Source organism: Paenibacillus sp. R-74696 (assembly GCF_055814915.1).
In genome coordinates, this window is the sequence record NZ_JBPULM010000031.1 from 288,358 (window position 1) to 403,700 (window position 115,343).

At 46.3% G+C, this 115,343-nt stretch carries 92 protein-coding genes and 6 pseudogenes (2 of these 98 only partly in view); 76 read left to right on the top strand and 22 right to left on the bottom strand.

Annotation, left to right across the window (positions count from 1 at the left end; translation table 11 throughout):
- Together ACSR9A_RS16245 and ACSR9A_RS16250 are read left to right on the top strand one after the other, a co-directional pair.
- Positions 1-737: the 3' portion of an SDR family NAD(P)-dependent oxidoreductase gene (locus ACSR9A_RS16245; RefSeq protein ID WP_473758431.1), read on the top strand. It extends 25 nt beyond the left edge of the window; the window shows 737 of its 762 coding nt (coding positions 26-762); its start codon lies off the left edge, out of view; it ends in the stop codon at positions 735-737.
- A gap of 32 nt (positions 738-769) precedes the next feature.
- The gene (locus tag ACSR9A_RS16250; RefSeq protein ID WP_473758286.1) at positions 770-1,228 is read left to right on the top strand and encodes a RidA family protein; all 459 of its coding nucleotides are present in this window, start codon (positions 770-772) and stop codon (positions 1,226-1,228) included.
- A gap of 289 nt (positions 1,229-1,517) precedes the next feature.
- Here ACSR9A_RS16250 and ACSR9A_RS16255 read toward each other — a convergent pair whose 3' ends face one another.
- Positions 1,518-2,525 carry an aldose 1-epimerase gene (locus ACSR9A_RS16255; RefSeq protein WP_473758288.1) on the bottom strand — a complete coding sequence of 336 codons (1,008 nt, stop codon included), beginning with the start codon at positions 2,523-2,525 and terminating at the stop codon, positions 1,518-1,520.
- A gap of 187 nt (positions 2,526-2,712) precedes the next feature.
- Positions 2,713-3,051 (bottom strand): LytTR family transcriptional regulator DNA-binding domain-containing protein, encoded by a 339-nt coding sequence (locus tag ACSR9A_RS16260; RefSeq protein WP_046228950.1) that lies wholly within the window; start codon positions 3,049-3,051, stop codon positions 2,713-2,715.
- Between the two features lie 187 nt (positions 3,052-3,238).
- On the opposite strand from ACSR9A_RS16260, the gene ACSR9A_RS16265 reads away from it, so the two are divergent.
- The 6 genes from ACSR9A_RS16265 (at position 3,239) to ACSR9A_RS16290 (ending at position 9,799) form a co-directional block, all read left to right on the top strand.
- Positions 3,239-4,321: a lactonase family protein gene (locus ACSR9A_RS16265; protein WP_473758290.1), complete on the top strand. Its 1,083-nt coding sequence runs from the start codon at positions 3,239-3,241 to the stop codon at positions 4,319-4,321.
- Positions 4,322-4,354: 33 nt separating this feature from the next.
- Complete coding sequence (locus tag ACSR9A_RS16270) at positions 4,355-5,590, top strand: MFS transporter (RefSeq protein ID WP_473758292.1); 1,236 nt, start codon at positions 4,355-4,357, stop codon at positions 5,588-5,590.
- Positions 5,591-5,767: 177 nt separating this feature from the next.
- Positions 5,768-6,550 (top strand): DUF2087 domain-containing protein, encoded by a 783-nt coding sequence (locus ACSR9A_RS16275; protein WP_473758432.1) that lies wholly within the window; start codon positions 5,768-5,770, stop codon positions 6,548-6,550.
- A 58-nt stretch (positions 6,551-6,608) separates the two neighbouring features.
- Positions 6,609-7,025, top strand: coding sequence for a GIY-YIG nuclease family protein (locus ACSR9A_RS16280; RefSeq protein ID WP_473758293.1), 417 nt, complete (start codon positions 6,609-6,611; stop codon positions 7,023-7,025).
- Between the two features lie 295 nt (positions 7,026-7,320).
- The gene (locus ACSR9A_RS16285) at positions 7,321-8,514 is read left to right on the top strand and encodes an MFS transporter (RefSeq protein WP_473758294.1); all 1,194 of its coding nucleotides are present in this window, start codon (positions 7,321-7,323) and stop codon (positions 8,512-8,514) included.
- Positions 8,483-9,799 (top strand): LLM class flavin-dependent oxidoreductase, encoded by a 1,317-nt coding sequence (locus ACSR9A_RS16290; RefSeq protein WP_473758295.1) that lies wholly within the window; start codon positions 8,483-8,485, stop codon positions 9,797-9,799. The genes ACSR9A_RS16285 and ACSR9A_RS16290 overlap by 32 nt, the downstream gene beginning before the upstream one ends.
- Positions 9,800-9,888: 89 nt before the next feature.
- Here the strand turns inward: ACSR9A_RS16290 and ACSR9A_RS16295 are convergent, their stop codons facing one another.
- Together ACSR9A_RS16295 and ACSR9A_RS16300 are read right to left on the bottom strand one after the other, a co-directional pair.
- On the bottom strand, positions 9,889-10,524 hold the full coding sequence (locus tag ACSR9A_RS16295; protein ID WP_473758297.1) for an FMN-dependent NADH-azoreductase: 636 nt from the start codon (positions 10,522-10,524) through the stop codon (positions 9,889-9,891).
- A gap of 272 nt (positions 10,525-10,796) precedes the next feature.
- Positions 10,797-14,498, bottom strand: coding sequence for an S-layer homology domain-containing protein (locus ACSR9A_RS16300; protein WP_473758298.1), 3,702 nt, complete (start codon positions 14,496-14,498; stop codon positions 10,797-10,799).
- A gap of 976 nt (positions 14,499-15,474) precedes the next feature.
- On the opposite strand from ACSR9A_RS16300, the gene ACSR9A_RS16305 reads away from it, so the two are divergent.
- The 3 genes from ACSR9A_RS16305 (at position 15,475) to ACSR9A_RS16315 (ending at position 18,193) form a co-directional block, all read left to right on the top strand.
- Complete coding sequence (locus tag ACSR9A_RS16305; RefSeq protein WP_473758299.1) at positions 15,475-16,743, top strand: hypothetical protein; 1,269 nt, start codon at positions 15,475-15,477, stop codon at positions 16,741-16,743.
- A 286-nt stretch (positions 16,744-17,029) separates the two neighbouring features.
- The gene (locus tag ACSR9A_RS16310) at positions 17,030-17,674 is read left to right on the top strand and encodes a hypothetical protein (protein ID WP_473758300.1); all 645 of its coding nucleotides are present in this window, start codon (positions 17,030-17,032) and stop codon (positions 17,672-17,674) included.
- 255 nt (positions 17,675-17,929) lie between these two features.
- Positions 17,930-18,193: an AbrB/MazE/SpoVT family DNA-binding domain-containing protein gene (locus ACSR9A_RS16315; protein WP_473758301.1), complete on the top strand. Its 264-nt coding sequence runs from the start codon at positions 17,930-17,932 to the stop codon at positions 18,191-18,193.
- Positions 18,194-18,357: 164 nt separating this feature from the next.
- Here ACSR9A_RS16315 and ACSR9A_RS16320 read toward each other — a convergent pair whose 3' ends face one another.
- Positions 18,358-19,488, bottom strand: a complete 1,131-nt coding sequence (locus tag ACSR9A_RS16320) for an ROK family transcriptional regulator (RefSeq protein WP_473758433.1) — start codon at positions 19,486-19,488, stop codon at positions 18,358-18,360.
- A 313-nt stretch (positions 19,489-19,801) separates the two neighbouring features.
- Between ACSR9A_RS16320 and xylA the strand changes: the two genes are divergently transcribed.
- A complete protein-coding gene (gene xylA, locus ACSR9A_RS16325) occupies positions 19,802-21,115 on the top strand; it encodes a xylose isomerase (protein WP_341281374.1) in 1,314 nt (437 codons plus the stop codon).
- A gap of 18 nt (positions 21,116-21,133) precedes the next feature.
- The gene (gene xylB / locus ACSR9A_RS16330; RefSeq protein ID WP_473758303.1) at positions 21,134-22,633 is read left to right on the top strand and encodes a xylulokinase; all 1,500 of its coding nucleotides are present in this window, start codon (positions 21,134-21,136) and stop codon (positions 22,631-22,633) included.
- 124 nt (positions 22,634-22,757) lie between these two features.
- On the opposite strand, the gene ACSR9A_RS16335 is transcribed toward xylB, so the two are convergent.
- A complete protein-coding gene (locus ACSR9A_RS16335; RefSeq protein WP_473758305.1) occupies positions 22,758-23,648 on the bottom strand; it encodes a PAS domain-containing protein in 891 nt (296 codons plus the stop codon).
- Between the two features lie 195 nt (positions 23,649-23,843).
- On the opposite strand from ACSR9A_RS16335, the gene ACSR9A_RS16340 reads away from it, so the two are divergent.
- Positions 23,844-24,134, top strand: a complete 291-nt coding sequence (locus ACSR9A_RS16340; protein ID WP_473758306.1) for a hypothetical protein — start codon at positions 23,844-23,846, stop codon at positions 24,132-24,134.
- Positions 24,135-24,165: 31 nt separating this feature from the next.
- On the opposite strand, the gene ACSR9A_RS16345 is transcribed toward ACSR9A_RS16340, so the two are convergent.
- The gene (locus tag ACSR9A_RS16345) at positions 24,166-25,548 is read right to left on the bottom strand and encodes a BaiN/RdsA family NAD(P)/FAD-dependent oxidoreductase (RefSeq protein ID WP_473758434.1); all 1,383 of its coding nucleotides are present in this window, start codon (positions 25,546-25,548) and stop codon (positions 24,166-24,168) included.
- A gap of 100 nt (positions 25,549-25,648) precedes the next feature.
- Here ACSR9A_RS16345 and ACSR9A_RS16350 point away from each other — a divergent pair, with 100 nt between their 5' ends.
- The 6 genes from ACSR9A_RS16350 to acpS all read left to right on the top strand — a co-directional run bounded on the left by ACSR9A_RS16350 (position 25,649) and on the right by acpS (position 30,395).
- Complete coding sequence (locus tag ACSR9A_RS16350) at positions 25,649-26,509, top strand: alpha/beta hydrolase (protein ID WP_473758307.1); 861 nt, start codon at positions 25,649-25,651, stop codon at positions 26,507-26,509.
- Positions 26,510-26,544: 35 nt separating this feature from the next.
- Positions 26,545-28,215, top strand: coding sequence for a two-component system sensor histidine kinase NtrB (locus tag ACSR9A_RS16355; RefSeq protein WP_473758309.1), 1,671 nt, complete (start codon positions 26,545-26,547; stop codon positions 28,213-28,215).
- A 104-nt stretch (positions 28,216-28,319) separates the two neighbouring features.
- Positions 28,320-28,463 (top strand): hypothetical protein, encoded by a 144-nt coding sequence (locus tag ACSR9A_RS16360; RefSeq protein ID WP_473758310.1) that lies wholly within the window; start codon positions 28,320-28,322, stop codon positions 28,461-28,463.
- A gap of 155 nt (positions 28,464-28,618) precedes the next feature.
- Positions 28,619-29,053: a BrxA/BrxB family bacilliredoxin gene (locus ACSR9A_RS16365; protein WP_046228930.1), complete on the top strand. Its 435-nt coding sequence runs from the start codon at positions 28,619-28,621 to the stop codon at positions 29,051-29,053.
- A 14-nt stretch (positions 29,054-29,067) separates the two neighbouring features.
- Positions 29,068-29,877, top strand: a complete 810-nt coding sequence (gene nadE, locus ACSR9A_RS16370; RefSeq protein WP_473758311.1) for an NAD(+) synthase — start codon at positions 29,068-29,070, stop codon at positions 29,875-29,877.
- A 122-nt stretch (positions 29,878-29,999) separates the two neighbouring features.
- Entirely contained in the window at positions 30,000-30,395 is a 396-nt protein-coding gene (gene acpS / locus ACSR9A_RS16375) for a holo-ACP synthase (protein ID WP_473758312.1), read from the top strand.
- 226 nt (positions 30,396-30,621) lie between these two features.
- Here the strand turns inward: acpS and ACSR9A_RS16380 are convergent, their stop codons facing one another.
- Positions 30,622-30,978: a c-type cytochrome gene (locus ACSR9A_RS16380; protein WP_473758314.1), complete on the bottom strand. Its 357-nt coding sequence runs from the start codon at positions 30,976-30,978 to the stop codon at positions 30,622-30,624.
- Positions 30,979-31,131: 153 nt separating this feature from the next.
- Between ACSR9A_RS16380 and ACSR9A_RS16385 the strand changes: the two genes are divergently transcribed.
- The 4 genes from ACSR9A_RS16385 to ACSR9A_RS16400 all read left to right on the top strand — a co-directional run bounded on the left by ACSR9A_RS16385 (position 31,132) and on the right by ACSR9A_RS16400 (position 35,306).
- Positions 31,132-32,028 (top strand): AraC family transcriptional regulator, encoded by an 897-nt coding sequence (locus ACSR9A_RS16385; protein ID WP_473758316.1) that lies wholly within the window; start codon positions 31,132-31,134, stop codon positions 32,026-32,028.
- Positions 32,025-33,275 carry an A/G-specific adenine glycosylase gene (mutY, locus tag ACSR9A_RS16390; protein ID WP_473758318.1) on the top strand — a complete coding sequence of 417 codons (1,251 nt, stop codon included), beginning with the start codon at positions 32,025-32,027 and terminating at the stop codon, positions 33,273-33,275. Before ACSR9A_RS16385 ends, mutY begins: the two co-directional genes overlap by 4 nt.
- A 21-nt stretch (positions 33,276-33,296) precedes the next feature.
- Complete coding sequence (locus ACSR9A_RS16395; RefSeq protein ID WP_341281388.1) at positions 33,297-33,929, top strand: bifunctional 4-hydroxy-2-oxoglutarate aldolase/2-dehydro-3-deoxy-phosphogluconate aldolase; 633 nt, start codon at positions 33,297-33,299, stop codon at positions 33,927-33,929.
- A 234-nt stretch (positions 33,930-34,163) separates the two neighbouring features.
- Entirely contained in the window at positions 34,164-35,306 is a 1,143-nt protein-coding gene (locus tag ACSR9A_RS16400; RefSeq protein WP_473758320.1) for a transglutaminase domain-containing protein, read from the top strand.
- Between the two features lie 289 nt (positions 35,307-35,595).
- Here ACSR9A_RS16400 and ACSR9A_RS16405 read toward each other — a convergent pair whose 3' ends face one another.
- Positions 35,596-36,738, bottom strand: coding sequence for a conserved virulence factor C family protein (locus ACSR9A_RS16405; RefSeq protein WP_473758322.1), 1,143 nt, complete (start codon positions 36,736-36,738; stop codon positions 35,596-35,598).
- A 382-nt stretch (positions 36,739-37,120) separates the two neighbouring features.
- On the opposite strand from ACSR9A_RS16405, the gene ACSR9A_RS16410 reads away from it, so the two are divergent.
- The 3 genes from ACSR9A_RS16410 to ACSR9A_RS16420 all read left to right on the top strand — a co-directional run bounded on the left by ACSR9A_RS16410 (position 37,121) and on the right by ACSR9A_RS16420 (position 41,285).
- Positions 37,121-38,233, top strand: coding sequence for an MBL fold metallo-hydrolase (locus tag ACSR9A_RS16410; RefSeq protein ID WP_473758324.1), 1,113 nt, complete (start codon positions 37,121-37,123; stop codon positions 38,231-38,233).
- A gap of 136 nt (positions 38,234-38,369) precedes the next feature.
- Entirely contained in the window at positions 38,370-39,440 is a 1,071-nt protein-coding gene (locus ACSR9A_RS16415) for a Gfo/Idh/MocA family protein (RefSeq protein ID WP_473758325.1), read from the top strand.
- A 225-nt stretch (positions 39,441-39,665) separates the two neighbouring features.
- Positions 39,666-41,285: an ABC-F family ATP-binding cassette domain-containing protein gene (locus tag ACSR9A_RS16420; RefSeq protein ID WP_473758326.1), complete on the top strand. Its 1,620-nt coding sequence runs from the start codon at positions 39,666-39,668 to the stop codon at positions 41,283-41,285.
- 135 nt (positions 41,286-41,420) lie between these two features.
- On the opposite strand, the gene ACSR9A_RS16425 is transcribed toward ACSR9A_RS16420, so the two are convergent.
- Together ACSR9A_RS16425 and ACSR9A_RS16430 are read right to left on the bottom strand one after the other, a co-directional pair.
- Entirely contained in the window at positions 41,421-42,593 is a 1,173-nt protein-coding gene (locus tag ACSR9A_RS16425) for a ParB/RepB/Spo0J family partition protein (protein WP_473758327.1), read from the bottom strand.
- A gap of 131 nt (positions 42,594-42,724) precedes the next feature.
- Entirely contained in the window at positions 42,725-44,452 is a 1,728-nt protein-coding gene (locus ACSR9A_RS16430; protein WP_473758435.1) for a methyl-accepting chemotaxis protein, read from the bottom strand.
- Positions 44,453-44,628: 176 nt separating this feature from the next.
- Between ACSR9A_RS16430 and ACSR9A_RS16435 the strand changes: the two genes are divergently transcribed.
- The 17 genes and pseudogenes from ACSR9A_RS16435 (at position 44,629) to ACSR9A_RS16515 (ending at position 67,858) form a co-directional block, all read left to right on the top strand.
- Complete coding sequence (locus ACSR9A_RS16435) at positions 44,629-45,399, top strand: DeoR/GlpR family DNA-binding transcription regulator (protein ID WP_473758328.1); 771 nt, start codon at positions 44,629-44,631, stop codon at positions 45,397-45,399.
- A 22-nt stretch (positions 45,400-45,421) separates the two neighbouring features.
- Complete coding sequence (locus ACSR9A_RS16440; RefSeq protein WP_473758329.1) at positions 45,422-46,933, top strand: sugar ABC transporter ATP-binding protein; 1,512 nt, start codon at positions 45,422-45,424, stop codon at positions 46,931-46,933.
- Positions 46,934-47,373: 440 nt separating this feature from the next.
- A complete protein-coding gene (locus tag ACSR9A_RS16445; protein WP_473758331.1) occupies positions 47,374-48,957 on the top strand; it encodes a carbohydrate binding domain-containing protein in 1,584 nt (527 codons plus the stop codon).
- Between the two features lie 4,295 nt (positions 48,958-53,252).
- Positions 53,253-57,020, top strand: a pseudogene (locus ACSR9A_RS16450) (RHS repeat-associated core domain-containing protein); the annotation flags it as partial.
- A gap of 36 nt (positions 57,021-57,056) precedes the next feature.
- Positions 57,057-57,750 (top strand): annotated as a pseudogene (locus ACSR9A_RS16455) (polymorphic toxin-type HINT domain-containing protein); the annotation flags it as partial.
- 355 nt (positions 57,751-58,105) lie between these two features.
- Positions 58,106-58,627 carry a hypothetical protein gene (locus ACSR9A_RS16460; RefSeq protein ID WP_473758332.1) on the top strand — a complete coding sequence of 174 codons (522 nt, stop codon included), beginning with the start codon at positions 58,106-58,108 and terminating at the stop codon, positions 58,625-58,627.
- A gap of 209 nt (positions 58,628-58,836) precedes the next feature.
- Positions 58,837-59,382, top strand: a complete 546-nt coding sequence (locus ACSR9A_RS16465) for a hypothetical protein (protein WP_473758334.1) — start codon at positions 58,837-58,839, stop codon at positions 59,380-59,382.
- On the top strand, positions 59,318-60,712 hold the full coding sequence (locus ACSR9A_RS16470) for a polymorphic toxin-type HINT domain-containing protein (protein ID WP_473758336.1): 1,395 nt from the start codon (positions 59,318-59,320) through the stop codon (positions 60,710-60,712). The genes ACSR9A_RS16465 and ACSR9A_RS16470 overlap by 65 nt, the downstream gene beginning before the upstream one ends.
- A gap of 17 nt (positions 60,713-60,729) precedes the next feature.
- Positions 60,730-61,482 (top strand): barstar family protein, encoded by a 753-nt coding sequence (locus ACSR9A_RS16475; RefSeq protein ID WP_473758338.1) that lies wholly within the window; start codon positions 60,730-60,732, stop codon positions 61,480-61,482.
- A 90-nt stretch (positions 61,483-61,572) separates the two neighbouring features.
- A complete protein-coding gene (locus ACSR9A_RS16480; RefSeq protein WP_473758339.1) occupies positions 61,573-62,079 on the top strand; it encodes a DNA polymerase III in 507 nt (168 codons plus the stop codon).
- Between the two features lie 208 nt (positions 62,080-62,287).
- On the top strand, positions 62,288-63,133 hold the full coding sequence (locus ACSR9A_RS16485; RefSeq protein ID WP_473758341.1) for a polymorphic toxin-type HINT domain-containing protein: 846 nt from the start codon (positions 62,288-62,290) through the stop codon (positions 63,131-63,133).
- Between the two features lies 1 nt (position 63,134).
- Positions 63,135-63,392: an Imm32 family immunity protein gene (locus tag ACSR9A_RS16490; protein WP_473758343.1), complete on the top strand. Its 258-nt coding sequence runs from the start codon at positions 63,135-63,137 to the stop codon at positions 63,390-63,392.
- A 364-nt stretch (positions 63,393-63,756) separates the two neighbouring features.
- Complete coding sequence (locus ACSR9A_RS16495; RefSeq protein ID WP_473758345.1) at positions 63,757-65,082, top strand: polymorphic toxin-type HINT domain-containing protein; 1,326 nt, start codon at positions 63,757-63,759, stop codon at positions 65,080-65,082.
- A 206-nt stretch (positions 65,083-65,288) separates the two neighbouring features.
- Positions 65,289-65,411 (top strand): annotated as a pseudogene (locus ACSR9A_RS16500) (CPCC family cysteine-rich protein); the annotation flags it as partial.
- A 665-nt stretch (positions 65,412-66,076) separates the two neighbouring features.
- Positions 66,077-66,596, top strand: a pseudogene (locus tag ACSR9A_RS16505) (IS4 family transposase); the annotation flags it as partial.
- A 54-nt stretch (positions 66,597-66,650) separates the two neighbouring features.
- Entirely contained in the window at positions 66,651-66,986 is a 336-nt protein-coding gene (locus ACSR9A_RS16510) for a hypothetical protein (RefSeq protein ID WP_473758347.1), read from the top strand.
- Between the two features lie 23 nt (positions 66,987-67,009).
- Positions 67,010-67,858, top strand: a complete 849-nt coding sequence (locus ACSR9A_RS16515; RefSeq protein ID WP_473758348.1) for a barstar family protein — start codon at positions 67,010-67,012, stop codon at positions 67,856-67,858.
- Between the two features lie 80 nt (positions 67,859-67,938).
- Here the strand turns inward: ACSR9A_RS16515 and ACSR9A_RS16520 are convergent.
- Positions 67,939-68,714, bottom strand: a protein-coding gene (locus ACSR9A_RS16520; RefSeq protein WP_473758349.1) for an IS5 family transposase whose coding sequence is annotated in 2 segments (ribosomal slippage) — positions 67,939-68,387 and positions 68,387-68,714 — 777 coding nt in all. Because the reading frame shifts where the segments join, the coding sequence is not laid out codon by codon here.
- Positions 68,715-68,905: 191 nt separating this feature from the next.
- Between ACSR9A_RS16520 and ACSR9A_RS16525 the strand changes: the two genes are divergently transcribed.
- The 4 genes from ACSR9A_RS16525 (at position 68,906) to ACSR9A_RS16540 (ending at position 72,212) form a co-directional block, all read left to right on the top strand.
- Positions 68,906-70,168: a polymorphic toxin-type HINT domain-containing protein gene (locus ACSR9A_RS16525; protein ID WP_473758437.1), complete on the top strand. Its 1,263-nt coding sequence runs from the start codon at positions 68,906-68,908 to the stop codon at positions 70,166-70,168.
- A gap of 13 nt (positions 70,169-70,181) precedes the next feature.
- Positions 70,182-70,619 carry a hypothetical protein gene (locus ACSR9A_RS16530; RefSeq protein ID WP_473758350.1) on the top strand — a complete coding sequence of 146 codons (438 nt, stop codon included), beginning with the start codon at positions 70,182-70,184 and terminating at the stop codon, positions 70,617-70,619.
- Between the two features lie 207 nt (positions 70,620-70,826).
- Positions 70,827-71,687, top strand: a complete 861-nt coding sequence (locus tag ACSR9A_RS16535; protein ID WP_473758352.1) for a polymorphic toxin-type HINT domain-containing protein — start codon at positions 70,827-70,829, stop codon at positions 71,685-71,687.
- A 15-nt stretch (positions 71,688-71,702) separates the two neighbouring features.
- Positions 71,703-72,212: a hypothetical protein gene (locus ACSR9A_RS16540; RefSeq protein ID WP_473758353.1), complete on the top strand. Its 510-nt coding sequence runs from the start codon at positions 71,703-71,705 to the stop codon at positions 72,210-72,212.
- 21 nt (positions 72,213-72,233) lie between these two features.
- Here the strand turns inward: ACSR9A_RS16540 and ACSR9A_RS16545 are convergent.
- Positions 72,234-72,439 (bottom strand): annotated as a pseudogene (locus ACSR9A_RS16545) (IS256 family transposase); the annotation flags it as partial.
- Positions 72,440-72,554: 115 nt separating this feature from the next.
- Here ACSR9A_RS16545 and ACSR9A_RS16550 point away from each other — a divergent pair.
- The 6 genes and pseudogenes from ACSR9A_RS16550 (at position 72,555) to ACSR9A_RS16575 (ending at position 76,252) form a co-directional block, all read left to right on the top strand.
- Positions 72,555-72,956 carry a hypothetical protein gene (locus tag ACSR9A_RS16550; protein ID WP_473758354.1) on the top strand — a complete coding sequence of 134 codons (402 nt, stop codon included), beginning with the start codon at positions 72,555-72,557 and terminating at the stop codon, positions 72,954-72,956.
- A gap of 247 nt (positions 72,957-73,203) precedes the next feature.
- Positions 73,204-74,162, top strand: a pseudogene (locus tag ACSR9A_RS16555) (IS30 family transposase).
- On the top strand, positions 74,140-74,637 hold the full coding sequence (locus tag ACSR9A_RS16560; RefSeq protein WP_473758355.1) for a hypothetical protein: 498 nt from the start codon (positions 74,140-74,142) through the stop codon (positions 74,635-74,637). The pseudogene ACSR9A_RS16555 and the gene ACSR9A_RS16560 overlap by 23 nt, the downstream one beginning before the upstream one ends.
- Positions 74,638-75,015: 378 nt before the next feature.
- Entirely contained in the window at positions 75,016-75,174 is a 159-nt protein-coding gene (locus tag ACSR9A_RS16565) for a hypothetical protein (protein WP_473758356.1), read from the top strand.
- A 72-nt stretch (positions 75,175-75,246) separates the two neighbouring features.
- Complete coding sequence (locus ACSR9A_RS16570) at positions 75,247-75,666, top strand: SMI1/KNR4 family protein (RefSeq protein ID WP_473758357.1); 420 nt, start codon at positions 75,247-75,249, stop codon at positions 75,664-75,666.
- A 70-nt stretch (positions 75,667-75,736) separates the two neighbouring features.
- On the top strand, positions 75,737-76,252 hold the full coding sequence (locus ACSR9A_RS16575) for a hypothetical protein (RefSeq protein WP_473758358.1): 516 nt from the start codon (positions 75,737-75,739) through the stop codon (positions 76,250-76,252).
- 169 nt (positions 76,253-76,421) lie between these two features.
- On the opposite strand, the gene ACSR9A_RS16580 is transcribed toward ACSR9A_RS16575, so the two are convergent.
- Positions 76,422-77,567 (bottom strand): DUF6688 domain-containing protein, encoded by a 1,146-nt coding sequence (locus ACSR9A_RS16580; RefSeq protein WP_473758360.1) that lies wholly within the window; start codon positions 77,565-77,567, stop codon positions 76,422-76,424.
- Positions 77,568-77,840: 273 nt separating this feature from the next.
- Between ACSR9A_RS16580 and ACSR9A_RS16585 the strand changes: the two genes are divergently transcribed.
- From ACSR9A_RS16585 to ACSR9A_RS16615, 7 genes are all read left to right on the top strand, one after another.
- The gene (locus ACSR9A_RS16585) at positions 77,841-79,355 is read left to right on the top strand and encodes a sugar ABC transporter ATP-binding protein (RefSeq protein ID WP_473758362.1); all 1,515 of its coding nucleotides are present in this window, start codon (positions 77,841-77,843) and stop codon (positions 79,353-79,355) included.
- Between the two features lie 107 nt (positions 79,356-79,462).
- Positions 79,463-80,500: an ABC transporter permease gene (locus ACSR9A_RS16590; RefSeq protein ID WP_473758363.1), complete on the top strand. Its 1,038-nt coding sequence runs from the start codon at positions 79,463-79,465 to the stop codon at positions 80,498-80,500.
- Positions 80,501-80,502: 2 nt separating this feature from the next.
- Positions 80,503-81,495: an ABC transporter permease gene (locus ACSR9A_RS16595; protein ID WP_473758364.1), complete on the top strand. Its 993-nt coding sequence runs from the start codon at positions 80,503-80,505 to the stop codon at positions 81,493-81,495.
- A 218-nt stretch (positions 81,496-81,713) separates the two neighbouring features.
- A complete protein-coding gene (rhaS, locus tag ACSR9A_RS16600; protein WP_473758365.1) occupies positions 81,714-82,766 on the top strand; it encodes a rhamnose ABC transporter substrate-binding protein in 1,053 nt (350 codons plus the stop codon).
- Positions 82,767-82,800: 34 nt separating this feature from the next.
- Positions 82,801-83,127, top strand: a complete 327-nt coding sequence (locus ACSR9A_RS16605; protein WP_473758367.1) for an L-rhamnose mutarotase — start codon at positions 82,801-82,803, stop codon at positions 83,125-83,127.
- A gap of 172 nt (positions 83,128-83,299) precedes the next feature.
- On the top strand, positions 83,300-84,211 hold the full coding sequence (locus ACSR9A_RS16610) for a cation diffusion facilitator family transporter (RefSeq protein WP_473758369.1): 912 nt from the start codon (positions 83,300-83,302) through the stop codon (positions 84,209-84,211).
- 329 nt (positions 84,212-84,540) lie between these two features.
- Complete coding sequence (locus ACSR9A_RS16615; RefSeq protein ID WP_473758371.1) at positions 84,541-85,518, top strand: C40 family peptidase; 978 nt, start codon at positions 84,541-84,543, stop codon at positions 85,516-85,518.
- 111 nt (positions 85,519-85,629) lie between these two features.
- On the opposite strand, the gene ACSR9A_RS16620 is transcribed toward ACSR9A_RS16615, so the two are convergent.
- From ACSR9A_RS16620 to ACSR9A_RS16630, 3 genes are read right to left on the bottom strand one after another with little or no spacing between them, the layout of a single operon-like run.
- A complete protein-coding gene (locus tag ACSR9A_RS16620) occupies positions 85,630-86,817 on the bottom strand; it encodes an acyltransferase (RefSeq protein WP_473758372.1) in 1,188 nt (395 codons plus the stop codon).
- 25 nt (positions 86,818-86,842) lie between these two features.
- Complete coding sequence (locus tag ACSR9A_RS16625; RefSeq protein WP_473758373.1) at positions 86,843-88,258, bottom strand: NAD-dependent malic enzyme; 1,416 nt, start codon at positions 88,256-88,258, stop codon at positions 86,843-86,845.
- Between the two features lie 49 nt (positions 88,259-88,307).
- Complete coding sequence (locus ACSR9A_RS16630; protein WP_341281403.1) at positions 88,308-89,423, bottom strand: MGDG synthase family glycosyltransferase; 1,116 nt, start codon at positions 89,421-89,423, stop codon at positions 88,308-88,310.
- Between the two features lie 306 nt (positions 89,424-89,729).
- Between ACSR9A_RS16630 and kapB the strand changes: the two genes are divergently transcribed.
- Positions 89,730-90,116: a kinase-associated lipoprotein KapB gene (kapB, locus tag ACSR9A_RS16635; protein ID WP_473758375.1), complete on the top strand. Its 387-nt coding sequence runs from the start codon at positions 89,730-89,732 to the stop codon at positions 90,114-90,116.
- Between the two features lie 128 nt (positions 90,117-90,244).
- Here the strand turns inward: kapB and ACSR9A_RS16640 are convergent, their stop codons facing one another.
- A complete protein-coding gene (locus tag ACSR9A_RS16640; protein ID WP_473758377.1) occupies positions 90,245-91,531 on the bottom strand; it encodes an SGNH/GDSL hydrolase family protein in 1,287 nt (428 codons plus the stop codon).
- Positions 91,532-92,111: 580 nt separating this feature from the next.
- On the opposite strand from ACSR9A_RS16640, the gene gltB reads away from it, so the two are divergent.
- A complete protein-coding gene (gene gltB, locus ACSR9A_RS16645) occupies positions 92,112-96,713 on the top strand; it encodes a glutamate synthase large subunit (protein ID WP_473758378.1) in 4,602 nt (1,533 codons plus the stop codon).
- Between the two features lie 544 nt (positions 96,714-97,257).
- On the opposite strand, the gene ACSR9A_RS16650 is transcribed toward gltB, so the two are convergent.
- Positions 97,258-97,626, bottom strand: a complete 369-nt coding sequence (locus ACSR9A_RS16650; protein WP_338554856.1) for a helix-turn-helix domain-containing protein — start codon at positions 97,624-97,626, stop codon at positions 97,258-97,260.
- Positions 97,627-98,054: 428 nt separating this feature from the next.
- On the opposite strand from ACSR9A_RS16650, the gene ACSR9A_RS16655 reads away from it, so the two are divergent.
- From ACSR9A_RS16655 to ACSR9A_RS16670, 4 genes are all read left to right on the top strand, one after another.
- Positions 98,055-98,486, top strand: coding sequence for a PilZ domain-containing protein (locus tag ACSR9A_RS16655; RefSeq protein ID WP_473758380.1), 432 nt, complete (start codon positions 98,055-98,057; stop codon positions 98,484-98,486).
- A gap of 13 nt (positions 98,487-98,499) precedes the next feature.
- Entirely contained in the window at positions 98,500-99,435 is a 936-nt protein-coding gene (locus ACSR9A_RS16660; protein WP_473758381.1) for an LCP family glycopolymer transferase, read from the top strand.
- A 685-nt stretch (positions 99,436-100,120) separates the two neighbouring features.
- On the top strand, positions 100,121-101,023 hold the full coding sequence (locus tag ACSR9A_RS16665) for an ABC transporter ATP-binding protein (RefSeq protein ID WP_473758438.1): 903 nt from the start codon (positions 100,121-100,123) through the stop codon (positions 101,021-101,023).
- Positions 101,016-101,819 (top strand): ABC transporter permease, encoded by an 804-nt coding sequence (locus tag ACSR9A_RS16670; RefSeq protein ID WP_473758382.1) that lies wholly within the window; start codon positions 101,016-101,018, stop codon positions 101,817-101,819. Before ACSR9A_RS16665 ends, ACSR9A_RS16670 begins: the two co-directional genes overlap by 8 nt.
- Positions 101,820-102,091: 272 nt before the next feature.
- Here the strand turns inward: ACSR9A_RS16670 and ACSR9A_RS16675 are convergent, their stop codons facing one another.
- The 3 genes from ACSR9A_RS16675 to ACSR9A_RS16685 all read right to left on the bottom strand — a co-directional run bounded on the left by ACSR9A_RS16675 (position 102,092) and on the right by ACSR9A_RS16685 (position 106,041).
- Positions 102,092-102,541, bottom strand: coding sequence for a bactofilin family protein (locus ACSR9A_RS16675; RefSeq protein WP_341281410.1), 450 nt, complete (start codon positions 102,539-102,541; stop codon positions 102,092-102,094).
- Positions 102,542-102,565: 24 nt separating this feature from the next.
- Positions 102,566-103,606, bottom strand: coding sequence for a M23 family metallopeptidase (locus ACSR9A_RS16680; RefSeq protein WP_473758384.1), 1,041 nt, complete (start codon positions 103,604-103,606; stop codon positions 102,566-102,568).
- 194 nt (positions 103,607-103,800) lie between these two features.
- On the bottom strand, positions 103,801-106,041 hold the full coding sequence (locus ACSR9A_RS16685) for an O-antigen ligase family protein (RefSeq protein WP_473758385.1): 2,241 nt from the start codon (positions 106,039-106,041) through the stop codon (positions 103,801-103,803).
- Positions 106,042-106,348: 307 nt separating this feature from the next.
- Between ACSR9A_RS16685 and rfbA the strand changes: the two genes are divergently transcribed.
- The 9 genes from rfbA to ACSR9A_RS16730 form a co-directional block, all read left to right on the top strand.
- The gene (gene rfbA, locus ACSR9A_RS16690) at positions 106,349-107,221 is read left to right on the top strand and encodes a glucose-1-phosphate thymidylyltransferase RfbA (RefSeq protein WP_473758386.1); all 873 of its coding nucleotides are present in this window, start codon (positions 106,349-106,351) and stop codon (positions 107,219-107,221) included.
- Between the two features lie 36 nt (positions 107,222-107,257).
- Complete coding sequence (gene rfbC / locus ACSR9A_RS16695; protein ID WP_473758387.1) at positions 107,258-107,809, top strand: dTDP-4-dehydrorhamnose 3,5-epimerase; 552 nt, start codon at positions 107,258-107,260, stop codon at positions 107,807-107,809.
- Positions 107,810-107,843: 34 nt separating this feature from the next.
- Entirely contained in the window at positions 107,844-108,896 is a 1,053-nt protein-coding gene (gene rfbB / locus ACSR9A_RS16700) for a dTDP-glucose 4,6-dehydratase (protein ID WP_473758388.1), read from the top strand.
- A gap of 11 nt (positions 108,897-108,907) precedes the next feature.
- Complete coding sequence (rfbD, locus tag ACSR9A_RS16705) at positions 108,908-109,762, top strand: dTDP-4-dehydrorhamnose reductase (RefSeq protein ID WP_473758389.1); 855 nt, start codon at positions 108,908-108,910, stop codon at positions 109,760-109,762.
- Positions 109,763-109,926: 164 nt separating this feature from the next.
- Positions 109,927-110,700 (top strand): ABC transporter permease, encoded by a 774-nt coding sequence (locus ACSR9A_RS16710; RefSeq protein ID WP_473758390.1) that lies wholly within the window; start codon positions 109,927-109,929, stop codon positions 110,698-110,700.
- Between the two features lie 26 nt (positions 110,701-110,726).
- Positions 110,727-111,458: an ABC transporter ATP-binding protein gene (locus ACSR9A_RS16715; protein WP_473758392.1), complete on the top strand. Its 732-nt coding sequence runs from the start codon at positions 110,727-110,729 to the stop codon at positions 111,456-111,458.
- Between the two features lie 32 nt (positions 111,459-111,490).
- The gene (locus tag ACSR9A_RS16720; protein ID WP_473758393.1) at positions 111,491-112,366 is read left to right on the top strand and encodes an NAD-dependent epimerase/dehydratase family protein; all 876 of its coding nucleotides are present in this window, start codon (positions 111,491-111,493) and stop codon (positions 112,364-112,366) included.
- Between the two features lie 90 nt (positions 112,367-112,456).
- The gene (locus tag ACSR9A_RS16725) at positions 112,457-114,352 is read left to right on the top strand and encodes a rhamnan synthesis F family protein (RefSeq protein ID WP_473758394.1); all 1,896 of its coding nucleotides are present in this window, start codon (positions 112,457-112,459) and stop codon (positions 114,350-114,352) included.
- A gap of 47 nt (positions 114,353-114,399) precedes the next feature.
- Positions 114,400-115,343: the 5' portion of an MBOAT family O-acyltransferase gene (locus ACSR9A_RS16730; RefSeq protein WP_473758396.1), read on the top strand. The gene runs 475 nt beyond the window's last position; only the first 944 of its 1,419 coding nucleotides appear in the window; the start codon lies at positions 114,400-114,402; the stop codon falls past the right edge of the window.

Sequence of the window (115,343 nt, forward strand, 5' to 3'; positions counted from 1 at the left end):
TCGCGCTCGTAACCGGAGCGACTGGAGATTTGGGACGCGTGATGGTTAGAACGCTCGCAGACTGCGGGGCGGATGTCGTCATTCATTATCGGAGCAATGAGGACAAGGCGCTTGAGCTGAAGCAGGCGGTAGAAGCTTTGGGCAGACGCGCGATTACGGTTCAGGCAGATATTACGAAGCAAGGCGATGTAGACCGGCTTCAAGCGGAAGCGGCGGCAGGCCTTGGGCATGTGGATATTGTCGTGGCGAATGCCGTTATACAGTACCAGTGGGAAAGCGTGCTGAAGCAGCCGGTGGAGGATTATGAAAGCCAGTTCGAATCCTGCGTCATGCAGAGCGTCTATTTGGCAAAAGCATTCGTTCCCGCAATGGTGGAACGTGGCGGCGGTCGTTTTATCGGCATCAACACGGAATGTGCGATGCAAAATGCACCCGGCCAATCGGCCTACGTAGCAGGCAAAAGAGGAATGGACGGCGTGTACCGCGTGCTTGCCAAAGAGGTTGGCGAGAGCGGCATTACGGTCAACCAAGTGGCGCCGGGCTGGACGATCAGCGAACGGGACCGTGCTGCAGGCAGCGAGCGCAATGAAGGCTATGAGAAAAATGTACCGCTGAAGCGGCGGGGAAGCGATCAGGAAATTGCCAACACAGTCGCATTTCTGGCGTCCGAGCTGTCCAGCTTCATTACGGGTGCGTATGTGCCGGTCAATGGCGGAAACGTTATGCCAGCGATTTAAAGTAGCTGCATAAATTGATAGGAGGTGTTCTCTTGTCCGAATCTACGATTAGTAAACAACTTGTTGCGCTTGGTATTGTGCTGCCTAAGGCGAGTGAGCCTGCGGCAAAATACGCAAACTGTGTAAATGTGAATGGACTGCTGTTTGTTTCAGGCAAGGGGCCATCTGGAGGTCCGAAGGGCAAGCTGGGCAAAGACTTCACGACTGAGGAAGGTTATGAATTTGCCCGGCAGGCGGGGCTTGAGGTGCTGGCCGTGCTGCAGGATGCACTGGGCTCCCTTGATAAAGTAAAGCGGGTCGTGAAAATTCAAGGCTTCGTTAATGCGACAGCTGAATTCGAAGAGCATCACAAGGTGCTGAATGGCTGCTCAGACTTATTGATGGATGTGTTCGGGGAAAAAGGAAGCCATGCCCGCTCCGTCCTCGGTGCTGTATCGGTAAGAAACAATCTCCCAATCATTGTGGATTCGATTTTTGAAGTAGAGGAGTAGAGGGACGACATGTAAATCCCTCATTTCTCTAAATGAAAGAAAGCCGGAGCGCCCGCTCGTATGCGGGGCTTCGGCTTTCTTTAAAATAGAGGAAAGAATATGATGTTTCCATCCTTTCTCTCTATTTCTCGGACTGAAACGCGCCGCGCCGCCAGAGGACGGCAAAGCCGTTTACGCTTGAAATATAGGAAAGCATATGATTTCGTTATCCTTTCTCTCTATTTCATCGCGAAACGAAAGCTTTACCGCCAGAGGACGGCAAAGCCGTTTACGCTTGCGTATGCTGCAGTTACTTGGCAGCCGGCTTCACATACAGGCGGCTCGTCTCTTCCCAGATGCCGTTTGGCTCCAGGCTGACCAGGCCGATTTCGTCTGCTGGCAGATCGACATTCGGTGCATTAACGAGGTTAAGCTGCGGCTCAGGGCAGAAAAACTGTCCGGAGGCGTTGCTGTTCCACACCATCCACTGTTTATAGGCTGTTCCCGCATCATAGACCAAAGTCACTTGCTCGCGCGCATCCGTCAGCTCCATCTGATTGCGGCCATTGCGCGTCTCCACCGTATAGTGATTGTCCAGTGGCTCAAAATAAGGAGAAGCGCCCGTCGTTTTCAGCTTCTCTTCATCGCTGCTAAGCGGCTGAAATTGACCTGTAGGCAGCATGCGCTCATCTAGTTCCCAGCGTTTGCCCGCTGTCAGCGTGAAGCTGTAGTCGCCCGAAGTGCTTTGCGGGGCAAAAGGCGCATTGATCGCCGTATGGAAGCCGATCAGGCATGGCATTGCGTCATTCCCGCGGTTATGTACGGAAATATGCTGGAATAGTCCTTGGTCATTCAATGAATAGCGCAGCGTAATCGCAAAACGATGCGGCAAATACGTATAAATCGGATGCTGCTCATCCACTGCGATTTGAAGCAGCACGTAGCTTTCGGTTTTCAATGTGCCGTAGTCCAGCACTTCCCATGCAGCCGTATGTACGAAGCCATGCAAATGGTTTCCTGTTTTTGGCTCATTAATTGGGAACGTATACGTCTTGCCGTTCATAGTAAATGTGCCATCCTGATAACGGTTCGGAGGGAACAGCACGGGAATGCCGTGAGTACCAGGACTTGCTTTAAATGCTGCCATCTCGCTCTCAGCTGGCTCATGCAGAAAATGATAGCCCTTCTCTATATCGCGGAACGCAATCAGGTTAGCACCTACTGCGGGCAGAACCGCTGCCTCGTAGGCTCCCCATTTTAACCAAACGGCTGGTTCTCCATGAAATGCTTGCTCAAGCGCTTGTCCTTGCTTGCTCATAATAGCCTCCTTAAATTTGGCGAATATTTGGCGATTCATGCTCCAGATTAGAATAACAGGATCAATGTAAACACACAACCGCCGTATTCCGTGAATTACGGTATACGGCGGTTGTGTGTGAATGGACGACGAATGTTTGAGCATATGGACGTAGGGAAGTTGTGTGCGGTATGTGCTTGTTAACCGATTATTGCGCTTGCCCTACGAGCTGCTTGATGACAGTTTGCTTTCGTCTAGGGATAGGGATGTTCTTGGAGTCGGATGCATCGGTGCCGAAATAAGCAATGCCATCCGTGATCGCCTTCACTTTGCGAATGTTAATGTAGCAATTGGAGCTGACTTGATAAAAATGGCTGTCGTCAATCAGCTTGCGAATTTGGTCCCCGGTCATTCTTTTCTTTATATTGTAGTTTCTGCCGTGGAAGCTGACGAGCTCGGGCATGCCGACCTTGAAAAAAAGGACGTCCGACTCAATTTCAAAATCCTCGTAAATATTGCGTTCACCGTTCAATACAGTATTCATCATTCCATAAGCCCCCTTCAAGAAATGAGAATGAAAACGGAAAATTGTTAGCGCTTACATTATATCATGGGCAGAAGACATTGGAAAGCGTTTTTTCAAAAACGGTTGTCATGCTTAATTTCATTGTGCTATGGTCACTATAATATAAAAATTACGCTTACATAATGAGAGTATGAGAGGATGAATACGATTGAAAGCAAACAAGCTCGCAGGAATCGTCTATATCGGCTGCTACGGCAGTGCAGCGGAGCCGTGTATTTACGTGGCGAAGCAGGATAGCGAAAACGGTTCGCTAACTGTCATTCAGCAGGTAACGGGTATCGAAAACGCGTCATTTCTGAACGTGAATGAAGCAAGGGACCGGCTGTATGCGGTCAGTGAAACGGCGGAAGCAAATGGTGTGCGGGGCGGCGAGGTTGCTGCTTATGCGATTGACCCAGCAACCGGCAAGCTGAGGGAGCTAAACCGCCAGTCTACCCATGGCGAGCATCCATGCTATGTCAGCTCGGATGGAAAGTCCGTATTCGTAGCTAATTATACAGGCGGGAATGCAGCGATACTGCCGCTTGCAGAGGATGGGTCCTTGAAGCCGGCGGCGGCAGTTGTCGGCAGCAAGGGAGAGCTTGGGCCAAATGCGAGCCGTCAGGATGCGCCGCATGCCCATGCGATTTTGCCACTCGGCGGGCCTTCGCCTTATGTTTACATAACGGATCTCGGCACGGATTCCATCCTTATTTACCGCCAAAATCCAGAGGGTGCGGAGCCGCTTCAGCACGTGTCCTCCTACCAGCTGCATGCAGGAGCAGGACCGCGGCATTTGGCGCTGCATGAGCAGCTTCCCATCGTCTATGTGATGAATGAGCTGGATTCGACGGTTTCGGTGCTGAAAAAGAATGCGGAGGATGCAGGCTCCTTGGAGCTGGTGCAGACCATTAGCGCGCTGCCTGAAGGGTTTAACGCGTACAACGATGCGGCGCATATTGCGCTGGCACCGTCGGGCAAGTTTTTGTACAGCTCCAATCGCGGCCATAACAGCCTTGCGGTATTTGCAGTGAATGCGGCTGACGGCAGCCTAACGCTTGTGCAGCATATTTCCTGCGGCGGGGAAGGCCCCCGCAATTTTACACTTGCTCCTGATGGCAGCAGGCTGCTTGTGGCGAACCAGAAGACGAATCATCTTTTGAGCTATCGGGTTGATGCAGGCAGCGGCTTGCTGACATCTGAAGGCGAGCTGTTACAAATTTCAAGCCCTGTGTTCGTCTGGATCGGTTAAGCACAGCAGAAACAGTGAGAGAAGGCGCGCGGCATGTCCAAGGCACATCCATTAAGCAATCCTACTAAAACAGTTGATTCGAAAAATAAAGCGTTATTTGGCATATTATTTGCTATAAGCGGCGTCCATCTGCTGAATGATTCGATGCAGTCGGTCGTCGCCGCCCTTTTTCCGATTTTTGAACAATCGCTCGGTCTAACGTTCGGCCAGATCGGCTGGATTACGTTTACTTTGTATATGACCTCCTCCGTATTGCAGCCGGTTATTGGCATTTTATCGGATAAAAAGCCTGCGCCATGGATGCTCATTGCCGGCATGTGCTGCAGCATGGCAGGGATGGCGGGACTTGCGTATGCGCCAAACTTCTGGACACTGCTGCTCGCGGTTGTATTCGTCGGCTTTGGGTCAGCGGTATTTCATCCCGAAGGCTCGCGGGTTGTTTATTTTGCTGCGGGTGGCAGGCGCGGATTGGCGCAGTCGATCTATCAGGTCGGCGGCAATTTTGGACAAGCGCTAGCGCCGCTCATGACGATTTTTATATTCGTCCCGCTTGGGCAGCGCGGTGCTGTATGGGGGACGCTGCTGGCGCTGGCAGGCATTATGCTGCTGCTGCGCATCGTGCCTTGGTACGCAGCGGAGCTTGCGGCGAAAGGGCTTGCGGATCGCAAGGCGAAGCAGAGTGGTACAGCCGCAGCAAATGCGGATGCACTTAGCACGAAAGCGGTAGCTATTGCGCTGGGACTGCTGCTCGTCATGGTGTTTGCCCGTTCCTGGTATGCAGCGGGGATCACAAGCTTTTATCAATTTTATTTGCAGCGGGATTATGGGCTGTCGATTGGTGCTGCACAGGTGCCGCTCTTTTTGTTCATGGCGGCAGGTGTCGCTGGCACTTTTTTCGGCGGCACGCTATCCGACCGCTTCGGGCGCAAGCGGATGCTGCTGTTCTCGATTGCGGGGGCTGCGCCGCTGACCGTCATTTTGCCGCATTTGCCGATTTTCTGGGTGTATCCGGTCATTACACTGCTCGGCCTTATTCTCCAGTCGAGCTTCTCGGTCAGTGTCGTCTACGCGCAGGAGCTAATGCCAGGTAAGGTCGGCATGGCATCGGGGCTTATTACCGGACTCGCCTTCGGCATGGGCGGCTTGGGAGCCATAGTGCTCGGCACAGCAGCCGACCACTACAGCATTTCGCAAGTAATGTACGCCTCCAGCGTGCTGCCGCTGCTCGGCTTGTTCGGTATCTTGCTGCCGAAGGATCGGCGGGATTAAGCTTTGCTTGAAGAAGTCTCCAAAACCGTGGATAGGCGCGGTTTTGGAGATTTTTTGCTTCTATAAGCACAGGGAGAGCTTTCCCTGCCTTTTATAATTTGATTTTTTAAAGTGGATATTGTAAATAACCAAACGAAATGATATTATGTCTATAAAATATAGTGTTTGGAATAGGTGGTGTTTGTTTTGTCGCAAAATGATTTGTTCTGGTCAGCGGAGCTTGCCGACTTGAAGAAAGGCTTTGTGTTCGTTCAAGACGAGGGTCGATACAGCTGTCTCGTATGTGGAGCAGCCTTCGAGGATGGAGAAGTATTCCGTGTTCCTGATAACGATAAATGGTATGATGCCCGCAAATATGCGGCCTATCATGTTCAGCATAGCCATGGCTCGATGCTCGATTATTTGCTCGGTCTGGATAAGAAGGCGAGCGGTCTGACCGATTTGCAAAAGCAGCTCATCCGTCAGTTTGCCTCGGGCATGTCCGATGCGGAAATCGTCAGAAGCTCGGGAGGTGGCAGCGCCTCGACCATTCGCAACCATCGGTTTGTGCTGAAGGAGAAAGCGAAGCAGGCGAAGCTGCTGCTGGCCGTCATTGAACTGATGGAGAGCGGAGTGTCCGCAGATACACCGCATTTTATGCCGATTCACCGCACAGCGACGCAGGTTGATGAACGGTATGCGATTACAGAGGATGAATACGAGTCGATTATGCAGCAATATTTTCCGCAGGGGCCGAATGGTCCGCTTGCTTCGTTCCCACGTAAGGAGAAGCGCAAGGTGGCGATTTTGCGCCATATTTCAGCAGACTTTGAAGCTTCGCGCAAGTACACGGAGAAGGAAGTAAATGACCTGCTTAAACGTTACTGGGAAGCAGACTATGTGACGCTGCGCCGCTATTTAATTGAATATGGCTTTCTTGACCGTACGGATGATTGCAGCGAATATTGGGTTAAAGGCTGACTTGGCAAGGGCAGCTTGCTAGCTGAAAGTGAATAGACGAATTTGAGGAGGAATAACGATGAATAAAGAAGAGCGCAAGCAGCTGACGGCACAGTATATGGAGCAGGAACGGGTAATGGGCGTCTATCAAATTACGAATACGGCAAGCGGACGCAGGTTTATTGGCTCGACCTCCAATATGGATGGGGCGCTGAACCGGGTGCGGTTTGAGCTGGACTTTGGCACGCACAAAAATGATGAGCTGCAAATGGACTGGAATGAGCAGGGAGCGGCGCAGTTCGAATTTGATATTTTGGAAAAAATGAAGCTCGAAGAGAAGGTGCTGTTCGATTATAAGGATGTAAACCCAGCGGAGCAGGGAGGCACGTCGGCCGAGCAAATGCGCAAATATAAAAAAGCGGCCGAGGGGTTGGAACAGAAGTGGCTGGAGAAGCTGCTGGCCGAAGGCGTCGATTGTTATAACGAGCCGGAATAGGCTGCATCAGATTGGGAGAACGAGCATGATTTTAGCTTATGAGGCGGCATAAAAAGAAGGAGCAGGATCATTCGCCCTAAGGGACCGGATGGTCCTGTTTTGTATGCTTGTCGCTATTTAGCTTGCCCAATCGATAAACTGTATCGGTCCATAGACAATTTCTATTAGCAAGTAAATTGACGGTAAGAGAAGGGAAGTGATAGAGTGTTGTTAATCATAAAACCAATTAAATTAATAAGTTTTATCGGGATTCGAACGAGAGGTGAAGGGCGGGAACGAATGGAGGAGCAGCACAGTGCTTCACTGGAAGCGTAATCTTTATATTTTATGGTTTGGGCTTTTTTTCAATCATATGGCATATACGCTATCGGTGCCATTTTTTCCATTGTTTTTGCAGCATGATCTCGGTGTCGACAAGGGACTGGAGGCTTGGTCCGGCGTTTCCATTGCGATTAGCTTTCTGATTAGCGGTTTATGTGCGCCCTTCTGGGGCTCGCTTGCTGATAAATATGGCAGCAAGCTGATGCTTGTGCGTTCAGGCGTTGGCCTTGGGGCCGCGCATGTGGCGAACTATTTTGTCTATGATCCTTATACGTTTATCATTGTGAGGATTTTTCAAGGGCTGATGGCCGGTTTTACGCCCGCCTCGCTCGCTTTGGTCGGGACGAACACACCGGAAAAGCATGTCGGGTACGCACTCGGCGTCATCTCCACATCGACCGCTGCTGGCGGCATTATAGGTCCGCTTGTCGGAGGCGTGCTGAGCCAGTGGATTGGACTGCGTGAATGCTTCATTGCGTCAGGCATCATTACGCTGATTTCAGCGTCCGTCGTTTTAGGTGTAAAAGAAGTACGTGAGCGCCGCACCGAGGCACGGCCGAGTGTGCTTCAGGATTTGAAGCAGGCAGCCCGGAATTCCAAGTTAATTCGCATTTATGGGCTGATTTTGCTGGTGTCCACCTCGGTCATGATTTTGGAGCCGCTGGTTACGCTCTATGTTGTGCAAATTGGCGGCAGCATAAGCAACGCTAAGCTTAGCTCGGGTATTGTATTTTCGGCGATAGGGGTTGCAACCGTCATTATGGGCCCTTATTGGGGGAGGCTTGGCGGACGGATCGGTTATGGCAGGGTGCTGCTTATTGGGCTGATTGGTGGCGGCATTGGCAATTTGCTTCAGTTGACCATGCAGCATCTGGTCGGCTTTGGGATTTTGCGCTTTGGCTATGGTTTATTTTTCGCCGCAGTGTATCCAGCGCTGAATGCGCTCGTTATCCAATATGCGGATAAGGATTTTCGGGGGAGAGCGGTTAGCTTGAGCCAAACCGCCAGTCAATTTGGTATTGTAGTCGGCCCGCTGCTTGGCGGCTTTATTGGCGGGTGGGCCGGTATCCCATTTGTATTTTTATTAACAGGTATTACTTTGCTGGGAGCAGCATGGGGAATAAGGGAGGCAAGTCATGACAAAACGACAATTGAAGCTAGGGGCTAATTTAAATGGGGTGGGCAACAGCATTTCTTTTTGGCGCCATCCGGATGTGCCTATAAATGCGAGCGTAAGCTTGGATTTTTACAAAAAGCAGGCGCAAATAGCCGAGCAAGGCAAATTTGATCTGCTGTTTATTGCGGACGGCTTGTTCATTAACGAGAAGTCCAATCCGCATTTTTTAAACCGGTTTGAGCCATTGACGCTGTTGTCGGCGCTGGCGGGAGCTACCTCGCATATCGGCCTTGTTGCGACGTTATCGACCTCCTACAGCGAGCCGTTTACGGTCGCTAGACAGTTCGCCTCCATTGACCAATTGAGCAGCGGCAGAGCGGGCTGGAATGTCGTCACTTCGCCGCTTGAAGGCTCGGCTTTGAATTTTGGCAAAGGTGAGCATCCGAATCATGCGCTGCGCTACGAAATGGCCGAAGAGCATTTGGAAGTAGTCAAAGGCTTGTGGGATTCATGGGAAGACGATGCGTTTGTCGGCGACAAAACAGCTGGCGTGTTTTTTGATAAGGAGAAGCTGCATACGCTGCATCATAAAGGCACTTTTTTCTCGGTACAGGGGCCGCTTAATGTGGCGCGTTCCCGTCAGGGCTATCCGGTTATTTTCCAGGCTGGCTCCTCGGAAGCGGGCAAGGATTTAGCAGCGAGGTCGGCTGATGCGATCTATTCGGCACATGAAACGTTCGAGGAAGCGAGGGCTTTTTATCAGGATGTGAAAGGAAGAGCGGCAGCATTGGGACGGGAGTCTGGCGAGCTGCTGATTTTTCCAGGGATCGGGCCAATTGTCGGCAGAACCGAAGCGGAGGCAGAGCAGAAGTATCAGGAAATAGCTGAACTCGTGGAAATGGAACAAGCGCTGCTTTATTTGGGGCGTTACTTTGATCATTATGACTTTTCCCCGTTTCCACTGGATGAAGCATTCCCAGACATTGGCGATATCGGCAGCAACAGCTTCCGCAGCACAACGGACAAAATCAAGCAGGAGGCGAGAGAGCAAGGACTCACACTGCGCCAAGTCGCACTTCGTGCATCAACACCCCGCACATCGTTTATCGGCACGCCGGAAACCATTGCAGATCAGATTCAGCAATGGTTTGAAGGGGAGGCGGCAGATGGCTTCAACGTTCGAACGGTCGTCCCAGGAGGCTTGGCAGATTTCGTAGAGCTGGTTGTTCCGATTTTGCAGCAGCGCGGGCTATTTCGTACCGAATACGAAAGCGACACGCTGCGCGGCAATTTAGGGCTTGAAGTGCCGAGTAATCGGTATGCGGTAAAGCATTGATTCTAGCATCAACCAACGACAAAAAAACGGCCGAGATCGGATCTCGGTCGTTTTTGTTGTTAAAGCAGTGAAAAAATCGCAGTGAAATATTAGAAGCTAGCTGCAATTTCTTTCGCTTTAACGATCGCTTGTGCTTTAATCGCTTGACCTTGATCTTGCGATACAGCCATACCTTCAACAAACAGCGGCTCGAAGGAAGGGATTCCGTAGAACAGCGAGATTTTTTTCAGGTAGCTAAAGCCGCTTTCCATTGCAGCTGCAGGGCCTTCGGAATAAACGCCGCCGCTAGCTTGGATGTGCAAGCCTTTTTTATCAGTAAGCAGGCCCACAGGACCTTCAGCAGTGTATTTGAACGTTTTGCCAGCAACGGAAACCGCATCAATGTATGCTTTCAGAACTGGAGGGAACGAGAAGTTCCACATTGGAGAAACGAATACATATTTATCAGCTGCAACGAACTGTTCTACGATTTCGCCAAGGCGTGCTACTTTAGCTTGCTCAGCAGCAGAAAGCTGGTCGAATGCAGTGCCGGATTGAAGCTTGCCCCAGCCGCTGAATACGTCAGCATCGATAGCAGGAATATCAAGATTGAACAGGTCAAGACGAACGATTTCATCAGAAGGATTAGCTTCACGATAAGCGTTAACGAATTCTTCACCTACAGCAAGGCTGAAAGATGTGGAGTGATCATGCGGGTGTGCAGTAATGTACAATACAGTAGACATAATTATAACTTCCCTTCGTGTTTAAATGGTACTTCTCCATTATAACTTTTTTTTAGTTAATTTCAATAAGTAATTTGTTAATTTTAATGTTAGAGTATTTTTTAGATTGGGAACGTTTATGGACTCAAGTCAGTCTTCCCCTGTGAGGAGTTATTTATTTATACAAATTCAGCTTGAAGGAAAGCTTATAATTGACAGCAGAAAATCCAAAACCACAGCCACGTTACGACTATGGTTTTGGATTCCGCTAATTGAAAGTAATCATTTTGTACTTACTTTGCGAGCAATTTATCCAACAAGCGAATGATCATTGCAACGGACTCCGCACGGGAAGCAGGTTCATTCGGTTTGAACAATCCGTTGCCTTTGCCACTTACGATACCCGCGGCTGCGAAAGCACTTATAGGTTCAGAGGCCCAATTGGTAGTTGCATCCGAGAATGGATTGGATGAATTAGGAGTATAATTGGTCAATCGGGCAAGCATGGCAACGATCTCAGCACGAGAGATTTCTTGATTAGGATGGAAAGAACCATCACTGTAACCCGTGATTATCCCTTTACCTTGTAAGGCTGCGATCGCTTCAGAGGCCCAATGCCCTTGTGTATCTGTGAAGGAAGAGCCGCTAGCATTCCCAAGACCAAAAGCTTTCGCAAGCATTGTGGCGAACTCCGCGCGAGTTACCTTTTCATTGGGATGATAAGAGCCATCACTGTAGCCTGTTACAATACCCATCTTAGCGGCACGCTCGACTACTGTTGCACTCCATGAAGCTGCTGGAACGTCCGTAAAGCTTACGGTAGGAGCAGATTGCCCTTTTTCTACGATAGCCTTAACTACGTCTACATCTACCTTGTCGTTAAAGAGCAGCGTCGAAGGCGTTGGTGTCTGTGCTGGCGTTGGTACAGGTGTCGACGTCGGTGCTGGCGCTGGTGTTGTTACTGGTGTCGATGTAGATGTCGACGTCGGCGTCGGTGTTGTAGTCGGCGTTGGTGTAGGTGTCGACGGCTCATTGTTCGTTGGTTTCACAACGGAAAACTCATCTACGATATTACCTGCACTCGTACGTGCTTCCACATGAATCTTATCATCGGTAATTTCAATAGCGGAATAAACGGGAATGTCTTCATCAAAGATAAAATTCAAATAATTATACTGGGTGCCATCATAGAATTTCCAGCCCGAAGCACCGCCATCAAGGTATACAGTACCTTCATTTGTGGTTTTATTCGGCTTGCCCTCCTGCATTGGATAGGTGCGAGCATACACATGATCGTGTCCCACTAGAACTAAGTCAACTTTCTTTTCTTCCAAAATAGGGGCAAAATACGTTTGGGTATACTCCACAAGGGATTCGCGACCATTTTCCGTATGGTAGGCAGGACGGTGGAACATAGCGACCGTCCATTTTTTATCATTTTGATCCAAGTCTTCTTTCAACCAGGCTGCTTGTTCAATCATTTGTTCCTCTGTGCCTTCTGAGTTCAATACGACGAAATGAGTATCATCGACCTCATAAGAATAAGCATATTGCAGTTGGGATGCGGGTCCGTTCTTTGGGAAATTCGCGCCTTTAGTAAATACTTCCTTCCCTTCGCTCTTCACATCATGATTACCCAAGGTTAGAGCTGTTGGAAGTGTTGCTGCATAGACCGAGGAAGCTTGCCAGAACTTCTGCCATTCTTCAAATGCACCGCCTACATCAACCATATCTCCCCCATGCATAATAAACTGCGTGGATGGATTTTGTGTCAAAGCGCTATTCATTAGTGCTTGATAAGCTTGTATTCCTTGTGATTGATTCGTATGCGAATCCGTAATAAACAAGAATGAGGTCGGGGTGGACTTGTTCTGGTCTATAGTAGAATATTCATGCCACTGCGACCAATTGCTCTCATGGCCTACACGATATTTGTAAGCAGTATTTGCTTTCAACCCTTCAATCAGGACATTATGAAAGCGAATCTCACCCTTCGATCCATTCTCCTTCATACTTAGCACCTGAAGCTCGCTTTCCGCTTGCTGTTGCTTTACATGGTTGAAATCGGGATTTTCTTCAGTTCCCCATTCACTAGCTTCGATGTATTGAATAGAAGTAAAGGCTTGCTCCGGATTTGTTTGCCACGCAGCGCTCATTTGTGAGGACATATCCTCTGTCACATAGGTCTGAACATATTGCGGTTCATCCGTCCCGTACTGCTCCACAACTTCATAATGGACAACCTTACTGTTCTGATCACCGATGACAGCTTGAACCTGATAGGTTCCAAGTGCCAACGTAGTTAAATCTGTCGTGAATTGACCTTTAGCATCTGTTTGGCCGAGGCTGCCACTCAATAATTGACTGCTAACATCAGCTTCAGAGATATAGCCTGTTGTTTGGCCATCTGGGAGAATAACCTCGAATAAACCATCTTCAGCTTCAGCTGAAGCATAGAAGCGTTCTCCAGCTTGTGCAACCACTATCACGTCAGAAGACATATCATCATCGCCATAAACATTAGACGTTACAGATTCAACCGTAACGACTGAGCTTTGCTTTAATAAGCCAGTGAAAACAATATCTGCACCTTCATACGGTGTACCTTCACGGTCTAATACGGTAAAAGTAGACGATGTGCCCACACTCACTCCCGTCATTTCCAGCTGATATGGAAATGCGATTGTATAGTGGATAGGGGAAGCTAGCGGTGAGCTAGTCTGAGCTCCGCCCGCTGTAAGATTAGGAGTACTCATGGTTATGGTTTTGTAATTTTCACCACGCTTTAACACAGCATGAGAGCTCACTCTAAAGTTAACCGTAACGACATCATGGGTTGCGGCTGTTACGTTATCAAGTGCTACCTGAACAATTCCTTGATCATTGTCGATATTTGAGTCCAGGGCAACTCCAGTCGCCTGAGTAATGCTTTCAACTTGAAGAGTGTTTGCATCATAATTTAATGCGAATTTTACCGAGTCTGCATTCAAGTAGTCTTTGAGGCTAACTTGAACAGGGTAGATTTCATTACTGACGGCTTCTTCAGCAGCAGTCATGAACAAACGTTCACCTGCATTTATCGTGAAAGCATATGTTTTGCTTGCTGGGTTGCCGACCATATCCAACACGTCAATAACAAGCTCATGATAACCGCCATCCACATATGCTCCTGGATAGGTTAATAAACCAGTGTCAGAAGAAAAGTTTGCTCCTTGTGTAATATCCGTTCCATCCAAAAGAACCGATAACGTATCTAAATCTAGACCTGCTCCGATATCGGTTAGCTCAACCTTTATTTCATCAAGCGGAGCGTTTAATACCTCATTCTCGACGGGGGATAGAGGTTTAATGCTAGGTACGTCTTTATCCTCATCCTGATCCTCATAGATAAAGGTAATATCATCTACCCAAATCGAGCCTTTATTTTTTTTGCTCATATTCGATTGTTTCAATTGGAAAAACAATTCAAGGACTATCGGACCTGATTTGCCCTGTGGAACAGCGGCCTCAATATATTTCCAACCAGACCAGTTGATGCCCGTTTGACTTGCGTCATAAAACTCTGCTTGGAAAGAGGAGCCGCCTTGATCTCTAAATTTTGTCGTTAGCAAATGTCCTTCATTGTTCCCATAAACCCACATGCCTACTTTAGTAGGGTAACCTGTTACGGGGATGCTCCCTGTTTTATAACCTACTTCGATTTGAGAAGGGTTATCCACTATCCCAATCATATCGTAATCAATTCTAGCCGAATATTGTCCATTTCTTACGTGCTTCTTGTTATCCTCCAGGTGCAGCGTAGCCTCATACATCCGTTTAGGATTAAATTTCACATCTGAGATGCCATCTTCAAAATCCTCAACTATGACGGAGGGCGTGACCGGTTCCGCTGCATAGACATGATTATTTTGCCCAAAGCCTGGATTCAATCCCCCTACTAGCAACGTTACCAATGATAAGGTTACTATTGCCTTGCGAAATGCTCTGATTTTCATTACTTTTCCTACTCCCCTAAATAAAATGGTTATCCAACGAGTAATATAACAGCGCTATGTAAATTTAAAACTCATTTACTATTAAGAAATTATATTAATTTAATTTGAAAAAATAATAATTCTTTTGATAAGTAGAACCTGAATATGTTTAGGTCAGGTTTTTCTTGATGGACGTTATCTATTTCAATGGAAATTGGGATCGAGCCTAGCAATGGGGAAGGGGCTGCTTGACATGCAAAAAATCCACAACCGAAGCGGTTGTGGATTTACATAATGAAGGCGAACCGTGGATGTGTAAAACCACAATTCGCCTCCGGAAGTTACTTAGAATTTTCGGAACGGCAGCCTGAAAACAAAAGGGAAATCAAGATAGTGTAAACGTTGTACTAATCGTTTTTATCTTCACAACCGTTACATAGGCCACCTCTAAATTCTCCACGGCCTTTATACTCGCCGCATCCTGGACAAAACTCCAATTCCTCTTCCTTATTATTATTCATTCGATTCACCTCGCTCTCAGAGCATCATTAACTACAGGTATATTATACCAATCACATCAACTGAAGGTAAATGAGGTGTCTGATTAATCCCAAGTTACTATGACTTCTTTAATCTGCTAGTTTCCTTCAAAGCTTTATTCACTTATTGTACCTTGTCTCGTGCATTTGTCTTAAGCATCCTTCAGATTCCACCTCGCGGTGGGCAGCCTTGTTCTTGGCTAACAGTAGGCGTTCGCCAGCCCGCGTTCGATATTCTTGAAAGCGCTATACTATCTAAATATTGCGAACTATCAATCTGCCCGTCTTTTTATGACTCATATACTGTTATCGGGCACTTCTTAAGCGATAGTGTCAGTTTTTTATCAACCATCCGACCCACCAACTACTTAGAACAAGAAGCACTTTACATTTTTGAACAAATATCTCATCATTAACAGCATATCCTTCTTATATCCAATACGAATAGGTGTGAAAAAATGCAAATCGGAAACTTACTATATGATTTATCTACAGCGAATAATCCAACCGATATATTATTATCATGGAGCAGGATGGGAAACAAAGTAAATAATGCTAAAGCCATTATTTCAATTAATGACTACGAGAAAAGTGTTCTACCTCCAAATATAGTGAAGTCTCTTTATTCAGATGATAATGATTTTCTCCCGTATTTCCAATCACCTCAACTTTATTTTATTAATAATGAAATATTAGAGAATATGTTATCCTCGCGCAATGATGTTAACTTTCTTATCGATTACTCTATTATGTTCGACACAAACTATGCAAGCTATATCCACCAGTTTGTAAATAATAATACAAATAATTTGAATAACGAAGTGTTTGCATCAATTGCAGTATTACTACGAGAGAATTTACAGTACGATTTTAACTTCTATCTGATCGAAAACTCGAAAAGTATGGATTTAACTTCACCATTTGATATTAATAATTTCAGACAAGAACACAACGATATTTACCAAAATATAATAAGCCTTCAGTTGTTCAATAGTATAGATAATATTCTCTTCAAAAACACAGGGAAGATAAACTATAAAATCTCAAAAAGTAAAGCAACACAAAATGCAACTGACCTTATTACTACACTGTTTTGTAGCGAGGGGGGGATAGAATACTTACAAATTTTCGAATTCATGCAGAAGCAAACGACCTTATTTTTAATTGGAATGCTAAATATACATTTCTCTAGTAATAAGAGCGTCCAAAAAAAGATGGTTGATTTGTTTGAGTTTATGAACGAAATAGTCGGAACTTACTTTGAAAGAGAATCTATTGTTGCTCATAGATACTTTAAAGAACAAAGCAAGATTAGAATCTTTAGGAAAATCCAAAAAAACGGAGACACTTCGAAGATTCTGGAAACAATAAAAAATATTGCTTGGGATTTTGTCGCACCACGTGTAATGGAATTTTTCATAAGATTTAGTGGGGAAGGCAAGTTCTTTCTTCCCTTCATACTTTCTCATGATGCAGGTCTAAAAGAAATCCTACAACTCTTTAATGTCAAAGCTTGCTTTATTGATGGAAATCGAGATTTCATTCCAGTTCCATCGATTAATACACAAGATTATTATGAAGCAGAGAATTGCAAGATAGATTATGAATCCTACTTTTCAATGGAGAGTAAATCAAAAAGAGCAACAACATTAAATAAAAATAGGAAAGTGATAGATCAACTTATTGATGAAGAATGCAATAAACTTATTGAGACAATTTCTAAATAAGCTTCATTACTGCTCCTTGTAAAGACATAACCATCGATTTGGTCGGTGGCCCCCTGTCCTCACTTTTAGGACCAGTTAGTATCTGTAGACAACATGTCTACAAAAATTATCAAAATCCAACTTAATAAATTATGATGGCTACGATATATCTACATTGGCTGTGCAAAACCACAATTCGCCGCCGCGTGATGGTCAGGTTGTTTGGCGAAGTTAGTTGATCAAAACTCTATTGCTACTTCCAGGTTAAGATATAATATTAGTATCGTTTAAAACAGGAGGTAGCAAAGTGACAAACAAAAAACGAGTAATTGCAGCTTTATCCAACCTAGAGCTATGTGATGACTGCTTGTCCGTCGCATCAAATGTTACACCAAGACAAACTGTCTATTCAATTTGCCGTTCTCTATTTGATGAATTATATATTATCAGAAATCATAGTAAATGCGAGCATTGCCATAAAGTAAAAACAATAAACCGACTTCAAAATAACAGGTACCTTGGGGAAAAAACCAAACCTGAGATAGAAATTGACTCTGCCGTCAAACCGTGGTTTTGGGAGGGAAATGTGCAGAGCCATGTAGTGAGTTATCTTGCCCAAAATAAATACCAAATCCGAAGTGTCGCTGACACTGCGTCCCGCTCAGCTGGAAAAGATATAATTGTCCTTTCTCCTGATGGAAAAGAATTGTGGATAAGCGTTAAGGGATACCCCGAAAAAAGTTCAAATGTCCAAGCACGCCACTGGTTTTCTGGAGCTTTATTTGACCTCGTCTTATATCACGGAGAAAATCCGCAAGTAAAACTCGGTATTGCTCTCCCAGAAGGTTTCGTCACGTACGCCAATTTACTTCCACGTATCAACTGGCTAAAAGATTATATGCAATTCAAAGTCTATTGGGTTAATGAAAAAGGAATCGTTACTGTGCAATAGTAATTAAATTTTGTGTCAAGGAAAACTAACCCCTGTCCACATTAACTGTTGTGGTTTTATATGTACAAGGGATCATTTTTCCGAGGGGAGCGAAACCCTGTCTGAAGATCATGCCACGCTTGCTTCTAAGGGTGTAGCCACAGATTTGATGTTAATTGAGGGCCGCTATGCTACTGCTAAACAAGCTTTATTATTCTTTAAACCGCTTGTACACATTGTTATAACGATAGAATAGTATAATAAGGAATGAATCATATGGGTAAGGTGATTGAGATGGAACGTAAAGTTACAAAGTTTGGCTATAGCCTGGGTATCACGATGACAGAAGCTTTAAAGCAAGTCGGCCTTGAACTTGGAGACACCGTGCATGTTGATGTAAAAGAAACAGATGGAGAAATCATTTTACGCAAAGTAAATAAAATCGAACTACCTGTTGGAATTGGCCCCGACTTCTTAGAAACTCTCTCACAAGTCATGGACCAATACGACGATACTTTAAAAGGACTTAAGGATCGCTAGAATGGGGGATTCGTTATTTAATATCCTTTTCAAGAACTCTCAATACAAATAGAAAAACACTGCGCTAACTGAAAAACATAGCAAAAACCCGACCAAATGCAGTCGGGTTTTTCATGGTGTTGATGGATTAAGGCGAGCTGGGGGATATCCCTTATCTAATACTATCAAACCGGCTGCCCGCTCTTAACCTTCGCAAAAAAAGCGCTAATCGCATAATAAGCGGCGCCGCGAACGGCGGACTGATCCTGCAATTCGGCGAACAAAATTTGCAGCTTCTCCCGGTGATAGCTGAGTGTGCGACGGGCGATGGAGGCGTGAATCGCATCCTCCAGCCAAGCTTGTGCGCGGCTCATGCGGTTGCCGATGATCACGACGTTTGGATTAAACACATTCACAATGTTGGAAATGCCTACACCCAAATATTCGCCAATCGCATAAAATAAGGCCTGCACCTCGCGGTTTCCTGCCTCTGCGGCAGCAAGCAGCTCCTCCAGCGTCTCAAAGCCAAGCGGCTCTGCTTGCTCCAGCAGCGCATTCTCCGAAGCATAAAGCTCCCAGCATCCCTGATTGCCGCAGCGGCACGGCTTGCCGCCATATTCAATCGACAGATGCCCCAGCTCGCCGGAAAAGCCGGAAGCCCCTTTGTACAGCTCTTTGTTTAAAATAATGCCCGTCCCTATACCAATGCCGACACTGACGTATATTTGGTTAGCGATGCCGCGCCCCGCGCCGTATTTCTGCTCGCCCTGCGCGCCAGCATTGGCTTCATTATCGATGGTCACAGGCAGCTGGAAGCGCGCTTCCAGCATTTGCTGAAGCTCAACCTGCTGCCATTCAAGGTTCGGCGCAAACAGGATCGCGCCTTTGTCATCGACGATGCCTGGCGCTCCAACGCCGATGCCGATTAGGCCATAATGGCTGCTCGGAGCTTGCGACGCCAGCTCCTCAATAAAGGCGATGAGCTGGTTCAGGGCAAAATCCTGCTCTCGCTTTTTGAAGGTAAGCTGCCGCTCGCTAATGACAGTCCCTTGCAGATCGGTTAACACGCCGCGCATATAGTTGACGCCAAGGTCAATGCCGATGGCATGCCCGGCTTGTCCATTAAACAGCAGCATGACGGGTTTGCGTCCGCCGCTCGATTCGCCGGGGCCATTTTCAAAAACGAGATGATTGTCGATCAGATCCTGCACAAGGCTGGAAACAGTCGCTTTATTAAGTCCGGTTCGTTCAGATATTTGAGCGCGAGAGAGAGGGGCATGCTTAATAACGGCCTCCAGCACAATCGCGGTATTCATTTTTTTGATAAGCGCCAAGTCGCCGGTCGTCTTCAGTTTCAACTAGATTGCCTCCGTCCATCTAAAAATCCATGTAGTGTATTGTATCACAGGCGTAAACGGTATGACCGTACCGCAGGCGAAAAAGCTCGTGTTCTATTGAAATGCAAGCGGAATCATTAGTAATGGTTAATAGGACTATTTTAGCACAAAAAAACTTAGTTTAGTCAATAGACAAACTAAGTTTGATCATGTTATGCTGTTGGGGAGCGTTTACATCATGAAATATGCAACAAAGCATTTATCCCATACCCTATCAGGAGGTTTTATAAAAATGAGCTATTTTTCTAACATTGGCAAAATTCAATTTGAGGGCAAAGGTTCGGACAATCCGTTTGCATTCAAACACTATAACCCGGAGCAAGTCATTCTTGGCAAAACGATGGAAGAGCACCTGCGCTTCGCTGTTGCTTACTGGCACACATTTAACGCTAACGGCACAGATCCTTTCGGTTCGGCAACAATGTTCCGCGAGTGGGATAAGCTAGACGGCCTTGACCGTGCGAAAGCACGCGTAGAAGCTAACTTTGAATTCATGGATAAGCTGAACATTCCGTTCTACTGCTTCCATGATGTGGACATCGCTCCAGAAGGCGCTACGCTGCAAGAAACGAACAAAAACCTTGATGTAATCGTAGGCCTATTGAAAGAAAACATGAAAACTTCCGGCAAAAAATTGCTTTGGAACACAGTTAACATGTTCTCGCACCCGCGCTTCGTTCATGGCGCTGGCACAACTTGCAACGCTGACGTTTATGCCTATGCTGGCGCACAGCTGAAAAAAGGCCTTGAAGTCGGCAAAGAGCTTGGCGCTGAAAACTATGTTTTCTGGGGCGGCCGCGAAGGCTACGAGACCTTGCTGAACACCGATATGGGCCTCGAGCTGGATAACCTGGCACGCCTGTACGAAATGGCGCTTGCTTATGCGAAAGAAATCGGCTTCGACGCGCAATTCCTGATCGAGCCAAAACCGAAAGAGCCAACGAAGCACCAATATGACTTTGATGCAGCGACAACGATTTCGTTCCTGCGCAAATACAACCTGCACAACGATTTCAAGCTGAACCTTGAAGCGAACCATGCAACGCTTGCTGGTCACACGTTCGAGCACGAGATTCGCACGGCGGCTATCAACGGCATGCTTGGTTCCCTTGATGCGAACCAAGGCGATCTGCTGCTGGGCTGGGATACGGATGAATTCCCGACTGACCTTTATTCCACTACATTGACTATGTTTGAAGTGCTGAAAGCTGGCGGCATCGGCCGTGGCGGCGTTAACTTTGATGCTAAGGTTCGTCGTGCATCATTCGAAGCAGATGACCTGTTCCTCGGTCACATTGCGGGTATGGACAGCTTTGCATGGGGTCTGAAAGCTGCTGCGAAGCTGACGGAAGAAAAAATTCTTGATGGCATCGTAGACAACCGTTACCGTACGTTCAAAGAAGGCATCGGCGCTGACATCGTTTCCGGTAAAGCAACTTTGGCTTCGCTTGAGCAATACGCGCTGCAAAACAATCCGATCCGTCTAGAGTCCGGTCGTCAAGAGCGTATTAGACTGCAACTGAGCGAAGTTATTTTCAGCGTTTAAGTCGGGAGGACTTCGGCTATGAGCTATGTCATTGGAATAGATTTAGGTACGAGCGCCGTCAAGGCGCTCCTCATTAATAAAGAAGGCACGGTTGCGGGCGAAGCTTCCCGCAGCTATCCGCTTTATCATGAGCACACGGGCTGGAGCGAGCAGAAGCCTGATGATTGGGTAGATGCAACGCTCGAGGCGCTTGGCGAGCTGTCCGCTGCAATTGGGCCAGAAGCAAGCGCACAAATCGAGGGCATCAGCTTCTCCGGACAGATGCACGGTCTTGTGCTGCTGAATGGTGAAGGCAATCCGGTACGCAATGCCATTCTCTGGAATGACACTCGCACAACGGCGCAATGTCGTGAAATCGAGCGTACGCTTGGCGACAAGCTGCTCGGCATTACGCGCAATCCGGCGCTGGAAGGTTTTACGCTGCCGAAAATCCTATGGGTGCGCGAGCATGAGCCTGCTGCTTTCGAACAGGCAGAGCTGTTCCTGCTGCCTAAGGATTATGTGCGCTATCGCCTGACAGGCGAGCAGCATATGGATTACTCCGATGCAGCGGGCACGCTGCTGCTAGATGTAGCAGCGAAGCGCTGGAGCGAAGAGGTGCTGGCTGCATTTGAGCTGCCGGCAAGCTTCTGCCCGCCGCTCGCCGAGTCACATGGCCAGACGGGTACGCTGCTTGCTGAATGGGCACAGCGCACAGGACTGCCAGCTACAGTGAAGATTTTCGCTGGCGGAGCCGACAATGCTTGCGGCGCAATCGGTGCTGGCATTTTGAGCGAAGGCTTGACGCTATGCAGCATCGGTACGTCCGGCGTTATTTTGTCCTATGAAAATGACAAAAATAAGGATTTTGCCGGCAAGGTGCATTTCTTCAATCACGGCAAGGAAGATTCCTTCTACGCAATGGGCGTGACGCTGGCGGCAGGCTACAGCCTGAGCTGGTTCAAGAAGACGTTCGCGCCGAGCGAATCCTTTGATGAGCTGCTTGCTGGCATCGGGGAAGTGAAGCCGGGAGCAGGCGGTCTGTTGTTTACGCCTTATCTCGTAGGCGAGCGTACGCCGCATCCGGATTCCCTTATTCGCGCCAGCTTTATCGGCGTGGATGGCTCGCATGAGCGGGTTCATTTTGCCCGTGCCGTGATGGAGGGCATTACGTTCTCGCTGCATGAATCGGTCGATATGTTCCGTGCGGCTGGCAAAACGGTCGATACGATTGTATCGATTGGCGGGGGTGCGCAAAATCCGGTTTGGCTGCAAATGCAGGCTGACATTTTTGACGCGAAGGTAGTAGCGCTCGAAAACGAGCAGGGCCCTGGCCTCGGCGCAGCGATGCTTGCTGCATACGGCAGTGGCTGGTTTGAGAGCCTGGAGGCTTGTGCAGCGAAGTTCGTGAAGCATGCCGAGCAATATTTGCCGCAGCCTGAAGCTGTTGAAGCGTATAAAGGGCTGTTCCGTATCTATCAGCAGGTTTACACGCAAACGCGCAGTTTGAACGAAGCGTTAGCCGCATACCGCGGTTAGCGAGGTTACCCGCAAGAACACATATGGCTGCCGCTTCTTCTATTGTTTTAGGAGAAGCGGCTTTTTTTATGGAATGAAATTGAGATAAAGCGAGGATTGTCGATCTGCCCAATAATCGCCCCAGTCACTGCTTGAAGCTGCTCCAAATCGCTTCCGGCTTTACTCCCAGCTCTCCGGCGATCAGCTCGGCTGTGAGTCGCTGGGGCTTTTTTATTTTGCCGTTGCGAATTTTTGAAATGGTCGTCAAGGAAATGAGCGTGGAGCGGGAAAGCGATGTAGCGGAAATATTTTTGCTTAGCATCAGCATTCTCAGCTTGTAGGAAGGGTCCTCCTCTTGGGCTTGCTGGTTCAGCTCTGTGAGCATGATCAAATAGCTATGAAACGCCTTGTTGCCCGAATAAAAAGGCTTAATTAATGCTTTTGCGGTATCCTTGCCATCTCCGAGCTGCATATGCAGCTCCAAATGCTCAATTTTGCCGATGCTTTTGGCCCGTTCCATGATGCGGCGCAGCGGTGCGCGGTGCTCCTCGGCAACCAAATCAAAAATGCTGCGATTCAAAAAGCTGGCCGAGCCTTGGGCAAGCGGGGCAAAATAACGCTTCATCGAAAAAATGCGGAATTGTTCCGAGATACCGATGGCCATCATGATTTTATGATCGACAGCGAATTCATCGCCCCAACGCTCGGCAGACACATCCTTGCAGACGAGCATATAATACGTTTGCTCCTCCATTTGAAATTTACGGCAGCTCAGCCGAACGGTCGCCGTCATCGTAGAGCGCGTCGTCAGCTCACAGTCGAACGTCAGCTGATCATCCTCAATAAGCTTCGCCATCAGCTGCCCGAAAGGCTGCGAATCCTTCACGAAATCCTCCGGGTTGACCTCTAGAAGCTCATGCTTTCGATAGCCGGACAGCCCGGTAAAGGCTTTGTTAATATCGCGAATATACCAGCGGTTAAAATCATATTCCACAATCATCATCGGGTCGGCTAGCTGGTAAAAGATCGTATGCATGCTAATAATGCCTCCTTCAATCGGTGGTATATCTAGAGTTAAGTTAGATTACATTAAGGGTTATTAAATATGACATATCTCGTATTTTAAATTATGCAGAAAAAAACTCGAAATGACAACACCCTTTAGTCATACTTCGTTAACAAATTGGGGCAGACTAAAGCTAGAGTCAACGCCCGAAAGGAGAAAAAACCGATGAATTCGGCATTATTGTTTGATTTCGCAGATATTACGAGCGCGGGGATGGCCTTTGATACGCTGGAGCAGCTTGGCTATGATCCGGTTCTGCATGAAGGAGGAAGACTGCATATTCATATGGAGGGTAACGATCTCATTTCTGCGCTTGAGATTATGCAGATGCATGGGGGCCGGCTTATTCAGGAAGCTGCCATTGATGCGAACGCTTACACGGATACTACCTATTCGCTTGACGGCATCACCATTCCCGCGCATATTGTTAATGAGGATTGGAACGAGGAGCTGTAGCCAGCATTTTCGGCAAAAGAAAAGCGCGGCTTTAGCTGTCTGAGACAGCCATTGCCGCGCTTTTTCCTGCATTGTAGCCTGTTGAGAAGGCCGCAGTAATGTTGTAGCCACCTGTGTAGCCATGAATATCGAGCACCTCGCCGCAAAAATACAGACCGGAGCTTTGCTTGGAGCCCATCGTCTTCGGATCGATTTCCTTCAAATGGACTCCGCCGCCGGTGACGAAAGCTTCCTCAATGGATAGCGTCCCGTTCACCTTAACGGGGAAAGCTTTGATTTGCTTGGCGAGCGCAAGAAACGGCCCCTTGGGAAGATTGTCGTACGTAATATCGCCGTTGATGCCATTTTGCTGAAGCAGAAAATCCAGCAGCCGTTCCTGCAAATAGCCGCGAAGCACATTTTTAATTGCTTTTTTAGACTCCAGCTTCGCCATTTGCATCATTTCCTCATAAACGTCGGCTTCTGAGCGCCCCGGCAGCAGGTCGATTGTGAGAAGTACGGTTGCAGCCTCCCTAGCTTCGCTTCCTACGTGCTCTGCCGCATCTAAAGCGTCTGTGCCCCCTATTCTGCCATTTGCTGCGCTGATGCCTTGAGCGGCGCCAGAAGCGCGCTGCTCTTTGTTTGCCGCCTGTTTGAGCGCTTTGACGACGAATTGGCTGCATCTAAGGGCGGTTGGACCGGATAAGCCGAAGTGGGTGAAGATCATGTCACCCTCATGGGTGATCAATTTTTTGCCTTTCGCATTCCACACCGTTAGCTCTACCTCGCGCAGTGAAATGCCCTGTAGCGTTTTGCTGCGTATCCAAGGCTCGGAGGAGGTGAGAGGCACTTCTGTCGGATACAGCTCAGTAATGGTATGCCCGCCGCTAATAGCCCAAGGATAGCCGTCTCCAGTGGAGCCGGTATGGGGGACGGATTTGCCGCCCGTGGCGATGATGACGGCTTTCGCCGCGAGCTTTTCACCATTTTGCAGCAACAGACCTTGTACGGCACCGTCCGCGTAAAGGACCTCACGCACGGGTGTATTTGTTCGAATGTCCACCCCTTGCTCTCGAACTTTGCGGATGAGCGCATCGACGACCGTTTTGGCTTTGTCAGAAACCGGAAACATTCGGCCTCGGTCTTCCTCCTTCAAGGCAATGCCCATCCCTTCGAAAAAAGCGATAATATCGCGATTGCCAAACGCATTTAGCGCACTGAATAAAAACTTTCCGTTTCCGGGTATATGTTGGATGAGCTGATCCATCTCTTTTGCGTTCGTCACATTACAGCGTCCGCCTCCGGAAATGCCGAGCTTGCGCCCAAGCTTGTCTCCTTTATCAACGAGAAGAACAGAGGCTCCGTGCGCGCTTGCAGCTACCGCTGCCATTAGACCGGAGGGACCTCCGCCAACAATTATAATATCGTACATGATTCACTCAGCCTTTCTTTCTGCAATCTTGTTTATTGTACCATTCTTCGGACGAAATATTGAGTTATAATAGAACATAATTCATCAGCTGGAGGTGCCTTGGATGATTCGTATGGAATGGACGTTTCAGGGTTATGGGGATACCGAACTATACGTAAGAGAATGGAAGCCAGAAAAGGAGCGTCCAAAGGGCGTTTTATGTCTCATACATGGGATGGGCGAGCATGGTGAACGTTATCGTTCATTTGCGGCGAGGCTCGTAGCAGCTCAATATGCTGTAATCGCTCTTGATCAGCAGGGCCATGGCCGTTCATCCGGGCCAAGGGGGCATTTGCCTTCTGTAGATGATGCGGCAGCCTACGCTGCCATGCTGGTGGAGCAGGCTGCAGAGCGCCATCCAGGGCTGCCAATCTTTCTTTACGGGCACAGCATGGGCGGCAACATCGCGATGAATTGTGCACTGCGGCTCCAGCCAGCAGTGAAGGCGCTCGTGCTGTCCAGTCCGTGGCTAAGGCTGGCTTTTACGCCACCACGTGCCCAGCTTTGGCTGGGGAAGCGGCTCGCCGCCATTTGGCCAGGGCTGCCGCAATCGACGGGACTTAAGAGCGGGGAGCTGTACCGCCGAGGTTATGAGGAGGCCGTGCATATGGAAGGAGATCCGCTGTGCCATTCCCGCATTACGGTTAAAACCTTTCTGAATCTCCATGATTCAGGTGAATGGGCAATAGCCAATTGCAGGCAGCTCCAAGTGCCGCTGCTGCTCATACACGGCGCAGCTGACAAGATCACCTCACATGAAGCAAGCGAGAAGGTGGCGCAGCGGCTTGGCGAGGCATGTACTTTTGTTTCTTGGGCTGACGGCTATCATGAACTTCATAATGATTTGGAAGCACAGCGATTTATTGAAGTGGTGACGAACTGGCTGGATAGGCATACAGATGAAAATAAGGATCACGCAATTTAATCTAGTAAGCGATTAGGGGGGGAGACCTGTCGTTCGTGTTGAAAGAATTGCTGTTACAATTCGTAATCTCACTTATTCCCGTATTTTCCTTTCAGCTCTGGCATTATAAGCAGCGCAAGGAAAACCATATTCGAGTGTTTATAACGGCTGCAAGTGCAATCGCAATGGTTGCGTGCATGGCGGTTTCGACGGATTTTAATGGATATGAGCTGAATTTCCGCTTCGTTCCATTTATTTTGGGCTCTTTATACGGAGGGGTATATGGTGCCCTTATTCTTGATCTGCTTTATATTATCCTTAGAGTGCCAGCGCTTGATACCGATGCGGAAAAAATGGTTTTTGTCTTTTTCATGTTTGTTCACGTGCCTATTATTTTGCTCTTTGCCAAGCGATTCAGCAAGAAGCCCTTGCATCGAAAGCGGCTCATAGGCGTTAAATCGATAGCGCCAATCTCCGTCTACATATCCTTAATGTTTGTCATGTTTATGATGAATGAGGGCTTTTACTGGTCAACTGAGCTTGTTGCGGTATTCGGTTTATTATTAATTGGCTCGATCGTTGCCATTTGGTTGTCTATTTTTATTGTGGAGAAATTTGTTGAAAACTCGCAGCTGCAGCTGGAGCTCAAAAATGTTTCGTCCAGCTATCGGCTGGAAGTGGAAAAACAGCAGCAGTTCATTGATGAAATGCTGCTGGCGATTTTATTCACAGATGAGCGTGGCGTCATCACGCATTTGAATGCGAAGGGCAAGGAGCTGTTCCAGCGGCAGCTTGAGGCAAGCGGAGATTTATTTTCAGGAAACGTACGTATGGACACCTTTTTTGCTGCAAAAGAGGACGGTTCCTATATCAAGCTGCTTGAGGATGCGCTCGCTGGAGCCAAGAGCAGTAAAGGACCACACACGGAAGAGGGCAAAACGCTGCTTAAGACAGCATTCGCCATCCGAAGGCAGGAGGATCATTCCATTGCGGGAGCTGCCCTTATTGTCCAGGATGTAACGGAGCTTACGCTGCTGCGCGACGAGCTGGGACGAATGGAGCGCCTTAGTCTGATTGGACAAATGGCTGCAAGCATTACGCATGAGATCCGCAATCCGATGGCGGTAATACGGGGGTTTATGCAGCTGATGCGGGAGCGAAGCCGGCTGAATGAGCAGCAGTATTACCAGATCGTTATGGAGGAGCTGGATCGGGCGAATACGATTATTAGCGACTTCTTGTCATTGGCGCAAAATCGTTCCGTCCCGATGCAGAAGCATGCCTTGCAGACGATAATCATGGAAATATTGCCGCTGCTTGAGGCGGACGCCAATCTTAGAGGACAGGTTGTGCAAACGGAGCTTGCCGATGATTTGCCCGCCTTTCTTATGTCTGACAAGGAAATGAAGCAGCTGCTTATTAATCTTGTGCGCAACGGCATGGAGGCGATGGAGGAGAAGGGCGTTCTGCACATATTTACTTGCTATCTCCCTCTGGAAAATAAAGTGGTGCTTCGGATTCGTGATAATGGCGTAGGTATTCCAGCAGATCAGATGAGCCAGCTGTTTAAGCCTTTTTATACGACGAAGTCCAAAGGAACGGGACTAGGGCTGCCGCTTTGCCTCAGCATTGCTGAAAGGCATAATGGCAAGCTGGAGGTGGAGTCCGAGGAAGGGGAAGGAACGACGTTCATTTTAACCTTTATGCTGGGTGAAACGGATATTTAGTTAGCGTTCTAATGCTCTGATGCTCTAATAACATAATGGAAACTAAACCTGCACATACTACCTTTGCCTGTCAGTCATAAAAGACGGATGAAGGAGGAGAATACATGGAGCGCAATCATGCGAAGTCTGAACAATCCCTGCAGCAGGAGCAGCAAGATGCTGAAAATGCCAAAAAGCGCAAAGGGACTTCTCAGGCCGAAGCCGGTTTCGATAAGAAGCTAGACGGCCCGAATCGCCCGTCTATCTAATGAAGCAGCGGTAAAAGCTGCCCGCTGGCAGTTGGGAGCAGAAGGAGTGCGGAATCATAGAGCAGCAGCTGCGACATGGACGGCTGTTGCTTTATTTTCCTAACCAGCGTTATAATAGTAACTAAATTTAGGTTATCAAAAAGGAGTGTATTTCAGTGTCCATGTCATTTGAGAGATACATGCTCGATATGGTTCAACCGATGCGTGATGATTTGACGCGTCTTGGCATTCAAGAGCTTCGCACACCCGAGGATGTGGAGCAAAATCTTCCTGAATCCAAAGGTACAGCGCTTGTAGTCGTAAACTCCGTTTGCGGCTGTGCAGCAGGCCAGTGCCGACCAGGCGTAGCGGAAGCGCTGCAGCATGATATTACACCAGATCATTTGTTTACGGTATTTGCTGGACAGGATAAAGAAGCAACGGCTAAAGCTCGCGAATACTTTGCGCCGTACCCGCCTTCTTCTCCATCCATTGCGCTAATGAAGGACGGAGAGCTTGTTCATTTCATTGAGCGTCACCAAATCGAGAACCGTTCCGCGTCGGATATTGCAGCCGATCTGGCTGATGCGTTCGATCGGTTCTGCCGCTAAGGGCAGGAGGAACTATGAGCTTACAAGCAGATATTATAAAAAGACTTGGCGTTAAGCCAGTCATTGATGTAGATCAGGAAATCCGCACCCGCGTTGATTTCCTCAAAAAATATGTATTGGACTCCCATACGACAGGCCTGTTGATCGCCATTAGCGGCGGCATCGACAGTGCAGTAGCAGCGGGCCTTTGCAAAAAAGCGACCGATGAGCTGACAGCTGAAACCGGTCGCGACTATATGACGCTTGGCGTTTACCAGCCTTACAGCGAGCAGTCGGATATTTCCGACAGCTACGCGGTATCTGAGGCATTCGGTATTACGAAAACCGTAGAAACGAACATTGGCGAAGCGGTAGACGAAATCGCCATAGAGACGGAGCACGGTTTGAAGGGTATTGGTATCCATCGTCATATTAGCCGCGGCGGCAAAGGCAATGTGAAGGCAAGAACGCGTATGGTTGTCCAATATGCGCTTGCCTTTGACCTCAATTTGCTCGTTGTTGGTACGGATCATGCATCCGAAGCCATAACAGGCTTTTATACAAAATGGGGCGACGGGGCCGTTGATATTACGCCGCTCAGCTCACTGAACAAACGTCAAGTACGCCAGCTTGCCTCGCACCTTGGCGTGCCGAAGAGCATTCTCGACAAAGCGCCATCCGCTGGTTTATGGGAAGGGCAAACTGATGAGGATGAGCTTGGCATTAGCTACGATGACAACAGCGATTATTTGGAAGGCAAGGAAATTGGTGCTGAGGCAAAGGAAAAGCTGGAAAAGCAATACCAGAAAACCGAGCACAAGCGCGCGCCTATTCCTGGCATTTAATTAAAAACGTATCATTTAGAAGCTTGTCCGCTGCAAAAGCGGGCAAGCTTCTGTTATTATGGAGCAAATACGTTGTAGGGAAGAGTACATATACAGAGTAATCATTGAAGGCAGGCGAGGCAATGATAGTAGGAATTGGTCATGATATAACGGACATGAGCAGAATGCAGACGATACTTGCCGGCAGCTCGGCGAGGAGATTTTTGCAGCGGATTTTGACAGAGCAGGAGCTTAAGCTGGCTGAAAGCTATGAAGGCAAACGGAAGGTTCAATTCGCATCGGGGCGTTTTGCGGCGAAGGAAGCGGTGGTCAAGGCGTTTGGCTGTGGCATCGGAAGCATTATTGGCTTTGGCGATATTAATATTTTACGTTCGGAATCTGGAAAGCCGGAATGTGTATTGTCAGTAGCGGCATGGCAGAGGCTTGGATTATCCGCTGCCGCAGTGCGCGTTCATATTACGATTACGCATGACCGGGAGCTGGCATCTGCCGTTGCCATTGTCGAACAGCTTGCCTAATTACGCTGCTTATTGTAGCAAAATAGTTAGTTAGACAAGATTATGCTACGAATTGTAATGTTGATGTCAACTTTGTCATTATCAGGGGGCTATTTGCCGATAAAGATAAGGAGAATGAATTTAGGGCATTGAAGCCGCCGCTATTATTCGGCACGTTCTATATACAGCATGTGTTGGCAGCAGGCTTGCTCGCCGCCTATCGATGGCGGCGGACAAGCCTGCTCGTCTATTTCTTGCCAGCTAGCCAAGCGGCGAGTCCAGCGATTTCTTCGCTTGTGAGACGATCCTTGAACGACGGCATGGAGCCTTCACCATTTTCCAATTGTGTCACTATGTCTGCCTCGCTCATCCGGGCTCCAACCTTCTGCAGATTGGTCTCTGTCCCCATGCGGCCTTGCAGGTCTGTACCGTGGCAGCTGATGCAGTTGGATTTATAGACAGAGGCTGTGCCGTCAGGTGCATCCATATGCGGCGTTGCTTTCGTTCCCGGCTGTGACTTGCCGCCGCAGGCAGCAAGCAGGGCTGTAGTCAGGGCTGCAAGCAGCAGCATTTTGACCCAGACAGATAGAGAATTACGTAACATTTGGCTTCCTCCCATTTATCCATATTAGGAAATCATAGAGATAGTATAGCGGATTGCTTGCTGCAACTTCCATAGGATTTTGCCAAGGGGGGCGCTATAATAGAAAAGGCTAACAAGAAAATACGACAAGAGATCGGTAGGCATGGAAGATATATGGAAATAACTGGCGAACATATGCTCAACCAACAGTTTAAGCAGTTAAAGGTTGATGTGATGGTGGCATCCTATACGAAAAGTCCAGCAGGCTGGATAATGAGGCGGATGGAGCCTGACTATTTCTGCTTATGCTACGTCGATAAAGGTGAAGGTTGGCTGGAAGTGAACGAGTCCAAATATAAGGTCAGCGCCGGGCGGCTTTATTTGCTCCGTCCAGGCTGGGCAAGAAGGTACGGCTCGCTGGGTGAAAATCATTTTATTCATTATTGGTGTCATTTCCGCGCGGAGATGGCTGCCGAATCCTATATCCATTTGGCTCATTTGCCGCTGGAGGTTGAAGTGAAGGACGCGCAGGTCGTCAAGCAGCTGTTTACGAAAATGCTGGCGGCGCAGGAAGAAAGCGACCTTACGGGCGAATTGCGGACGAAGGCTGTGCTTTTCGAGCTGCTTGCGCTGTTCATGGAGAACAGTCGGACGCAAAACACGACCTTGCTGCAGCTATCGGAGCATGAACACTGGAATGAAGTGCTCGTCTATGATGAAGTGCTTAATTTTATTGAGGCAAATTTGCAATATCAAATTCCAATTGGCGTGCTGGCCAGGCTGGCAGACCTATCGCCTATGGATTTTCATGCTGCGTTTAAAAATAAAGTCGGCTGCTCGCTCGTTCAATACATCACGCAGCGGAGAATTGCGACAGCCAAGAAGCTGCTGCGCACGACGAGCTTGCCGATTGCCGCTATTGCTGCGGAGGTTGGCATGCTCAATCATTATTTGTCGCGGTTGTTCAAGCAGCAGACGGGCATTACCCCTTCGGAATACCGCCGAATTATTTGCAGCAGCGCTTGGCAGGAAGCCGGGCAAACAGATCGAGAGGAGTACAGAAATACATGACAGCGGAAGCAAAACAACATTTCAGCAGAGAACTGCTGCATTGGTACCAGAGAGGCAATCGCGATTTGCCATGGCGTAAAAGCCGCGACCCTTACCGGATATGGGTATCGGAAATTATGCTTCAGCAAACGAGAGTCGATACGGTTATTCCCTATTACGAACGGTTTATGGCAAAATTCCCATCGGTTCAGGCACTTGCCGAAGCGCCCGAGCCCGAGGTGCTTAAGTGCTGGGAAGGGCTTGGCTATTACTCGCGGGCGCGGAATTTGCAAGCGGGAGCGCGCCAAGTAATGGAGCTGCATCAAGGACAGGTGCCGGATGATAAAACAGCCGTCGCTGCTTTGAAAGGCGTGGGGCCTTATACGAGCGGCGCAATTATGAGCATCGCCTTTAATCGGCCTGAGCCAGCTGTAGATGGCAACGTCATGCGCGTGCTGTCTCGTTATTTTGCGCTGGAGGATGATATTGCAAAGCCGGCCACGCGGGTGAAAATCGAAAAGCTCGCCGCCGAGCTGATTCCTGAAGGCGCAGCAGGCGACTTCAATCAAGCTCTAATGGAGCTGGGTGCGCTCGTCTGTACACCAAAGTCTCCTAGCTGCCTGCCATGTCCGGTGATGGAGCATTGTGAAGCAAGAATCGAAGGCCGTGAGACGGAGCTGCCTATTAAATCGAAGGCGAAGCCGCCGCGGCCGGAAGCTCGAATTGGCGTCATTGTTGAAGGCTCAGGCGCGCATGCAGGCAAGGTGCTTGTAAGGCAGCGTCCGGCTACCGGGCTGCTTGCACAAATGTGGGAGCTGCCGCATTTGCTTGTGCCGAAGGAGCTGGAACCGCTGCTTCATTTCAGCGAGGAGCAACTGACGGAGCAAGCACCGCTTGGCGGGCTGTTGACCCAGGCGGTCGCGGGCGATACGGGCTTGCTTATTCGTCCTCACCGCCAGCTGATGGACGCCGATCATATTTTCAGCCATATCCATTGGAAAATGAGAGTTTATAAGGCGGATCTAGGTGCGATGAAGATGGGCGCATTAGTGCCAATGGCGCAAATGGCTGCTGAAGCTGCGGCTGTTTATACAGCTGCTGGAAAGCAGCTGGAAGAGCAGGTGGACACTGAGCAGGGGAAGCAGATAGAGCAGCAGGGAGAGCTTCCCGAGCCGTATCGCTGGATTGGGCCGGAGCATATGGATGAGCTGGCATTTCCGAATTTATTTTTGAAAATTTTACGCGATTATTGGAATCAGGATTTGTAAAGCCGAAGGGAGAGCTTTGGAATGAGTGATAGGTTGAAGCAGCTGCTAGAGCACAAAATCGTAGCGATTCTTAGAGGAATCGAGGATCGCCATGCTGATGCTGCAGGACAGGCATTAATAGACGGCGGTATCCGCCTGATGGAAATTACGCTGAATACGCAGGGTGCTACAACGATGATTCATCGCTGGCGCACCAAGTTTGACGATCAAGCGATTGTCGGCGCAGGTACGGTGCTGGACCTTAAGATGGCGCAGGAGGCAGTGGCTGCGGGGGCGCAGTTTATCATTTCGCCGAATCTCGATGAGGAGGTTATTGCTTACGGCGCCGAGCATGGCGTATCAGTATGGCCTGGCGTTATGACGCCTACCGAAATCGTCAAAGCTTGGAAAGCTGGGGCGGAAGCGGTCAAGCTGTTCCCGATGGGGACGCTTGGCACTAAATATTTGGCGGAGATTCGCGGCCCGCTGGACCATATTCCTATTATGGCGACAGGTGGAGCGGATCTGCATAATCTCGGCGAATATTTTGGAGCTGGGGCGAATGCCGTCGGTCTGGGCGGCAAGCTCGTTAACCTTGAGTGGGTGCGCGAAGGCAAGCTTGAGCTAGTTACGGAGCGGGCGCGGCAGTTCGTTGATGCGGTGAGCAAGCTTTAATATGGGTTAGCGGGCGGTTAGCCCAAGGATTTATTCTCTATTATAGTTTTCTATCATCTGCTGGGGGTAATAAATAAAAGGGCCTGCGGCAACAACGGCCGCAGGCTGCAAGAGAGAATATATAATAAAGGGGGGTCATAAAGCTAGTATAATTGGATAAGATGAATATAACCTGAGCGATATATTACAGTTAGATTACAAGAAGGAAATCGCTTACAAAAAAGGTGGGTGAGCATGATGCGTTTTTCCATTTGGAAACCGGCGGTCATCGCAGCAGCGGTGTTAGGCACACTTTATTTTACAATGAAGCCGGAGTGGCTGCCTGTATTCGCGGCATCGGAGCAGCAGGGCCAAGGCAGCGGAACGATCAGTCAATTGGAGCAGGAAATAGCCGCACATTTTAAAAATAGAGAAGAGCATTTCACGCTTCAATATAATGGGGATAGCAGCAAGCTGTCGGCAGAGCTTAAAGCGATTATTGACCGCGCGATGGCGAAGGATGATTATACAGCGTATATTTTGGAATCGTATGTGTATACGACGCGCAGTCTTGGTACTCGCTCAACGATCAAGATGGAGGCGAGCTACCGAGAATCGAAGGAGCAGACGGCTGAGGTGGACCGCGTGGTTGCGCAGCAGCTTAAGAAGCTGGTGACTCCTGGCATGAATGACCATTTGAAGGTGAAGGCCATACATGACTGGATTGTGGGCAAGCTGCGGTACGACCAGTCGCTGACTCAATATACCGCTTATGAAGCACTTACTACTGGGAGTGCCGTATGTCAGGGCTACGCGCTGCTTGCCTACAAAATGCTGAGTGAAGCAGGCATAACGACGAAGATTGCCGAGGGTACAGTTGATACAGGCGATCATGCGTGGAATATGGTTAAGCTCGGCGGGAATTGGTACCATCTCGATGTGACATGGGATGATCCGGTCTCGACCGATCCTGCGGCGCCAGCTGATACGATCCAGTACAGCTACTATTTGAAGACGGACAAGGAATTGCGTCATGACCATCAATGGAAAAAAAGCTATCCGGCCGCGAATACTTCGTATGCCACAGAGCTAGACAAGCTTGAGAAGAAAGGCGGTTCTGCCGCAGCTTCTTACAAAAAGCTTGGGCAGCAGCTTGGCTTCCAATGGCTGAAGCCAGAAAACATCGTAGCCGATCGGGCTGCGCTGACCGAAAAAATTCGCGCTGGCGTCAAGCGCGGAGCGGCCAGCCTTGAGTTCCGCTATATGAAGGGCGCTACATTTTCCGCCGATCTCAAAAGCGCCGTAGCTGCGCTGAATGTACCGATTGGCTACTCTGCACGCTATGAGCCTTATTTGCATGATGGCTCGCAGCTGGTGAAATTGCAGCTGTCGTATTGACCCCTATACAAGCCGCGCAAACAACGTGGCAGCAAACGAGCCGCCAAGTAAGAATAACGAGCTAAGTAGCAAAAAACCTCTCGTCTCCCTTCAACTTACTGAAGGTGAGCCAAGAGGTTTTTTTGAAATATAAGCATTTATAAGTTTCACCCTTATAATCAGCTTATATTTCACCGCGAAACGGTAGCATTGCCGCCAGAGGACGGCTTCAGCCGTTTACGCTTGTTTATAGCTGCAAAAGGAAAGGTAATCTTAAAGTAAGGGCGCTTCAGCGAATACAGCTCTAGCTTTATTTGCCCTGCTGGCGGGCGGCCGTCATTTGCTGCCAGACGGAGCCAGCTGCTTCCTCGCCGCGCTCGATGCGCTCCAAGGCGATTTGGGCTTGCAGCTGAATTTCGAATTCGCTGTCCTGTGCTGCGATGCGCAGGGCAGGAATGGCCGATTCGTCGCCAACTTCGTAAAGGAAACGGGCGGCCCGCCAGCGCACAAGCTTGTTCGTGTCGCTAAGCGATTCAATCATCGGTGCAGTAGCGGCAGGATCGCCCCAATCGGAGAGCGTATCTCCAGCCGTTCTGCGCACCGATACCGATTTGTCGCGGAGCGCCTGGAATAAATAAGGCATCGCTTCAGCTGTGCGAAGGTCGCCCAAATAGACAACGGCTAGCCTTCTGATCGACACCGTGTCGTCGGTCAGAGCCTTAGCGAGAAGGGGCAGCAGCTCGGGCTCTGGCGTCAAGCGGTCAAGCGCGGCATAACGAATGCGCCAATCGGGCGATTCCAGCAGCTCGGCGATTTCGTCCGCCGCTCGCTGCGCTGGCCTTGCCGGAGCGGCTGCGGCATCGCCGTCCGCTGCGCCTTGCGCCTTCGCGGCGGCGATCAGCTCATTCAGCCGCTCCGCCGTATAGGCGGCTTCCAGCTCGAGGACGACATCGGCGGCGATCTCCTCGAGCTCGCCATAACGGACGCCGAACTCCTCAAGCTTGCGTTCGCGAATCATGGAAGAGCCGGCCGCTTCGCTGACGGCGTTCGTGAACAGCTCGGGCAGCGCGGAGCGGGCTTCGCGCTCGCCGTTTTTCACGCGTACCTGCATCGGAATGCCCCGATACATCTGTACGAGCACATGCGCCTCGCCATAGCTGTTCTCGGTCAAGGCTGCTTGACCAGCTTCGCTGTCGTCGCCATGCAGCAGCGTTCTTGCTTCGCCGAGAATGAGCGCCCAATCCGCGCTCGATACGCGGTCCAGGGCAATAAAATCAGCGGTGCGGAAAATGCTGCGCACCCCTTCTATAGCAAGGAGACTTTTCAGTGGCTCCGGTGCGTTTTCTGCTTCTTTTTTCGAAAAAGTCTGTCTTACGCCGCGCGGCAGCGATTCATCCATATTCAGTTTCATGGAGTTCGGGCTGGGCGTCGGTTCAATGGATAAAAGCTTCACATTTATCATCCTCCGTTCATACAATTCAAAGGTTATGGGTTTAGTTTACATGAATTTGCAGGAGGATGCGAATTCAAGGTGCATAAGAAGCGGCTGGAAAGTTGCTTCGATCGCTCGTAGTTGGTATCTTAATGCTATAGTAAGTTGAACAAAAGCTTTGTATGGGAGCTTCGGTCGCCACTACGAGAAAGTTTGGACTTACGGCCGCTGTTGTTTTCTGATTTCTCGATTAATATTCTTCTTTGAGGAGGAAATCAGAAAACAAAGGCGGACGCTAACGCTCCTCCAGTTCCAATCTTTCTCTCCGTTACTCCCCTGCTCCATAACATTTTTGTTCAACTTATATATACTCTATTTTTATAAAGCGTAGGAGGAAGCCAGGATGAAACCCAGAAGATTTGAGAATCAGCAGCAGGTTGAACAGCATAACTCCTTTAAACAGTTTCAAAGATGGCGCTCGGAAAGATCAAATAAGATTAAAAGCAAAGATTATTCATATACCGTGCCGAATGTAGCGCCGGATCTGCATTATTTGCATCACAATCGCAAGCATCCTTCGGTCACCTGGGTCGGGCATTCGACTTTTCTGATCCAGATGGCGGGGCTTAATATTGTGACGGACCCCGTCTGGTCAGGGAATATGGCCTTTGAAAAAAGGCTTGCGCCACCGGGCATTCCCATCAGCGATGTGCCCCCGGTTGACGTTGTGCTCATTTCCCATTCGCATTATGACCATTTGAACATTAACTCGCTCCGCAAGCTTGGAGGCGTGAAGCAAATTCTCGTCCCCGCGGGGCTTGCAGGCAAGCTTAAGCTCAAAGGCTTCCGCCGCATCAAGGAGCTGCATTGGTGGGAATCGGTCCATATTCATGGCGTTAAGTTCACCTTTGTGCCATCCCAGCATTGGACGAGGCGCAATCCGTGGGATACGAACAGCTCGCATTGGGGCGGCTGGGTGATGGAGCCTTATGCCACGATGCCAAGCGGAAGCGGCGACCACTCGCACGAGCAAGTTCAATTGCACGGCAGGGGCGGCAGTGCCAGTGTGGCGGAGCGAGAGCAGCAGATAGTGGAAGCGCCAGAAGCAAAAGTAGTTGATCGCCCGGGACATTCCCATGGACCGGGACATGCTGCCCGTCCTGTAGCGGGAATTGCGCCTACCGTCTATTTTGCAGGTGACAGCGGGTATTTTCCGGGCTTCAAGGATATCGGACGCAAGTTCCATATCGATGTTGCCCTCATGCCGATAGGCGCCTATGAGCCGGAATGGTTCATGGGGCCGCAGCATGTGACGCCGGAGGAGTCGCTGCAGGCATTCGAGGATGTGGAGGCGAAGTTTTTTGTGCCCATGCATTACGGTGCCTTTAAGCTGGCCGATGATACGCCGCGCGAAGCGCTGGACCGTTTAGAAGCCTGCCGTGAGAGCCGCTGCATTGAGGAAGAGCGTATTGTTGTGCTGCCTCATGGAGAATCCTGGCGGCTTGCAGGACAATAAATGCCAAACGCGGACAAGAGAAAGCCAAAACAGTGAAATGACTTCCCGCCCACTACATGCGTATACTTAGTAAGTAGGCAAGCAGAATGAACGGCAATAATAAATGACAGCGCATCGTTATTAGGAGGAGCATGTAATGAGTCAACCGATTCGTATAGGAATTATTGGGGCCGGAGCTATCGGCAAAGTGCATATGGAAACGTTTCAAAAGGTAGGGGCGGAAGCCGCGATTGTAACGGCGGTAACGGACGTATACTTGCCGCTTGCCGAGCAGCGCTCAGCGGAATTTGGCATAACGACGATTCATGAAAGCCCGCAGGCGCTGCTCGAGGATCCGGAGCTGGATGCGGTCATCATCGGTGTACCAAACCAATTTCACGCGCCTTTAGCGATTGAAGCATTGAAGCAGGGCAAGCATGTGCTGCTGGAGAAGCCGATGGCGATTGATGCCGAAGCGGCGCGCACCATCTATGAAGCCTCCCAGGCTGCGGGTAAAGTGCTGATGATGGCGCATCAAATGCGCTGGCTCGGCATTAACCGTGCGATTAAAGCGCGCGTAGAAAATGGCGATCTCGGCTCGATCTACAATGTAAAAACCGGTTGGTTCCGCAAAAAAGGCATTCCAGGCTGGGGCTCATGGTTTACCCGCAAGGATCAGGCAGGCGGCGGCCCGCTTATCGATATTGGCGTGCACATGCTTGATTTATCGCTATATTTGATGGGCAACCCGCGTCCGGTATCGGTATATGGCTCGACGTATGCCGAGTTTGGCCCGAAGCGCCGCGGCATGGGCACTTGGGGTACGCCGAATTGGGACGGCTATTATGATGTAGAGGACTTGGCAACGGCGCTTATCAAGTTTGAAAATGGCGCGACGTTGTCGCTGGACGTCAGCTGGGCTGCGCATTCGGCTTCGCTTAGCGAGGAGCCGTTCATCCATTTGATGGGCACGGAGGGCGGTGCAGCGCTTGTTGGCACCAATGGCTGCTACGTTACCCATGAGGATGATAAAGTTGTGGAATCAGAAATCACGCCATTTGATGGGGAAGAGGATCGCGTGCTGCTGAGCAGGCATTTCATCGACTGCATTAACGAAGGCAAGCAGCCGATTGCTTCGGCGCTGAGCGGTTATACGAACAGCCGGATTTTGGATGCGATTTATGAATCGTCCCGTACAGGAAATGAAGTGAAGCTGCACTGGGACTAAGCCCTTGTGCAGGAATAGCAGCGCACAAGCCCTCGTGGGGACTTGCTGGAGCAAGCGCATATGGAGCAAGGTCCCGAAAGGCCGCCATTTGAAAAGGCGGCTTCACCGGGGCCTGTTCGCGCGGAAAAATGCAGCGAATTGACAATTCGAGGTTCGTTTGCGGGCATACTGTGCTATAATAATGCAAGATAATGAGAATGAATGTGAAGGACGGGATTGCGAACCATGATTAGTACTACTGGCATAACGCTTCGATTTGGGAAGCGGGCGCTTTTTGAAGATGTTAGCATTAAGTTTACGCCGGGCAACTGCTACGGCCTTATTGGCGCGAATGGCGCAGGTAAATCGACGTTTTTGAAAATTATGTCCGGAGAAGTAGAGCAATCGAGCGGTGAAGTGCATATTACACCGGGCGAGCGTCTTGCTGTACTCAGACAGAACCATTTTGAATATGATGAGTTTGCCGTTATTGAAACGGTTATGATGGGCCACAAGAAGCTTTATGATGTAATGAAAGAGAAAGATGCGCTGTATGCGAAAGCTGATTTTACCGATGAAGACGGCATGCGCGCAGGCGAGCTGGAAGCAGAATTCGCCGACATGAACGGCTGGGAGGCTGAGTCGCAAGCGGCAGAAATGCTGAACGGCCTTGGCATCACGCCTGATCTGCATGAAAAGTCGATGTCTGAGCTGAGCGGTAACGAGAAGGTACGTGTATTGCTTGCGCAGGCGTTGTTCGGCGAACCGAACATTTTGCTGCTCGATGAGCCTACCAACCATTTGGACATTGAGTCGATTCGCTGGTTAGAAGATTTCCTTGCAAAATATGAAGGAACCGTCGTCGTGGTCAGCCATGACCGTCACTTCCTGAATACGGTATGTACGCATATCGCCGATATCGATTTCGGTAAAATCCAGATGTATGTCGGCAACTACGACTTCTGGTACGAGTCCAGCCAGCTGGCGCTTTCCTTGATGCGCGGCGAGAACAAGAAGAAGGAAGACAAAATTAAAGAGCTGCAGGCGTTCATTCAGCGTTTCAGCGCGAACAAATCGAAATCCAAGCAAGCGACTTCCCGTAAGAAGCTGCTTGATAAAATTTCCCTCGATGACATTCGTCCTTCGAACCGGAAATATCCGTTTATCAACTTCAAGGGTGAACGCGAAGCAGGCAAATCGCTGCTGCTCGTAGAAGGCTTGACGAAGTCGGTAGATGGCGTGAAGGTGCTGGATAACCTGACGATTGCCGTTAACAAAGGCGACAAAATCGCTTTTGTTGGCCCGAACGAACAGCCGAAGACGCTGTTGTTCCAAGTGCTGATGGGCGAGGTTGAAGCGGACGCGGGTACGTATCAGTGGGGAGTTACAACCACGCAAGGCTACTTCCCGAAAGACAACTCGTCTTATTTCGACGGTGTTGATCTGAACCTGGTCGAGTGGCTGCGCCAGTATTCCAAAGATCCGGATGAGACGTTCATCCGCGGCTTCCTCGGACGGATGCTGTTCTCTGGCGACGATGCGATTAAGAAAGCAAGCGTATTGTCCGGTGGAGAGAAAGTCCGCTGCATGCTGTCCAAAATCATGCTCAGCGGCTCGAACGTATTCCTAATGGATGAGCCAACGAATCACTTGGATCTCGAATCCATTACAGCGCTCAATAACGGCCTGATCGATACGGATAGCACGATTCTGTTCACTTCGCATGACCATCAGTTCGTTCAAACGATTGCGAACCGTATTATGGAGATTACGCCTAACGGACTGATCGATCGCATGATGACGTATGATGAGTACCTTGAAAGCGATGAGGTTAAAGCGCTTCGGGAAAAAATGTACGCCGAATAATAGAGCTGAATTCAGCTTGAAATAGAGAAAGGCTGCCCTCGTCTGTATGGACGATAGGGCAGCCTTTTTTGTGTTTGATGCAGCAGCTTTTATAGTATTTAGACTTTCGGAAAATGTATAAAGCTCGGCATTAGACTATTCTTTATGCTGGTTCCATTCCAGCAGCTGATGCTGCAAATGGACAATTAGCTTGTCGACATCTTGTAGAAAAGTGTCTCTGGCTTCCGTTTCCATGCTTTCAAGTGCTTTCGCCAGCGGCGGTGCGCCCGCAGCTTCCAGCGTCGTCATTAACTGCTGAAGCTGAGCTAGAACAGGTGGCATCTCATCAAGGCCTGCTTTTGCTTCGGCAGCTGCGAGTGTCGCTACGGCGGTAACAGGCGGAGCTGCTACAGGCACATTAGCAGCTGCCGGTTGGGCGGCCGAAACAGCAGCGCTATCAACAGAAGCCGTATTAGCAGCAAGCGAAGCGCTATGATTAGGCAGATTGTCCATTACGCCGCCCAGCGGCTGATCTTGCTGCTCTACAGATGGCTGCTCGGCCTGTAACGAGGCAGCTTTCTTTTTAGCTTCTGCCGGCTGGGCTGGCTTGGCCCGCTCGGCTTTGTTGTTCTGGCGAACGGACCATGTTTCGAGCAGTCCGGGACCGTTCTTGAACAGCAGCTTCTCTTTCGTGCTTGCTGAAATATCTGGGTCCTTGAATAGCTTAGCGATTTTCTTGACGTCGCTGACAGGCATCTCGTCACGCGCGAAAATAAGCGCGAGCGGGTCGCGCAGCTCCATCGGCAAGTCTTTAATCGGAAGCAGCTGATCTTCCGTCAACACATCCTTGCGGATCGCTGTGCCGCTGACGATCCGCTTCTTGACCGCGCTGCTGAATTTGAGCAGCTCGCATTTATTTTTAATATACGATTCCGGCTTGCTGAGCTTGCTCGCAAGAAATTTAACGGAGCTGCTAAACTTCTCGTTGTTCAGCAGCTTGTGAAATGCCTCCGCCTCTTCAATCGGCGAGAAGCCCTCACGCGTCAAATTTTCGGCAATTTGCTCCAAATAAATATCCATTTCATTGGTCATCGTCGAGACGATGCAAGGAATCGTCGGCTTCCCAAGCGCGATGCAAGCTTTGTATCGGCGGTTGCCATATATAATTTTGTAGCGTCCGTTATCTGTTTTTCTGACTTTAATAGGCGACAGCAGGCCAAGCTCCTCGATGCTAGTGATGAGCTCCTGCAGCGACTGCTCGTCGAATTGGTAGCGGGGCTGGTCCGTATCTTCATCAATCAGATTAATATCCATTTGTATAATGTCCATATCTACTCTCCTATCTATAAACCAGGCTTCCATGCCGGCGTGGCAGGGCTTATGGGCCAACCTTAATTATATAACAAGGAGGGCCTTCGGGGAAATGAAGGCCCTTGGAATAACTGGATTTTATGCTTCTATTATAATTGCTCGGTTTTGAAGCGGCCAATGAGTGCATTCAGCTCTTCAGAGAGCTGGCGCAGCGATTCCGCTGAGAGGCTGATTTCATTCATCGAGGCAAGCTGCAGCCCGGAAGCGTCAGCGACCTGTTCGAAGCGCGAGGCTGACCCGCGGGAAATGCTCTCCATATCCTCGATGGAGGCAGCGACCTCCTGCGATCCGGCGGACAGCTGCTCGGAGGCGGCAGATACCTCATGCAGGCGCTCATTAATGGTGCCAATGCCGGAATGGATGGAGGCGAACGATGCTCCTGCCTCCTGGACAACGCTTAGACCTGCGAGTACTTCCGTGTTGCTCGCCTCCATCTGCCCAGACAAATCAGAAGTATGGCGGACAATTTCTGCGATGAGCGTCGCCACATGCTCGGAGGATTCCTGTGACTGGGTAGCGAGCTTTCTCACCTCGGAGGCGACGACGGCGAAGCCGCGTCCTTCCTCGCCCGCACGGGCAGCCTCGATTCCGGCATTAAGGGCAAGCAAATTGGTCTGTGCGGCAATCCCTTTCATTATCGAAATAATTTCGACAATTTTGCCGGAATGCTGCTCCAGCTGTGCAGACGTTTCGCTCATTTTGGAAGTGGCGGCATGAATGGTGTCCATCCGCTGAATGACAGCGGAAATCGCTTCCTCGCCATTTTTAGCGCTGCTGGTCGTTGCTTCCGATACGGATGAGACGATGGCAGCGGAATGGGCAATATGCTGCATGCTTGAGGTTATCGCCTCCATCGCATGCGTAACTTCCCCAGCGCGTACAACCTGTGCGGCAGCACCCTCCGACGTTTGCTGAATGCTGTCCGTAATCGTAACGCCTGCTTCCTTCGTCGCAAGGGAATGGGAAGAAACGGCTTCGGCGGCGGTTAGCAGCCGATCTGAGCTGCTGCGTATGCCGCTAATGACCGTACGTGTATCTTCTACTAATGCCTTGAAGGCGGCTGCCAGCTGCCCGACCTCATCCTTGCGGCCTAAATCAATAGCGACCGTCAAGTCGCCGCTGCCGACGCGGGCAATCAGCTTTTTGAGCTGGACGAGCGGCCCTGTCAAATAACGGGCCAGCAAATAAACGAGCAGCAGACTGAGCGCGAAAATCCCCAGCGCCATCCAAATCATCGTATTGCGATTTTGCTCCATCAGCTCGTAAACCTTCGTGGCATCGAGATCAGCGCCGATGAGGCCAAGCAGCTTGCCATCGGCAGACATAATCGGCACATAAGCGGATAAAGTTGACCCATATTCATCCTGAGTCAGCTCGCCAATGCTGGGCTTCATCTCTTGAAAGGTTGTAATCATACCAGTATAGGGATTCTCTTCAACTGAACCGAAAGGGGAGAAATCATCCTCTGCTACGTCCTGGGGGGCGCCATCCACGACATAAAAGTAGACAGGCTGACCCCCCTCTTCACGCATGCCAAGCGTATACAAGTATTTTAAACCGTTCGCTTCACGCATATCGTTAAGCTGCGTACGCAGCTCATTGTAATAATCGCTCTGCTCCATGCCTGCGCTGAGCTTATCGTATTGCTGCGTATCAACAAGACTAACTGCCCGCTCAGCAACGGATTGCGCTTGCATACCCATCGAGTTTTCCACCAAATGGGCGGAGGCACGATACAAGGTAATTCCAAGCACCGAGCCAATAATAAGCAAAATAATAGAGAAAAACATAAAAATACGCATAAACAAGCTATTCATCAATGAAAGCAGCCTCCCTGGCATCTTTTGCAGCAATAGTCCGTAAGTCTCACTACCTATATGTATCGGCAAAAATAGTAAGCGTTATTAGGGAGGGCAGAGGGCCAATCACAAACAAACAGAAATATGCTATAATCGCACCATAAGAATCATTCATAGAAAGTGGAGCATACCTTATGTTTGCGATAGAAAGAATCAAAAAAATCAAACAAATTTTATTAAAAGACAAGCGCGTTGACGTTGTGGAGCTGAGCGAGCGTTTCTCGGTGACCGAGGTAACGATTCGGCGGGATCTCGATAAGCTGGAGCAGCAGGGTTTTTTGGTGAAAATATATGGCGGTGCCGTGCTGAATGAGGAAGATCAGCCGGGCATGCCGACAATGGTAGCAGATGACAAGCTGCAGGGCGAGAAGCGGCTTATTGGACAAATTGCCTCGCGGCATATTGAGAACGGCGAAGCTATTTTTATCGGGACGGGTACAACCTGTTTGGAAATTGCCAAGCACTTGAAGGAGAAGAAAGTGACGGTCGTCACGAATGATCTGCTAGTCGCATTAGCGCTTAAAGATACGCAAGGTGTGAAGGTTATGCTGACAGGCGGCGATTTAATTGCGGGCACCTCTACGCTCATAGGCGGTTTTGCGCTGCAGACGCTAAGCGGCATTTATGTGAAGAAGGCGTTTATTGGCGTGAAGGGGGCTCATTTTCAGGCGGGCTATACGGTAGAGAGCTATGAGGAAGCGATGATGATTCAGAGCGTGCAGCGCATGGCGAGCGAAATTATTATAGCAGCGGATTATACGAAATTCGATGTACCGGGCTTTGCGAAGCTTGGTGAGCTGACGATGGCGGGCAAAGTAATTACAAATAAACAGCTGCCAGCCGAATATAAAAAATATTATTTTGAACATGGAATCAAGCTGTATACGACGTTTGAGCTGGAGTAGTCCTGCGGGGGAGAGAACGAAGTTGAGCGAATTATTGACGCTGAGAAATATTAGAAAGCGCTTTAATGAAACGACGGTGCTGGATGGCATCCATTTGACGATTGAAATTGGCCAGGTTCACGCGATAATTGGGGAAAATGGGGCGGGCAAATCAACGCTGATGAAAATATTAGCCGGACTTTTTCCGCCAGACTCTGGAGAGATTGCGCTTGGTGGGGAGCTTGTCAGCATTGGCAGCCCGAATGAGGCGCAGGAGCTCGGCATTGCGGCGATTCATCAGGAGCTGCGTCTGTTTCAGGATTTGAGCATTGCGGAAAATATTTTTATACGCCGCGAGCCTTTGAAGCCGTTGTTATGGCCGAAGCTGATCGACTGGGAGCGGCTGCATGAACAGACCGCTAGCTATTTGCAGCAATTTGGCATGGCGGTCGATTCCCGGGCGCGTGTGAATACACTGTCCATCGGCGACCAGCGTTTCGTTGAGCTGATCAGGGCGCTGTCCCAGCAGGCCCGAATCATTATTATGGATGAACCGACGGCCGCACTTAACAATCAGGAATGTGAGCGGCTGTTCGAGGCTATTCGCCATGTGAAAAAGCTGGGAGTGGCGATCCTTTACATTTCCCACCGCATGGAGGATCTCCAGCATATTGCCGATCAGGCTACGCTGCTGCGCGATGGTGCCGTGATTCGGACCTGGCGCATGAATGATGCGGCAAGCATGCCGGAAATCATGGAGGCGATGGCGGGCAAGGAGCTGCATAACCGCTATCCGAAGCTGAAGGTGCAGCTCGGCGGCGAGCTGCTGCGAACGGAAGGACTGAGCGTGGCGGGAAGGCTGAACAATGTCAATTTGAGCTTGCGCAGGGGCGAGATTTTGGCGATTGCCGGGCTTGGCGGCGCGGGGAGGCGGACGCTCGCCAAGGTGCTTTTTGGCATAGAGGGGCCGTATGAAGGTGCCATTCATTTGAATGGGCGTTCCTTTAGGGCGATCACGCCGCATAAGGCGAAGGCAAATGGCATTTGCTATGTGACGGGGCTGCATGCGGAGGAAGGACTGATCTTAAATGCGCCGATTGCGGAAAATATTACACTGACCAATCTCCCGCGCGTGTCGCGGGCCGGATTTATACGCAGCGGACAGGAAGCCGCTTATGCGAGAGATTTGATGGATCGCCTGGAAATTACAGGCGAAGAGACGGAGCGGCCGATGCATCTCAGCGGCGGCAAACAAAAGAAGGTCATTTTAGCCAAATGGTTGTTCAGCAATGCCCGTATTTTCATTATTGAAGAGCCGACAGCGGGCATTGACGTCGTCTCCAAAATCGACATTTACAACATTATGAATGAGCTGGTGCTGTCCGGGAAATCGATCATTATGCTGTCCTCCGATATCCCGGAAATGCTCGGCATGTCCGACCGAATTGCCGTCATGCACGAAGGCTCGATTCGTCATACGATGTTAACAGAGGAAGCGACGCTTGAGCGGATATTGCATTATGCTTCAGGTGGCGAGGCCGTGTTGGAGGGCTAGCAGAGATTCCATAGCGTAGCGTGGATACAAGAATAGAACGACTTGTTTAACTGTCTTCATAGACGGTTAACAAATCGTTCTATTTTTTTGTTTTAAAACCTTGAAAAGGAAAATAAAAAGGAGAAAAATGTCGTTAAAACAAAATTTGTTCACATGATTCGACATCTTAAAGCTATATTCGACAAAATCCCTCAATGAAAAGGCTTGGAAATGTCTGTATAGTGAAGATTGAACCTAATTAATGACAAAAAAGGATGGATGACATGCAGGATGAAGCAAGAGAAAGCAGGGGGAGAAGTCGCCTGTTAAAAGGTTTTACGTATTTTTCTAAATATAGGAAAGTAGATGATTTTCATCCTTTCTCTATATTTCTCCGACAAAGCTCTTCGCTCGTCCCAGAAGGACGACGAAGTCGTTTTTGCTTGTGGGGCAAGGTTAGTATGTTTGCTTTGGTTATGTTTGGTTTGCTTAGTTCAGCGGCCTTTGCGGCTGCGTATACGTATGACGAGCTTAATCGTCTGGTAGCTGTAGATTATGACAATGGCGATCGCGTGGAATATGTTTATGACAAAAATGGAAATATGCTTTCTTCCAAGTATACGTCAGCTGCCATAGTACCCCCAGTGACTCCTCCCGTTAGTGGAACAGGCCTTCTCCACACTTTTGAAGATGGCACCTCCCAAGGCTGGGCCCCGCAAGGCGATGGTGTGCAGCTCATTAATTCGCAGGACATAGCCAGCAGTGGGAAACACAGTCTGAAAGTCACCAACCGCACAGCGTCATGGCAAGGCCCGATACTTGATGTAACCCCATCGATAGAGAAAGGAAAGAGCTACCGCATTAAAGCAGCTGTGCGTCTTCCTCAAGGTGAGGAATCGACACAAATCATGATGACCATTAAGCGGACATTGGCTGATGGAACCAGCTTTTATGACCATTTGAGTACCCAAACGGTTACTGCTGATGGCTGGTCTGTATTAGACGGAGTCTATATGATCAGTCAAGAGGCGTCTAATCTGTCTCTCTATTTAGAAAGCACAAGCGATACAGCCGTCTTTTATTTGGACGATGCGAGTATTGATGCTTATGTTGCTCCTTCACCTACGCCTTCACCTGATGCGCTATTGCATGATTTTGAAGATGGAACCACGCAAGGCTGGAGCGCACAGGGCGATGGTGTTGTGGTAGCCAATTCTCAGGAGGCAGCCAGTGCGGGAAGCCAAAGCCTCAAAATTTCAGGAAGAACGGCGTCCTGGCAAGGCCCCATTCTAAATTTGACCTCAAGCATGAAGAAAGGGGTCACTTACGACATTAGCGGCAAAATTAAGCTTGCGGAAGGAACGCCATCCTCTGATATTTTATTAACGATGAATCGCAAAGCGGCGGATGGTACGGATTATTATGAAAATATTAGTGCGAGCCATGTGACGGCAGATGGCTGGGCTTTCTTCGAAGGGGTTTATACCTTTACGGGGGAGGTAACCAATCTAACCGTTTATATGGAAAGTGCAAACGCCACGGCCAGCTTCTATTTGGATGAGTTTCAGGTGAAGAAGCATGAAGCGGCTCCTCCTGTCGTCAGTCATGATTTTGAAGATGGCAGCTTGCAAGGCTGGAATGCGCTTGGAGAAGGAGTCGTACTCCGTAATTCGGATGAGGCAGCCAGCAGTGGACAACGCAGTCTTAAGGTAACCAATCGCACGGCAGAGTGGCAGGGACCGCTATTGAATTTGACGGGCTCCTTGCAAGCGGATCAGTCCTACACGGTGAGAGCGGCTTTCCGTTTGCTCGGCGAAGCTGCACCAGCCAATCTGCTAATGACGATTCATAGAAAGACAGCAGAAGGTGCGGATTACTACGATAACGTCAGTGTAAACGTCGTAAAAGCTGGAGAATGGGCTATTCTTGAAGGCCCTTACAGCTATAGCGGAGATGCATCGGAGCTTTCTCTGTATGTCGAAAGCTCCGATGCAACTGTTGGCTTTTATGTAGATGACTTCACAATTAACCGGAGGCAGCCATAATGATACGCAAAACGATACAATGGCTGACCTTAGCCTGTCTAGCTTTAGCTTTTACGGTCGGTTTCCTAGTGAAGCCGAATGTCACCTATGCAGCTCCGCTTAACTATACCGTTCCCGGTTATTCATCGGCGGTTGTAACCTCCAGTTTCGCTGCATCCACTACAGCGGTAACCGCTGAAGGCACCTCTTATGATTATGCCCGTTATGCAGCCAATGGGTCAGTTGTCAACTTTGGCCAAGGTACAGGCAAAAAGTCGCTTAGCATCGTAGGCGGGCAGCGGCTCGTTATTACGAATACGTCAGCAAGCGGAGTTGTGCTGAAGACGGTAACTAGAGAGCTTGGTGCAAGCTACACCTCTACACCTGCCTTGAAAAAATATTTGCTGTTTCCAGGGCAGAGCATGAAGGCGACCAATCTGATTACCTCATCGGAAAGCATTGACGTAGGCGGCAAAAACAGCCATGCCGATTACAATGCCAATGATATTCCCAATACCTATGACCGTACTCATGCTGGCGGAACAATGACGATTCCAGCAAGGGAAGGCATCGCGATTACGAATACGGGAACAACGAGCTATGAGGTGCTGGCGCCTTATGAGGTGTTCTCTTTCGCTAGCCGTACTAATCCAGCGGTTTTTGTAAAGACTCTGCAGCAGGGTCAGCATTTAGAAGCGTTAAATGTGACCCCTTATACGTTCACGATGTATTTCACCCATAAAAACTATGACTATGCGATTTACGATGCCGCAGGCGTTCTCGACTCTTATGGTCATACAGGCTACACATCAGATATTTTGTATGCGGGGCGAAAAATGATTGTGAGCAATTATTCGGACGTACCGCTCGTGATCGAGGGCCCCTATGATGCGATTCCAACTAAAGCACGCGCTTACCCTGCGCTTTATACGCAGACGCTGACCAGTGGTCAAAGTGTTCTAGTTAAAAATACATCCTCCGAAAGCTATACCCTAAATTTAAAAGGGGCATATGATTTTGCACAATATAGCGCTAATGGCAGCGTCGCCGATTATGGTCGGAAAATAACGACAACGGCAGGGACAAAGACCATTCCTGCTGGCGGCAGCATCGTCATTACCAAGACAGATGGAGGTACAGCCGAAGTCGTCGGGCCTCCAGACGGATTCACCTTCACGGGCCGCACAGATCCAGCCCTGTTTATTGGCTCCATAGCAGTAGGACAAAGCTATGAAGCGACGAATCGCTTATCGGGCAATGGCTCCTTTACGATGAATGGTCTGTACGATTACGCGATGTACGACAGCCTAGGGAATATTAATAATTACTATGCCAAACGTTCCTTAGGTAGCTTCAGCATCAGTGCGGGAGAACGCGCCGCCTTTACGAATGTGGGCAGCGGGGCAGCTGAAATTATGGCTCCTTATGATGCTTTTAGGTTCGTATCGCGCTCAACCCCCGTGAGCTTTAATAAGACACTAGTGGCAGGGGAAACCGTTCAGGCTGATAATATATCCCTTAAATCATTTACAGTCAGCTTGAACAATCAGCATCATTATGTCACCTATGACACGGGAAATGAAGTAAGTGAATTCGGCAACCCGCAGACGGCTGACAGCCATATTGTAGATGATACGGAGCGAATCATCATCTCCAACAGCGGTACGGCGCCAATTGTTTTATCGGGCCCTTATGATGCTTTTCGCTTAACGGACCGATCAGCTCCTGCGCTTTACAAGGGCTTTTTGGCCAATGGGCAGAGCATGCGCTTGACGAATATAAGCCCGACGCTGTTCCATTTGAATATGTCAGGAACGTACGATCAGGCCAGTTATAAACCGACAGGAGAGCCGCGCTCATCGAAGCGCAAGGAAACCTCTCTCGGACAAATTCTTTATAACTCGGAACGGATAACGCTGACAGGCAGCGGGAGCTCCGTGCTGCAAATTCTTACGCCTTATGATGTGACGCTAGTGCAATCGAGCACGAATCCAGCCTTGGCTGTGAAGGAGCTTGCAGTTGGGCAAAGCGCTCAGGCTAAGAATACATCCACTTATAATGAACGTGTGGATCTGACAGGCAAGCACGATGTTATGGATTATGATGCCGCTGGCAATCCAGACAGCTATGCACGCGGGCGCACGATTGCTTACCGTGATGTGGATGCAGGTAAACATGTCTCCATTATGAATACCGGAACAACGGCGATGGAGGTTTATGGGCCTTACGAGCTGTTTGCTATTACGAGCCGGGCTAATCCGGTTACATTTAGCAGAGTATTAACGGCAAATGAGAGCATGGAGCTGCGAAATCAGACGGGCAAGCTGTTCCCGGTTTATTCGACAGGACTTTATGATCTGGCGCAATATGATGCTGCTAATGATGTAACCGATGTCGAGCGTGAACACGGGACGACGGTCAAAAATGTTTCCGGGCTCAATCGTTTGGCGGTGACGAATGCGCAGGCGTCTTCCATGGCTATTGAAGGGCCATATGATGTATTCACATTGACCAGCCGGGCGAATCCTGCGCTTTTTGAACGTACCCTTGCGCCTCGCCAAAGCATGGAGGCTGTTTTTAAAGGAGTGGATGATGCCTCTGTCCATATGACGGGCAAATATGATTATTCGCTTTTTGATCAAAATGGTTTAAAAACCTATGCAAGGCAGCAAAACATCATTAAAAATAGATTGGTGAATACAGGGCAGCGAATTGCGGTTATGAACACGGATGTTCAGTCCATCGTCGTTTACGGCGCTTATGATGTTTTTGACAACAATGCCCGTACGAATCCGGTAACGTTTCAGCGTACGCTCGCTCCAGGCGAAAGCTTTGAAGCGACCAACAAGGAGCTGACTCCTTATGAGGTATATCCGAGCGGCCTTTATGATTTCGTTGAGTTTGCTGCGAATCAGGACGTCAGGGAGCTGGGACGGGATCAAACGGCAGCACTTGAAATTATTTCGTCAGGAAACCGCATTGCGCTAACGAATGCAAATTCCCAAGCCATCACGGTTGAAGGCGCTTATGATGCTTTCCAATTGACGAATCGTACGAACCCTGCCTTATTCGAGCGTATGCTTCAGCCGGGCAGCAGCTTTGAGGCTGCTTACACCGGAACGAAGGATGCCAATGTGAAAATGACAGGCGTCTATGATTTGGCGCTGTACGATGCAGCAGGCGATATTAAAAGCTACTATCGCGAGCGGAACGCTTCTATTGGACAGGCTGTCACTGTAGGTGAAAAAGCGGCCATTATGAACAGCGGCACTACCAATATGGTTGCTTTTGGCGCATATGATTTGTTCCAAATTAGCAATCGGGCGAATCCCGTTTCTTTTGTCCGTACGCTCTCCGGAGATGGGACGCTGGAAATTAAGCAAAAAACGAATAAAAGAATGAGCCTGTATTTAGATGGCACATATGATAATGCCGAATACGCAGCAGATGGCTCCGTAAACAGCTATGGGGCTGGGGCAACGCAGAAAGAGCAGATTATTTCGGTTGATGCGAAGTTTGTGCTGACCCCCTCTGTTACGCACACGGTCACCGTTAGCGGTGCTTATGATGCTTTCGACATTACCCAAAGAATGATTCGGGCGGTAACGATTAAGTCGCTTGATCCAGGAGCTTCTTATTCGCTGCGCAATATTTCACCTGATTCTTTCAATCTGCGGATCATTGGAAAATATGACTATCAGATTTATGATTTATGGGGAAATATGCAGCGTTTTGGCAACGGCAGCTTGGTGAATCCGCGTGTGATTGACTCAACAGAGCGGATGCTGATTACCAACGCGGATGTCGCTCCTATTACGGTTATGGCGCCAACCGATGCGATCAACGTAACCGACGGCGGCAATGCTAATGAGTTTGTGAAAGCTTTGGCAATAGGCGAAACGCTGGTGGTGAAAAATCAATCGGGCGGCGCGTCTACGATCAACCTTAGCGGCAAATACGATTACGCTTTGTATGATAGCGCAGGAGCACCTGTACGCTATTTGAGAGAGGCAACCAATACGGCTATAAGCGTACCGGCAGGCCATAGGCTTGTCATTACGAGTCGGATTGGTACGGGAACCGTTGTTACGGGCGGCGCGCTTGCTTTCCTTGTAACGGAGCAGGATGAGCCAGCCCTGCGAATTGTTCCGATTTCCTTTAAAAAGACGGTAGAGCTGACGAATATCAGCCCGAAGGCTTGGTCCTTTACGAGCAGCGGCACAATGGACTGGGCTTCGTATGATAGCCAAGGAACAGTGCTTGGTTACGCTTCTCGTGATACAGCAGCAACGCACGAGCTTGTTCTAGCTGAAAAGATGGTTGTAACGAGTCCTCTTAGTCAATCGTTAACTATTTGGGGACCCTATGAATCATTTGGTTATGTAGACCGTACGGATCCGGCACTTGAGCAGGAAACGCTGAAAGCCGATCAAACGGTTCAGGCTAAAAATCTGACCACATCGACTCAAACGCTAAAAGCCGGCGGCACCTTCACGTATCGTAGCGGTTCGGGCAGTGAGCAGCCGGGACAAAGCCCGCTAAATGTAAACGCGGGAGCAACGCTGCTGCTTACGAATACAAGCGGTGCGGAATATCTCGTATTTGCACCATTTGGCGCCATTGACCTGAGCTTCCCTGGAGCAGATGGCACACCAATATCCGGTATCGGTGCAGCGGACAAAGTGAAGACGCTGGACCCGTCGGATTATGATCCACAGACGTTCCATGCGGACCCGATCGATACGGCAACGGGGGCGCAAATTATTAATCGCACCCTGCTTACGGCACATGGCGCGGTTCCGATTCCTTTTCAGGCCCAATATCATTCGTTATTGACGGGCACTGGCGATCTGGGAGTCGGCTGGAGCCATAATTTCGAGATGAAGCTGGAGGTTGGCGCGAACAACGCAACCGTTTACTGGAATGCTTTCCGCTCGAATGTATTTAATAAAGCAGCAGACGGTAGCTATTCATCAACCGATAAAGCAACCAGATTGGATCATTTGACGAAAAAGGCGGATGGCACCTATGTGCTTGAACGCAATGACGGTACGTTCTATCGTTTCACAGCCGCAGGGCGCTTAACCGAAATTGAGGAGAAAAGCGGGCTGAAACTGGCATTTGGTTACGCAGCGGATGGTGCTTTATCGACAATCAGCGATCCATTGGCAGGAGCGGCTTTGACAATCAGTTATGATGCAGCTGGCCGAGTGGCTGAGGTTGCTGATCCGGCAGCACGTTCCGTCCAATTCTCTTATGACGCAGCCGGTCGCTTGAACGAAATAACCGATGCAGCAGGAAATGTGACGACGTACAGCTACGACAGCAGCAATCGGATTGTCAGCGCATCGAGCGAGGGCGTCCAGTTGTTCGAGAATATGTATGACGATGAAGGTCGCGTCATCAAGCAGCAGGATGCTGTTTCGGGGCATGCTCCTACTACGTTCAGCTACGAAGAGAAGGACAAGCAGTTAATTACGACGATTACCAATCGTAATGGCGATGTGCAGAAGCTCACGCATGATGCGCAGTACCAGCTGCTCCAAACGGAAGACAGCTTAGGGAATAAAATGACCTTTACGTATGATGCGCAGGGCAATCGCCTAACCGCGACTAATCCGCTAAATCAGGCGATCAGCTATACCTATGATGACAGACGAAATCTGATTCGTTCAACCGATTATACGGGTGCGCAGGTCAATATGACCTATGACAATCACGATAATCTGCTAAGCGCAACAGGCCCTGATGGCAATACGATGACGTATATGTACGATAATATGAACCGTTTGACATCCGTAACGGATACAGATGGACAAAAGACTACCTATGCGTATGATGCAGCTGGCATGTTATTGTCGGCTACTGATCCAAAAGGTGCACAAACCTCCTATACGTATAATGGAGGCCGACTGGTCAGCATGAACAATGCGGCGGGCGAGGTTACGACGTATGGTTATGACGCTGCCGGAAGAATGGCAAGCGTAACCGATGCGGCAGGAAATACAAGCCAGCTTGTGTACAATGCAGATGATCAGCTGCTAAGCGATACGAATGCGCTGGGACATGCGTACTCGTATGCTTATGACAAGCAAGGCTTCCTTGCGTCAGAGGTTGATGCGCGTGGCAACACGACACATTACACCTATGATAACAATGGCAACCTGACACAGGTTGTGAATGCACTAAATCAAGCTTCGCAGCTCATTTATGATGCGGAGGGCCGTTTGATTGAAGCCGTCAATCCACTTGGCGACAGTGTGAAGATTGTTTATGATGCAGTCGGCAATGTGCTGACTCAGACGAATGCAGAAGGAGAAAGTGTTCGTTATGTGTATGATTCCCTCTATCGTCTTGTAGAAGCCTATAATGCGGACAATACCAAGGTCTACGAGGTTGTCTATGATGCGAAGGGTAATCCGGTTACGATTAAGGATGCACTGAATCATTCGCAAACTTATGTGTACGATGAGCTCAATCGCCTTGTTGAAACGATTGATCCGATGAATCGTTCCACTACGTTCGCTTATGACGATCTTAGTCGTTTGACGACCGTAAGCGATGCGCTTAAAGGCGAAGCAAGCCGCAGCTACGATTCATTAAGCCAAGTCATCGGCTACTCCGATCCGAATCAGAATGCGGCAGCGTATACGTATGATTTGGCAGGAAGATTAATTGGCGAAACGAATGCAGCTGGCGAAACATCGACATACACGTATAATGCTTTAGGCTTGCCGGATGTGGAGACGAATGGTCGCGGACTGACGACGTCTTATAACTATGACGCAGCGTCAAGACTAAGCAAATTCGTTGATCAAGCTGGTGAAGTCAGCTATACGTATGATGCTAACGGCAATATAACGGCAGTAACGGATGGGCAGGGCAAAGCCTTAACGCGTGTATTTGATGAGCTGGACCGCGTCGTGCAATATACGGATGAATTCGGCAATGTCATCCAATACAGCTATGACGCAGCAGGCAATATGATCATGCTGACCTATCCAGACAACAAAACCGTTTCCTACACGTATGACCGTGCAGGTCGCATGATGAGCGTAACCGATTGGAGCGGCCGTGTAACAGCTTACAGCTACGATGCCAATGGCCGTCTGGCATCAACGCTTCGACCTAATGGCACAACGGAAACCAGAACGTATGATGCGAAGGGCCAATTGTTGACGATCAACGATATTGGCTTGGATAGCAGCATAATTCTTTCGTATACGTATGGCTATGATGCGGTTGGCAATGTCATCAGCGAAAATGGCGGTCCAACCGTCACCGACAGTGTATACTTGAACGGATTAAGTGTAGGCGAGAACGTATACGGCAGTGTGTCGGGCAGTGTATACGTACCAGGAGATGCTTCTGGCTTGCAGCCGGAATCAGCAGCAATGCAGCTTCCGCCTGGCATGAGCAACACGGAAATGACCTACACGGCAGACAATCGTCTGGCGACCTATAATGGGAATGCAGTCGTGTATGATCAGGATGGCAACATGATCACCGGTCCGCTTGCTGGCAGCATGCAAAGCTACAGCTATGATGCGCGCAACCGACTAACCGAAGCAGGCGGCATCAGCTATGGCTACAATAGCGAAAATGTACGCACCTCCGTTACCGTAAACGGGGTAACGACTCGTTATGTTGTAAATCCGCAGGCGGTATTATCGCAGGTGCTGATGGAGACAGATGAGCAAGGCAATCCGACAGCGTATTATGTGTACGGTCTTGGATTAATTGGCCGCGAGGCAGCGGATGGCAGCTATGCTACGTATCATTATGACCGTCGTGGAAGCACAGTTGCGCTGACGGATGACAACGGCGTGATCACCGATACGTATGAATATGGACCGTATGGTGAACAAATCCGTCATATGGGAACGACAGAGCAGCCGTTCCAGTATAATGGACGGGATGGCGTTGCAACGGATGTAAACGGCTTGTACCATATGCGTGCACGTTATTACAATCCAGAAATCAAACGCTTCATCAACCGGGATGTACTGACAGGTTCAATCAGCGATTCGCAAACGCTGAACCGTTACGCGTATGTAAATGGCAATCCGATATCCTATGTCGATCCGTTCGGCTTAAGTCGTGATGGTGACTCGGCATGGCTGCAGGGAGGTAGCTTCCTAGCCGATCTGGTGCCATGGGTAGGCACGGTGAAAGGCTTCCAGCAGGCATTTACAGGTAATAACTATATTACTGGCGAACATCTTTCGGCGGGAGACCGTTGGGGAGAGGGAATTGGGGCAACGCTGAGCATCATTCCGATTCCGGGTTTGAAGCATGCGGGTAAATATGGCACGAAGGGTGTCATTTGGGCTGGCTCGAAGCTGAAGAATATTTTTGGTGAGGGAACGGTTAAAAACACCAAAAAACTCATCTACGAATGTAACTGCTTTACAGCAGGAACCAAGGTTCTGACAGATGAAGGGGAGAAACCTATTGAGGAAATCGAGGTAGGGGATAAGGTTCTTTCTAAGGATGACGAAACCGGAGAAGTGGCCTATAAAGAGGTTGTAGGGCTGTTCCAGAAACAGGCTGATGAAATCTATTATGTCCACATCGGGGATGAAATCATCGAGGTCACAGGCGAGCATCCATTCTGGCTTGATGGCAAGGGATGGACGTTTGTTAAAGACCTGAAAGTCGGCGACTTGCTTGTTTCGAGTGACGGTTCTAAACTGGCGATAGACAAGATTGAAAAAGAGTCGCGCGAAGCAACGGTTTATAACTTTGAGGTTGAGGACTTTAATTCTTATTTTGTGTCAAATCTGGGGATTTGGGTTCATAATTGTGAAGTTAATGTGACGGGTAATGGTGGTCTGAATTTTAGCCCGAATTTCGATACAAAATTAAGAAAACATGCTCTAGATATTTATACAACTTCGAAGGCTTTAGGTGTTCAAATAGTTAAAGGAGATAAAGAAGGGATGAAAGGGTTTATTTTATCAATTGTAAATGACCCCAATAATCTCGCTAACTCAAAACCTTTTAACTGGAATACAATTGAGTCTGTAGATGCTTTTGTTAAGGGTGATGCAGTTGTTTTAGTTAATCGAAATACAAATGAAATATTGACTTTTTTAAATAAAAAAGGAGATCGATTGTCAAGTAAGTTGAAATCGGAATTAGATTTGATTGGAGAGTGAGGCGGAGAATGAATAATTATATTCTATCTTTTAAAAAAAAGTTTGATTATTTTTTCGCGAAAAAAAAAATATCGAATATTATTTATTTGCATGCTGAGGATGATAACGAAAGATTAGACCATGTTCTTTACCTAGAAGAGGATAATGGTGATGTCATAGGCTTATATATAAGAGGCATGAATCCGTTAATCTCAATGCATAGAATTTATGATTTGGATGATTTTAATTTATTTGCTAGTTATGAAGAAGGATTAATTGAATGCAAAGAAAATATTAAACTCGAAGTAGAGTATTTATGTTTGTTTTTTAGCACTCAATACAACGAATTATTTGGTTTCTATTTAGCGAATGATGATGAATCTAGCTCTATATTTTTCTTGTTTCTAGAGGATGAAATGTATATTGAAAAAAATTGTAGCAGGTATGATGCTATAAGGATGCTTGAAAAAAAGTCTTCAACTGAAGGCTTTATAGCTTATGAAAAAAAATGTGAAACTGACTGGAGGCAAGTAAGCTTTTTAAATGGTTAATATTAAATTTTAAGGATCGGTTCTGTCAAAATTTTGTGTGAGCCCATTACAACTTTCAACAACAAGAACGTACAATACAACGAAAAGTGCCACAATTCGAGCTAGCCGCCGAGTTGTGGTTTCTTTTTATCCTCAGCTATATGTTAAAAATACAATTATACAAGTGGTGGCTATTCAAAAATATCACACCCGGTCGAATGAGCTTATTATTGCTGTTTTCTTTGCAGTTTTCCAAAATCAATTGCAACCATACATTGCGCTACTCCGAAATAGAAGCGAAGGGTCAATTGTTGACGATCGACGACTTTGGGCTAGACGGTCGATTGAATCTTTCGTATACGTATGGCTATGATGTAGTTGGCAATGTCATCAGCGAAGATGGCGGTCTAACAGTCACGAACAGTGTATATGTACCAGGAGATATTTCTGGCTTGCAGTCGGAATCAGCAGAAATGCAGCTTCCGCCGGGCATGAGCAACACGGAAATGACCTACACTGCAGACAATCGTCTGGCGACCTATAATGGGAACGCAGTCGTGTATGATCAGGATGGCAACATGATCACGGGGCCGCTTGCGGGCAGTATGCAAAGCTACAGCTATGATGCGCGCAACCGACTCATGGAAGCAGGCGGCATTATCTCAGGTTCTGATGGAGACCGGTGGGCAAGGCAATCCGGTGGCATATTATGTGTACGGTCTCGGATTGATTGGCCGCGAGGCAGCGGATGGCAGCTATGCCACGTATCATTATGACCGTCGTGGAAGCACAGTTGCGCTGACGGATGACAACGGCGTGATCACCGATACGTATGAATATGGACCGTATGGTGAACAAATCCGTCATATGGGAACGACAGAGCAGCCGTTCCAGTATAATGGACGAGATGGCATTGCAACGGACGCAAACGGCTTGTACCATATGCGTGCACGTTATTACAACCCTGAGACCAAACGTTTCATCAACCGGGATGTGCTGACAGGCTCGATCAGCGATTCGCAAACGCTGAACCGCTATGCGTATGTGAATGGCAACCCGATATCTTATGTCGATCCATTTGGCTTAAGCCGTGATGGAGACTCCGCATGGCTGCAAGGAGGAAGCTTCCTTGCTGATCTCGTGCCATGGGTAGGCACGGTGAAAGGCTTCCAGCAGGCCTTTACAGGTAATAACTATATTACCGGCGAACATCTCTCGGCGGGAGACCGTTGGGGCGAAGGAATTGGAGCCACGCTAAGCATCATTCCGATTCCGGGTCTGAAGCATGCGGGTAAGTATGGCACCAAGGGTGTCATTTGGGCGGGTTCGAAGCTGAAGAATATTTTTGGTGAGGGAACCGTTAAAACGACGAAGAAACTCATCTACGAATGTAACTGCTTTACAGCAGGAACCAAGGTTCTGACAGACGAAGGGGAGAAACCTATCGAGGAAATTGAGGTAGGGGATAAGGTTCTCTCAAAAGATGACGAAACCGGAGAAGTGGCGTATAAAGAGGTTGTAGGGCTGTTCCAGAAGCAGGCTGACGAAATCTATTACGTCCACATCGGGGATGAAATTATCGAGGCCACCGGCGAGCATCCATTCTGGCTTGATGGCAAGGGTTGGACGTTTGTTAAAGACCTGAAAGTCGGCGACTTGCTTGTTTCGAGTGACGGTTCTAAACTGGCAATAGACAAGATTGAAAAAGAGTCGCGCGAAGCAACGGTTTATAACTTTGAGGTTGAGGACTTTAATTCTTACTTTGTGTCTAACCTTGGGATTTGGGTTCATAATTGTGCAGTTAACAACAATAAATATCTTTCAAGCCCAAATCCTATACAACCAGTTATTAGGAATCAATATGAAGAAATAATTCTAGGAAGAGGTACGCCTAGAATAGACCCCAAAACTAGGAAACAAACTATATTTGAGGGGAGAGAAGGGCAAGGGAGAGGATGGATTGGCTCGCTTGAATTTGATGTTCCAGGTACAGATCACAGAATTTTAAAACGACCTGATGGGAAACTTGGATATGTATTAAATCATGACTATAGGGTACCTAGATTATTTCCAGGTCCATGGTATCCAGAAGGTGGGAAGAAATAAGTCTGGAGGGTTATATGATGAATAAATTTTCTTTAGTAGATGCTGAAAGCGACTTAATTATTGGAAATTCTTCTGATCTTATTGGCCTGACAGGAAACTGTATTGAGACAATTGATAGTGAGGTTTTTCATAAAATAATTCTGAAAAAATTTCGATTTAATGATGAGTTTAAGGAATACTGCAAGAAAAACAAAACATATATAAATAATTTGTATCTCACTATACTAAATAAGGAGGGTAATTCAATAGGATCTTACTATTTCATCTTAAATGAGCCCCATTATTATTATAAGTCCGGGTTTAGCGAAGGTTGGTTTGAGCTTGAACTAGTTGGGGAGTTGTTGCAAGTGGCAACAGAAGAAGAATTAGCGATTTGGGAGATTCGAAGATTGTCACTTACTGAAAGAAACGTATGGACAACATTATCCAAAAAACAGCGAATAGGATGGTTAGAAGTTGCCCGATTACATTACAATACAATCCATAATTCTCATGATCAACAAAATGGAAAGTATTACATTGATGCAGAAAATGTAACAAATTTTTCTGATTTCTTCTGTGCACTTGGTGAGGCTATTAACGGCCCAGGTGGTTACTATGGTTATGATATAAAAAGTCTTGAGGATTGTCTTTGTGGAGGCTTCGGTGCAACGCCACCATATGATATTTATTTGCTAAATGTTAATAGTAAGTGGGAGAAAGAAAACAGTTTTTTGCAACAACTAAAGGAGGTATTTTCTGTAAGGAATGTAACATTAGTCTGTAATTGATTTTGTAAAGACCTTGAAGGATATAATTTCAAGGTCTTTTTTTCATACCCAATGTGTGCGTTTCAAGAAAATAAATCAGGAGGTGAAAATTTGAATGAATTGTTGTATCACGCCTACTTAGCCGAAAGTCATGAACATTATGTCTCCAAAGAGGTAATTATGTCGGGTGGTATAAATTCTATGACAAAATCAAACAACCGATATAGCAATGGTGGTAGGATAAAACTTGAAGTGACAGAACAACTCAGACCTATAAATACGCCTGATTGGGTCAATTTCAGAAAGGCAATCGGGGTAGATATTGTTAATCGCTTTACAAAATCATTTTGCTTTCCAGTGTTTTCAAACAAAATCTTGGTTTTTGATGGGGACATTTCTCTTTCTATCTACGACCAAGCATTTTATGAGGATTTGAAGGATACCGATGAGGAAGCACTAAATTTTGATACAGATGAAAGTATTGAACATTGGGTAGAATTGTACTGGGCAAGTTTGATGACCCTCCAAGATTATAAAGCTAAAAAGCCTTTTTCCAAGCCAGAAGTATTGATATTTGAATCTGTACCTAAAGAGATTATTCAAATATGTGAAGGCTAAATTTTATAAACCTTGATTGGCCTTTTGCCTTTCAAGGTTTCTTTTTTTGAATGACTTCCTTACCGATCTGGTACCACTGAGGTGAATGGCGAAAGGCTTCCAGCAGGCCTTTATAGGTAATAACTATATTACCGGCGAACATCTCTCGGCGGGAGACCGTTGGGGCGAATGAATTGGAGCAACGCTAAGCATTATTCCAATTCCGGGTTTGAAGCATGCGGGTAAGTATGGCACGAAGGGTGTCATTTGGGCGGGTTCGAAGCTGAAGAATATTTTTGGTGAGGGAACTGTTAATACGACCAAAAAAATGATCAACGCATGTAGTTGCTTTACAGCAGGAACCAAGGTTCTCACAGATGATGGGGAGAAGAATATCGAAGATATTGAAGTCGGAGATAAGGTTCTTTCTAGGAATGAGGAGACTGGAGAACAGACATATAAAGAGGTAACGGCTACGTTCAATCACGAAACGGATGCGATTTATCAGATCCATGTAGGTGACCAAGTGATTGAATCGACCTTTAACCATCCGTTCTATGTAGAAGGTAAAGGGTGGACGTTTGTCAAAGACTTAAAAGTTGGAGACTTGCTTGTTCAGAGCGATGGCAATACACTCAAGATAGATCGCATAGGTTTGGAACATAGGCAGGCTACTGTTTACAATATGACGGTGGATGAGTTCCATACCTATTTTGTTAGTGATCTTGGGATATGGGTGCATAATACTGGTGGCGGAACTTGCGAATTTGTTAAAACTGCTAGCTACACACTTATAGATGGAATGAAAATGAAAACTAATATAGATGGAATGAAAATGAAAACTAATGATGTGTTATCAGCAGTTGAAGAGTTTTTAGAAAAAGGTTATAAAGATTTGGGGAATGGACGTCTTATGTCCGATGATGGTATACGTGTTGTTAGAATGGGGGATACAGATATTCTGGGCAAACATGGTGGAGGGCCGCATATGAACTTTGAAACCCTTGCTCCTAATCCTAGTAAGCCAGGGAAAATGATGGTTGTTCAAAATCTGCATATTTATCTGGAGGAATAATGTGAATATTGAAATTAACATACCAAATTATTTGAAAGAAGAAGGTATAAAGTTTGTTTGGGATGACAACTTTACAATTGAGTCTTCAATTGAAGGTAATATTATTACCATTATAGCCAATGAAGCAGGTCTACGATCTTTAGCTAGGCAGTTACTAACCCTTGCACAACCAGAAGTTCCGTCAGGAAATCATATGCATTACGATGATCTTAATTCTCTGGAAGACGGTTCTTGTGAGTTAATAATTGAAAAAATTTAATGATGAAAGGGCTCGATTGTTAACTTGTACTCATAGATTGAATTTTAGAAAAAGTATCTAGGATAAGGTGTCCTTATAGTGGGAATTAAAGAAGATGTAGATTTATACGATGGTCATGCCCTTATTTTAGTAGTCACTTAAAAATAGCAAGGACTAAAGGCTGTTTCCGGAAATCAAACGGAAGCAGCTTTTTTCCAATTGTTCAATGGCTAGTGATGGGTGTGGCAAACGATATGTTTAGAGAAACTTTGAAATTCATAGTTATTAGGCATTTAACTGACAAATCGGATCAGGTTTCATCAGTTATGCCATGTATCATTATGACCGTCGTGGAAGCACAGTCGCTCTGACGGATGACAACGGCGTGATCACCGATACGTATGAATACGGACCGTATGGTGAACAAATCCGTCATATGGGAACGACAGAGCAGCCGTTCCAGTATAATGGACGGGATGGCGTTGCAACGGACACAAACGGTCTGTACCATATGCGTGCGCGTTATTACAATCCCGAGATCAAACGTTTCATCAACCGGGATGTGCTGACAGGTTCGATCAGCGACTCGCAAACGCTGAACCGTTACGCGTATGTGAATGGCAACCCGATATCCTATGTCGATCCATTTGGCTTAAGCCGTGATGGTGACTCCGCATGGCTGCAGGGAGGAAGCTTCCTTGCTGATCTCGTACCATGGGTAGGCACGGTGAAAGGCTTCCAGCAGGCATTTACAGGTAATAACTATATTACCGGCGAACATCTCTCGGCGGGAGATCGTTGGGGAGAAGGAATCGGAGCAACACTGAGCATCATTCCGATTCCTGGTCTGAAGCACGCGGGTAAGTATGGTACGAAGGGCGTCATTTGGGCGGGCTCGAAGCTGAAGAATATTTTTGGCGAGGGAACTGTTAAAACGACGAAAAAACTCGTCTACGAATGTAACTGCTTTACAGCAGGAACCAAGGTTCTCACAGACGAAGGGGAGAAACCGATCGAGGAAATCGAGGTAGGGGATAAGGTTCTCTCTAAGGATGACGAGACCGGAGAAGTGGCCTATAAAGAAGTTGTAGGACTATTCCAGAAACAGGCTGACGAAATCTATTACGTCCACATCGGGGATGAAATCATCGAGGCCACAGGCGAGCATCCATTCTGGCTTGATGGGAAGGGTTGGACGTTTGTTAAAGACCTGAAAGTCGGCGACTTGCTTGTTTCGAGTGACGGGACTAAACTGGCCATAGACAAGATCGAAAAAGAGTCGCGCGAAGCAACGGTTTATAACTTTGAGGTTGCGGACTTTAATTCTTATTTTGTGTCTAACCTTGGGATTTGGGTGCATAATTGTGCTGTTAAGGGTGCGGGTAATTCCGTGTGGCAACCAACAGCGAAGAATGCTGATTTATGGAATAAGGGAAAATTAAAAGCACATTTTGACAAACATGGTAGTACGGAGTTTGGAGCAAAATCATCTAAAGAATACTCTGATATGGCTTTTGAATTTGGCACTAGAAATTCTGATAGTATTGTACAGACGACTACGAATGGATATGTATATAGATATGAGCCATCCACTCAATCTATATTTGTTGGAACAGAGAAAGGAGGTAGAATTAAATCTTTTTATAAATGGGATGGTCGTCCTGATGATATGGTGATTCAGACATTAAAAGAACAGGGGCTAATAAGATGAATAATATAACTAGAGAAAATGCGTTTAAAATAATTGAATCAGTACGTAACATAATAGGAAAAGAGATAGATTTATCCGAGTATTTGGAAGAAGAAACGTCAATCATTAATAAGGAACAAAATGAGGTGGAAATTGATTTTCAAGGTGTTAGTAATGGTTTTTTAGCAGAAATAGTTCATGCTATTTCTGGATATCAAGTAGAAGTCATTGGTGAGGTAGAAGAGTTATATTCTTGTCCTTGTTGTGGGTTTAAAACTTTAACAGAACTTTATGATGCGTTTGAAGGAGCAGGTTATGATATTTGCCCATATTGCAAGTGGGAAGATGATGGAACTTCGGACATAAATTCTTATAGGTCTATTAATAAAGGGAGCATAGTAGACTATCGCAATGAACTTCGCATAAACTCCAATAAGTACTATACAAACAAATGGCTAGATGGGAAAGGTTAATGTTTATCTAGCAGATGTTCCAAAGTAACCTTTTGCATGGGGAAATACAACTATTAGTTAAATTATTATTGGTGGGGGCTACCCAGTGTCGAATGAACCTATCATTCAACCAATAACACATATAACCCAAATAGTACCCGTATAAAGATTTCTCCATTTCGATTGTACGCACATCAATTGCTTTAATTTTATAACCTAAATATCACTATTCCGTTACGTAAAACAGGTTGATTATGGTCAGATACCACCATGATTGACCTGTTTTTTGTTATGTTCGTTTTCTCACCGATTTTTCAAAATTCTTCGCAACTGTAGTATACTTCGCCCCGATAGGGAGGATGAAAAGACAAAGCATCTTTTGGGGTAGTTAGCCTAACCATTAATATTGTCAGGACTTATCTGTAAATTGTCCGCAACGAATGGACTGCTTGCCGGGATGGTTATCGTGAACGAACAATCTGGTGACGACCAGTTGACATAGAACAGGCAGGGTAACGTTTAAAGGCTAGCCACCTGCCCTCTAATTAAGCCCGAAATTCATCAAACGCTATCTTGTTCATGGCAAGCAAGTTGATCTCAAGGGTCTTTACCGATCTGCCTCACGCGTCCAAGGGAAACAACGGAATATTTTACGCCAAATTCATACGAAACTCGTTCCCAGTATTCCCGTCGTCGTGGTCTTTGTTCGCCACCGCTATAGAAGTCTTTTTCAAATGCGCTAAATCCTTGCTGCGCCTGCAAAAAGAGTTCCAAGGGCGTTCCTACGATTTGCTCATTAGCCATACCACCATTGTCTATTCCCGTTATATTCTGTTGGCTTGGCAGCATCGACAAAGTACCGATCAACGGACGCTCGGTGGACTGTTTTATTTACTTTGCGATGAAGTCGGTACCTTGGACTGGGCGTTGGCTTTACAGCAACTGGTGGAATTAATGAACGAGATCGCAAATCAAGTTGGCAAAAAACTATCCGCCATGATAAAAAGTCAACTACAGCTCTGGATCTCTGCTTTGCCCAATTACATCAAGGCTTATCTACCTATTTCATGCTGCGAAAGTTGAGTTAGTAAAACAGTTGCCGCCATTTTTTTAATAGATTTTAAGATTACAACTTAGGTGACGGGTAAAGATAAGAAAGATTACAAGCTTTCAGATGAACATAAAATTTCTCTAAAAATAGTAAATGAATATGATAATATTATACTCGGAAAGGGCACCCCAAGATTTGATGGTAATGGAAATCAAAAAATATTCCATGCCAATGAATTGAAAAATCGAACGGGTCAAAGTAATGTCTGGGATGGTTTAAAAGAATGGGATGTCCCGGGAACATCACATAGGATATTAGAAAGAACCGACGGAAGGTTTGGCTATGTAGTCAACCATGACTACAGTAAACCTAAATTATTCCCAGCGCCTTGGTTTCCGGATGGTGGAAATTTCAAACCGTGAGAATGGCCAATGGAGGAAATAAAGTGGAATTCAAATACTCTCTTCTTGATGATAAAAGTGAATTAGTAATTGGATATTGCAAAGAAATCGAGGGGCTGGATGGTAAAGTTTATTCTGATGGGGATGTATCTTATCACCAAATTGAACTGGAACAGTTTGTTTTTTGTAAGGAATTCAAAGAATATCTTATAAAAAGAAAAGAATCTTTAAGTAGGTTAGTTTATATTTGTATTATTGATAATAATAAAAATCCGATTGGAAAGTTTTTATTTTCTGTATTTGATGATGTTTATTATCATAAAACTGGATTTCCAGAAGGTATAATGGATATTACTTGGAGAGGCTCTTTAGAGGAGGTATTATCTAATAAAGAAATAGAAATTTGGAATAAGTGGAGAATTTCCTACCCATTGAAAAAGAATGAATGGTCAAATCTTTCTGAAGATGGAAGAAGGGCTTGGTTAAAAGTAGTAAAAAATTATAATATAAATACATCGGAATGTTATGAAATGCAGGAGGAAATTTTTTACCTGGATGGGACATATGTAACGAATTATCCTTCTTTCTTTTGCGCATTAGGAGAAGCTATTAATGGGACTGGAGGTTATTATGGATTTGATATTTACTCTCTAATTGATTGTTTTCATGGAGGATTTGGAGCAACCGTACCTTTCACCCTTATATGGAAAAATCATCAAATAGCAAAAAAGTGTTTAGATACAAATTCTTGGGTCAAAGAAATTAACTATACGAGGAGTTTGAACGAAAAACTCTTAGATAAGCCTGAATTAGAAGAAGTAGGGGATAGACCTCTATTTCAATTATTGATTGAAATTATGGGCGATAAAGGAATAACTATAGTGTTTGAATAACAAGCGTTTTTTAAAATCAATGAATTCATCTAATATTTCATTTTTCATGTAAGTTTTATTAGGGCGTGTCTGAAAACTGGTCATTGAATTAATTTGAAAATGGAAGCTATGTAGACAAACGCTAGAAATGACTTGGCCAACTTGTCATAACGAGTCGCTATACGACGAAAGTGTTTGATTTTATTGAAAAAGCATTCGACTAAGTGTCGTTCTTTGTACCGAAACCAATCGACTTTCCATGGATTTCGAGTATTAGCTTTAGGTGGAATGGTATAGGATGCCTGCTGGGACGTAATCCAATCCCGAATTGTTTCTGAGCCATAGGCTTTGTCGCCAAGAATATGACTTCCGGTAATATCAAACGCCTGAAGCAAATCGAGCACTGGAACAGAATCATAGACGTGACCACCCGTCAGAAGAAAAGCGAGCGGATTTCCTAATCCATCGACTACCGTATGAATCTTGGTAGCCTTTCCACCACGACTGATGCCGATGTGTTGATTTACTTCGTGCCCTTCAGCATTTTTTTAGCTCCGGCACTATGTTGGTGAGCTTTGACCGATGTAGAATCGATACTCAAATTTTCAAAATCAGGGTCTACGTGAAGGGCTTGAAAGATGGTAACAAGTAATTCTGTATCTCTCCATTTGCAGAAACGACTGTAAACCGTTTTCCATGAACCGTAACGTTCTTCTGGAAGATCACGCCATGCGGCTCCACTACGTGCGATCCAAAGAATAGCATTAAACAGGGTGCGATTACTCGATTTTGATGGACGTCCTGTTGTATATGGAGGAAACATGTCCTTTATTTGTTCCCATTGTTCATCGCTTAGTTCATACCGTCTTTGAATCATAGTGGGTGCTCCAATCGTTTTTCTCAAATCATACCACAAAACCTTTAGTTTTCAGACACGTCCTAGATAGTGCATCAGGTCTGAAATAATTTTAAATTGGTATTGTCCCCTTAAGTAATACTGAAAAAGAGCAAAAACAAAAGCTGTTTCCGATTAATTTCCGGAAACAGCTTTTGTCTTCCCAATCGTTCATGGCGTTGCAACGGACGCAAACGCCCTATACCATATGCGTGCGCGTTATTACAATCCCGAAATCAAACGTTTTATCAACCAACCGTGATGTGCTGACAGGTTCGATAAGCGATTCGCAAACGCTGAACCGCTACGCGTATGTGAATGGCAACCCGATATCCTATGTCGATCCATTTGGCTTAAGCCGTGATGGTGACTCCGCATGGCTGCAAGGCGGAAGCTTCCTTGCTGATCTGGTGCCATGGGTAGGCACGGTGAAAGGCTTCCAGCAGGCCTTTACAGGTAACAACTATATTACCGGTGAACATCTCTCGGCGGGAGATCGTTGGGGAGAGGGAATTGGAGCCACACTGAGCATCATTCCGATTCCGGGTCTGAAGCATGCTGGTAAGTATGGTACCAAGGGTGTCATTTGGGCGGGTTCGAAGCTGAAGAATATTTTTGGTGAGGGTACGGTTAAAACAACGAAAAAACTCGTCTACGAATGTAACTGCTTTACAGCAGGAACCAAGGTTCTCACAGACGAAGGGGAGAAACCTATCGAGGATATCGAGGTAGGGGACAAGGTTCTCGCTAAGTCTGACGAAACCGGAGAAGTGGCCTATAAAGAGGTTGTGGGGCTGTTCCAGAAACAGGCTGACGAAATCTATTATGTCCACATCGGGGATGAAATTATCGAGGTAACAGGCGAGCATCCATTCTGGCTTGATGGCAAGGGATGGACGTTTGTTAAAGACCTGAAAGTTGGCGACTTGCTTGTTTCGAGTGACGGTTCTAAACTGGCAATAGACAAGATTGAAAAAGAGTCGCGCGAAGCAACGGTTTATAACTTTGAGGTTGAGGACTTTAATTCTTATTTTGTGTCGAATCTGGGGATTTGGGTTCATAATTGTGAAGTTAATGGGGCGGGTAGACTTAGTCCTAAAATTATTGAGCTTCATACAATGCTAGACGACCTTGCTGAAAAACATCTTTTACCGCAGTTCAGAGAAATAGATCCTAATCTTAAATCAGGTTATACAGGGTCGTTTAAGACTGGTACAGTAGGGAATCCGAGTAAACCGACTTATGGTCAACCTATTAATATGAACAAGTATGATATCGATTATTTTATAGAAAGTGATATTCTATACGAGAAATTTGGTAATAGTTTGAAAGCAAATCCGGTATTCAGGAAAATACTTTCTGAAATGCCGGGATTTGAGGGACTGAAGCCAAATAAAGAGGGATTTTCAATAAAATTTAAGCCATCAAGTAATTAACTAGGAGGTTACAATGGAGATTTCGGACAAAGTGCATGGTGTTCACTCTAAGGTATATATTCAATATGAAGGCTCTTTACAGGATTTAGGCTCAAAAATAGAAAAAGGACTAAATATACCTACTTTAAGATATGAGAATATGGAAGATGAACCATATGATTTAGTGGGTTACGCTGAAATTTTTGGCTTCGAAGTTGAATTAAAGGAATTACAGAAAAATGATAAGTGGCCGAATTATCAATATTTTCTAGGAGCAACTACTACTGATTCATTTCAAGAAATCTTTAATGACCATATGTTTGATATTTCACTTTGGATGGCACGGTACATTTCACTAATGTGTGAAGTTACCTCCATGGCGGAAAATATAGATAAACAAACAGGTCAATCATTCTATTTGAATATAACTACATCAAAAAGAGAAAGTAGTTTTGTCGAAGCAAAAAAATAGTTTGAAAGCCATAAAGAGGAAACCATCCTCTCTATGGCTTTTTCTTTTTGGCGGGGGCTACCCAGTGCCGAATGAACCCACCACTCAACCATTAACACATATAACCTTGTTATTACCCGTGTAAAGTTTTTTTGATTTTGTTTGTACGCGCATAAACACTTGAATTTTATACCCTAAATAATGCTCTTCTGTTACATCAACCGGGATGTGCTGACAGATTCAATCAGCGATTCCCAAACGTTGAACCGTTACGCTTACGTAAATGGCAATCCGATATCCTATGTCGATCCGTTCGGTCTAAGCCGTGATGGTGACTCCGCATGGCTGCAAGGCGGAAGCTTCCTTGCTGATCTCATGCCATGGGTAGGCACGGTGAAAGGCTTCCAGCAGGCCTTTACAGGTAATAACTATATTACCGGCGAACATCTCTCGGCGGGAGACCGTTGGGGAGAGGGAATTGGGGCAACATTGAGCATTATTCCGATTCCGGGTCTGAAGCATGCGGGTAAGTATGGTACCAAGGGTGTCATTTGGGCGGGTTCGAAGCTGAAGAATATTTTTGGTGAGGGAACTGTTAAAACGACGAAAAAACTCGTCTACGAATGTAACTGTTTTACAGCAGGAACCAAGGTTCTCACAGACGAAGGGGAGAAACCTATCGAGGAAATTGAGGTAGGGGATAAGGTTCTCTCTAAGGATGACGAGACCGGAGAAGTGGCCTATAAAGAGGTTGTGGGGCTGTTCCAGAAACAGGCTGACGAAATCTATTATGTCCACATCGGGGATGAAATCATCGAGGTCACAGGCGAGCATCCATTCTGGCTTGATGGCAAGGGATGGACGTTTGTTAAAGACTTGAAGGTTGGCGACTTGCTTGTTTCGAGTGTTGGGACTAAACTGGCAATAGACAAGATCGAGAAAGAGTCGCGCGAAGCAACGGTTTATAACTTTGAGGTTGAGGACTTTCATTCTTATTTTGTGTCGAATCTGGGGATTTGGGTTCATAATTGTGCAGTTAAGGTGACGGTGATGGTGGCCCGAATTTCAGTCCCAATAAGACTTGATTAGAGAGTGAGGATGAAGATGAATAATTATTTATTATCGTTTACAAAAAAGTTTGATTATTTTTTCGTGCAAAAAGAAATCTCAAATATTATTTATTTACATGATGAGGATGATAACGAGAGATTAGACCATGTCCTTTTCCTTGAGAAAGATGATGGTGATGTTATAGGCTTGTATATAAGAGGTATGAATCCATTAATCTCAAAGAATAAAATATACGATTTGGATGATTTTAATTTATTTGATAGTTACGAAGGATTAATTGAGTGCAAGGAAAATATTAAACTCAAAATAGAGAATTTAGCTTTGTTTTTTAGCACTCAATACAACGAATTATTGGGCGTCTATATGGCGAATAACGATGCATCCAGTTCTATATGTGTATTATTTTTACAAGATGAAATTTATATGGAAAATAATTTAAGTGAATGTGAGGCTAGTAGGATGCTTGAAAAAAGATTTTCGATTGAGGGTTTTATAACTTACGAAAAAAAATGCGAAACTGACTGGAAACAAGTAAACTTTTAGCGGGGGCGGGTCTCCTTTGTTTAGATGTTGACCGACCCGTTCCGGGAAGAAGATGGAAAGTTGGAGGAGCATTTGCCCCCAATTTTGAACAAGGCCCGTCCATTTGTCAACGACATCCATTGTAGAGAGAGCATTTTGAGCAGGGCTTCATCGGAGGGGAAGATACTCTTTCCTTTCGTCACCTTACGAAGTTGCTGGTGGTAGCTCTCGATAATATTGGTCATATAAGTGAAATTCCAAGCAGTTCACTTTTTTACCTAATGAGTTTTACAAAAATAATTATGCTCCAAAGCAAGTGACTCCGGGGACTAGAAATTATTAACTAACAAGGAGGCATGCTATTTGCAATATATTAATAATTACAATATAGTTACTGAAAAGTTGAATGCTCTTGGTTCTTGGATATATGAGGGAATAATTGCGATTAATTATGATATTGACATTGATTATGAAGATAATCATATTACGACACTTGATTTATTTTTCTTGCTATCGGTTATAGAATCGAAACAACGTTTCAGATTGAACGTTAGGTATCATAATGTTTCTGAACTTTCATTAAGAAAAGTCACAAATATATATTTAACGGACAGTTTATTAATACATGATAAAAAAGAACAAGGTTGGGATAGTAATCAAAGATATCATGTTCATGATGACAGCGGATATGGAGAAAACGATGGATATAACTTCATCAATTTTCACTGTAGTTCCATTGAAGCTATTTCATTGGAAGAATTTTGATTTGACTAACCTCTCGGAGGTCTTTTTGGATAGGGCTACACAGTACGAATGAGCCTATCATTCAACCAATAATATATCTAACCCATGTAAAATTCGTATAAATATTTCTCTATTTCGGTTGTATGCACATCATATGCTTTAATTTTATGACGGATTGTAATATGAAGTACGACACATAAAAATGACCCATGACCGATTCGTGTGTAGAATGAAGTTACCACACTACCCCTACACAGGAGAATCAGCCATGAGCTACCAACATCTTACCACAAGAGAGAGAAGTCAGCTAGAATTACTCCATCAATTGGGATGGTCGGCTAGAGCGATTGCACGTAAGCTCGGGCGTCATCATTCCAGCCTATCCCGTGAGCTCAAGCGTCAAGGAACAGAAGAGTCTTATTGTGCAAATCGAGCCCAGACATTGTATATAACCAAGCGAGCTGGTTGTGAACCTTCGGGTAAATGGAATGCTGAAAGGCAACGTTACATCACGATGAAGCTCGCAGAGACCTGGTTGCCGGAACAGATTGAAGGCAGGATGAAACGGGACGAGCCCCTTCTTCGTGTATGCCATAAAACGATCTACCGATGGCTGTACCAATGAAGGCTTGTTAAAGGAAATACAGCCTTTCAAGGCATAAAGGGAAACGTCGTCAACCGCTGGAGAAGCGCGGACGTTTTACAATCGGGTTGTCCATTCACCAGCGCTGCAAAGAGATATGTAAGCGTGAGACCTTTGGGCACTGGGAACTGGATACGGTTGTTTCTAGTCGTGGAAAAAGCAATGCCTGCGTAGCTACATTCGCTGAGCGTAAAACAAGGTTCTACCATGCGATTAAAATGCAGGATCGTACAGCCTCTTCCATGGAGATGGCTTATAAACAGGCTGTCCTATCGATCGCGGCAACGGCCTTCGTAACGGCTACCGTTGATCGTGGTAAAGAGTTTGCCTGCCACGAACGCCTAACTGCTTTGCATGGCATGAAGGTGTATTTTGCCGATCCTTATTCGTCTTGGCAGCGAGGCACGAATGAAAATGCGAACGGACTGCTAAGAGAGTTCTTTCCTAAGGGCTATGATTTCGCAGACGTTACAGAAGAGGAATTAGCGTGCGCGTTGTTCTTTATTAATAACCGTCCTCGAAAGTGTCTAGGATGGAAAACCGCACACGAAGCTTTTCAGGTTGAAGTGTCGCACTTGGCTTGACAATCTATCATTTGAAAAAAAGTTGTCGAATGTTATTTATTTACATGATGAGGATGATAACGAGAGATTAGACCATGTCCTTTTCCTTGAGAAAGATGATGGTGATGTTATAGGCTTGCATATAAGAGGTATGAATCCGCTATTCTCAGTGCATAGAATTTATGATTTGGATGATTTTAATTTATTTGCTAGCTATGAAGAAGGGTTAATTGAATGCAAAGAAAATATTAAACTCAAAGTAGAGTATTTATGTTTGTTTTTTAGCACTCAATACAACGAATTATTTGGTTTTTATTTAGCGAATAACGATGAATCTAGCTCTATATTTTTCTTGTTTCTAGAAGATGAAATGTATATTGAAAAAGATTGTAGTAAATATGACGCTGTAAGGATGCTTGAAAAAAAGTCTTCAACCGAAGGCTTTATAAGTTATGAAAAAAAAGGTGAAACTGACTGGAAGCAAGTAAGCTTATGAATGGGGAAATTCAATTAAACAAAGACACTAGAATATTCTCCGAATTAGAATCGATTATCCATTCAAACTATTCAAATCAATTCTACTTCGATAGGGCTGCTCAAAGATTGGCGAGATGCTTAATCCAGGAAAATGCAGTTTTCCCTGAGAGGCAGATATTACTGGATGGGAAGGTAACTTAATGATGCAAATAAAATTACCAAAAGCTTCTCAACTGTCAAAGGATTTTAAATATCCGGATACTTTTTTTAAGACAGTTAGACTTAATCTAGTGGATTTTGATATCTGGAATGTCATGAATGGGATCAAGTTCTTCAAAGATTAAAGGGATTGCAAGAGAGATATCCAAATAGAATGTTAATCCCCTTTGCTCGGAGAATGGATAATGATGATATTGCTTGTTTTGAAGTAGAAAAAACTGAAGAAGTACAGATTGTCCATGATTTCTCATCTCCTGGTTACGAACAGCGCAAGTCATATATTACATTTTGGGATTGGTTTAAAGATGCAATAGATGAAATGATTGATTTCGAATAACAATAAACGATATGAACTGAAGAAAATGAATATATAATTAACGGATTTTATAACGGTTGGAGTGGATTCTTAATGGTCACTTGGACAACAGAGTATGATGAAGCTGATATTGAAAATGTTAAGATTGTTGAGGAGAGACTTGCTATACATTTTCCTCAAGACTATCTGAAGTGTGCAATCAAATATCAAGGAGGCTGTCCATCTCCTTCAAATATTATGGTGGATGGTAAAGGGAGTTTGCAATTTATTAGATTATTGACGTTCTTGGCATTTGATGAGCTTGATATTCTTGAGAGATATAATTCAGTGAAAAAACATATTCCATCTGGTTTAGTACCATTCGCGCTAGGGGCGGATGAGCATCTTTTTTGCTTCGATTATCGGGCAGGCAGTACACCTTCGGTATCATTATGTAAGTCCTATTCAAATAGTGGAGTAGAAGAAGTGAATGTTTGTAATTCATTTAGTGATTTGATTTGTAAATTCTGTTAGTTTTTCTGACCTTTAAATAAAGGAAAGGATAGTTTGAATTCTCATTGTTTGTGAGGAGAGAAAATCAATAATGGAAAAATTGACAGAACTAATGCAAAATCATTCATTTGAGGAGATCTATTTAGTAGGGTTAGTACATATAGAGGAAGATGGAGTTGCCGAGTTTATTGCTACTCATAAACTTTTATATTTGGAGTTTGGAAATCAGTTTGTTGAAATTGAAGCCATAGAAGGCTATGGGAGACTTCAACTTACAGTTGTAGATTCTTTTAAACATAATAATGACATGGAAGATATGATTTCTAGCAGAACTAAAATTGGCAATATTGTGTTTACCAACCCAATGGCTGATAATCGCGTCAGCACTATAAACTTTTTCAACTTAGAGATTGTGAAAAATGCAATGATATGCGATGTTCTGCACATTCATTTAATTAATGGTCAGGATTTGTTCATAGATCCTCAATTTATAGGAATAAATATAGGGGGCTTAGAACAAAAACAATTTTGGAAAGAGAACTTTGAAGAGAGAGTTTTACCAAGAGTAGGGGTTTACCCGACAGAGACTTATATTAAAATAAGATAATCATTAGTACTAAGATTAATAAATACGGCTATGTTACGAGGAGACTAATTTAATAATATACTTCTATAAAATAGATGGCAATTACGGATGGTTTACTAATTTGATGAAAAAGAGAGGTCAGCCTGCTTATTCAAGCAAAGCTAATCTCTCTTTTTCATTGCCGATAAAGCTATTTCCTCAGCTCGCTATACTGCCGATGGATGCGGTTTTCGGGGTTCCGATCGACCGTATACAATACGGCGAGAAACAACCATTCCAGCGGCTTCATCAGCAGGTAAACGACATCGGCAGACCATGGTCGATTGATGTGTTTGCTGAGCGGATAGCCGTATTTGTCATAGCAGCGGCGGATGATTTTGTGCGCTCTGGGCGCGTACTCCTCAATAATATTTTCAAAAGCGTTCGCGACCAGCAGTTGGCGATTGACGACAATTCTGTTGCCGTGTCGAAGCCCGGCGCGCAGCGGCTTGACGATTTTGCGGTGCCCTCTCACCGAAACGGTGCATAAATAATGGCCATTTCCCGGCACGATAACTGGCGGAGGCACTGGCAATTGCGAATAATGAAAGCTGCTCGTTTCGAGAAATACACGGATGAAGCTATCTGGGCGCTGCCCGAACAGCACCAGCAGCAACTGGACGATTAGCATGACCGGGAAAAAGGCAATCGACCAGAGCAGCGGCAGCCGGGCATATTTTTGGCGAAAATAGTCCATGAACCGCAGCCATTTGCTGCTGTACACGATCTCTTCCTGCTGGGCGCGGTGCATAAACGCATTGGCGGAATGCTTAAGCTCAGCTACATACAGTCCGATTAAGCAAGCGAAGCCCAAATGCAGCAAAATAATGGGAGTGGCTCCAGCGGAATCATCACCGTAACGGCCGAAGCCGATGTGCGAGAAATAGGCGATAGCGAAGATGACATTGGCAATTAGGAGGACGGAGGCCGCTGCAAAAAGAATTGGCGATAAAGCTCCCCTAGCCAATTTTAACGCCAAATAAGCGAAGCCACTCAAAATAAGGCTGCAAATAACGGTCACTACATAATCATTGGACAAAGTAGCGTAGCCATCGAGAAAGTTCCCCGTCAGCTCACTCTGTTGCAGCGGCAGTCCTCCTGCTATACCGTAGCTGTTGAACAGAAAGCCTAGCCCTAGAAATCCAACCATTGCGATGAAGGACAGCACCTCCATTATGATCACATGCACCTTTTTTACGGTTGTACGCTCATCTACGATCCAACTGCGAACCATTAATACGATGGAACTGACTGGGAACAGAAAGATAGCAATAAACACTAGCAGATAAAAAAGCAAACTCTTCTCTCCTTAATTGAGGCGGACAACGGTGTTGTTAATCCCCTTTGTATGTATCCTCATATCCTCTCATATTTACCCAATTTCGGTCTAGCCGACACGAAAATTTTTTTTCGAAAAAGCGATTTTGAAAAAAGGAATTGCGCATATCATGTCGAAATGATAAAACAACGAACATGAATAATCACAAAAGAAAGTAAATAAACATCTAAAGCGTCTAAAAAAAGCTGTTTCATGTTTGCTTTAAATAAGCTGATGAATAGGAGCAAGCCGATGGAGCCATATGTTTTAGAATTGAAAGCGATTACAAAAATCTTTCCCGGTGTAAAGGCGCTGAGCGATGTCATGTTTCAGTTAGCGCCCGGCGAAATTCATGCGCTGATGGGTGAGAATGGAGCAGGCAAATCCACGTTTATCAAAATCATTACCGGCGTGCATTCTCCTACTGAAGGCGAGATGTACGTGAATGGGCAGAAGGTGCAGTTTCAAAACCCGAATGATGCGAAGCGCCTTGGCATCGCTGCGATCTACCAGCATGTGACCTGTTATCCGGATCTTAGCGTGACGGAAAATATTTTTATGGGCCATGAAAAGGTGCAAAAAGGGACGCGACGCATCCGCTGGGGCGAGATGCATAAGGAAGCGCAAAAGCTGCTGGATGACCTTGGCGCTAAATTCAGCCCGCGTACGCTGATGGGCTCGCTCAGCGTAGCGGAGCAGCAAATCGTCGAAATTGCGAAAGCGCTGTCAACCGATGCAAAAATCATCATTATGGATGAGCCGACGGCGGCGCTCACGAAGCGGGAGAGCGAGGAGCTATACCGAATCACAGAGCGGCTGAGGGATCGCGGGGCTTCGATTATTTTTATCTCCCATCGGTTCGAGGATATGTACCGCCTAGCCAGCAAGGTGACGGTGTTCCGCGATGGCAAATATATCGGCAGCTGGCAGGTTGATGAAATCGACAATAAAGATTTAATCGTCGCCATGGTGGGCCGTGAAATTACCCAGCTGTTTCCGAAGACGGAGGCGAAGCTGGGGGATGAAGTGCTGAAGACGGAGGGGCTGGGCAGAACAGGCTACTTCGCAGATATTTCATTTTCGCTGCGGCGCGGAGAAATATTAGGCTTTACCGGGCTTGTAGGCGCAGGACGCACGGAAGTATTTCAAAGTCTATTTGGCATTGAAGCGTATGACAGAGGGCAGGTGTTCGTGAAGGGCGAGCCGGTGCGAATTGAAAATCCGCAGCAGGCGATGAAGCTGGGCATTGGCTATTTACCGGAGGATCGACAGAAGCAGGGGCTGGTGCTGGACTGGGAAATTTCGCGCAATATTACGCTGTCCGCGCTTGATCGATTCGTCAGTAAAGGCTCGTTGGATACGGCGAAGGAAGAGGAGGAAGCAGTCAGGCTGGCGCAAAAAATGAACGTCAAGGCGCCGAGCATTTACCATCTGGTCAGCTCGCTGTCGGGCGGCAACCAGCAGAAGGTGGTGTTCGCCAAGCTGCTGACGGCCGACCTCGACATTCTTATTCTCGATGAGCCGACGAAAGGCGTAGATGTTGGCGCAAAATCAGCCATCTATGAAATTATTAGCACCTTGGCAGGGCAAGGCTATGGCGTCGTTATGATTTCCTCGGAAATGCCGGAAATTATCGGGATGTGCGACCGAGTCGCGGTTATGCGCGAGGGGCGAATTACAGCAATGCTCAGCAAGGGCGAGGTGACGCAGGAAAATATTTTGCAGGCGGCGATGGAAAGTCGCAGTCCGAGTGTTGTGCTGGCGTAGAGGTGGCGAGCTAAAGCAAGAATAGTTCGAAGCTGAGGCGTGGCAATACGCAAGCGTTATTTTTGAACTGAGAATATTCCATTATGAACGAAAAGGGTGGGACGGCAATGGCCGAGACAAAAATGGCTGCCAAGGGGTTAGTAAACAGGCCAGCAGAGAAGCAGTCGCTGAGCGCTGTGGTCGCGAAGTTTCGCGAGCTGGGATTGTTAGCATTTATTATTGTTCTGTCACTCCTCGTGCAGCTGCGCAATCCAAGCTTTCTAACGCTGGAGAATATGAACGACATGATTACGAATACAGCAATTCTTAGCATTTTGGCGGTGGGCATGATGCTCGTCATCATTACGAGAGGCATTGACCTATCCATAGGGGCGACGCTGGCGCTATCGGGCATGATTGCTGCGCTGACAGTGAATGCGTTCCCGGAGGTCAATCCACTGATTGCGATTTTCCTGGGAACGGCTGTCGGGCTAGTGTGCGGCGTCGTACTCGGGTTTCTCATTGCAAAAATGGGCATTCTCCCGATTATTGCCACGCTCGGCATGATGAATGTGTTCCGCGGGCTGACCTTTATGGCCAGCGGCGGCAAATGGGTAAGCGCCCATCAAATGCCGGTCAGCTTTAAAGCGATTGCCACGGGCTCGATCCTCGGCATTAATACGCTGATCGTCATAGCGGTCGTCATTTATATTGTGTTTTATTATTTCATCAATCACACCCGTACCGGCAGACAGATTTACGCGGTGGGCAGCAATCCCGAATCGGCGAAAATCAGCGGCATCCGCAATGACCGTATTTTATGGCTCGTCTATTCAATTATGGGCGGTTTATCCGGTCTTGCCGGCGTTCTTTGGGTATCGAAGTTCGCTTCTGCGCAAGGGGATACAGCTATGGGCTACGAGCTTAGCGTTATCGCAGCTTGTGTATTGGGCGGGGTTAGCATTGCGGGCGGATCGGGAAAAGTATCCGGCGTTATTCTGGGCTCGATTTTGCTCGGCATTCTTAATAATGCGCTGCCGCTTATTAATGTATCGCCTTTTTGGCAGACGGGCATTCAAGGCTCGATTATATTGATCGCCGTTATTACGAATGCGCTCGTCAAACGGGGCGTTGACCGCAATAACCTCATGAGGAGGAACATTTAACGATGGAAACACGAGTGATTTCAGGCAGCCGGGCCTTTTCATGGAAGCGCTTTTTTATGCAATGGGAATGGATGCTGGTACTGATTTTTATAGCCGTCAACATTATGAATATGAATTTGTCGGAGTATTATTGGAGCTTCGATAGCCTTCGGGATGCGACGATGACATTCCTCGACAAAGCGTTTATCGTTCTGCCGATGGTACTCATCATCATCCTTGGGGACATTGATATTTCGGTCGCTTCGATTGTTGCGTTGTCCTCTGTCATCATGGCGGACTTATATAACTCAGGCGTTCCAATGCCGCTGGCGATGCTGATTTGCCTCGGCGTCGGACTCGTATGCGGCTTCATTAATGGCCTATTAATCGTCAAGTTTAAGGAGCTGTCCTCAGTCATAGTCACGCTGGCGACGATGATCATTTATCGCGGCATCGCTTATATATTGCTGGAGGATCAAGCGGCAGGCAAGTTTCCCGAATGGTTCAGCTTTCTTGGCTGGGGCTACGTGGGCCCGATTCCATTCATCCTCATTGTTTTTGCAGTATGCGCGGCGGCGTTCATCGTGCTGCTGCATCGTACGACCTTCGGACGACGCGTCTATGCGATGGGCAACAATTTGACAGCGAGCCGCTTCTCGGGTATCCGCGTTGACCGGATGAAAATTATCGTGTTCACCTTGGCGGGCCTAATGGCGGCAGTTACGGCGCTATTCCTCACCTCGCGAATGGGCAGCACAAGACCGAATGTGGCGACAGGCTATGAGCTGGATGTTATTGCGATGGTTGTTCTTGGCGGCATTAGTACAGCGGGCGGCAAAGGACGGATGATCGGCGCGATTTTGGCCGTGTTCCTGATTGGCTTCCTGCGCTACGGCCTTGGTCTCGTCAATGTGCCGGCGCAAGTGCTGCTCATTATTCTTGGTCTGCTGCTCATCGTAGCCGTTATGCTGCCGAAGCTTAAGCTGTCTTCTCTTACAAGGAAGCGAAGCAGCTAAGCTAAGCGCACCACGTGCGATCGCCATGGCAGTATAGGAAGCAGAGAAGAGAAATGCGTTATTAAAGTGGTAGAGCAGTATTCACACGGTAAACGGCTGCATTTTTAACAGGAGCGGGCAGCAGAGAGAGAAGTGTGTTTCGTTTGCGGCAGCCTGCCCGACTCATCCGGGGAAGAAGCAGCTTTTTATATATAAATGATAAAAGGGAGGCAATACAGATGAAAAAGGTTTTAGCGACATTTTTGACAGTAATTATGGTGTTAACGGTTTTAGCCGCATGCAGCACTTCGGGAAGCAAACCGGCAGGGGAATCCGGCGGCGATGCTGGAGCGAGTGGCGGCAAGAAAAAATTTGCAATCATCTTTAAAAATACGGGCAATCCTTATGGCGAGAAGGAGATGGAGGGGTTTAAGCAAGCGATTGAGGAGCTGGGGCATGAAGCGATTTTGAAGGCACCGGATCAGCCGACTGCGGAAGCACAAATCCAAATGATTGAGGAGCTGATCTCGCAAAAGGTCGCAGCTATCGCGATTGTAGGAAACGATCCTGACGCCTTGCAGCCTGCACTGAAAAAAGCGATGGATCAAGGCATCAAGGTGCTGTCGCTTGATTCCGCAGTTAATGGGGAAAGCCGGATGGTGCATATTAACCAAGCGGACCCTGAGCGGATTGGGCGTGTGCAGATACAGGCCATTTCCGATATGATCGGCGGTAAAGGGCAAATTGCGGTTCTCAGCGCAACTTCTCAGGCGACGAACCAGAACACATGGATTGAATGGATGAAGAAAGAGCTGGAAGATCCGAAATACAAAGAAATTGAACTGGTGAAGGTAGCTTACGGCGACGATCTGCGGGATAAAAGCGTATCGGAAACAGAGGCGCTGCTCAAATCGTACCCTGACCTTAAGGGCATTATTGCACCAACGACGGTAGGGATTGCAGCAGCAGGCAAAGTGCTTACCGACAAAGGGCTGACAGGTAAAGTTCATCTGACGGGCCTTGGCCTGCCAAGCGAAATGGCAGAATACATTGAAAGCGGCGTTAGCCAGTGGATGTATTTGTGGAACCCGCTCGATGTGGGCTACTTGTCCGGCTATGCGGCTGATGCGCTTGTAAATGGTACTATTACAGGTGAGGTGGGCGACAAGTTTACAGCAGGGCGTCTCGGCGACAAGGAAGTAATTGTCGATGTTGGCGGCACGCAGATTATGCTGGGCGACCCGTTTAAATTTGACGCAGCCAACATTGCAGAGTGGAAGGAAGTCTACTAAAAACGGGCTGGGCTGAAGAGGAGGAGGAAGCATCATGGCAATGAGTAATAAATACGCCTGGAGCTGGCAGGTGAAGGAGGAGTGCTTGGAGGAATATGTACGGATGCATCTCGATCCGTGGCCGGAAATCATGGAAGAGCATCGCAGTGCCGGCATCTCCAACTATTCTATTTTTCAAAATGGCATGCAGTTTTTCTATTGCTTTGAGTGCGATGATGTGGAAGCCGCCTTCGCCTACATTGCGAAAAGCGATGCTTGCAACCGCTGGAATGCCATTACGTCAAAAATGGTTCAAGGCTCATTTAATTTTCAGCAAGCCGAACCCATTAAGCCGCTCCGTGAAGTTTTTTTTCTGAAATAGCGTTTTAAAGCGATCCGCCTCAGCCCCTGCTGCTATGCGATTTCCAAGGTAAAGTGTTGCCCTGCTGCATAAAAGTACGCATAAGGTCAACACTGTTTCTCTAGACCCACTCTGGTTTAGTCGGGTATGATACCTTTACTTGGAGATCATTAGGAAATGAGGTAAGGACGCTTTGGATCAGTATGAAAAAATCAAGCAGGGCGAGAAGGGTGCTTGGCTCAGCATTGTGACGTATTTGACGCTGACCGCACTAAAGCTAGGAGGCGGCTACTATTTTGCTTCTGGAGCGCTCGTTGCGGATGGCTTTAACAATTTAACGGATATTGTGGCCTCGCTGGCGGTACTTATCGGTTTGCGAATTTCACAGAAGCCGCCGGATAAAGATCATCCTTATGGACATTTTCGGGCAGAGACGATTGCCGCGCTGATTGCGTCCTTTATTATGGCAACGGTCGGCATTCAAGTATTGATTACAGCTGTCGGTTCGCTTTGGTCGGGTAAAGAAGCGGCGCCATCCCTTAACTCGGCGTGGATCGCCATCTTTTCTGCTGTCGTCATGCTGAGCGTTTATTATTACAATCGGCGGCTGGCGAAGCGAATTAACAATCAGGCGCTTATGGCGGCGGCAAAGGATAATTTATCCGATGCGCTCGTCAGTACAGGAGCTGCGATTGGCATTATCGGCGCCCAGTTCGGCCTGCCTTGGCTTGATCCAGTAGCGGCAATTGCGGTTGGTATCATTATTTGCAAGACGGCTTGGGAAATTTTCTACAGCTCGACCCATGCGCTGACGGATGGCTTTGATGAGAATGAGCTGACGACGCTCAGGGCGACGATTGAACGTACGAAAGGGGTTAAATCCATTAAGGATATTAAAGCCCGCGTTCATGGCAGCAATGTGCTGGTTGACGTTATAGTACAGGTTGATCCTGAGCTCACACTGATCGAAAGCCATGTCATTTGTGATGAAATTGAGCATCGCATGGAGCGCAAGCATAATATTATGAGTGTGCATGTCCATGTAGAGCCCCATGAGCTGGAGAATGCTAAATTTGAGCCAGATGCCGAAAAACATGTCGAATAAAAGGGATGTAATTGTTCCCAAGGTAAAATAAACCAATCTAGATGATACTTTAGTCTCAATTCATTATCGCGACTATAGTCATGCTTTCTGGGACGGGGAAATAAAGCATTAAAGTGAGTAACAGCAGTAGTTACAGAGCTTTTAACGAAGAGGCCAATCGCTATTGTGAAGGCCTCTTCGTTTTTTATTGCGAAATTTTAATGCTTCCAATTTACCAATTTGGTAAATTGGCAAATAGGAAAAAAGGTTGATGCTGGCAGCAAGAGGGCGCCTCTACAATGGTTGAAGCACCATTTATTTATGTTCAAACAACCAAGGAGGCGTACAGCTTGAAACACACCATGAAAAAAAGGATGCTCACCGCAGCTTTTACCGCATCTCTATTACTGGGTTCTGTCTCGGCTTCAATTCCCACAGTGTTGGCTGCTCAGAGCGCGACCGTAGATGCAGGCGTGAACTTCCGCAGCGCACCATCGGCCTCAGCTCCCGTTATTCGTATGCTTAAAAAAGGAGAACAGGTCACGATACTGGATGCGTCTAACGCGTATTGGTACAAGCTTCAGGATTCCTCTGGCCGGACGGGCTATGCTTCGCCTTCCTATTTCTCAGTGTCCTCCGTATCGACTCCGAACGCGGCAACAGGTACCATTCAAAAATCGGTATCCTTCCGGACAGGCGCTTCGCTTTCGGCTAGCCGTATCCGCTTTTTGCAGGCTGGTGAACAGGTAGTAATTGTATCGCAGCCAAACGGCAGCTGGTATGAGATTAAAGATTCTTCTGGACAAGCTGGCTATGTCAGCTCTCAATCCCAATATATTAGCATCTCAGGCAGCTCAGGCGGATCGCCTGGCACTACAGCACCGTCGACCGGGTCTGTGGAAAGCGTCATTGCGGCGGGGCTCAAATATTTAGGCACCCCCTATGAATACGGCTCAAGCCGCAGCACGACGGCAACATTTGATTGCTCGGATTTTGTAAGGCAGGCTTTTCTAGATGGAGTAGGCATTAAGCTGCCCGCTGATTCGAGGGGGCAAGGGGAGTATGTAGCGCAGCGAGGGAAAGCTGTGACGGACTGGCGTCAGCTTAAGCGTGGCGATCTTATGTTTTTCATGTCTTATAAGGGAAGTAAAGTTTCTGCCTATGCGGGCACGAATAAATCGTCAGCCACCATTACGCATGACGGCATTTATTTGGGAGACGGCAAAATTTTGCATACATATTCCAATGAGGCGGGCGGCGTAACGATTAGCAGCATAGCAGGCACGCATTGGGAATATCGTTTCCTGTATGGAGGCAGCGCGCTGTAGGGTGAGCAAGGGGTAACCCTATTTTTATAAAGCCTATTATTAAAACAGCCTCCGTCCACCATTGCAAAGCAGCGATGGATGCCGGAGGCTGTTCATTGAGAAAATCCAACGTTAAGCTGTAAAGTCTTTTTGCGGCGCACTTGGCGTTTGCGGCCGTTTTCCCGGCTTTGGCAAATTGCCAAACAACACCCAGGAGAAAGGCAAAAACCGTGCAGCTAATGAAACGATAATCCAAGAACCGACGAGCGCAGCTGCATAGCCGCCTACATACCAGCTGTGCAGCAGCAAGGAATTGCCGGTCACAGGCGGATATTCGCGGTAGTAGAACAGGATGAACGGATGAACCAAATAAATGCCGAACGATAAAGCGCCAAGCTTTGAGAGCAGTGAGACTAGCCAAGGCGCTGCCTTGCGGTAAAGCAGAAACCCGAGCTGCAGCAGCACAAGCGCCGAGAAGAAGGTATGCATATTCCATAAAAACTCATACAGCAGCGAGTGATAGCTGTCGATTTTAAGTCTCGTATCATACCAAATGCTCACATGCCATAGGCCGGCTCCAACCCATAGACACCAAAGGGCAATCCAGGCGATAACACGCGATTTGGTTGCATTTTGTTTGTTCATAATGATCCAATGCTTGATTTTCGGAAAATAGATACCGATCGCTGCTCCCATTAAATAGTAGGAGAAGTAGGATAGCGAATAGCTGCCCTTATTCGGAATCGGCGTCGTCAGTACGTATTTATTAATGAGAACGAAAGCCCATTGAATGGCAAAGCCTGCCGGTATCGCCCATTTGACCAAGGCCGGAAACTTTTTCAGCAGCCATAGAAACAAAGGGAGAAGCAAATAAAATTGAATGCTGATAAAAACAAAATACAAATGCGTATAGGCGTTACCCGTCAGCACCTTATCCCAGAAGCTGCTTAACGTTTCATCGAGCGGCCTGTTCGGATAGTAGTTGTAATGCAGCAGGGTGAAATAGATAATGGAAAATACCAAATACGGGATAATGATATAAAGCGCTCTGCGTTTGTAAAAGGAGCCAATTAGCTTGGCATCCAGCGGCCTCGTATAATAATTGTAAAATAGCACGAAGCTGCTTAGAAAAATAAAGGTCGGCGTGCCGAACTTCATAAATATATTAAAAAAGTTATACAGGAAATAGTAGCCGGAATTGACCATTTTCAGCGTAGCGTAGGAGGTCGAGTGGACCGATAATACGCCTAATATGGCCATTGCACGAACAATCTGCAGCTCGGGAATCGCTTCCCGCCGCTGCAAGGATGCTGTAGACATGTAGCATTTCTTCCTTTCTGTGAGGCTATTCGCGCGGATGTCTGCGAGCTACACCGCTCTCGATAGCAGCATGGATGACGCGTTTGCGTACCTCTTCTACGACTTTGGCATTGAAAACGCTGGGAATAATATACATCGGGCTGAGCTCGTCATCACTAATGACAGCAGCAATCGCTTCAGCGGCAGCCAGCTTCATTTCTTCATTAACGGTAGTTGCTCGGCTATCGAGTGCCCCGCGGAAAATCCCCGGGAAGCACAGCACGTTATTAATTTGATTTGGATAGTCGGATCGCCCTGTTGCAAACACAGCAACGATATCCTCGACCAGCTCCGGTCGAATTTCAGGCTCGGGATTCGCCATCGCAAATACGATCGGCTCTGCATTCATCGACTCAACATGCGCCCTGGACAAAATCCCGCCTGCCGATACGCCAATAAAAACATCTGCACCAGCAAGCGCTTCGGCCAAATGGCCCGTCTTCTTCTCGGCATTTGTGTGCTCGGCGTACCACTGCCACATGCTATTGTCATAATGGCGGTCAGCGGTTAAAATCCCTTCACGGTCGACTCCAATAATATGTTTTGCGCCGCCGGCAAGCAGCATCTTAGTGCAAGCCGTACCTGCTGCTCCAATACCACATATAACGAAGCGGGTATCCGAAATGTTTCGACCCGTCAGCTTGAGCGCGTTCAGCATAGCGGCGAACAGGACGACGGCTGTGCCATGCTGATCATCGTGAAACACAGGGATATCAAGCTCTTCACGCAACCGGCGTTCGATCTCAAAGCAGCGTGGAGCGGAAATATCTTCTAGATTAATGCCGCCGAAACCCGGCGCTAATTGTTTGACGGCTTGTATAATCTGTTCCGTATCCTGGGTATCGAGGCAAATGGGAAACGCATCAACGTCTGCGAATTGCTTGAACAGCATCGCTTTGCCTTCCATGACAGGCATTGCGGCATATGGCCCGATATTGCCAAGCCCGAGTACGGCACTGCCGTCAGAGACGACAGCGACGGTATTGCGCTTGATGGTTAGCGTAAATGCCTTGGATGGATCCTGTTCAATTGCTTGGCATACTCTTGCGACGTCTGGCGTGTAAACGCGCGAGAGATCGTCGCGGTTCTGAATCGGCGTTTTTGGCTGAACGGTAATTTTGCCACCGAGATGGAGCAGAAAGGTGCGATCGGAAATGTGCTGAAGGCGGATGCCGGGCAGCGTGCCAAGAGCCGCGGAAATGCGATCGGCTGTGCCAGCCTCGGTCATTTTCACGGTTAAATCCCGTACGGTCGTTGTTTTATCGGTATGAATGACATCAATCGCTATAATATCGCCGCCAGCAGTCTCAATAGCCGTCGCGGCCTTGCCGAACTGTGCTTGCTGAATATCGATTTCCACCCGTAAAATAATCGTTTTACCGTCCATGCTGCGTTCCTTCATTCGCTTTCCACTCCTTATCGATTGGCCGAGGAGTCTGACAAAAACGCCGTCACTGCATTAAACGCAGGACGGCATTCGGGCAGCTCTTCGGGTCGTATTGTTGGTTGCGCTTCGTTAGCAAGCTTTCTCGGAATTGGCCTGAGGTATACGGTTCCTGAATCATGGCAAACCACTTATCTACCATTGCAGCAGAATCAAGCATTTCACCAAAGCCATTGCGGATAAAATATTCGCAGTTTTCTTCTTCCTGTCCCGGAATCGGTTCATAGAAGAGCATCGGCATTCCTTTGCTCATGCCCTCGGTACAGGTCATCCCGCCCGGCTTCGTCACGAGTAAATCGGCAATGTCCATCAGCTTGCTGATCTCGTTAGTGAACCCGAGCACCTGAATGTTCGGATGCTGGAACATGGTGCTCGAAAGCATTTTCTCCCTTACCTTCTCATTGCTGCCGACGCAGAAAATCAACTGTATGCTTTCGCGCCACTTGGTCATATATTCTAGGAGATTGTCTTCATACATCAATCCCCAGCCTCCACCCATTATAAGCACGGTAGGCATAGGCTTTAAGTTGAATTTCTGCAGCAGCTCCTGCTTGTCGTAGGTTGTCCAGAAGTTCGGGTGTACCGGAATGCCGGTCACTTCAATATTCATGGGGATTACGCCGCGCTCCATCAGCTTGTTTCTCACAAGCGGGGAAGACACCAGGTATTTGCTGACCTCCGGATTGACCCATGCGCCATGGGCATCGTAATCGGTAATAAGCGTGTACAACGGAATATGTAGTCCAAGACGCTTTAGCCTTCCTACGACTGCATTGGGAACGGGATGCGTACATACGATAAGATCCGGCTTCAACTGGGAAATGACCTGTGACGTTTGTGTATAGAACATGCGATGAAGAGCAAGCTGCGTAAAGCGGTTTAGCGATTTCTTGTAATTGCTGCGATACATCAGGCCGACCATTTTTGGCTGTTTGCTTACGGTTTTGCGATAAGCAGACATAATCCATGGCCCGACTACCGGATTAAGAAATTTGCCCAGCTCAATAACGCGGGTTTGAATCTCGGGGTTGATTTGGCGCAATCCCGCCGCTAGAGCATATGCGGCTTGCGTATGTCCCGAGCCGAAACCCTCGGAGAGCAGCAGCACTCTTTTCTTACGCATAATGTCACCTACTTTTCTAATTCCATAATACGTCGCCAAGGTTGGGAACACAAGTCATTCTAGGTTATTAAAATGTAAGCGGCGATGCCTGTTGCGTCCGCATGGTGACCTGCTCCACATGCCAGTGCAGCAACCTGTCACAAGCAGCCTTGCTCTGAGCTTGCCTGCCTGCGGCATTGTCCTTTATGATTAGAATGGCATCAACCGGAAGCAGATTATACATCCTGATCGTTTCATTTAAAATAAAGCTGGTGTTGTGGCTATTTAAAGAAGCTGCATACGGCACTTAAGTAGGAGGCATAATTAATGGAAGAAGCAAGGAGCGCATTTGAAGTCGGAGCCATTGTGAAAGCGGAAGTAAGATCGGGCCTATATGTCGGAGAAGTAATGGAATTGCATGGACCCCGTGCATTGTTCAAGGTGCTGGCTGTCCTTAAGCATCCACAGCAAGGTGATTTGCACCATCCGTATGAGCCGGATGTGCCGCTGTTTCATGAGCGGCCGGCGCTGGCCTATACAGAGAAGACGATGATTCCGCTGCGCCAGCTGCAGACCTTTAGCGGCCCTGTGCCGGATTACCGCGAATCTCTGCGTGCTGCTTTGGAGGCCGAAGTGGCTACGCTTGATCGGTTGAAGCGCTGGTCAGAACAAGGTCTTGCTTTGCTTGAGCAGCTTGGAAAGCAATATAAGTAGTCGTTTATACAGCTCATATATTGTGCTGCGCTAATCGGGTAAAACAAACGGCAGTCGTTCGCTTAGGACGGCTGCCGTTTGTTTTATTTATGACTGGTCTTACATTTGCTTGCTTACTTAGCTTAAAGCTAGTTGATGAAGACAGCTTGAAGCGTACTGCGATAGGTAACCTGCAAGCCAAGCTCCTCGGAGAGGACCGCTAGCGGCAAATAGGTTTTTTGTTCTTTGCCGCTCTTTTGTAAATAAGCAGCGGGGCTGTTCAGTTTTTTCTTCACGCCATCAACAAGGATAGTAGAAGATCCAATTGTAAAAGCTACCGTATGATTATTGTAGGAAACGGTTGCGGTTTGGTTCGTTTTGTTCCAAACAAGCTTTGCTCCAATGGCATCTGTAATGTCGCGCATCGGCACGAAGGTGCGGTTGCTTTTCATGGTGGCAGGGGATGAAGCTGCGAGCTCCTTGCCGCGTACGACTACAGAGACGGGCACATTCGCTGGGCGAGTGCGAACACTCAAATACTTATTCCATATTGTGGTAGAATAAGTCTGACCCATAGCCGCGTACCCAAGGCGGGTCGGGTGGAAGTCACTGTTTGCAATCGACGTATATTCCAGCTCTTTGCCGACAAAAGGTTTGCTGACTTCAGTAATGGAAATATCGAATCCTGCTGTTTTTGTAGTGGCTACTATGGTTTTAAGCTTTTCATTAAGCTGGCTCAGCGCTTGCAACTCAAACTCACGCAGGCGTGCTGCATCTTCGGGTAAGGGAAAGCTTAGACCGCCAACTGTAATGGTAGCCGGAATCGGCATGTATTGATCGGCAATTATGAACTTTGCTTTTGGCGCGAGTGCGGTTGCCGCCTGCAGCCCAGCGTTCAGCCCTGTTTCAAATTGAGTCAGTGCCGTTTGCAGCAGCTGTGCTTTCTCCTCATCCGTAGTGGTGGATGTGATTTGTGCGGCTATACCGATCAAATCATTTCCTCCTATCGTCATAACGATCAGATCGGCGCCGCGAATGCTGCCTTGCATTTGTGCAGTTCCGCTAATGATAGCTGCGGCGCGAGGATCCTTCAGTCCAGGCTGAACGTCGCTGACCGTGACGGTTTTACCTTCTGTCACCGCTCCAAGCAGTTGGCTAAAGCCATTTGTCGTCAGGCCAAGAATACCGTAATTGACATATTCCGCGCGTAGCCCTTGGAACAATGCCTGCTCGTATACGTGCTCCACGTAGCCGTATGGTACAGATTTTGCATCAAAGCCATACTCATAGCCGGCAGTTAGTGAATCTCCAAGCGCGACGATCTGATAGGACTCAGCTTCTTTTTCTGCGGCGGCAGCTGTTTTCAAGCCGGGTGAAGCCACCAATAAACCGATAATTATAAATAGAAACGACACTTTCCTCCACTTTCCAGACAACATGGACACTTCCTTTTGATAAAATAGTAGCAGCGGGTTTTCATTCATTTGCATAATTGTGTATAAAGTTTGCAGAAAGAACACGAACATTGCCGTTCTGATCACAATTATGAAAATATTAAATTGATTCCGTTTTGGCCTGATGTTAAAATACTGTAATAATCGCAAGTGGCGGAATACAGCCCGGAATATGGTCAACCTCAAACGATGCCCGCAGCGCTGCTTAATTTTATTCAACATAACACGAACGTTTTCCTGCGAGTGCAGCTAAAAAGTTTGTGTACATCTATTCGGCGCGCTATCGGATACAGACGTATGAGTAATTATGCAAAGTGATAGGCTGGCGGATAATCTCTGTTGTCGGCTTTGCTAAAATATAAGCATTTATAAGTTTCACACTTATAAATGGGCTTATATTTCATCGCGAAACGGCAGCTTTGCCACCAAAGGACGGCTTCAGCCGTTTACGCTTGTCAAGCTATAAGCCTGTTTGATGAAGCATAACTGCTTGTTCTCACAGCGATCGGCTTGGTTCTGTTATGCACGCCCCAAAAATCTTCTGATAGAAAGGTTGCACACAATGAAAGAGAAAATTTTTGGATTACCGCCGAAACAAGGTCTGTATGATCCTCGATTTGAGAAAGATGCATGCGGCATGGGATTCGTGGCGAACATTAAAGGAAGAAAGTCGCACAAGATTATTCGCCAGGCGCTGACGTTGCTGGAGAATATGGAGCATCGCGGCGGTCAAGGCAGCGAACCAAACACTGGAGATGGAGCAGGAATTATGCTTCAAATCCCCCATGCGTTTTTTGCAAATGAGCTGAAGCGAATGGAAGTGGAACTGCCAAGCGAAGGAGAATATGCCGTAGGTATGGTGTTTCTGCCGCAGGATGAGAACGTTCGCCGTTCGCTGGAGAGCGATCTTGAAGCTATTATTCGTGAAGAAGGCCAGTCGCTCATTGCTTGGCGTACCGTGCCGACGAATGATGCAAAGCTCGGTCAATCTGCTAAGTCGGTTAAGCCTTTTGTCCGCCAAGTATTTATTGGCAAGAACGAGAGCTTGAAGGACGTCTTGGCATTCGAGCGCAAGCTGTATGTCATTCGCAAACGGGCGGAAATCGCCATTCGATTCTCGGGCAAAGAGGGCGGAGAAATGTTTTATTTCCCGAGCTTGTCCACGAAGAAAATCGTTTATAAAGGCATGCTTACGACGGAGCAGGTAGGCTCCTTCTATGTGGAGCTGAATGATGAGTCGGTCGTCACAGCGATGGCGCTTGTCCACTCCCGTTTTAGTACAAACACTTTCCCAAGCTGGGAACGTGCCCATCCGTTCCATTATTTGATTCACAACGGGGAGATTAATACGCTCCGCGGCAATGTGAACTGGATGCATGCTCGCCAGACGCTGTTTGAAACCGAATTGTTCGGCAGCGACATGGACAAAATTAAACCGATTATTAATCCTGATGGTTCGGATACAGCGATGTTTGACAATACGCTGGAATTTTTGTACTTGTCCGGTCGCTCATTGCCGCATGCGGCAATGATGATGGTTCCAGAACCATGGTCCAACCACGAAGGTATGGATGATGACAAGAAAGCTTTCTATGAATACCACAGCACTCTAATGGAGCCTTGGGATGGACCAGCTGCAATGGCCTTTACAGATGGCGTGCAGATCGGTGCTTTCCTGGACCGCAATGGCTTGCGTCCAGCTCGTTATTACGTAACGAAGGACGATCATATTATTCTTGGCTCCGAGGCGGGGACGGTTGTTATTCCGCCAGAGGATATTTTGTATAAAGATCGCCTGCGTCCGGGTATGATGCTGCTCATCGATACGAAGGAAGGCCGTATCATCTCCGATGAGGAAGTGAAGAAGCAAATCGCGACGGAGCAGCCGTACCGCGAGTGGTTGAACGAGCATTTGATCGATTTGGAAGATTTGCCGGATGCGCCGGAATTGCCGGAGCTTGACCATGCGACGGTACAGCAGCGCCAGCAATCTTTCGGCTATACATTTGAAGATTTGCGCAAAGTGCTTGAGCCTATGGCAAGCAGCGGCATGGAGCCGATTGCTTCGATGGGCTACGATGCTCCGCTTGCTGTATTGTCAGACCGTCCTCAGCGCTTGTACAACTATTTCAAACAGCTGTTTGCGCAAGTAACGAACCCGCCAATCGATTCGATTCGTGAGGAGATCATTACTGCAGTAGGTACAACAATCGGACCTGAGCGCAACCTATTGAAGCCGGAGCCGGAAAGTGCGCGCCACATTAAGCTGGAGACGCCGCTCCTTTCCAATGAGCAGTTTGCGAAGCTACGCCATGTTCGTCGTCCGGGCTTCAAATCGATTACGCTGCCGATCTTCTTCACGGCTAGTGAAGGAGAAGAGGGTCTGCGCGCAGCACTGAAGCAAATGTGCGAAGCAGCAGACCGTGTTATCGACAAAGGGCATAATATTCTTATTTTGTCCGACCGCGGTATCGACAAAGAAAATGCAGCGATCCCGGCATTGCTTGCCGTATCCGCTTTGCATCACCATTTGATTCGTCAAGGTACGCGGACTAAAGTAGCGATTTTGCTTGAATCCGGCGATCCGCGCGAGGTTCATCACTTTGCGCTGCTGCTCGGCTACGGCGTGAGTGCCGTTAACCCGTATCTGGCATTTGAGACGCTTGACGATATGATCCGCCAAGGCTTGCTGAGAAATATTTCGCATGAGAAAGCGGTCAAAAACTTCATTAAAGCAGCTACTAAAGGCGTAACTAAAGTGTTGTCCAAAATGGGTATTTCCACGATTCAATCGTACCGTGGCGCTCAAATTTTCGAGGCGCTTGGCTTGAAAGAGGAGCTCATTAATGAGTATTTCACTTGGACGCCTTCGCGTATCGGCGGTATTGGACTTGATGTTATTGCTGAAGAAACGCTGAAATATCACAACTTGGCTTACGCTGAACAGGAAGGCCGTGTAACGGAGCTGGAATCCGGCGGCGAATACCAATGGCGTAAAGACGGCGAGGACCACCTATTTAGTCCGCAGACGATCCATACCCTGCAGATGGCGGCTCGCTCCAATGATTATAAGCTTTACAAAAAATTCTCCCATCTTGTTCAAGGCGAGGACAAGAAGCATATGATGCTTCGTTCATTGCTGAGATTTAAGGATGGCAGAACAGCGATTCCGATCGAAGAGGTTGAACCGCTGGAATCGATTATGAAACGCTTTAAGACAGGCGCGATGTCCTTCGGCTCGATTAGCAAGGAAGCGCATGAAAGCCTAGCGATTGCGATGAACCGCCTTGGCGGACGTTCGAATACAGGAGAAGGCGGCGAGGACCCAGCGCGCTTCATTCCGGATGAGAACGGCGATTCCCGCCGCAGTGCAATCAAGCAGGTGGCATCGGGACGCTTCGGCGTAACGAGCAACTATTTGGTCAATGCGGATGAAATTCAAATCAAGATGGCGCAAGGCGCGAAGCCTGGAGAAGGCGGACAGCTGCCAGGACGCAAAGTGTACCCTTGGGTTGCCGAGGTTCGTGGCTCCACGCCAGGTGTAGGCTTGATCTCGCCTCCGCCGCATCATGATATTTATTCCATCGAGGATTTGGCTGAGCTGGTTCATGATTTGAAAAATGCGAACCCGCGCGCGCGCATTAACGTTAAACTCGTATCCGAGGTTGGCGTTGGTACGATTGCAGCAGGTGTTGCCAAAGGCCGCGCCGACATTATTATGGTCAGCGGTTATGATGGAGGAACGGGCGCTTCTCCTATGAACTCGATTCGTCATGCGGGCTTGCCGTGGGAGCTTGGTCTGGCTGAGACCCACCAGACGCTGATGATCAACAACCTGCGTGATCGTGTTACGCTTGAAACAGACGGCAAAATGATGAACGGACGCGATGTTGCGATCGCTGTTTTGCTCGGCGCTGAAGAGTATGGCTTCTCGACAGCACCACTAGTTGTGCTCGGTTGCGTGATGATGCGCGTTTGCCAACTAGACACATGTCCGGTCGGTGTAGCAACGCAAAATCCGGAGCTGCGCGCGAAATTTATGGGTGATCCAAGCCATGTGGTCAACTACCTGCGTTTTGTTGGTGAAGAGCTGCGCGAAATTATGGCTGAGCTTGGTTTCCGTACGATTCAGGAGATGGTTGGACGCGTAGATATTCTTGAAGCGAAGCATCTGGCTGATCATTACAAAGCGAAAGGTCTTGACCTGTCGCCGCTATTGTATCAGCCGGAAGTATCTCAGGATGCTATTCGTTACTGTGCGCAAGAGCAAAACCATGGTTTGGATTTGTCCCTTGACGTTCAGGAACTGGTACCAGCAGCGAAAGCTGCTCTGGAAAATGGGGAGCAAGTACGTGGTACATTCCCAATTTTGAATACGAACCGTGTTGTGGGAACGGTGCTTGGCAGCGAAGTGACTCGTCGTTATGGCGCGAAAGGCTTGCCAGAGGATACGATTTCCTTCCACTTCGTTGGTTCGGCAGGCCAAAGCTTTGGCGCTTTCGTTCCTCAAGGTATTACGCTATCGCTGGAAGGCGATTCGAATGACTATGTAGGTAAAGGACTTTCCGGAGGCAAGGTCATTGTGGCTCCTTCATCGAAAGCAACCTTTGTCGCTGAGGAAAATGTCATTATCGGGAACACGGCACTCTACGGAGCAACAAGCGGCGAAGCTTATATTCGCGGTATTGCCGGCGAGCGTTTCGCGGTTCGCAACAGCGGCGTGAACGTTGTTGTTGAGGGCGTGGGCGACCATGGCTGTGAATATATGACGGGCGGCAGAGTCGTCATTCTTGGCCAGACTGGACGCAACTTTGCAGCTGGGATGTCCGGCGGTGTTGCTTACATCTATGACGAGCAAGGCGACTTCTACAAGCATTGCAATATCGAAATGGTATTGCTGGAGCGTCTTGAAGAGGAAGTCGACATTGCCGAATTACGCGGCATGATTGAACGCCATGTTGCCTATACGGATAGCGCTATTGGCGGTCGTGTACTGAATGACTGGGATCTATCGCTTGCGAATTTCGTAAAAGTCATTCCGAAAGATTATAAGAAAATGCTGGAGTATATCCGCAAAGCTGAAGATTCCGGTTTGACGGAAGACGCAGCGCTGCTGTCAGCATTTGAAGCCAGCATGAAAGAGCTTGCCCGCACAGGCGGCTGATCCATGTGGCCCAATAGATAAATGAAAAACGGCTCTCCGATAAGGAGAGCCGTTTTTCATTGCTTTTTTTAAAAATATAGGAAAGGATATGATTGTTCCATCCTTTCCTATATTTCTACGCGAAACGTTAGCTTTGCCGCCGGAGGGCGGCGACAGCCATTTCACCTTGTGCCAAACCATAACTAGCATTTGCTTAGGTCGGCAGATTTTACCGTTTTCTTTTCCGAACAAGGAGTGTTCACTTATTTAGGAAAAATGAAAAGTATTTCAAAAATCACATAATATTTACCTTAAATCTACGTAATTCGACAAAAAAACAACAAAAAAAGAACAATCGTGCTCCCACCTTACGACAAATTCCCAGTAAGCTATTGGGTATAATAACAGTATTGTTCAAACTATACATAAGGCAGGAGTCGGATACGAAGATGGCAGAGAAAAATTCAGGCCGTATTGAATTAGATATTAAGGATATACTTATCCAAATGGGAATTCCTCCAGAGAAATGGCCGCCGCTAGCGAATCCACCATCCAAATAAATAGTCTAATTCATCATTCTCTCCGCTCGTACAAAAGCTATAAACCGTTTCGTTTCTTCCACTGTCAACTTACGCCCATCAATACTCAAATTAAACTTCTCCAATATCTCATCATCGGCTAACTCCAAATGCTCGGTAAAATTGCGAACGTCGTCGCTAAGCACCGTTTGCGGATGAAGGGTGCGTCCAACTAGAAAATCTACGGACACTTGGTATAGATCTGCAAATTTTTTCAATGTCTCGGAATCCGGTTCCCGGCGATTTTTCTCGTAATGAGATAAAGCAGCACGTGAAATGCCAAGCTTTGCTGCGGTTTGCTCTTGTGTCCAATGTCTGTCATCTCTCAATTGAGCAATTCTGCTGCCTATATTCATATGACCCCTCCTAAAGGTTTGCGTAGCAAACCAGCATCGTAAGCATAAACTTAGGTTTGCGAAGCAAACTGACTTCGTAAGCATAAACGTAGGTTTGCGTAGCAAACCAGCATCGTAAGCATAAACTTAAGTTTGCGAAGCAAACTGACTTCGTAAGCATAAACGTACTTACAACATATAAACGGCAGGTTTTGCTATGCAAAACCTAGTTTGTATACACACATATTGGATTATTACTGCTACACCTATATTAATACGGAAACGTTAGATTTGCATTTGTTGCAACGAAATGTCGCAAAAAATATTGTTAGACGTTTTTTTTGCTTGACATGATACATATTGTATCTTAAAGTGGAGGAAAAGATTGATACATAATGTATCGAATTATTTCCAAGGCTCTATCACTTTATACCTATAAGGAGAAATAAATGGATGCTAAAGAAGAAAATTCGCGCAGCAAGGTCCGTTTAAAGCTGAAGCCAGGCATTAAGGCAGGGCTGAGGCTGCTCAATCGGCATGGCATTTTAATAAGTCCATCTACTGGAACGGTACTGGTGCTGAATTTAAGCCAGGAGGGGTTATGCTTCTGGTCTTCTTTAAGGCTCCCCGTGCATCGGCTGTATATGGTAGAAATTCGCATGAAGCTGTCCGGCAAAAACATCCGGCTTCAGGGAAATGTGGTTTGGCGTAAACGAACGGATAATGTTTTCGAGTACGGTATGCATTTTGAGCCCCCACTGCTTATCAAATCCATTATTACCCGCCTATTAAATGAAGAATTACTCGCCCAACATCCGCAGCAGCGGAAAATCCATCAGCTATACCGCAGTTTGAACGCAAGAAGCACTTTTGTCAAATGAGGAGGATTTTCGGGTGAAACGTTGGGTTAAACGCTCGCTTATCGTCGTCAGTACCGTATGCCTGGTCGCAGGCTTGGGAACGGCTTTATACAGCTGGTATCTTTATGGAAAGTTTGAAAAAACGGCTGCTGATATGTTTGAGCCCATCATTTCTACTCCGTACGTAAGCTCAGATTCGGAGCTGCAGGTATCCGGCATAGAAGAAGCAATAATCGGGCAGAAGCCCTTCACCGTATTAGTAATGGGAGTAGATGAGAGGACAAATGATCGCGGACGAACAGACACCATGATTGTCATGGGAGTGAATCCGCTCAAGCATTCGGTCTTTATGTTCAACATTCCGCGTGATACGAGAACGGAGATTATTGGACATGGCACGACGGACAAAATAAACCATGCCTACGCTTTTGGCGGGGTGGAAATGTCAAAGCTGACGGTGGAGCATTTTCTTGATTATCCGATTGATTATTATATTCGGGTCAATATGGAAGGTTTCTCGAAAATCATTGACAAGCTTGGCGGAGTAACCGTCAACAATCCATATGCTTTTGATTTCAGCGGTTATACGTTTGAGCAAGGGCCAATTCAGTTAAATGGTGAACAGGCGCTGCTTTATTCTCGCATGAGATACGAGGACCCGAAAGGGGACAGGGGAAGAAATGACCGTCAGCGCGCTGTCCTAAAGCAGCTCATTTCCAATGTGTTTACCCTATATGGCGCTGCACAATTAAGCAATCTGCTTGCGGAGATGGGCGACAATGTGAGGACGAATATTACCTTTGATGAGATGAAAATCTTTTTTAAGGAATATGGGACAGGGATCGAAAAGCTGGATAGCGTTGAAATAGGCGGCAGCGGGACGATGATTGATAAGGTTTGGTATTATATCGTCGGCGATCAAGAACGCAATCGAATTCACGAGCTTCTTAAAAAACAAATGAGCATATAAATGGATGAGGTTTAAAGCCTTCTGCTCTTATAAAAAAATGATAAGGGCCCTGACAAAATGTTGTCAGGGTTCGATGCTTCTGTAAGACGACAAAATTTGAGTTTTTTGTTGACATTATTCGCTAAATACCATAAAATATAAACAAACAGATACATTACGTAACATTTTACATAAAAGTGATACAATAAGTATACAAGGAGTGATCAGGTGATTCAGCTTCAGGAGCAGTTCTATTGCGTCGGATGCCAAAACATGATACCTACAGGGCAAGCGAATGTGTTATTCCGAACCGGATTTTTCCGAGTAGTAAATCGGCTAGGGTGCTGTAGAGCTTGTGCTCAGGCACAAGCTGGCCATGCTAATAAGTTGGAGGCACAATTGCAAAGCGTAACAGGTGAAGTCATCCCATTAACTGCCAAATCTGATTATGATCCCTATCAAACGAGCTTCTATCCGGCAAGCCAAAACCTCCTGACTACAGAAGTTGTGTAGCAGGAGGTTTTTTCTATTTCATTGCTGCTACTTGCGTGCATGTTCCAATCGTTTCCTTATTCGATTATACTAGGTAGGGTTAGATGCAGTCGGATTAATGTTAGATCAGTATTAGATTGCTATTAGAAATGTAAGAGGACATGCGGTCCACTGGAGAAGGAGGAAATAGAAATTGGAGCAGCCAATCGTACAAATGCTAAATGTAACGAAGCGCATCGGCAAACGGACGATCATTGATCATCTTAGCCTTGACTTGCCGGCTGGTGAAGTATTCGGCTTCCTTGGTCCGAATGGAGCAGGAAAGACAACCATGATCCGAATGATGGTCGGCCTCATTTCAATAACGGAAGGCGAAATCAAAATCGATGGTCACAGCATCTCAAAGCATTTTGAGAAAGCGATTCGCCATGTCGGCGCCATTGTCGAAAATCCCGAGATGTACAAATATATGACCGGTTATCAAAATTTGGTTCATTTTGCCCGAATGGTTCCTGGTGTTGAGCATTCACGGATTCAGGAGGTGACGGAGCTTGTCGGGCTTGGCTCGCGCATTCATGATAAAGTTAATACCTATTCGCTGGGGATGCGGCAGCGGCTGGGCGTAGCACAGGCGATTTTGCATCGTCCAAAGCTGCTTATTTTGGATGAGCCGACGAATGGACTTGATCCCATGGGTATTCGTGAGCTGCGGGATTATTTGCAAAGGCTGGCCAAGCAAGAAGGACTGGCGATATTCGTCTCCAGCCATTTGCTAGCCGAGATGGAGCTAATGTGCGACCGGGTGGCCATAATCCAGCAGGGCAAGCTTGTGGAGGTTGTCAGGGTTGAGAAAAACAGGGAGTCAGAACAAACGGCAATGCAGCGGGTTGTTTTTGAAGTAGACGATTTAGAGGCGGCGCTTGCTGTTGCAGCAGCTGAGGGGATAACAGGGGAAAGGGCTGGCCAAGCCATCGCTATTGGGGCGGATAAAGAAGCGGTCGCAATCTTTAATGCAAGGCTCGTAGCGGCAGGCATTAAAGTATATGCCATTCAGGCACAGTATCAATCTTTAGAGGATCGGTTCCTCGAGAAGACGGGGGGCGGTCATATTGTATAACTTCAGCAAGCTGCTATTGAATGAAAATATGAAAATCTATCTCCGCACAAGAACCTGGATTATGACGGGTCTGCTGCTGGCGTTGGTTGTATTTATGACCGTACCAGTTTATTTTATGTCCAAAGACAGTGCGACATCGATGTGGACACTTGTAAAATATGAATCAGCTGTAGGTTACTTGCTTATTGCGATGTTCACAGCCGTTGTTGCGGCTGGGAGTGTTGCTGAGGAGTTCACGAGCGGAACGATTAAGCTGCTGCTCATTCGCCCATGGATGAGATGGAAAATTTTATTGTCCAAATACATTTCGGTCGTATTGTTCGCGCTGTTCCAGGTCGTGCTGTTATATGCATTTACTATTGCGTTCAATTTTTTGTTTTTTGATTCTACGAATGTAACGGCTGGAGAGATTCATGGCTTTTTCATGGACGAGGGACAATATGAAGGGTCGGCAGCGGTATATAATATGAAATATTATGTGATGCGCTTTATTGCATTGCTTGTGACATCAATGATAGCGTTTATGCTGTCAACGGTATTTCGAAGCGGCGGACTTGCCATTGGATTATCGATTTTTCTCGTATTTTCCTCCATTTCTGTTGGTCCTTTTATCGGGCTAATCAATTATGAATGGGTGGACTACTTGTTTTTTGTCCAATTGGATTTGGTGCCTTATTTGGTTGGAGACGTAGGCGGTCGGACGCTAGGCTTCGCGATTAGCGTGCTTGCCGTCTATTACGCGCTATTTGCAGCGCTCACCTGGTTCGTGTTCGAGAAGCGTGACGTTGGCGCTTAGAGAGGGGCGTACAAGCATGAGGGAAGCTTGGGGGGGCTTTAGTCCGCTGAAAAAGAAGGCTTGCCAGCCTGGCTCCTGAATAAGAGAGCAAGCGGGTGTGAAAAATAGTACAGGGCAGGCGAATTATCGCCTGCCCTGCTTTCGTATGTTCTCTAATGATGCTTGCAGGCTGCTTCTCTTAATCCAATCCGGATTGCTTGTTCTATGTGTTTTCAGCTGTGTGCTTCAAGCTGCTTCTTATGTGCCGTTCATTGAAATACGTTAGCCGCTTGCTAGACTGCCTGACGGGCTTTATCCCGATTGCTGCCGTCCTTAGCAGCCGTTTCTTTGCCTGTACCGTCTGTTTCGGAGAGCGGGCGTGTGAGCGGGGCCTGCCCCCGTTCCATATGGCTGCTGCCATTGAAGCTTCCGCCATCTTGAATGATTAAGGAATGGGCGTTAATGTTCCCTGTAATTTGTCCAGTTGCGGTAATGGTGAGCCGCCCCTTCGTCGTAATATCGCCGAATAGCTTGCCCGCTACAGTCAAATCCTTCGCAGTTATGTTAGAACGCGCTATCCCAGATTCGCCAATAATGACATCTCCTGCACATTCAATGTCTCCACGGTATTCGCCTTCGATGCGCAGGCCTGCTTCACAGATCAGCTTGCCTTCCACATGGGTACCTTGACCAATCAGTGTATCCGTGGGGGATATTCGTTTGTTTTCCTTGAAAATAGACATGGAAAAACCTCCTTGTTTCGCAGCTTAGGATGGTTGAAGCAAGTAAGGCAAAGGGTTGACGGCCTCATCGCCCTGCATAATTTGAAAATGAAGATGAGGTCCTGTACTTCTGCCAGTAGAGCCTAGCAGGCCGATTTTCTCGCCCCGTACGACCTGTTCTCCCTCCTTGGCTTCCATGCTTTGCAAATGCATATAGACGCTGTACAGTCCGTTATGATGGTCGACAATAATATAGTTGCCCTCTGAGCCTCCAGTGCCAACCTCCTTAATCGTTCCATCCGCCGCGCTGAAAACAGGGTCGCCTGCTTTGCCGCCAATATCAATACCGGCATGAAAGACAGCTTTCCCTGTAAAAGGGTCCTTGCGGTAGCCGAAGCTGGAGGTCAGCTTCTTCGAATAGGTAGGCCAGCCCGATGGATAGGAATCGACCTGCTGCCTTCTTGTTTGAGCTTGCCGAAGCGTCTGTTCCATCGTTTCCTCCAAAGAATCGACCATTGCGCTCAACGATTGAACGTCAAATGAGGTTGAAGAAGCCAAAGCTCGAAAGGACATCCCGTTCGTTTGCAGGGAACCGCTGGCATCATAACCGGCTTGCTGTGCCAAAGCCTGCTCGCGCTTGTACAGCTGTTCAGATTGCTGCTGAGGCTTGTGGCTGCTTGTGTCTATCCCAGAATCAGAGCTGCCATATTTGTCGATGAACGCTTTGAGCTTGTTTTCCAGTGCGAGGAGCTCATCTACACGCGTCTGCATGTCCTCGGTTTGCTGGGCAAGGCTTGCCAGCTGCTGCTGTAGGGCGAGGATCGTCTCATCCTTATTGGCGACGGTATGCTGATACTGCTGCGTTTGTTCATCCTGCTGCGTTGCCTGCTCCACAAGCTGCGCCTCGAGCTCATGCAGCTCAAAGACGGATTTGAGCTGCAGCGCGGCAAAGCAGCCCGACACGGCTAGTGCGGCTGCGGCGGGAGCCGCAATGACGGATCGCTTTGAGACATGAAACTGCTTGACGGTTTTGTCGGCGCCGCGCATGACTACAAACGACCACTTTGAATGGGGCGATCGATTCAATAGAGGTTTCTCCTTCCGGCCGGTATGAGAATTTAGAACGTTCTAATGCAATTTATTCTGCGGCGGCGGGAAACATGTCAGAAAAATAGGAAAAGCGCCTCCTAGGAAGCGTCTTTAAACGGGGGCATGCGTTAAAACATGCTAGATTTAACCGTTTGAAGACGCGACTCGGGAGACGCTTGTCCGTAGGAGAATTATTTACTTTCGATCTCAGCCAGTGCCTGCTGCATGGCAGGGGTGAAGTTGAAATCTCGACCTTGTGATTGCTCAGGAGGCAGCGTTGCGAGCTGGGCAATGCGCCGCTCGACTTCTGCTTTAATTTCCAGCGCCCGCGTGCGGTAAGTATCCGCGTTGCCAGCATCGCTGCTCATAGCAGCGGCGTATTCTACAATCGCATGATCATATAAAACAATATCCCATCGGAATTTGCTAATGCCTTCTTCCAGCACTTTAAGCATTTCCGTTATGTTGCCGTCCTTTTTGAAATTTTCGTATTGGGCCAAAATAAAGGTGCGATTATAAGGATCATTCGCTTTGCCCGCTGCAAGCGTCTGCAGCGCCTGTTCTTTCATGGTAGCATTTTGCGTTTGCTCATAGGCCTGCATGAGCCATTGATATTTCGTCAAGCTGAATACGGAATGATCAGGAGACGTCTTAATGGCTTTGTCAAGCGAAGGCAGCAGTTGGTTAAGCTGAGCCTGTCCGGCAGCAGCCGTATTGTACGTTTCTTGGAACGTGTGGTTTGCGCTGTTCTCGCGTGCGGAGCCGACTAGCAGGACAATTGCCAGCACGCCGATTGCAGATGGATAGATCCATTTTACGGTGCTGCCCTGTACATTTTCTTCTCTGTGTTTAAACGCTAGCGATTTGCCGTACGGTGCGATCATAGCACCCAAGCTGATGAACAGCAAAGCGCTCAAATAGACGTAACTCATATCAAAATCGATGGCGCTATGCAGCAGCAGCGTCGTTGCCAAAATAAAAAAGATCAAGTGGCTGCCTCGGCGCTCTGGGTGACGAATATATGAGCGGATATATAAGAAGTAGGTGTATACAAGCAGCCCAATCAGCGCAGCAAATCCAATCCAGCCTACCTCAACCAGCGTTTGAATGAAGAAGCTGTGCGCTTGTCTGCTCCAATAAGGATTGTTCTGGTATTGCTCATAAAGAGCCTGCCAGCCGCCTCCGCCTGCTCCGAGCAGCGGATAGTCTTTGGCAACCTTAAGACCGTCCTCATAGAAGGTCCAGCGCTCGAGAACGCTGTGCTGCTGCAAGTTGATGTTTTCAAAGCGGGAAGCGATTTTCTCAGGCAGCAGATCACGTATGCCATCGCTTGTAATAAGCAATACTGCTGCTAATAGTCCGACAACGATAATCGCAGCGGGAAAAGCAGCAAATGCCCATTTGCGCTGCGCAAGGCGCTCACTTTTATTTTCAATCCAAGGGAATAGCTTCTTGTGTATAAGTATAATCAGCCCTGCATTAACAAGGGTAGCGCCAGCAAGCAGTGCCCAGCTTTGCAGCGGCAGCTTGTCGAACATCGAGATCGTCGTCGCTACTTTCGTTTCGGTCGGCTGGACAATTGCGGAAATCGCTTCTGTATTAGCCGTAATTTTGCCCAAAATAACGAGAGTCAGCAAAGCGGATAGACCAGCATAAACGACATAAGCAAACTGTCTAGCCAGCTTCAGGAAAGGTAGAATCACAATAAGCATTACCGGTATGATAACGATGGCGCCCCGCGAATAAGCGAGAAAAAAGGAAATTAAAATCGGTACGAGCATAATGGAATTAGCAAGACGCATGTACCAGCGCTCACAGGTTGCCGCATAATAAGCGGCGATCAGAAAGATGGCAATCAGGAAGCCAGCGTAAGTATTGGAATATTGGAAGACTGAGCTGAGCCGGTAGCCGTCATGGGCAAGCCACATGGCGTCTTTGTAATATTGCTGGCCGAACAAGTTCAGCAGGCCGAAAAATACGATTAAATAGGCAGACAGCATAACCCCGTATTCCAGCCATTTGCGCATCTGTACTTTTCCAGCGGCATAGAGACTGGTCAGAAACAGGGCAGCGAGCAGGAAAAAGACAAACGTCATAAATTTGGCATAATAGCTGGAGACGGCCTGCAATGAAGATAGCCAATAGATGGCCGGCAGCAGCAAAATCGCAATCGACAGCACGCTGCGGTGGTTGTTCAGTTTCCAGCCCGTGAGATAAGCGAACAAGGCGGTTGCGGCGAGTAGAACGTAGCCATAGATGGCTGCGTTGTAAATGGGAGACTCAAAGCCATATTCGTAGCCATTGAACAATCCGCGATCGTATGGGAAAATAAGGACGAACAAGGCTAGGCCGAGCGTCAGTAACCCTTGCAACAGCGGCTGCTCTTTTGCTAATCCCGCTGTGTTTTGTGTTGCATTTTTCCTTGCACTCATTAATATGTACTCCTTGTATGCGTAGTAGATTTCTTCATAGAGTTATTTTAACAAATGATGGGGGGGATTACTATATGGGGGAGTGTGAAGAAGTGACAGGTTTCATTTCAGAAACCAGTAGACTTAGCTTGGTTTTTCTGGGATTTGAGGAATGAGAGTAGTATTCGTATAGTAATTTTGATAGAATGACTCTGTGTGTAAACGTCAGAAAGTTACTTTATTCGATCTTTTTCTTATGATTATAATTATTCAGAGAAATACATAGTTAGTTATTTATAGATACTTTTGAGAGGGGTTTTTAAGGTAAATGAAAGGAATTATTCTCGCGGGTGGGTCAGGTACAAGATTATATCCTATAACAAAAGCAATATCTAAGCAAATCGTTCCAGTTTATGATAAACCTATGATTTATTATCCGCTTTCTGTCCTAATGTTAGCTGGTATTCGGGAAATTCTCATTATCTCGACTCCTAGAGATATTAAAATTTTTGAAGAATTATTTGGCAATGGGTCTGATTTAGGTTTGTTTATAACATATGCCGTACAGGAAGCACCTAATGGGTTGGCCGAAGCTTTCATTATTGGAGAGGAATTTATAGGAAATGATTCTGTAGCATTAATTTTAGGCGATAATATTTTTTATGGGCAAAGTTTTGGGCGGATTCTTGAGGAAGCTACCAAGCTGGAGGAAGGGGCAACAATCTTCGGATTTTTTGTGAAAAACCCTCAAGCATACGGAGTAATTGAATATGATAACAACGGGAAAGTTTTATCTATAGAAGAAAAGCCTGCAAAGCCTAAGTCGCATTATGCGGTTCCAGGTCTTTATTTCTATGATAATTCCGTAGTTGAGATAGCAAAAAGTATCAAGCCATCGGCCCGCGGAGAGCTAGAAATTACTGAAGTTAATAATCAGTATCTTAGCAAAGGTAAGCTAAATGTGAAATTGCTCGGTAGAGGCATGGCATGGATGGATACTGGGACACATGATACAATGTTAGAGGCGAGCAATTTTGTCGAGGCAGTGCAAAAGCGTCAAGGGCTATATATAGCTTGTGTTGAGGAGATTGCGTTCATCAAAAAGTTTATTTCGAAAGAGCAGCTTCTTGAATTAGCGAGTCCACTTATGAAAAGTGAATATGGTCAATATTTAGTGCAAGTTGCGGAAGGTTTTAATTAGAGGTAAGGGAATACCGATTCATTGAGGAGGATCTTGATGGGACAGTTTAATTTTGTGAAAACGAAAATTGAAGGTTTGACGATTATAGAGCCTAAAGTTTTTGGAGATGAACGTGGATATTTCATGGAGACGTATAATTTTAATGATTTTAAAGCAGCAGGGCTGGATATGGAGTTTGTTCAAGATAACCAATCCAAGTCGCGTAAAGGGGTTCTTCGCGGGCTTCACTTTCAGACTCAGCATCCACAAGGAAAGCTAGTTCGCGTATTATCGGGAGAAGTATTTGATGTAGCTGTAGACTTGAGAAAAGACTCACCTACTTATAAACAGTGGGAAGGTATTATTCTTACAGGGGAAAATAAAAAACAGTTTTACGTTCCAGAGGGCTTTGCACACGGTTTTGTAGTTTTATCTGAAGAAGCAGAATTTGCCTATAAATGTACTGACTTTTATTATCCAGAATTCGATGCTGGTGTGCTGTGGAATGATCCCGAAATTGGAATAGAATGGCCGATTGAACAACTGGAAGAAGTTTTGCTGTCTGAAAAAGATAAAAATTTAAAAACGCTATCTGAACAAATCTTATAACAAATGCATATGTATATATTAGGAGGAGAATAAAGTGTCAGTCAAAGAAGAACGCGAAGTACAACAAGCAACCCTTTTAGTGACGGGGGGAGCAGGTTTTATTGGGAGTAATTTTATTTTGCACATGTTTAAGCAATTTCCTAATTACAAAATTATTAACCTTGATGCTTTAACGTATGCGGGGAATCTTGATAATATGAAAGAAGTTGAGAACAACAGCAACTATGTTTTTGTCAAAGGCGATATTTGTGATAGTGAATTAGTTGAGAAAATTTTTGAACAACATCAACCTAATTATGTATTGAATTTTGCTGCAGAATCTCATGTGGATCGCAGCATCACCGACCCACAAATATTTCTGAAGACGAATATTGAAGGTACTCGTGTTCTGCTTGATGCATGTAGGAAATATTGGACTGCTCCCTATACGAATCAAAAGTATTTACAAGTTTCAACAGATGAAGTGTATGGCTCGCTTGGCGAAACCGGCTATTTTACAGAAGCAACTCCTCTAGCTCCTAACAGCCCTTACTCAGCAAGCAAGGCATCTGCCGATATGTTTGTAAGAGCCTATCATGAGACATTTGGGTTAAATGTAAGTATAACAAGATGCTCTAATAATTATGGTCCTTACCAGTTTCCTGAAAAACTTATCCCTTTAATGATATCGAATGCACTTGAAAACAAGGAGCTTCCTATATATGGGGATGGTTTGAATGTTAGGGACTGGCTATATGTTGAAGATCATTGCAGTGCAATTGCTGCTGTACTCCATAAAGGGAAATCAGGAGAAGTGTACAATGTAGGCGGGCATAATGAAAAGACCAATATTGAAATTGTGAAATTGGTTTTACAAGAGCTAGATAAACCAGAAAGCTTAATAAGCTACGTTAAGGATAGACTAGGGCATGACCGGAGATATGCAATAGATGCTGCCAAGATGAAAGAGGAATTAGATTGGGAGCCGCGTGTTATGTTTGAAGAAGGAATTCGAATGACAATACGTTGGTATCTAGATAATAAAGAATGGCTTAATAATGTGAAAAGTGGAGAGTATAAGGAGTATTACTCCAGAATGTATCCTTAGGAGACATGTCCATGAAAGTGTTAGTAACAGGCGCTAAAGGATTGCTGGGACAGGACATTGTCCAGTTTCTGGAATCGCAAGGAACGGAATTCTATGGCCTGGATAGGCAAATGCTAGATATTAGCGATATGGACAAAACAGCAGAATTCATTAAAAATTATTTGCCGAGCGTTGTAATACACTGTGCGGCGTTCACTAATGTTGATAAAGCAGAAAGCCATGCAGCACAATGTCGATTAATAAACGTTGAGGCTACTGCTAATATAGCAAAGGTTTGCAAGGAGATAGATGCAAAGCTTGTTTATATAAGTACAGATTATGTTTTTTCTGGTGAAGAGAAAATACCTTACGAAGTATATTCTAAAACGAAACCATTGTCGGTTTATGGCCAAACCAAATTAGAGGGTGAAATGGAAGTATTACAAACTGTAGAAAAACATTTTATAATTAGAACTTCTTGGTCATTTGGCGTCAATGGAAATAACTTTGTAAGCACCATGCTGAAGCTCAGTAAAAACCAGGATGAAATTAATGTTGTTGCTGATCAAATTGGCTCGCCTACGTTTACTGAAGATTTAGCAATGCTTATTGTAGAAATGATAAAAACAGAAAAATATGGTGTTTACCATGTGACTAATGAGGGGTTTTGCAGTTGGGCGGAATTTGCAACTGAAATTTTTCGGCAGGCAGGGTATAACACAACAGTTAATTTTATTAAATCAAGTGAATATCCAACCGTTGTTAAAAGACCTAGTTATTCTAATTTGTCTAAATCTACGCTTGATCAGGCGGGTTTCGGCCGTCTGCCAACTTGGCAAGATGCGCTGGGGCGCTATTTAAATAAAATTGGAATTATTAAAAGCTAAACTTTTTGTTTACTGCTTTTTATTTTTTAAAATATCCTCACCCCTTACAAAATTACGTTGACGGTAGTTTTGTAAGGGGTAAGTATAGCTCTAGTAATTAAGTTTTACATTTTTTTGGACAAGCCTAACTATACGTCAAATAAATATCTGAGGATAGAATAACTATGAGATATTTTAAAAACTTTTGGAAGTACAAAGAATTGTTGAGTCAATTTGTTATTAGAGATTTGAAGGTGAAATACCGTCGTTCTGTATTAGGTTATTTATGGAGCCTGTTGAACCCTCTCTTAATGATGACAGTTATGACAGCTGTTTTCTCCAGCATGTTCAAGTTCGATATACCTAATTTTCCGGTGTACTTGCTTTCTGGACAGATTATCTTCAACTTTTTTGCCGAAGCTACTACGTTATCTATGAACTCCATATTAAATGGGGGTTCTTTAATTAAGAAAGTATATATCCCTAAATATTTATTTCCAGTTTCAAGAGTTTTGTCATCTTTTGTTACTTTGTTGTTTTCACTAGTAGCATTGCTTATAGTTATATTAGTTACTCATGTCGAAATTTCTCCAACTATTTTGTTATTTCCATTACCTTTGATATATATTTTGTTTTTTTCAATAGGTATTGGGCTTATTATGTCGGTTAGTGCAGTTTATTTTAGGGATACATTGCATTTGTATTCTGTAGTTTTATCGGCGTGGATGTATCTTACACCTTTATTTTATCCACTTAATGCCGTTCCTGATTTCGTAAAATCGATTATATATGCTAATCCAATGTACTATTTCGTAGAGGCATTTAGAGAGGTCGTTTTGTACAATAAATTGCCTAGTCTTGAAATTAATCTTATGTGTATTATGTTCGCTGTAGTATCAATGGCAGCGGGACTTTTTATTTTTTACAAAAACCAAAATAAATTTGTATTTCATATTTAAAGGTTGCTTACGGAAGGAGCTGAACAATGACTCAATTTGCGGTTGAAGTTGCAGACGTTTCAATGCGATTTAATCTAGGGAAAGAGAAAATAGATTCTTTAAAAGAATACATGATTAAGTTATTGAAAAAGGATTTAGCATACGATGAGTTTTATGCATTGAAAAATGTCTCTTTTAAAGTTGAAAAAGGAGATGCCTTTGCGATAGTAGGCAGCAATGGTTCAGGTAAAAGTACGATACTTAAAGCGATATCTGGTATTTTAAAACCCACGTCGGGAAATATTGCAGTTAGTGGAAGTGTAGCTCCGCTTATCGAACTAGGTGCAGGTTTTGATATGGATCTGACAGCTAGGGAGAATATATTTCTTAATGCAGCCGTACTGGGATATTCTAAAAAATTCATACTTGAAAAGTATGATGAAATATTGGGTTTTTCTGAACTAGAGGATTTTGTAGATGTACCCCTTAAAAATTTTTCTTCAGGAATGGTTGCTCGTCTAGGGTTCTCAATTGCGACGATTGTAAAACCAGATATTTTAATTGTAGATGAGATTTTGTCTGTTGGAGATCATGCTTTTCAGGAAAAATGTGAGAAGAAAATGGATGAGATGACAACTGGCGGAACAACGTTAATATTGGTATCACATTCAATTGACCAAGTAAAGAAAGTATGTAAAAACGCGGTTTGGTTGAATAAAGGTGAAATTGCTGCAGTAGGTTCGGTTGAAGCGGTTTGTAATGCATACGTGAATAAATAAAATAACTTGTTTTAAAATCGGAGGAGAGTTAGATGTCTAACGGTAAATCAATCTTGGTAACGGGAGCCGGTGGCTACATTGGACGCCATGTTGTTAATTGCCTACTAGATCTAGGATTTCAGGTAAGTACAATAAAATACAATAATTTAGTGGTAGATCGTCGTGTGAAATTAATCGATGCAGATATTTTTGGGGATTATGAAAATATCTATGATGTCTTGGATAGGCCCGATATATGTCTACATATGGCTTGGAAGGATGGTTTTGTACATAATTCCGAGTCTCATATGCAAAATTTATATTCACATTATAAGTTTATTAGAGACATGGTAAATGGTGGACTTCAACATGTGGCTGTGATGGGGACAATGCATGAGATTGGCTACTACGAGGGAGAAATTAATAATGATACCCGAACCAATCCTCACTCTCTATACGGAATTGCAAAAAATAGTCTTCGTCAAGCATTAGAGACCATGTTTAAAGATAAGGAAGTTATTTTTCAATGGATGCGTGCCTTTTACATATTGGGTGATGATTTAAACAATAAGTCTATCTTTTCTAAACTTATACAAGCTGAGCAGGAAGGGAGAAAAACATTCCCATTTACTACAGGTAAAAATATGTACGACTTTATTCCAGTAGATGAACTTGCCCAACAAATTGTAATTACAGTGATGCAAACAGAAGTTACAGGCATAATTAATTGCTGCTCTGGAAGTCCAGTCGCTTTACGGGATATGGTTGAAAAATTTCTAATTGACAATGAATTTAATATTAGTCTGGAATATGGTGCATTTCCTGATCGGCCTTATGACTCACCTGCTATCTGGGGGAACAATGAGCAAATTGTGAAAATACAGGAAAATTTTAAAATGAAGAAAGATGCATCTAAGCTCAATAAATAATTTTTAAGCAATAATAAAGGGAGAAAGCGATGTAAAAAACTGAATTCTAGTTTTTAAATATCAAAGGATATGTAGGGGAGAAGAATAAAATTGATACTTGAAAATAAAAAGAAAATAAATAGATTAGGTATATTCTTTTTTTATGATAAACAAGGAATAGTTGATGACTATATTCCTTATATGCTTGAAGACATGAAAAAGAATGTTAGTGAATTATTAGTAGTTTGCAACGGGAAGCTTTCGCCTGAAGGCAGGGAGAAATTTAATAAAATTACTAAGGATTTACTTGTACGTGATAACACGGGGTTTGATGTATGGGCATATAAAGAAGGGATAAAATACTTCGGATGGGACAAAATAAAAGAATTTGATGAAGTTGTTTTTTTTAATTTCACTATTTTCGGTCCATTGTATCCGTTTAAAAATATGTTTGAAGAAATGGATAAAAAGGATTTAGACTTTTGGGGGATTACTACTTACCATGGAGCAGAATATGATCCATTCAAAAAAATAAAGTATGGTTATTTGCCAGAGCACATCCAGTCGCATTTTATTGTTGTTCGGCAGGATATGTTAAGAAGTTATGAATTTAGAAAATATTGGGATGAAATGGGCCCGATAACGTCCTACGAAGAAGCAATATGCTATCATGAAGCCATATTTACAAAGGATTTCAGTGATAAGGGATTCAAATGGAGTTCGTTTGTGGACACTAAGGACTTGCATAAGCATTCTCATGCTCCAATTTTAATGGCTGCTTTAGAGCTCGTTAAAAATAGGAAATGTCCAATCGTAAAACGCCGTAGTTTTTTTCATGAATATGCTGATTATCTCAATTACACAACGGGTGAACAATCTATAGAAATTTATGAATATATTAAAGAAAATTTTGATTATGATGTGAATATGATTTGGGATAATGTGTTACGCATTAATAATCAAGCAGATATTAAAAAGAATATGCACCATAATTATGTTTTACCGACATCATTCTCGAAAGAGGCACAAGCTACTAATTCAAATAAAAAAGTTGCATTAATTATGCATATATATTTCGAAGATTTAGTCTCCTATTGTTATCAGTATGCTAAATCGATGCCTTCAGAGGCCGATGTATATATTACGACAGATACAGAAAAGAAAAAGAAAAAGATTTTAGAGGTTTTTTCAAGCCTTGATTGTGCAAAATTAGAAGTTATTCTAATTGAAAATAGAGGAAGAGATGTAAGTGCCCTTTTAGTTGGCAGCAAAGATTTTGTAATGGATTATGATTATGTCTGCTTTGCACATGACAAAAAAACGACTCAGGTTGAACCACATGCAGTGGGGGAATCATTCTCCTATAAGTGCTTTGAGAATATACTCCAAAGTGAGCATTATGTTCAGAATATTATTAGTACATTTGAAGAAAATCCAAGGTTAGGCATGTTAACGCCACCTACACCAAGTCATGCTCATTTTTATTCAACAATTGGTTTTGAGTGGGGCTCGAATTTTGAGAATACTAGAAAGCTTGCAGAAAAGCTCAAGCTCAATGTGGATTTCCATTCTCATAAAGAGCCAATTGCTCCGCTTGGCACAATGTTTTGGTTTAGGCCTAAAGCTTTAAAAACTCTATTTGAGTATGACTGGAACTATGAGGATTTTCCTAAAGAACCTAATAATACTGATGGATCACTGCTCCATGCCGTAGAAAGGATTTATCCTTTTGTTGTTCAAAATGATGGGTACTACTCTGGTTGGGCATTAGCAGATAGTTATGCAAGAATTGAGATAACTAATCTCTATTATATGCTTCGTGAAATCAATATAGCATATTTTGATAAGTGTGGGCCGCAAGTGCACTATACAATGCTAACTAATTTTAGAAATAATCTTACCTTTAATAATTCATTCTTCATAAGAATGAAGGTGAAATTAAAGCAGCGCTTGCCTAGGCCGGTGTTTAATATGTTAAAAAGGATGAAGCATAGGTTTTCTAGGTAGACCATAAAGAAATTCTTTATAGTTTATGATCGAAAGAGGTTCTGAAGATGGTTTTTAGTTCGACTATATTTTTATTTTGTTTTCTTCCTTTAGTATTGTTAGGATATTACTTGTTGAAAATAGAGTATAGAAATGCCTTTTTGCTGATAGCGAGCCTTTTATTTTATGCTTGGGGAGAACCGAAATTCGTTTTTGTTATTATATTATCTATAATAATTAACTACTTATTCGGGATTCTAATCACATTTAGTAAAAAACGCTCGAACCTTTTTATCAGCAGAGGTACTTTAATTCTCGGTATTGTAGCTAACTGCGGGTTACTGTTCTATTTTAAGTATTTTGATTTTGCTATATCGACTATTAATAATATAGTAAAATCTAACCTAGAATTACATCACATTATACTGCCTATTGGAATATCATTTTTCACTTTCCAAGGTCTTTCTTATGTTATTGATGTTTATTCGGGCAAAGTGTCTGTTCAAAAAAACTTTGTGAAATTTGCGTTATTCAAAGCCTTTTTCCCACAATTAATAGCAGGGCCTATAGTTAGATACGTTGACGTACATGATCAAATTGATAATAGGACAACAACTATTGATGATTTTGCTCATGGTATCCGAAGATTCGTTTTAGGACTTGGGAAAAAAGTGATAATAGCAAACTCATTAGGATCGGTCGCAGATAATATTTTCGGATTGCCTCAGGATCAAAATACGATGGCCATGGCATGGGTAGGGGCAATTTGTTACACATTCCAGCTATATTTCGATTTTTCAGGATATTCGGACATGGCCATCGGCTTAGCTAGAATGTTTGGTTTTAAATTTTTGGAAAATTTTAATTATCCATATATATCGCAATCAATCACGGAGTTTTGGCGCAGATGGCATATATCACTTTCCTCGTGGTTCCGAGATTATTTGTATATCCCGCTAGGTGGCAATAGAAGAGGAAATGTATATGCAAATCTGTTTATAGTTTTCCTAGT

Excerpts from the sequence above, each read along its gene's own strand:
- ACSR9A_RS16255 (WP_473758288.1), bottom strand. The coding sequence starts at position 2,525 with ATGAGCAAGCAAGGACAAGCGCTTGAGCAAGCATTTCATGGAGAACCA.
- ACSR9A_RS16260 (WP_046228950.1), bottom strand. The coding sequence starts at position 3,051 with ATGATGAATACTGTATTGAACGGTGAACGCAATATTTACGAGGATTTT.
- ACSR9A_RS16270 (WP_473758292.1), top strand. The coding sequence starts at position 4,355 with ATGTCCAAGGCACATCCATTAAGCAATCCTACTAAAACAGTTGATTCG.
- ACSR9A_RS16280 (WP_473758293.1), top strand. The coding sequence starts at position 6,609 with ATGAATAAAGAAGAGCGCAAGCAGCTGACGGCACAGTATATGGAGCAG.
- ACSR9A_RS16290 (WP_473758295.1), top strand. The coding sequence starts at position 8,483 with ATGACAAAACGACAATTGAAGCTAGGGGCTAATTTAAATGGGGTGGGC.
- ACSR9A_RS16295 (WP_473758297.1), bottom strand. The coding sequence starts at position 10,524 with ATGTCTACTGTATTGTACATTACTGCACACCCGCATGATCACTCCACA.
- ACSR9A_RS16300 (WP_473758298.1), bottom strand. The coding sequence starts at position 14,498 with ATGAAAATCAGAGCATTTCGCAAGGCAATAGTAACCTTATCATTGGTA.
- ACSR9A_RS16305 (WP_473758299.1), top strand. The coding sequence starts at position 15,475 with ATGCAAATCGGAAACTTACTATATGATTTATCTACAGCGAATAATCCA.
- ACSR9A_RS16315 (WP_473758301.1), top strand. The coding sequence starts at position 17,930 with ATGGGTAAGGTGATTGAGATGGAACGTAAAGTTACAAAGTTTGGCTAT.
- ACSR9A_RS16320 (WP_473758433.1), bottom strand. The coding sequence starts at position 19,488 with ATGAATACCGCGATTGTGCTGGAGGCCGTTATTAAGCATGCCCCTCTC.
- xylA (WP_341281374.1), top strand. The coding sequence starts at position 19,802 with ATGAGCTATTTTTCTAACATTGGCAAAATTCAATTTGAGGGCAAAGGT.
- xylB (WP_473758303.1), top strand. The coding sequence starts at position 21,134 with ATGAGCTATGTCATTGGAATAGATTTAGGTACGAGCGCCGTCAAGGCG.
- ACSR9A_RS16335 (WP_473758305.1), bottom strand. The coding sequence starts at position 23,648 with ATGCATACGATCTTTTACCAGCTAGCCGACCCGATGATGATTGTGGAA.
- ACSR9A_RS16340 (WP_473758306.1), top strand. The coding sequence starts at position 23,844 with ATGAATTCGGCATTATTGTTTGATTTCGCAGATATTACGAGCGCGGGG.
- ACSR9A_RS16350 (WP_473758307.1), top strand. The coding sequence starts at position 25,649 with ATGATTCGTATGGAATGGACGTTTCAGGGTTATGGGGATACCGAACTA.
- ACSR9A_RS16360 (WP_473758310.1), top strand. The coding sequence starts at position 28,320 with ATGGAGCGCAATCATGCGAAGTCTGAACAATCCCTGCAGCAGGAGCAG.
- nadE (WP_473758311.1), top strand. The coding sequence starts at position 29,068 with ATGAGCTTACAAGCAGATATTATAAAAAGACTTGGCGTTAAGCCAGTC.
- acpS (WP_473758312.1), top strand. The coding sequence starts at position 30,000 with ATGATAGTAGGAATTGGTCATGATATAACGGACATGAGCAGAATGCAG.
- ACSR9A_RS16380 (WP_473758314.1), bottom strand. The coding sequence starts at position 30,978 with ATGTTACGTAATTCTCTATCTGTCTGGGTCAAAATGCTGCTGCTTGCA.
- ACSR9A_RS16385 (WP_473758316.1), top strand. The coding sequence starts at position 31,132 with ATGGAAATAACTGGCGAACATATGCTCAACCAACAGTTTAAGCAGTTA.
- mutY (WP_473758318.1), top strand. The coding sequence starts at position 32,025 with ATGACAGCGGAAGCAAAACAACATTTCAGCAGAGAACTGCTGCATTGG.
- ACSR9A_RS16395 (WP_341281388.1), top strand. The coding sequence starts at position 33,297 with ATGAGTGATAGGTTGAAGCAGCTGCTAGAGCACAAAATCGTAGCGATT.
- ACSR9A_RS16400 (WP_473758320.1), top strand. The coding sequence starts at position 34,164 with ATGATGCGTTTTTCCATTTGGAAACCGGCGGTCATCGCAGCAGCGGTG.
- ACSR9A_RS16410 (WP_473758324.1), top strand. The coding sequence starts at position 37,121 with ATGAAACCCAGAAGATTTGAGAATCAGCAGCAGGTTGAACAGCATAAC.
- ACSR9A_RS16415 (WP_473758325.1), top strand. The coding sequence starts at position 38,370 with ATGAGTCAACCGATTCGTATAGGAATTATTGGGGCCGGAGCTATCGGC.
- ACSR9A_RS16420 (WP_473758326.1), top strand. The coding sequence starts at position 39,666 with ATGATTAGTACTACTGGCATAACGCTTCGATTTGGGAAGCGGGCGCTT.
- ACSR9A_RS16425 (WP_473758327.1), bottom strand. The coding sequence starts at position 42,593 with ATGGACATTATACAAATGGATATTAATCTGATTGATGAAGATACGGAC.
- ACSR9A_RS16430 (WP_473758435.1), bottom strand. The coding sequence starts at position 44,452 with ATGAATAGCTTGTTTATGCGTATTTTTATGTTTTTCTCTATTATTTTG.
- ACSR9A_RS16435 (WP_473758328.1), top strand. The coding sequence starts at position 44,629 with ATGTTTGCGATAGAAAGAATCAAAAAAATCAAACAAATTTTATTAAAA.
- ACSR9A_RS16445 (WP_473758331.1), top strand. The coding sequence starts at position 47,374 with ATGTTTGCTTTGGTTATGTTTGGTTTGCTTAGTTCAGCGGCCTTTGCG.
- ACSR9A_RS16460 (WP_473758332.1), top strand. The coding sequence starts at position 58,106 with ATGAATAATTATATTCTATCTTTTAAAAAAAAGTTTGATTATTTTTTC.
- ACSR9A_RS16475 (WP_473758338.1), top strand. The coding sequence starts at position 60,730 with ATGAATAAATTTTCTTTAGTAGATGCTGAAAGCGACTTAATTATTGGA.
- ACSR9A_RS16525 (WP_473758437.1), top strand. The coding sequence starts at position 68,906 with ATGGCGTTGCAACGGACGCAAACGCCCTATACCATATGCGTGCGCGTT.
- ACSR9A_RS16530 (WP_473758350.1), top strand. The coding sequence starts at position 70,182 with ATGGAGATTTCGGACAAAGTGCATGGTGTTCACTCTAAGGTATATATT.
- ACSR9A_RS16540 (WP_473758353.1), top strand. The coding sequence starts at position 71,703 with ATGAATAATTATTTATTATCGTTTACAAAAAAGTTTGATTATTTTTTC.
- ACSR9A_RS16565 (WP_473758356.1), top strand. The coding sequence starts at position 75,016 with ATGGATAATGATGATATTGCTTGTTTTGAAGTAGAAAAAACTGAAGAA.
- ACSR9A_RS16570 (WP_473758357.1), top strand. The coding sequence starts at position 75,247 with ATGGTCACTTGGACAACAGAGTATGATGAAGCTGATATTGAAAATGTT.
- ACSR9A_RS16575 (WP_473758358.1), top strand. The coding sequence starts at position 75,737 with ATGGAAAAATTGACAGAACTAATGCAAAATCATTCATTTGAGGAGATC.
- ACSR9A_RS16585 (WP_473758362.1), top strand. The coding sequence starts at position 77,841 with ATGGAGCCATATGTTTTAGAATTGAAAGCGATTACAAAAATCTTTCCC.
- ACSR9A_RS16590 (WP_473758363.1), top strand. The coding sequence starts at position 79,463 with ATGGCCGAGACAAAAATGGCTGCCAAGGGGTTAGTAAACAGGCCAGCA.
- ACSR9A_RS16595 (WP_473758364.1), top strand. The coding sequence starts at position 80,503 with ATGGAAACACGAGTGATTTCAGGCAGCCGGGCCTTTTCATGGAAGCGC.
- rhaS (WP_473758365.1), top strand. The coding sequence starts at position 81,714 with ATGAAAAAGGTTTTAGCGACATTTTTGACAGTAATTATGGTGTTAACG.
- ACSR9A_RS16605 (WP_473758367.1), top strand. The coding sequence starts at position 82,801 with ATGGCAATGAGTAATAAATACGCCTGGAGCTGGCAGGTGAAGGAGGAG.
- ACSR9A_RS16620 (WP_473758372.1), bottom strand. The coding sequence starts at position 86,817 with ATGTCTACAGCATCCTTGCAGCGGCGGGAAGCGATTCCCGAGCTGCAG.
- ACSR9A_RS16625 (WP_473758373.1), bottom strand. The coding sequence starts at position 88,258 with ATGAAGGAACGCAGCATGGACGGTAAAACGATTATTTTACGGGTGGAA.
- ACSR9A_RS16630 (WP_341281403.1), bottom strand. The coding sequence starts at position 89,423 with ATGCGTAAGAAAAGAGTGCTGCTGCTCTCCGAGGGTTTCGGCTCGGGA.
- kapB (WP_473758375.1), top strand. The coding sequence starts at position 89,730 with ATGGAAGAAGCAAGGAGCGCATTTGAAGTCGGAGCCATTGTGAAAGCG.
- gltB (WP_473758378.1), top strand. The coding sequence starts at position 92,112 with ATGAAAGAGAAAATTTTTGGATTACCGCCGAAACAAGGTCTGTATGAT.
- ACSR9A_RS16650 (WP_338554856.1), bottom strand. The coding sequence starts at position 97,626 with ATGAATATAGGCAGCAGAATTGCTCAATTGAGAGATGACAGACATTGG.
- ACSR9A_RS16655 (WP_473758380.1), top strand. The coding sequence starts at position 98,055 with ATGGATGCTAAAGAAGAAAATTCGCGCAGCAAGGTCCGTTTAAAGCTG.
- ACSR9A_RS16665 (WP_473758438.1), top strand. The coding sequence starts at position 100,121 with ATGCTAAATGTAACGAAGCGCATCGGCAAACGGACGATCATTGATCAT.
- ACSR9A_RS16675 (WP_341281410.1), bottom strand. The coding sequence starts at position 102,541 with ATGTCTATTTTCAAGGAAAACAAACGAATATCCCCCACGGATACACTG.
- ACSR9A_RS16685 (WP_473758385.1), bottom strand. The coding sequence starts at position 106,041 with ATGAGTGCAAGGAAAAATGCAACACAAAACACAGCGGGATTAGCAAAA.
- rfbA (WP_473758386.1), top strand. The coding sequence starts at position 106,349 with ATGAAAGGAATTATTCTCGCGGGTGGGTCAGGTACAAGATTATATCCT.
- rfbC (WP_473758387.1), top strand. The coding sequence starts at position 107,258 with ATGGGACAGTTTAATTTTGTGAAAACGAAAATTGAAGGTTTGACGATT.
- rfbD (WP_473758389.1), top strand. The coding sequence starts at position 108,908 with ATGAAAGTGTTAGTAACAGGCGCTAAAGGATTGCTGGGACAGGACATT.
- ACSR9A_RS16710 (WP_473758390.1), top strand. The coding sequence starts at position 109,927 with ATGAGATATTTTAAAAACTTTTGGAAGTACAAAGAATTGTTGAGTCAA.
- ACSR9A_RS16715 (WP_473758392.1), top strand. The coding sequence starts at position 110,727 with ATGACTCAATTTGCGGTTGAAGTTGCAGACGTTTCAATGCGATTTAAT.
- ACSR9A_RS16720 (WP_473758393.1), top strand. The coding sequence starts at position 111,491 with ATGTCTAACGGTAAATCAATCTTGGTAACGGGAGCCGGTGGCTACATT.